The sequence below is a fragment of the Myxococcales bacterium genome, assembly GCA_016716835.1.
Classification (GTDB): Bacteria; Myxococcota_A; Polyangia; order Haliangiales; family Haliangiaceae; genus JADJUW01.
Genome location: JADJUW010000001.1, coordinates 2,470,001 through 2,565,000, shown reverse-complemented (window position 1 = coordinate 2,565,000; position 95,000 = coordinate 2,470,001). Strand labels below are relative to the sequence as shown.

Here is a 95,000-nt window from a genome sequence, read left to right as displayed (position 1 = left end):
CGCATCTCCTTGGGTGGCATCACGAAAGGGGCTGATGATCTTAGGGCTCGGCGCGCTTAGGCGGCACGAGTCGTTTGCTGCGCTTCCCATCGCGCGATGGCCTCGATGGTTGTTGGCGTGTGCTGGATCGACGGCGCGTACTCAAGCGGCGCGCCAAAAATCCGTTGTTTCCCCCAGCGCAATAACCACCACACATGACGCGGCACCGTTGCGATGATGGTCCAGCAAGTTGCCGCGGCCTTTGCGGTCGTGGTGTTTCGATCACCAGTGTCGCCCCAGATCCAATCGATGGTCTGGAAGGCATTCAAATAGATATACGCGGGGTACAGCAGCACGAACCGCCAGGGGAAGTAGTGCGCGACGACATTGTGAAAAAACTGGAAGAGCTTGTATGAATACTGACGGCTCGAGCTTTTGCGTTTCGCCATGCCGCCCGGCACATCGAAGCGGCGAATCTGATAGGCGAACCCATCGAAGTAGAGATACTCCTCCGGCGCTTTGGCCTTGATAATTCGATAGGCGATGGAGACGTCGTCTTCGACGGGAGTACATTCGTCCCATAGCCCGAAGCGCTCGAGGGTTGTGCGCCGCACGGCGATGTTGCCGCCACGCAAGGTCGTCACGCGCTTCCGCACCCGCGCGCGTGAATGCACCCGTTGCCAACCGAGGAAGTTGAGCGACATCACGCGGCGTTCCGCCTTGTCGGGATTGAAATACGGGCGCTCCGACTCGAGTTCTCCTTCGAGTCTATCGCCGCCGGTAACCGCTAAGCAATGGGGGTCATTTAGCGGAGCCAGCAGCGATTGAAGCCAACGCTCTGAACCCGGAATATCATCGTCATCGATGAACACGATAATATCGCCGCGGGCAACGCGAGCGCTTTCATTGCGCGAACGCGGTCCGCCCAGCGGCGGAAACGGGAAAACGCGAATCCGTGGATCGCGTACGAGCGCGGCCAGCTTTGCGATTTGCTCGGGCGATTTCTGCGTCGACTGCTCCACCACCACTAATTCAAACTTGGTGAAGGTTTGACCCAGAATAATCGGAATTAGCTCCACGAGGGCATCTAGGCGATTATACGACCGAACGACGACAGAAACTGGAGGTCGTTCAGTGGCAGAATAGGCGCCCGGCATGATTACCCAGCCTGCTAGTAGCACACCTGCGTTTGGTCACTGTATGCAAACTGTGGAAAAGGGCGGAACCGGCGGCGCCAGCGCGCGATCTGGCGATTTTCGCGGGTGACAAATGCGGCCCCAGTCTGGCACTATGCGCCTCGCCTATGACCTCAAATTACTTCATCAAGGACGGATACCAAGCGAACCCCGTGATTTCGTTTGACGAGGACTCTCCCGAGGCAAATGCGTATTGGGAGATTGAAGATCACTTGCAGGGGTCGGCAAGCTACCAATGGCCGGTCTACAAGGCGCTAGCCAAGGCCGCCGCCGCACGCAAGGCTGCCCGCGTCGCCGACGTTGGCTGCGGCTCGGCGCTCAAGTTGATGGAAGTTGCGAAATCTTTGCCAGACACCACGGTGGTTGGTTTCGATCAAGCCAGCGCGATTCGATTTTGCAAAAAGCGCCATGCGGGCCGCGAATTTCATCAGGTGAATCTAAATGAGCCCGTGGTGTGGTCCGGCGCCAAATTTGACATCGTGAATTGTTCTGACGTCATTGAGCACGTTGAAAAGCCGGAGATCCTGCTCGCCAGTCTGCGGGCGCTGGTAAGCGACGACGGTGTCATTATGGTTTCAACGCCCGAGCGGGACCTAACGCGAGGCAAGTCCGCACAAGGTTGCTCCAACAAGTATCACGTTCGCGAGTGGAACCAGGCCGAGTTCGAAAAATTTGTCACCTCGCAAGGGTTTGAGATTGTGTCGGCACAGTTGCTCTTCCCGGTTAAATTCGGGCGCCCCTTCAGGTTGCTTGGTGATCCACTGTGGCGGCTGCTTACGTTTCGACCTCAGCGTTATAACTTGTTGCTTACGCTCAAAGCCTTGAAATAGCGCTTGCGCTCAAATGGAATCAGCGCTCATCAAAGAGCTCGATTCCTCGCCCGGCGCGTTGGGATGCCTTATGGCAGGGTATGTCAGGCGCCACGTAAACTGACCCATTGGCGCCACTAAAACTGACCCCCTCCCGACATGCAAATGACGGAGGGCACATGACAGTTGAAGCACATGGAAACGGCGGGATGCTGAGCATCCCGATGATAGATCCGGAAATAGTAAGGCAAATCCGCACGCTTGCCGCCTTGAAGTGGGGCGCCCGGCGCATCGCCGCCGAGGTCGGCGTGGCCAAAAAACAGCGTCAAGCGCTACCTGCGCGGCGGCGACGGTGCCGCGGTGCAAAGGCGCCCGCGTGCGCGCAAGCTCGACGACGAAGCCTTGGCGCAGGCGACGGCGCTTTTGCGCGCGGAGGCCGCCGGCAATACGGTGGTGGTGCAGCGGCTGATGGCGGAGGCGGGCACACTGGTGTCATTGCGGACGCTGCAGCGCCGCTTGGCGCCCCACCGCCAAGCGCAGGCCGCAGCGGCGCTGGCGACGGTGCGGTTTGAGACGGCGCCCGGTGCGCAGTTGCAAATTGACTTCGGTGAGAAGACCGTCTTGATCGGCGGCCAGCGCACGCGCGTCCATTTATTTGTCGCGGTGCTGGGCTACTCGCGCCGAATTTTTGTCCGAGCCTCCCTCGCGCAGCGCCAAGATGATTGGCGCGAAGGGCTCGCGGGGGCGTTTACGGCGTTTGGCGGCGTCACCCAAAGCATCTTGATTGATCGCGCCGGCGCGCTCGTGCTGCGGCGGCCCGGTGCGGACGGCGGCGTGCAAGTCCACCCGGCGTTTGCGAGCTTCTGTCGTGATTTTGGCGTCGCCGTCAGCGTGTGCAAGCCGTATCGCGCGCGCACCAAGGGCAAGACCGAGTCAGGGGTTGGCTACGTCAAGCGCAATGGCCTCGCGGGCCAGAGCTTCGCGTCGTTTGCCGCGCTGCAGGCACATCTGGTGCAGTGGATGGCGCTCGCAGATCAGCGCATCCATGGCACCACGAGGGCGCGGCCAGCAGATCGCTTCGCGGAGGTGGAGGCCGCGGCGCTGCGGCCCTTGCCACGCGCACTGCCAATCCGTCAGCGGCGCCTTGAGCGTCGCGTCGCCAATGACTGCTTCGTCGATGTGGATACGATTCGCTATAGCGTGCCGCATGCCTTCGTCAAGCGCACGGTCGAGGTCCTAGTCGGCGATGACGAGGTTGCGATTTTTGAGGGCTCCCATGAGATTGCGCGGCATCCGCGCGGCCACGAGCCGTACGCGCGCCACACCCAGCCCGCGCATTTTGCGGGCCTGTTTCGCACGCAGCATCACTACGCTGACGCGCCCCACGTGTCACCGATAGGCCGCAGCCTCGATATTTATGCGGCCGCGATTGGAGGCGCGCCATGAGTGACCTCGTGCATGCGCGCGTCGCGGCGCGCCTGCAAACGCTTCGGCTTGGCGCGATTGCGCAACGCCTGGACGCCATCTTGGCCGCGGCGGCGCGCAGCGAGCCGACGTATCTCGCGTTTCTCGATCAGCTGCTCACCGAAGAGACCGAGGCCAAGCAAAAGAAGCGTGTCACCATGGGCATTCAGATCGCTCACTTTCCGACGGTCAAGACGCTCGCGGACTTCGACTTCAAATTCCAACCGTCGGTCGACGCCAAGCTCGTCCGCGAGCTGGCGACGGGGCGCTTTGTCGCGAGCGCCGAGAATGTCTTGCTCTTTGGGCCACCGGGCGTCGGCAAGACGCATCTCGGCATCGCCCTCGGCCGCGCTTGCGTCGAGGCGGGGCACTCGGTCTTGTTTGTCACGGCCACCGCGCTGCTCGCCAGCCTCGCCCGGGCCCACAGCGACGCCAAGCTCCCCGAGCAAATCGCCTTCTACGCCAAGCCCAAGCTGTTGGTCATCGACGAGCTTGGCTACTTGCCGCTTGAAAAACACACCGCGCATCTCTTCTTCCAGCTCGTTTCCAGGAGGTACGAAAAAGGCAGCCTACTCATCACCACCAACCAACCCATCAGCCACTGGGGCGCCGTCTTCGGCGACGATACCATTGCCACCGCCGTACTTGACCGCGTGCTCCACCACAGCCACGCCTTGATCATCCGCGGCGACAGCTATCGGCTGCGTCAGAAAAAACGGGCCGGCCTCCTGGGCGACCACCAATCCAATCTAACCAAGGGGGTGGGTCAAGATTAGTGGCGCGATAGGGTCAACTTCTGTTGGCGCTTGACAGGGTATATTTCCTCGCGCGGGAACTTCTGGCGCGTGTTGCCCGCGGATCGGATCCTTCGCGATACGGCGGTCTCAGTTTTTTGAGAGCCTCACCAGCGCGAATCAGTGGTCTTGCCGTCACCGGTTCGACCATTAGAGAGCGAGCCTAAATCACATTGGCTGGTCTCTAATTGCAAAATTTGGCTTCTATTTTGCAATTGGACGGACCATGAATAAGCAAGTATTTGGGTCCAACCTGGAATCTCTAATGATCGCAATACCTTGCGCGTTGCTGTGGCAGACGGGCTGTCAGAATTCTGATACCGCGCCGGACCCGAATGCGCCGGCGGGGGCGTGTAAGCAGTGGAGTTGGGAATTCGACCGCGTCGATCAAAGCCCGATTTCTGGATACGGCGCAAGCATCGCGGTGACGGCTGACAGGATCTGGATCTCCAGCATTCGAGCTACGGGTCCACTCGGCGACATGATGGGCGCTACCAAGCTCTTCGATATCGGCATGTGGAAGCCTGAACAATTATCATTTACCGGCAGCTATGGTGACAAGACCGATCTTGTGGTGGGCGACGATGGTCTCGTTTATGCGGCGTTTCATCAGGCGGAAGAAGGCTATTTACGCATCGCAACCCAAGGCGGTGACATTTGGACCATGAAGAATATCCAGAGTGAAACCGCTAGAATTGGCAATATCCCAGGCATTATCTCGGTTGGCGACACGCTCCAGGTTGCGCATGCGGATGGCTACAACGCGCTAACCAGCCCAACGCCGCTGCTATTTACGACGGTGGAACACGCTAGCTCTGAGACGCGCGAACTCGTCAATCGTGGCGGCACCTTGTCGACGCCGACGTCGTTGGACGTTGCACGTCATGGCACAACCACGGGCATTGTCTACGCGTTTACGGACGGCCAGGGCGCCACCAAGGGTGATTTGTCCTTTGTCACCCTTGCCGATGGCGGCGAGCCTGTGCTGTCCACCATCATTGAACCGTCGACCGGATTTGAGGCGCTTGACGTGCATCTTGCCAGCACCAGCAACGATGGCTGGCTCGCGGTGTTTGGCGGCAACTACGAAAACGAGGCCGAGGTCGAGGTGGACGGCGTGTATCGCGCCGTATGGGACGGCGAACATTGGAGCGTGAGGCAGATGGCCGATATCGGCGCGTGTCACACGTCGCTCGCGGTTGATGCCAACGATGAAGCGTTTGCGGTCGCGACGCAGATTGAGCACGGCACCATGACGCTTAGCTACGGACCAGCGGCGGGCGAATGGTTGACCGAGGAGGTAGAGGTTCCGCAGGAATTTGGCGCGCTTTCGTGGCCATCGTTGGCAATCGATGCGCAAGGCCGGCTTCATGCGGCGTTTCTTTCTTACCAAGACGGGGAAACGCACCTCGTCTACGGACGCGGTACGCCAACACCTAAAGTGTGCGAAGGGCCGGAGGCAAATTGAATGCTCGCCAAGTCGTATTGAGAACCTAAGCCAGCAAGCGACACAAAGGAAATCATATGAAGCCGCAGCGTATTTCTGCCATTGCTCCCGTCCTTGGCGTGGTGCTTTATGGCTGCTCGGGCAGCACCGAACCCATGCCGGTCGCGGCATCCTATCCGGTGTGCGAGCTGCCAACGAGCTGTGAACCGGTGGCGCATGCCACGCAAGGCGATCGCGGCGATCCGCGTGAGTTTCAGCGCTATCAGCTGATCGGCGCTTCGAGCGACGGGCATAAACTCGCCGTGCTGTATTCGCATTTTGGTCCGTCGAGCTTTGTCTCGTTTGTGAACCTAATCATTTATGAGGCAGATTGGGACGGGTTTGTTTTTCAGCGAAATCTCACCGGCAACCCAGCCGGTGGCCCGGGATCCGAAGAAGAGCTCACCGCGCTCGAGGCGCAAGTGCTGGCAGATAGCGCCGCAGCATTGACGGACGCGGGCATTGAGATCGACCTGCACGTGCCGCACGCCATCTCATGGTGCCAGAGTTCGGATGCTGTCTTTACAGACCATTGTCTCCTTCCGGAGCTCACTTGGTCGGTGGCTCCGAGCACTTGTTCAGGCGGCGCCGCGGACCCCGCGCAGTTTTGGAGTCTGTGTTCGCAAGGCGGAGATTCCGCGCAAATCTGCGCCGACGAAACAGCCGACGTCCACTGGGACTGTCAAGAAGGGGCGCTCTCGCTCGTCGACATATATTGGTATGGAGATGCGATGTGGGTGATCGCGAAACGAGCCACCGAGCCTCTGCCAAATTTGCAATTTTCAATTCTCAGCGTTGGCGGCACGGTCGTGCCAGTTGAGCGCAATTAAATTGCACGCCATCGCAAGATGAATACTTAATAATTTAAGCTATTTAGTTAATATATTCTGCTTCCGGCGGGTGAGTTCGGACACCCCGAATGAATCTCGGACTGGGAATCGGCGTCACATGTCGGAGGGAAGGGGCCGATGCCAGTTGGGTGGCGGAAACGCTCTGCCCGGAACGCCTGGGATGACGGTTCTGAAGCAGGTGCAACTATGATAAACCGTGCCGTGCCTGCAAGTCCCTCAGCCGTAGACGTCTTGGTAATCGGCGCCGGGCCTGCGGGCTCGGTGGCGGCCGCCATGGTGCACAAGACTGGGCTGTCGGTTGCGGTGGTTGAGCGCGAGCAATTTCCGCGCTTTGTTATTGGCGAGAGCCTGCTGCCGCGCTGCATGGAAGTGCTGCAGGATGCGGGGCTGCTCGACTGCATAAAAGCGAAGGGATTCCAGGAGAAATTTGGCGCCAAATTTATCAAGGGCGACGCCGTCTCGGATTTTAATTTTTCAGAGCAATTCACCGACGGCTGGAAGTGGACGTGGCAGGTGCCGCGCGCCGAGTTTGATTTGGCGCTTATCGAGGAAGTCGCGCGGCGCGGCGTGCCGGTGGCGTTTCGCACGACGGTACAAGCGATCGATTTTCACGCCGACGAGAGCTCGACCACAACAATCGAGCGGCCGGATGGCTCGATTGCGACCATCAACGCCAAGTTCATCATCGATGCCAGCGGCTACGGGCGCGTGATTCCACGGCTGCGCGGGCTCGACCGACCCTCGACGCTGGAGCCGCGCAAGGCGGTGTTTGCGCACATGCAAGATCCCAAGCGGCTCGCGTTCGACGAGCCCAATCGCATCGTCATTCTATGCATGGCGCCGGGCGTATGGGTGTGGGTGATTCCGTTTTCTAATGGCATCACCTCAGTCGGTATTGTCGGCGCGATTGAGTATTTTGATCAGTTCGGCGAAAGCGTGACCGAGCAGTTTCGCGGGCTGCTCGGCGCGCACCCTTACCTGGCGGGTCGATTTGCTGACCAGCCACACGTGTGGGAGCCGAAGTCGCTGCAGGCGTGGTCAGCGACCACCGACACATTTTTTGGTCCAGGGTTTGTGTTGACTGGCAATGTGACTGAGTTTCTTGATCCGATCTTTTCCTCGGGCGTGATGTTTGCCACGGTCTCGTCTCATCTCGCAAGTGGGCTCGTCATCGATAAGCTCGCGGGCAAGGCTGTCGACTGGCAGCAGCAATACACTAAAGTCGTCCAGCAGGGCGTCGATACGTTTCGCACGTATGTCAATCGTTGGTACGACGGCACGCTCGAGACGCTCTTTTTCGCCAAAGAGCCCAATCTAGATATCCAACGCAAGATTTGCTCGGTGCTTGCGGGTTACGTGTGGGATACCAGCAATCCCTTTGTCGCCAATCACGATGCCGAGGTGGCGCGCGTCGCGCGCATTGTGAAAATTCTTGAACGCGGTGCGGGGCGTGACGCCGCGAACAGTGTGGCGGGGTGATGTACGGGCGGCCCATCACGGGGGCGGCGCTTGCCAACTGCCTGGGAAATGTCATGGGGCAGGTGGCAGAAAATGCCGCCGCAGGGGCCGACTGTTTTTCAGATAGCAGCGTCTTTGCGGATTTGCCATTTTCGGCGCCGGTTGGCGCCATGCGCGATTTGACCGCCACGGATGGCGTTGTCATCGGCGGCGCGCGCACGAGGGTGATGCAGGTCGCGCTGCCGTCCGTGATCGCCATCGCGCCGGCCGTGACGCGCGCCGTGGCGAGATGGGGGGCGGCGCGCGTTGGCTACATTTTTGCGAGCTCGACCGGCGGCCTCGAGCAGACCGAGCAGGCGCTGTTGGCAACGGGCGAGCAGGGGGCGTCGCCGAGTCGTGCGGGTTTGTATGCCGACCACGCAATGAACGCCACGAGCGACGCGATCGCGGCCTATTGGGGTATTAGCGGCTATCGCTTTGCGGTGTCGACGGCGTGTTCTTCTAGCCTCAAGGCCGCAAAATCGGCGTTGCGGTTGATCGAGGCCGGTCTAGCAGATGCGGTGGTGGTCGGCTGCGCCGATTCACTGTGCCGCACCACGCTCATGGGTTTTAACAGCCTGGGAATCTTATCGTCGTCGCCGACCCGACCATTTTCTGCGGAGCGCGCCGGGATTACCATTGGCGAGGGGTCCGCCTATATTTTGATCGAGCGCGAGGCCCCCCGCGCGGAAACGCTTTGCGTGCTGGCCGGTCTTGGCGAGAGCGCAGATGCCTTTCATCCCTCGAGTCCCGATCCGGAGGCCAAAGGTGCCATTGCGAGCATGGCCGAAGCCATCGCCAATGCAGGGCTCGTTGCCGGCGACATAGATTACGTATCGGCGCATGGTACCGGCACCCAGCAAAACGACGCGATGGAAAGCCTAGCCATTCGCACGTTATGTCCCGGCGCCCCAGTGTCGGGCACGAAGGCGCTGACCGGGCACACGCTCGGCGCTGCGGGCCTGACCTCGCTGGTGCTCGCCATCGAATCGCTGCGGCGGCAGACCTGCCTGCCTACGCCGCGCGCCATGCCGGTTGACGAAAGCCTTGGTTTGACGATCGTCCATCAAGCGCAGCGGCGGGCGCTTCGTCATGTATTGGTGAACTCATTTGCCTTTGGCGGCAACAATTGCACGGCCGTCATATCGGTCGCCGTGCCACCCAACGGTGAGGCCTTGCGATGAGCCTCGCGCTGGGGACGCCCTTGCACGTGCTCGGCGTGGGATATTTTTCGACGGCGCACGGGACCTCGACGGCGGGCGGCCCGCGCACGGGGCCACACAAACCAGCCTTCGCCTTGTTGGTCGGGCGCGCGCGCCGATTCACCAGTCTGGTCATGCAAATGCATGTCGAGGTTTGCCAACAGGCAACGGCGGGGCTGCCGCGCGAGGTGGCGTGCGGATCGGTGTTTTGCAGTAATCACGGCGAGGTGCAGACCGCAGCCGATATCATCGGCGATATTCGCGAGCACCAGGCGGTAAGCTCGGCTCGCTTTGCCCTGAGCGTGCACAATTCGCCGTCGGGCGTATACTCGATCGCGGCAGGCCGTCGCGAGCCCACGACGACCATCACCAGCGGCGCGTCGTCATTTGCGGCCGGCATGGTGGAGGCGGTGCTCACGGCGCAAGAGCGCGCGGGCGTCGTCTTGGTGAGTTACGCCGACGAGCCCGTGCCCGTCGTGTTTGGTGGCGACGCCGACAGCGATGGCAGGGCCGTGGCCTTGTTGCTCGGCGATGCGACGGCGCTTACGAGTTCGGGACTGGCCTCGCTCGGCATGTTGTCGCTCGCTGAACGCGCCGCGACGTACGTCATTACCCAGGCCGACGCCTTAGCCGCGGGCGCGGCGTTGGCGGCGCTGGTGAAAGCGCGGCAGCCAGGGCAGGTTGCGCTCGGTTCCTTGCGAGATGGCTTTGATATCGTAGCGCACGTTTCCACGCAGGTGGCGTCATGAATCTGCAGGCGCATCGCCACGCGATGGCGCGATATCTGCCGCAGCGCGGTCGCATGGTCTTGTTGGATGCGTTGGTGAGCGAAACGTCCGAGGCGGTTACCTGTCAATGCACCATTGATGACGACTTTATTTTTCTTGAAGGCGGCGCGGTGGGCGCATTGGCCACGATTGAAATCGCGGCGCAAGCCGCGGCGGTCTATGTCAGCATCCACGCCAAGACCCCGGTCATTGGATTTTTGGCGAGTTGCCGCGAGGCGCGGTTCGACGTTGAGTCATTCGCGGTAGGCGACATCTTGCAGGTCACCGCCACGCACGTCTCGGGCAATGAGCGGTCGGGCGCCTTCGAATGCGTGGTGCGGCGCGGTGGCGCAGCGTGCGCGACGATGCATTTGATCTTGGTCGATCCAGGGTGGAGCGAACATGACGCTGCCTAACCCGCGCACCGCGCTCGTCACCGGGGGCAGCCGCGGCATTGGTGCCGCGGTGGCAAGGACGCTGGCACGCGATGGCCTGGACGTGGTGGTGACGTGCGTGCAAGGCGTCGCGGCCGCGGAGGCCGTGGCCGCCGAGGTGCGAGCGCTAGGGCGGCGCGCGCAGGTCTTGGCATTTGATGTGAAAGACTCAGCGGCGACGGGGGCGGCGATAAGGGTGCTGCTGGAGTCTACGCCCATCGACGTCGTGGTGAACAACGCCGGGATTATCGCTGACGGCCTCTTTCCGGCGCTCTCGGCGCAGGCGTGGCACGACGTTCTTCGCACCAGCCTCGACGGTTTTTACAATGTCACGCAACCCTTGATTATGGCGATGGCCAAACGTCGCTGGGGCCGCGTCATCAACATGACCAGCATCTCGGGCGTCCACGGCAATCGCGGCCAGGTAAATTACGCCGCCGCGAAGGCGGGGCTTATCGGCGCCACCAAGTCGCTAGCGCTCGAATTCGCCAAGCGCGGCATCACGGTGAATGCGGTGGCGCCGGGACTTATCGACACCGACATGATCGCGGGCGCGCCGGTCAGCGAACTCATTGCGCAGATTCCTATGGCGCGCCTGGGGCAGGCGCAAGAAGTCGCCGAGGTCGTCGCATTCTTGGCGTCGGAACGGGCGAGCTATGTGACGGGTCAGGTCATCGCCGTGGCCGGAGGCTTGTAGCGTGGGAGTGGCCTTGGCCAAGGCCGCGGCCGTAAAGCTCGCGGCGCTTGGATGGGTGGTGGCGTGTGTTTATTTGCTGGCGGCGCCCTATGCATGGTTGGCCGCGGGGGTTGGGTTGGCGGCGATGGTGTGGTGGCTGGTGCGTGCCGTCGCGCATCCGCGTAGCCAATTCTTTTTGCCCGTAGCGTGGCGAGGCAAGGGCAATACAGGCGCGATCGCGCTTACGTTCGACGACGGGCCTGATCCTGAGGTAACGCCGAAAATTCTCGCGCTGCTTAAAGCCTATGACGCTAAGGCGACGTTTTTTGTGCTTGGCTCGCGCGCGGCTGAGCACCCAGCCCTCGTGCAGCACATCATCGCCGAGGGCCACGAAATTGGCACCCACACGATGAGCCACCGCGTACGGTTTCACGTTGGCCGTGCCGCGTATATTCACCGCGAAATCGTCGAGGCCGTGCGCGTCGTCGGCGAAATAATCGGCAAGACGCCGCTGTTGTTTCGACCCCCGCAAGGCCTGCGCTCACCCCTGGTCGCCGACGGCCTGCGGGCGCTACCGCAGTTGCAATGCATTTCCTGGACCGCGCGGGGACGCGACTCATTGCGCACCACGAGCGAGGCGATCATGAGGCGCCTGCGCGGCAGCCTGGCACCAGGCGCCATCTTGGTCTTGCACGACGGATGCGGCCTGGGTGGCGGAGCCGATCGGGCGCCCACCTTGGAGGCGCTGCGCGAATTGCTTGAGGCCTGCCGCGCCAAGGCGCTGCGTTGCGAGACCGTCGGCTCGCTTACGGGCCTAGCGCCTTATGCCAGCGACGCCTTGCGAGCGGCTCGAGACCCGGCGCTTGACCGGCTATGCTTTCCCTGGCGCGATACCCTGCCGTGGCCAGTCTACGCGCTGTATCGCACCTTACGAGCCCTCCTCGTCTTGAGCTCCTTTGCTTTTTTTTGGCTTGGCGCCGTGCTGTGCGCATGGCTGGCTTTACCGATGGTGTGGTTGTGGCCCGGTACCCGCGCGCAAAAGCTGGGCCGTTGCCAACGGGTAATTCGGCGTTGTTTTAGCTTGTTCCACGGCTACATGCGGGTTTGCCGGTTGGTAGATGTGGTGCCGCTAGGACCCTTGCCGCCGCCTGCCGAGCCGACTCGGGGCCGCATCTTGGTGGCCAATCACACGACGTTAATTGACATGACCGCGATCATCGCGACCTATCCCAACGTGATCTGCGTCGCCAAGAGCAGCTACGCCAATAGCGCGCTGGTTGGGCGCGTGCTGCGGCTCGCGGGCTTTGTCGCCGCAGGGACCGACCTCCATGGGCATCACGACATGCTGGCGCAATGCGCCGAGCGCTTGCGGCTTGGCTTTGATGTCTTAATCTTCCCCGAAGGCACGCGTTCACCGCCGGGAGGCCTGCAACCCTTTCATCGCGGGGCGTTTGAGATCGCGTGTAAGAACGCCGTTGAGGTGGTTCATCTCCACATGACCGCTTCGCCGCCGGCGCTGAGCAAGGGCTTGCCATTTTGGCGTCACCCCGACCGCGTGTGCCGGCTTGCAATTCGGCCGGCGACTGTGGTTGAACCTGAGCAATTTCAGGGTAATAGCCGCGCAATGGCGCGCGCGGCAGAGGCGCAATTTCGTGAATATTTAGCCCTGCCAAGCGTCTCAATCGTAGGCAGCCGCAGCGAACTGAGATAAGACGTAGGCTTATGACGCTCGAAGACGAACTCAAGCACCTGATTGTCGAGGCGCTGCAGCTAGAAGACGTGGCGCCCGCAAGCATCGACGTGACCGGCAGCCTCTTTGGCGAGGGCCTGGGCCTGGATTCTATCGATGTGCTCGAGTTGGCAACCGCGATCGAGCGCAAGTACGGCGTCAAGTTCGCACAAAACAGCCCTGAAGTTAAACAGGCGTTCGCCTCGGTGGCCGCGCTGGCGGCGTACATTGCGGCAAATCGCGCCGCGGCGTAACGAAACGCGATTACCGTAACGAACGTCGTTTATATGAAGCAGCAGGCGCGCATCACGGCTTGGTCGCTTGCCGCGCTGCTGGCGGGCGTCGTTGTGATGTTGTCGCTGGTCAGCGCCGCGCATGCCGGTCCGGCAGCGGCCCAGCCGCCGGCAAATTTGCGTACCCAGCCGCTGCTCCCCGCCGCCGCACAGGCAAAATTATTCGCGCAGCTGCGTGGCATCGGCAACCTTCACGCGACGTTCGCGGAGGCAAAGAAAATAACGCTCCTGATTAAACCGTTGCTGTCGAGCGGTGAAATCTTTTTTGATCGCGAGCGCGGCTTGGCGCGGCAGACGCTGGCGCCATCGCCACAAAAGGTCGTGTTGACCAGCAAGACCTTGAGCATCTGGGACGGTACCTCGGTGCGGCACACCTCGTTGGCGCAGGCGCGGGACGTGGCCGCGATTGCCTCGGCGTTTCCAATGTTGCTACGCGGCGATGGGCCGGGGCTGGCGACCATGTTTCGGCTTGAGCTGCGCGGCGACACCGCTGGCTGGTGGATGCTTACGCTGACGCCGCAGCGCGCCTCGCTCGCGAAGATGCTGCGCAACATCGCCATCGTCGGCCATGGCAGCGCTCTCTATGCGCTCGAGGTGTACGAGGCAAATGGCGATCACGCTCGCACGGTGTTTGATCACGTCGTTATCAATGGAGCCATCAGCGACGCCGCGGCGCAGGCGTGGTTTAGCCTGCCGGCGTCGAGGCCGTTGTGACGCGCCCGCGCTTGCTCGGTGCGGCGGTGGTGCTTGGCATCTTGGCCTGGTTCGCGCTAATCGTGCCGCGCTTGGTCATCACCACCGACATCACCCGCTTTATGCCCTCGCCAAGTGGTGGCGAGGCGGCGGCGCGGTCGGCGGTCGTCTTGGCGGCGATGCGGCATAGCGATGCGGCGCAGCGGCTCATCATTGACGTTTCGCTTACATCGCCGCCGCCTGATGAGGCCGCTGCCGTCGACCTGCTGCATGCCATCACGGCCCAGCTACAGTTGCAATTGCAACGGTCGCCGCTCGTCCGCCTCGTAAGCAGTGGTGTGACGACGGCGGAGCAGGACGCCATTGTGGAATACCTGCGGGCGCAGCCGCCGTGGATGTATTTAGCAGCCGAGGCCTATGCGCCCCCCGAGATTGATCGCCGACTCCGCGCGCTGAGTGCCAAGCTCGCGGGCGCCGAAAGCGCCATGCATGCCGCGCTGGCGCCCGCTGATCCGCTCGGCTCGATGACCGACGCGTTGCAGGCACTGCACGCAGCGCAAGCGTCGACGCTTGGCAGCTACGAGGGATTGCTCGTGACCGCGGATCAGCGACACGCATTTTTGTTTGTGACGACATACGCCTCGGCATTTGACGCCCCGGCACAACGCGAGCTAGTGGCCCAGCTGCGCGCGTGGGAACTCGCGCACCCTGCCGTGACGCTTATGCTCGCCGGCGCGGCGCCGTATGCGATTGCGTCGGAAGCGCAAATAAAGCGCGATATCTCGCGAATTGGGTTGGTGTCGACGTTGGGGATCTTGCTCCTCTTTCTGCTGCTTTTTCGCGATCTCCGCCTGCTGGCGCTCGCGCTGTTGCCGCTGGGGGTAGGTTGTGCTGCGGGCGTGCTAGCGTGCCACTATTCATTTGGCTCGATCCACGGCATCACCATCGCCTTTGGCACATCCTTGCTTGGTGTTGGCATCGACTATGTCGAGCATTTTTACGCTCATGTGGCACTCAGCCCCGGTCACAGCGCGCGCGCGGCGATGGCAAGCGTGTGGCGCAGCCTGCTCATGGGCGGCATATCTACCGTGCTCGGATTTGCAGGCCTTTATTTTTCAGGCGTGGCCGGGCTGCGCGAGATGGGGGTGTTCGCCGCGGCGGCGATCGCCGCGTCGTTGCTGGTGACCATCGTTGTGGTGCCGGCGTGGATGCCTGCCGCGTATCGCCCACCCAGGGCCGCGGCGTGGTTGCACGGCTGGGCGCGTCGCCTGCTCATGGTCGTCGGACGGCTGCCGTGGTCGCGCGGTGCGAGGGGCTTGCTGATCGCCGGCTGCCTTGGCATCGCCAGCCTGGGCGCCGTGTCCGCGCGCTTCACCGATGATGTTGCGTTGCTCTCAGCGGCAAACGGTCCTCATCGGGACGCAGACCTAGCGGTGCGCGCGCGCCTGGCGGATGGTGCCGGCGACGACCAGGCCTTGGCCGCCTTGATGCCCGCAGGCGCAGGCGGCGTCGCCGCACAGCTCGAAACTGTGACGAGCGCGCTTGCAGGCGCACGCGCCCTTGGCCTTGTCGATGGATTTCTCGACGTATCGCGGTTTGTGCCGAGCGACGAACAACAACAGGTGCGACATCAGTCAGCGGTGGAGTCGGTGCCCGTGGTGAAGTCAAAGCTCCTCGAACTTGAGTTTTCGGTCGAAGCATTCGCACCCTATTTTGCGGCGCTCGCTGCACCGCCAGCGTGGCTTGCGTATGCGGATTTTGTGAGATCCCCGTTGGGCCAGCAATGGGTGCAGAGCGGGGTTTTACGCCGTGATCTTGTCATTCTGCCTTTGCGGGGCGTGCGAGATTTGGCCGCGTTGCGTGCGCACGTCGAGGCCCGGGCACCGGCCGTCATTACAAAACCTGACCATGAGATTCGGACGGTATTTGCGGCGGCGCGGGGGAAAATCATCACGGCGTCGTTACTTGGCGCCCTAGCGATTTTTGGGTTGCTTTGGGCGCGTTATCGCCGCCTGGCCAAGGCGTTGGCGGCGCTGTTGCCCGCGGTCATCGCGATCGCGGCCACCGTTGGCATGCTCGCCGCCATGGGCATCGCGCTGCACATTCTGCACTTACTTGCCCTCTTGCTCGTGCTGGCGATGGCCACCGACTTTGGCGTGTTCTTGGTCGATAAGGCCGCGGATGTCGACGAAGCCGCGACCTCGCTAGTAAGCATGTTAGTCGCCGCCCTCACCACGATCTTGTCGTTCGGCTTGCTTGGCTTTAGCGAAAATCATGGCATGGCGGCGCTGGGCTACACGGTCGCGCTAGGCATCTCATTGGCATTGCTGCTGTGCCCGCTCATTATGGTGGCGCTGCGCATGCCGCTCGTTACCGTGGTGCTTGCCACGGCGCTGGCGCTGGGCGCTTGTCACCGCGCGCCGCCGTCGCGCATGGTGATCGCCGTCGACGACGCTGCATATCCGTACAAACTCAAGGCACCGGCGGACCTGCATCCGGATCTTGCGGCCTCCCAAACGATCGAAGTGCGTTCGCTCGGCGATGCCGCCGGCGCGCCACAAGCCTTCAATGCCATGTTGCAGAAACATCGCGAGACGCTGCTCGTCGTCGGCGTTGGGCCGATGAATACGCGCGCGTTCACCATCGAGCAATCCGCGACGCAGGTGGTGTACGAGCGCTACATGGGCCCGCCGATGCGGATCTCGCCGCGCGGCGTGATCGTCGACATTCAGCGCGTGTTCTACGCGCGCGTGCCGCGAACCTCTGGCGCCTGCGATGGCGAGCTTGCGGCCGACGTCGGCGACGAGCGCGTCGTCGAAAGCTGGCGCGACGGCGACCTGGTGCGCCGGACGTTTACGCGCGCCGGGTATGCCGAGCCGATCGCGGTCGAGTTCGTCTATGCGACGCCCTCGGGCGGCCCAGCGCTGTGTCGCGACGGCACCGACGCCGCGCGCGTTACGCTGCGCAATCCGTGGTTTGGCTACGAGCTCGCGATCGAAAATCGATCGATGGAGCGCTTGTAAGATGCGCACGACGACGTTTTTGCGCGTGGTGTCGACGATCATGATGATCGCCTCCCCGTGGGTCTTGTACTGGTCGCTTACACGCGGCGACGTGACCATGGCGGGGCTCGTGCTGCTGATCTTCATCGTGCTTCGCGCGGTGCCGGCTTGGATGGCCGCGCCCGCCGCGCAAAAACGAGCGACGCTGGTGCTGCCTGCCATTGGCGCCGCGTTTGCGGTGGCCGGCACCTTGCTCCACTCCGGCACCATGTTTTTGCTGCTGCCTTCAGCAACCAATTTTGCCTTCGCCGGCGTGTTCTTTCATTCGCTGCGCGGCACCCCGTTGGTCGAACATTTCGCACGCCTCAGCAAGCCCAACCTGCCCGCCGACGAGGTGAGCTATTGTCGATCGCTCACCAAGATCTGGGGCGTTTTTATGATCATCATAGGCGGCATAGGCATCGTCTTGGCCGTGGCCGCACCGATGACGATGTGGCTGCTCTACGCCGGCGTCATCAGCTACTTGCTCGTCGGCCTGCTCTTTGCCGTTGAGTACGTGGTGCGCAAATGGCGCTTTCGCGACTACGGCCGCAATCCGCTTGACTGGGCGCTAAGCCGCGTGTTCCCTCCCCGGGTCTAGTCCCCAGTCTCAAACAACATGAGCCACTCTACTTGCCCTGGTCGCCGATGCCTTCGTTACGCTTCCCTCATTTGGAACCACCAAACTCGGTCAGCGTGCCTTGGCCTCAGCGACCAGGTCGGCGCATACTGGCTCATAGCATTTGAGACTGGGGACTAGTCATGCGCATCAATGACTTTTTCGCGGACGATTTGGCGGCCCTGTGGTGCCCCGCGCAAGGCCTGACCCAGGCCGGGCTGCGCGCGCAAGCGCAGTCGGTCACGGGCGTGCTCGACGCGGCAACAAGCGGCATCGACCACCCGCCGCGCGTGGCCTTGGCCTGCCGAAGCCTGGTGAGCTTCGTGCCCGGCCTGCTTGGCGCGTGGGCATCTGGCGCCACGGTGCAACTCTTGCCAAACGCGCAGCCCCAGACGCTCCGCCGCGCCTATGAACGCTGTGACCTTTTTTTGCACGACGTCGTCGATGCCAAGCATTTCAGCGCCAAAGACGTCTACGTGCCGGATGTGATCGGCGGGGCCGCCGCAACGCCGGAAACGGCGTCGCAGGTCGCCGACCTAGCTGAGCGGGCAAGCCTGATCTTTTCAACCTCGGGCACCACCGGCGAGGCCGCGCAGTCGCACAAATCAGTGGCGCAGCTCTACGCCGAGGTGAGAGTGCTCGCCGCGCTCTTGGACGACGCCAAGGTGCTGCTTTCAACGGTGCCGGGTCATCACTTGTATGGGCTGTTGTTTGGCGTCTTGGCGCCGCTGCGCCGCGGCACGGCGATCATTACGCAGCAGGCGTTCTTGCCCTCTGAGGTGGCGGGGGCGATTGCTGCGGGCGGTGTCGACGTTTTGGTCAGCACCCCGCCGCATCTCGCCGCGATGCGGGGCGTGGCCATGCCCAAGGGGTTACGTGTCTTTTCAAGCGGCGCGCCACTGCCGATGGAGGTTCATGTCGCGCTGATGAGCGCGCATCGGTGGCAGCTTACCGACGTGCTCGGTTCCACCGAGACCGGCGGGATTGCCACGCGCAGCGCACCGATGGCGAGGTGGCGCGCCTTGCCTGGCGTCGTGCTGAGTACTGACGATGAGATGACCACGGTGACGTCGCCGTGGTGCGATAACGGACGCCACGTGTTGGCGGATCGTCTCGAATTGAACGCTGATGGCAGCTTTGCGCATCTCGGGCGTCGCGATGACGTTGTCAAGATTGGCGGCAAGCGCGTCGCGATTTCGGCGGTGGAGGCCTTGTTGCGCCGCCTTCCGGGCGTTAGCGACGCGGCGGTTTTATACGACGCGCGGCCAGGCGTGGAAGGCAGGCTCAAATACGCGATTGCCGGCGAGCTGCGCGACAAGCCACGCGTCACGGCCGCGGTGCGACGCGAATTTGATCCGGTCTTCGCGCCAAGGCAAATCGTCTTTGTCGACCGCCTGCCACGCGACGCCGTGGGCAAGCTGCCGCGCGCGGCGCTCGCCGCCATGTTTGCCAAGGCACCGCCGGCCGACGCCTCCAATCGTGGAACCGCTGCCGCGGCCGCGCCGAGCGTCCCAATGTCCTTGCAAGGCGACGTGGTCACCTGTGACATTCGCCGCGAGCTACCCTTCTTCGATGGACATTTCCCGATGCTGCCGGTGCTCGCGGGCGCCGTCGTGCTGCAATACGTGGTGCTCCCCGCCGTGCGCTTGCTAGCGCCCAGCCTCGGCAGGGTAGGCGCCCTACGCCGCATTCGCTTCGTGCAGCCTGTGTTTCCCGGCGCGCAAATCCAAGTCACAGGCGTGCGGCGGGGCGATGAGTTTTCGTTTGAGGCCACGAGCGTCGGCAACGTCGTCGCTTCGGGGGTGATCGCCTGCGTGCCCACCGAGGAGGCGCCGTGAACGCGTGCGCCATTATCCCAACTTATAACAATCCGCGCACCCTGCGCGAGGTTGTGCTCGCCGTGCGGCAGCACGTAAGCGACGTGGTCGTCGTCGACGACGGCAGCGGCGAAGAGGCCAAAGCGATCGCCAGTGGCCTCGTCGACGAGGGGCTTTGCACCGTGGTTTGGCGACCGCTAAACGGCGGCAAGGGCGCCGCGGTGAAGACCGGCTTGGCCTGGGCAGAGGCACAAGGCTTTGCCTATGCGTTGCAAATTGACGCCGATCTTCAGCACGACGCGGGCGACATCCCGGCGCTGCTCGCTGCAGCTCAAGGTGGCGACAACATCTTGGTGCTGGCGCAGCCGATCTTTGACGCCTCGGCACCGCGCAGTCGCCTCATCGCGCGCAAGATTTCAAAATTCTGGGTGGCCGTAGAAACGTTAAGCAGGGCGATTGGTGACCCTTTGTGCGGCTTTCGCGTTTATCCTGTGGCGCTCGCCGCGGGCCTTTCGATGAAGGCCAATGCGATGGATTTTGATCCGGAGATTGCCGTGCGACTGGTATGGGCCGGCGCGCGCGTGCGCCACGTGCCGACCAAGGTGGTCTATGTGCCGGCCGAGCGCGGTGGCGTTTCGCACTTTCGCGGTTTTGTCGATACCGCGCTGATCTCGTGGGCGCACACGCGGTTATGCCTCGAAGGCCTTGCCAGGCTCGCGACGTGGCCACTGCGTCGTCTGTGGCGCGCATGCCGGCGAGGGCAGGCGTGAACGAAGACGCAGCGGCGGGCGGCAAGGCGGCGCCGTCGTCATGGCGCTCCATCCCAGAGGCCGGCACCGTGCTTGGCATTCGTTTTGTCGTCGCGCTGGCGCGGCTCGCCGGCCGCCGCGTCGCCGGTTGGTTTTTGTACGGGCTGTGCCTCTACTACGCGACGTTTCACCGCGCCGCGCGCCGCGTCTCGGCGGCGTATTTGCAACGCATGGGGCTACCGGCGACGTTTCGTCAAACCCTACGCCATCTTCACGCCTTCGCGCAGACGTCGCTCGATCGACTGTTTTTCTTGACCGGCAAATGGCACGCGCTGCAGATCGAGCGCCACGGCCATGAGCTGATTGTGCAGGCCGTGCAGCGCAAAACCGGTGCGCTGCTCGTCGGCGCCCATCTCGGCAGCTTCGAGGCGATGCGCGCCGCGGCCGCCCACTTCGCGGTGCCGCTAACGATTGTCGTCGATTTCACCAACGCCGAGCGCGTCAATCGCGTGTTGCAGTCGCTGGCGCCGGGCGCCTTGTTGCGCGTTATCTCGCTCGGCGGCTCGGGCCCGGGCGCCGCCATCGAGCCGATCCTCAAGATCAAGGCCGCGATCGCGCGCGGCGAGCTGGTCGCCATGTTGTCGGATCGCCGCAGCGATCGCGACGAGCGCTGCGTCACCGCGACCTGCCTTGGCGCTCCGGCGCGCTTTCCGCTTGGGCCGTGGATCTTGGCGCACTCCCTGGGCTGCCCGGTCTATTTTGTCGCGGGGCTCTACACCAAGCCCAATCGCTATGACCTTCACTGCGAGCTGCTCGCCGAGCGCGTCGTGCTGCGGCGAGGCGACCGCGCGGGCGCCGCCCAGCCCTACGTCGACCAATTTGCGCAATTTATCGACAAGTACGCCCAATTGGCGCCGCTCAATTGGTTTAACTTCTACGACTTCTGGAGCCAAGCGTGACCCTCGTACCTACCATCTCAATTGGCGACGGCCGGCTGTCGTATCGCGATGTTGTCGCCGTGGCGCTTGGCACACGCCGCGTCGCGCTTAGCCAAAACGCCACCTGGGTGCAGCAAATGCAACGCACGCGCGCCGCGGTGCATGAGCGCCTAAGTGGCCATTCGGCGCTTTATGGCATCAAAACCGGCTTTGGCGCCTCGTGCACGCAGGAGGTCGGTGCCGCGCTGACCCAGGCGCTCGCGACCAACTTGTTTCGCTATCACGGTGCGGGCGTTGGCGCGCATTTCGCGGCCAGCGAGAGCGCGGCGGTGTTGGTGACGCGTCTGGCGCAGCTTAGCGCCGGCTACAGCGGCATCAGGGTCGAGACCATGCAGGCGCTTGAACACTTGCTTGCGGCGGGCGTCTTGCCATGCATGCCCGAGATTGGCTCGGTTGGCGCCAGCGGCGACTTAACGCCAATGTCCTACGTTGCCGCAGTACTCGAGGGCGAGCGAGAGGCGTATTGGCAAGGCAAGGTGGTGCCGGCCGAGGTGGCCCTGCGCGAGGCAGGGCTGGTGCCATGGCAACTCCAACCCAAGGAAAGCCTCTCGATCATGAATGGGACCAGCGTCATGACGGCGTTGGCGTCCATCGGCCTGGCGCGCGCCAATCAGTTCGCGCGTTGGCATGCCACGATTACCGCGTGGAACAGTTGGCTGCTGCAGGGGCAGGCGGCGCATTTTGACGAGCGCATTTTTGTCGCCAAGCCGCATCCCGGTTCGGCGCAATATGCCGCGTGGGTGCGCGACGATCTGGGCGTGCCGGCGCGACCGATTCCGCACGCTGGCAAAGTGCAAGATCCATATTCAATCCGCTGCGCGCCGCACGTGGTTGGCGTCTTGCTCGACGCCGCGGCGCATGCCGCGAACGTCGTCGACATCGAGCTAAACAGCGCCGGCGATAATCCGCTGGTTTGCCCCGAAACCGGCGATATCTTGCACGGCGGCAATTTCTATGGCGGCCACGTCGCCTACGTCGCCGATTCGCTCAAGACGCAAGTTGCCAGCAGCGCCGAGGCGCTTGAGCGCCAATTGATGCTGCTGTGCCACGCGGCGCCAGCGACGGGCATTCCCGAGAACTTGGTGTTGGTGCTCGATGAGTCGCGCGTCGCGCATCACGGGTTTAAGGCGCTGGAGATCACGGCGTCGGCGCTGGTCGCCGAGGCGCTCAAGGCCTGCATGCCCGCCACCGCGTTTTCGCGCAGCACCGAGGGCCACAACCAAGACAAGGTGCCAATGGGCACGCTCGCCGCGCGCGAGCTGCGCCAAGTGCTCGATCTAAGCGAGCACGTCGCGGTCATTTCGCTGTTGGCCGCGGCGCAGGCCACCGATGCCGTCAACGGCGCCGAGCGCCTGCCCGCGCCGTTACGCAACATCTACCAATGGGTGCGGCAGACGGTGCCGGCCTTTGTTGGCGATGAGCGCAGCGATACGTGGATCATCGCGCTGCTCGCGGCGTATCGCAGCGAGCTGGCGAGGTTCGTATGAGCTCGGTGCAGCGCGTCGCCGATCCGAGCACGTCAGCCGAGCTGGCGCGCTTTGAGGCGCAGAAGATGGCCTTTGCGCCGCTAATGTTTCAGGCGATGCGGGTGGCGCGCGATAGCGGCGTGTTCGACGCCTTGTATCGCGCCGGCAAAAAAGGCGTCGTTGCATCCGACGTCGCTCCCACCACAAATGGCTTGTCGCCGTACGCCATAGATTTACTGCTTGAGGCCTCTTTCGTTGCGGGGTTCACCGAATACGATGACGCTCGCTATTACATCAAGAAGGCTGGGGTTTTTTGGCTCAAAGAGCCCGCGGTCCGCATCAATACCGATTTTTCACATCACATTTGCTATCGCGCCTTTGGCCATTTTGAGGCGTCGCTGCGCGAAGGGTTGCCCATTGGCCTACGCGAGCTGGGGGCATGGAGCACGCTCTATGAAGGCCTGTCGTCGCTGCCGCCGGTGGTGCGCGACTCGTGGTTTTCGTTCGATAACTACTATTCCGACGAAGTGTTTGCGCTGTGCTTAGACCGAGTCTTTGACCGATCCGTCGGCCGCATCATGGATATTGGCGCTAACGTCGGCAAATTCGCGCGCGCTTGCGTCGCGCGCGACGCTGCCGTCCAAATCGCCATGGTGGACCTCCCGCAGCAACTCGCGCTTGCGGCCCCGAACATCGAAGCCTTGCCACCAGCGCAGGCCAGCCGCGTCGCCGCGTTTCCTATGAACGTCCTCGCCAACGATGCCGTGCTACCAGGCACCGCCGACGTCATCTGGATGAGCCAATTTCTCGATTGCTTCTCCGAAGATCAGATCGCCTCAATCCTGCGCCGCGCCAGCGCCGCACTCGCCCCCGGCGGCCGCGTCATGATCTTGGAGCTTTTGTGGAATCGCCAGCGCTACGAAAGCGCCCGCTACTGCGTGGTCGCGACCTCGCTCTATTTCGCCTGCATCGCCAACGGCAATAGCCGCATGTACCACTCCGAGGTCCTGCGCCGCCTCATTGAGGCCGCTGGCCTGCGCGTCGTCGCCGAAGACCACGAGGTCGGCGTCTGCCATTCGCTGCTCACGTGCGAGCGAGCCTAGTGCGCCTAGCGCGCAATATGTAGGCAGCCGCATGACATAGGCCCTCACCGAAACGCAAGCAGATCTGCTTGGGCCTGTGGTTGCCACCAGCTAGAATTTTGTTGGTGCCGCGAGCACTGGGGGACAGCATGATGCGAGTATTTATTTTGTGTGCCATGAGCACATGGTTAGTAGCGTGCGGTACAGATCTAGATGTTGGCGACGGCGCATCAAGCGATACCGAGCAAACTAGCGAGGCGCTGACCGGCCAGGACGGCGCGCTTGCGGTTACCACCGCCAACACGGTGCTCAATGACTATGCGGCGCTTAACGCCGACGTGATCGCGGGCGCAACGTCGTTTACGGTCGACGATGCGACGACGCTAAACAACGTCACGTTTGGCAACCTCGCGGCTGGCGATTTGCTCCTGATCGTCCAGATGCAGGGTGCCACCATCGATAGCACCGATGCCGTCGGCTATGGCGCCGTCACCGCGCTTGGCAATGCGGGACGGTATGAGTTTGTCAAGGTTGCGTCGATCGCAGTCAACACCATTACCATCGATACCAGCTGCCAAACGGGGTTGCGCTATGCATATACGTCGGGCGCGGCAGGTCGCACGCAAGTGGTCCGCGTGCCGCAACTTAGCAGCCTAGCGGTAAGCGGCAGCGGCTCGATCGTCGCGACCGCGTGGAATGGTACGCGCGGCGGCATCGTCGCGGTGCATGTTGGCGGCACCGCCAGCATCGACGGCGCAGGCATCGATGTTTCGGCCCAAGGCTTTCGCGGCGGCGTGGTCGATAACTCGACGTCCAACGGCGTCACCACGTATCGCTCCAACGCGGCCGGCAATGGCGCGGAAAAAGGCGAGGGCATCGCCGGCGATGGGGCTCGCTATGATTCGACCTTCAACGGACGTTACTCACGCGGCGCGGCCGCCAACGGCGGCGGTGGCGGTGATGGGCATAACGGTGGTGGTGGCGGTGGCGCCAACGGCAATAGCGGCGCGACGTGGACGGGCCAAGGCGTGATGGACGGTGCGGCCACCGGCGCCACGGCGTGGACGTTAGATCCGGGCTATATTGCCAACGGCAACGCGCTGACGACGTCCTCAGGCGGCGGCCGCGGTGGCTATACGTACTCTGGGAGCGATCAAGACGCGCTAACCATCGGCCCCGGTAATGCGCTGTGGGGGGGCGATTCGCGCCGCGAAGTTGGCGGCCTTGGCGGGCGACCCGTGGCCAACGATCCAACGGGCGGGCGCCTGTTTATGGGCGGTGGTGGTGGCGCGGGCGACGGCAACAATGGCGCCGCCAGCGCAGGCGGTCGAGGCGGCGGCATGGTGTTTTTGGTTGCCAACCAAGTAAGCGGCGCAGGCGTTGTGAGGGCCAATGGCGCCAGCGCGGTTGCCTCCAATGGCAATCCCGGCGATGCGCCTGGCGGTGGCGGCGCCGGTGGCACGATCGTGCTTCGCACCAATGCGCTCAGCGACATTTCGGTCGAAGCCAACGGCGGCGTGGGCGGCAATCAAACGCTCGCGGCCACCAACGAAGCCGAAGGCCCCGGCGGTGGCGGCGGTGGCGGCTTTATCGCCGTGGCTGGCGGTGCGGTTGCACGCAGCGCCACAGGTGGTGCCAACGGCACAACCAATCGCGCGGTGCTTAGCGAATTTCCGGCCAATGGCGCAACGCGCGGTGCGGCAGGCGAGCCCAACGCAGCCGTAACAAATATTGTGATGTGTTCGACCGTCGATTTGTCCATCGCGATCACCGATAGCCAAACCTTGCTCGCCCCCGGCGACAGCACCACCTATACGATCACCGTCACTAACACCAGCACCGAGCCCTTGCCCATCTTTGATGCCGCGGTTGCCGATACGTTTCCGGCGGGCTTAACCGGCGTGACGTGGACGTGCAGCGCAACGGCTGGATCTGCCTGCGGCGCCGCCTCCGGTTCGGGCAATCTTGCTAGCACGGTGACGCTGGCACCGGGAGGCATTGCCACCTACACGGTAAGCGCGACGATTTCCGCTAGCGCGAGTGGGACGCTCGCCAATACGGCGACGGTCACCGCGCCGAGCAACGTGACAGACCCATCTTTGGGTAATAATAGCGCCACGGACAACACCACTATTAATCGCGCGCCGGTTGCCAGCGACGACTCGATCACCGTGGATGAAGACGCCGCGGCGACCGCTGTGCCCGTGCTCGACAACGATAGCGACTTCGACAACAACTCGCTTACCATTATTGCCGTGACGCAACCGAGCAATGGCGCTGCCGCAATCACCGGCGGCGGCACCGGCCTGACGATAACGCCACAAGAAAATTACTTTGGCACGATGACGTTTACGTACACCATCGCTGATGGCCTTGGCGGGCAGGCTTCGGCAACGGTTACGGTTACGGTTTCACCGGTAAATGATGCGCCCGAGATCACGAGCCTCGCGCCGAATCCGGCGACTGAAGCGACGGGCTATACCTATACGCCTGCGCGTGTGGATATCGATGGCCCCGCGCAGAATTGGTCCGTCGGCGCGGGTGACACCTGCGGTGGCGCTGTTGATGCGGGCACGGGCGAATATACGTTTACGCCAGCGGGCCCAACGCCGCCTGCGAGCTGCACCGTGAGCGTGCAAATTTGCGACGGCGGCACGCCAGATTTGTGCGACACGCAGGCCACCGTCGTTTCGATCACCGCGACCAATGACGCGCCCGTGATCACCAGCACCGCGCCGCTGGCGGCCACCGAAGATGCCGCGTATACGTACAATCCAACGCGCGATGATGCCGATGGCCCCGCGCAGAATTGGTCCGTCGGCGCGGGTGATACCTGCGGCGGCGCTGTCGATGCGGGCACGGGCGAATATACGTTTACGCCAGCGGGCCCAACGCCGCCTGCGAGCTGCACCGTGAGCGTGCAAATTTGCGACGGCGGCACGCCAGATTTGTGCGACACGCAGGCCACCGTCATTTCGATCACCGCAACCAACGACGCGCCCGTGATCACCAGCATCGCGCCGCTGGCGGCCACTGAGGATGCCGCGTATACGTACAATCCAACGCGCGATGATGCCGATGGCCCCGCGCAAACATGGACTGTCGGCGCGGGCGACACCTGCGGCGGCGCTGTTGATGCGGGCACGGGCGAATATACGTTTACGCCAGCGGGCCCAACGCCGCCTGCGAGCTGCACCGTGAGCGTGCAAATTTGCGACGGCGGCACGCCAGATTTGTGCGACACGCAGGCCACCGTCATCTCGATCACGGCGATCAATAGCCCGCCCACCTTGGTCGACGATAACGCGTTGGCGACAACGGCCCCCGTCATCATCGAGGTGCTGGCAAATGATAGCGACGTCGACGGCGACACGCTCACGGTCACGGCGGTTAGCGTGCCAAACGCCGGCACCGCGGTCATCAACGTCGATGGAACCATAACCTATACGCCTGATGGCATATTCGAAGGCACCGTCACGTTTACGTACACGGTCTCCGATGGCAATGGCGGCGAGGCCACGGCGACGGTAACCGTGCAGACCGGCGCCGACGACGACGGTGATGGCTTGCCAACGTGGCTAGAACTCGTGCTTGAGACAGATCCTAACGATGCCGATAGCGACGACGACGGCGTCGTCGACGGTGACGAGCCAGCCTATGACCAAGATAGCGATGACGATGGAATCATCAATGCGCTAGATCCAGACAGCGATAACGACGGGCTGTTTGATGGCACGGAGCTCGGCCTAGACTGCAGCAATCCCGACACGGATGCCTCGGCGGCGGCGTGCATCGCCGATGCCGATGGCGGGGCCACGACGACCGACCCGCTGAACCCCGATACAGATGGCGGCGGCGTCATTGATGGCCAAGAGGATGCCAACCACGATGGCGCGGTCGACGCCGGCGAAAGCGATCCCAACAGCGCCGACGACGACGCGCCTCCTGATAGCGATGGTGATGGCGTGCCGGATGACCAAGACAATTGCCCTTCCGATGCCAACCCTGACCAAGCCAATGTCGACGACGATGCGCCGGGCGACGCCTGCGATCCGGACGACGACAATGACGGCTTTGACGACCAGGTCAACGTCTCGGGCGGCAGCATTAATTGTAACGCCGGCTCCAGCGCAGGCGACCTGCCTGGCGGCGGCGGTCTCGCGCTAGCCCTATGCGCGGCGGCGTTTATCGCGCGGCGACGCGGCGTGAGATAGGCCCCAACACCGCGAATAGCGCGCTTGCTTCGTCGCCGAAGACCACGAGGTCGGCGTCTGCCATTGCTGCTCACCTGCGAGCGTGCGTAGCCTGAACGTGTGCTCGCGCGCATCTAACTGAAACTATTGTGATATTATAATCGACAATTGTTCTGTTGATTATCATAATAATCAACAACTATACTGTTGATTATGCTTCATCGCGAGCTGGATTTGCACCCGCTAATTGCGCGCAAGTCATTGTTTTTGTTCGGACCGCGCGCCACCGGCAAGAGCTCTCTCATCGAGCAAACTCTGAGCGATGACGCGCTGGTGCTGTCTCTTTTGGACACGCGTTTGGCGCTTGAGCTGTTGGCCGAGCCCTATCGCTTGGAATCCATTGTGCTTGGGACAGGACGCTTGAATTCACCAATCGTTGTCATCGACGAGATTCAAAAAGTGCCCGCGCTCCTCGACGAGGTGCACCGACTTATAGAGAGCCGCAAGTGGCGCTTTCTGCTCACCGGGTCGAGTGCCCGCAAGCTCAAGCGCGGTGCGGCGAACTTGCTCGCAGGACGCGCCCTGCAAGCCAACTTATATCCGCTGGTCCGCCACGAGATTCCCGATTTTGATTTAGGCCGGTATCTGCTGTTTGGTGGCTTGCCCGCGGTTTACCTCTCGCCCGAGCCCGCGGATGACCTCGACGCCTATGTCAACACCTACCTCCGCGAGGAGATTCAGGCGGAGGGCTTCGTGCGCAAATTGCCGCCGTTTGCCCGCTTTCTCAAGACCCTCGCGATCTCTCACGGTCAGGTGATCAACTTCGCCAAGATGGCGAGCGATACGGGAGTGCCGGCGTCAACGCTTCGTGAATATTTGTCAATTTTGCACGACACGTTGGTGGGCTTCAATTTGGAGGCGTGGGCCGATTCCAAAAAACGCAAAGCCATCACGACCGCCAAATTTTATTTTTTTGACACCGGCGTGCGCAACAGCCTCGCGGGCACACATGTCTTAGATCGGACCTCAAATACGTTTGGCAATTTGTTTGAAACCTTCATCGGCATGGAGCTCCGCGCCTTTCTCGGCTATCGCCGCTCGCGCGAACCGCTCATGTACTGGCGTTCAACCAGCCATTTTGAAGTCGATTTTTTGGTGGGGACAACCGTGGCGATTGAAGTAAAGGCGACCGAACGCGTCAACGAGCAGGATCTCAAGGGCCTACGCGCCTTGGCCGAGGAAGGCGTATTTTCGCGCTACGTGCTCGTCTCGCAAGACCCCTCGCCGCGCGTCGTCGCGCTTGGTGGCGGGGCGACCGCGAGCCTGCTGCATTGGACTGATTTTCTCGATCGCTTGTGGAACCATGAGTTTGTAGCGCGCACCTAAGATATAAGGGGATATGCGTGACCCAACGTCGGAAGAAGAACTCGCGGCATATGCCGCGGAGCTGGAGGCGCGTCGGCCGCCGGAGTTTGGCCTCGGGCGCACGCTTACCAACGCGGTTGCGATGTGGTTTCGCATCGCGCCGGTCGCGCTCATCTTGACGGCCCTGTTTTACGCGCCGCTCTACTTTTACTTTCGCGCCGACGACGCGGCGGAGATGCGAACGCTGATGAGCGGCAAGTGGGAGACGTGGCCCTCGCAGGTCTACGCCATGTTCGCAGTCGCATTCATGCTAGCACTGCTGTCGTACGTCGTCTTTGGCATCTTGAGCACGCAGTCCGTTGCGCCGCTGCGCGCGCTGCGGCGAGGGTTGGCGCGCATGCTGCCGGTTTTGAGCGTCATGATTGCGATGGCGGTGGTGCTGGCGGTGCTGCTGGTTGCGGGCGTATTCGCCGCCGGCACGTTGGCGCGCTCGATCCCGCCTAGCCTGGCGTGGCTGCTCGCGCTCTTGGCACTGACCCCGGCGATCATCGTCATGTCGATGTGGTGCGTCGCCGTTCCTGCCTCCGTCGTTGAGTCACCCGGATTCGCGGGCGCCTTTGCGCGCAGCTTTCGCCTGACCGCTGGCCACCGGCTCGGCATTGGCGGCATGATGGTGCTGCTGTGGTTTGCCGAGGCGGGGCTACAGCGATTGGTCCAGCGCATGGTTGTTGGAAACCTGACCGGCCAAGACTTTGACGCCATGTCCGCGGCCGCACAACTAACCAGCGTGAATCAAATGCTAGCGATTGGCATTGCCTTCTCAGGCCTCTCGGCCAGCTTCTTCGCCGTGGCCGCGTCGGTGCTCTATTATGCGCTCATTCAGAGCAAGGAGCACCTTGGCCCGGCGGCCCTGGCCTCGGTATTCCGTTAATGCCGCGGCAAAATAGTGCTTCCCACCGGGCTAGCTAGCCTGGTAGTGGTGGGGGCCCATGAGCTCGCTGACCATCAACTGCCCCGCGTGCAACGCGACCAATCTGCAAGGCGCGTCAACCTGTATAGGTTGCCAACGGTCGCTGCTGGCGGGCTCCGGCGCGCCTGCCGCGCCATCGAATATGGCCGCCACCGCCGCGACAGGCACGGCACCGGCGTTTGGATCTAGCTCAGGCCAACCGTACACTGCCGGGGCGTTTGCGGGCTTTTCGGCCGCCCATGGCGGCGGCGCCCTCGAGCCCTTCTCGATGGGGCGGGCGTTGACGCTGACGGTCTCAGCCTGGGTCAAGAACGCGACGTTTGTTTTACTCCTGGCGGCGGTGCTGTATCTGCCGCTCTTCTTGTTTTTTCGCGTCGGCGGCATGGAGGATCTTGTTGCCATGCAGGAAGGTGCCCTCACGCTCGAAAGCCGATGGGTGCAGATCTACAGCATTCTCGCGCAATCGCTGCTCGCCGCCGTCTTGGCGTTCGCGATTTTCAGGCGCTCAGCGGCAAGCGCGTGACCTTTGGCGAAGCGCTGAGCACGGGCCTAAAGCGGATGTTTCCCGTGCTCGGCGTAAGCATAGCGTATGGCCTTATTGTCGGCGTTGGGACGCTATTTTTGGTCATCCCCGGCCTAATCTTTATGTGCATGCTTTATGTGGCGGTGCCCGCGGCGGTTATCGAGGCGCCGGGTATTGGCGGGGCGCTGGGGCGCAGCCGCGATCTCACCGACGGGCACCGTCTTGCCATCTTTGGGCTCGCATTGGCGCTCGGCCTTGCCAATATGGGGATGGCCTATCTCATCGAACAGTCGCTGTTTGGCGACCTCACCGAGAGCAAGCTCGAGGCCATGTCGCCTGAAAAACTGGTTTCAACGGTCAACTATGCCATCGTCGTCAACGTCGGCTGGATGGCGATCACCGCGAGCTTCTTCGCCGTCTCGACGGTCGTGGTCTACTTCCTCCTGCGCAAGAGCAAGGAAGGCACCAACGCCGATGAGCTCGCCGCGGTGTTTCAGTAATTGACTTAGCCAACAATTAAAAACCCTATGACCGAAGCTACCGAGCCGTGTCCAGCCTGTAGTACGCCCAATGTGGTCGGCGCGGCGATGTGCAAGGAATGTGAAATTTCGCTGCGAGGCGAAGCGCCGAAAGCGGCGTTTGCGGCCCCTATGGTGATAGGAGAGGTTGGCGCTCCGCCGCCGTGGCAGGCGGCCCTGGGCGAAACGCTGCTGGAGGGCGCCCCCAGCAAAGCAGCCGTCGCCGCCTCCACTGACCATATGTCGCTCCGGCGCGCAGTCGCGCTCACAGCGTCAGCATGGGCAGCCAATGCGCCATTTGTAATTGCGACGGCGTTGCTCTTTTACTTGCCGCTGTATTTGTATTTGTACGCCAGCGACATGACAGACCTGAGCGCTATAGATCCTGAAAACACCTCGGCTCAAGTCAACCGCATCATCTACCAGCTGGTCGTGAACTTTTGTTTGGCTGCGGTTGTCGCCTATGCGGTGTTCCAAGCGCTAAGCGCCAAGCCCGCATCATTTGTGATGGCGGTACGATATGGCGTCGCGCGGGCGTTGCCAGCTCTGGGCACCACGATGGCGGTGGTGATCTTGATCGGCATCGGCAGCCTCATCTGGTTGGGCCTTCCCGCCGTCTTCGGCACCTGCATCCTGTACGTGGCGGTGCCAGCCCGTGTCATCGAGCGGGCTGGTATTCATCGCTCGCTGGCGCGCAGCCGCGATCTTACCAGCGGCAGTCTTGTTCAGATTTTCTTGCTAATTGTCATCTTGCTCTTGGTCCATTTTGGCGTGGCATATGTCCTTCGAAATACGGTCACAAGCTATTTGCAAGCGCGCGCAGAATCGGCGACCGAAGTGGCGTCATTTTTGGCGGTGGTAAACGTAGGAAGCGCGATTGATTTGGTTTTCGCTTCGATATCCGCCAGTTTTTTTGCGGTTTCGACCTCGGTAGTCTACTTCCTCTTGTGCAAGAGCAAGGAAGGCACCAACGCCGATGAGCTCGCCGCGGTGTTTCAATAGCCGCTGCCTCGCCCGCACACGCCGACGCCGACCTAACCAGGATCGCGCGGAAATAGATCCAAGGTGGCGAAGAACAGATGGACGCAGCGATGCCGAGTCGCAGCCGTCTAGTTCACGATAGATCACATCTCCGGATGTGGCCGCCCAGCGCCGCGATGGCGTTCTGGCGCTCATCGTGTTGGCAGGCCTACGCCGCCGCGGCCCAGCACGTTGAAGGCAACACGGATCAGTCACAAGCAGACCACTTGCCTACCCGCGCGGCCCATCGCGCCGCGGATCAATAAGGCCGTGCCGGCGCCATCCGGTGGTTAGCAGCCACGTCGCTGCAGGCGCGACCGGCGCATCGTGCGGCGAGGCGCCGGCCACTCGCAACGCCGCCTCGCAGCTCGGCGCGAATCCTTTAAACCACGCCGCCGAGGTGCAGCGCACATCCACCAGCACCCGCGTGCTCGTTTGCCGACGCCCAGCCGCGACGCGATCCGGCTTGTGCTTAACGCTATTGAGCAGCACGTACACCAGCGCGTTGCGGACTTCTTTGGGCACGGTGAGTCGCCGCGCGTAGTAACGGTCGCGCCACACCTTGCCTTCGCGACCCAGCGCGCGATTGACGGCGCGGGCGATGCGAATCGCCAGACTTGCCATGCCGCTCGACATGGCGCGCTGATCGGCCGCCTCGGCGAGCAAGTGCACGTGCGTATCTTGCACCGAAAATTCGACGATGCGAAACGCGCCGCGGCTAGCGTCGCCCTGCTGCACGCTGTGAACCTGCCGCATGGCGTGCGTGATGACGCGAACCAGCCGCGGCTGGCGCAAATTCGGCACGCCGGGCAAGACCTTCAACGAAATATGCAGTGGATGCGCCGCCTTATGTTTCGGACGACGCAGATGCGACACCATCGCAACTTCGCCGTTGGGCTTACGCCCGGCACCCGGGCGCTTACCCCCGCGTCGCGATCCATCTTTCGCCTTGCGATGCGGCGTGCCAACGGTGAGCTGAAGCTGAGCCCCGGTTTTGCTGGTCCTAACAGATTTAGCGGCGCACATTGATTTAGCATTAATATAAAAAAATTGGGCCACCCGGCTACAAAAATCGACGCGATTTTAAACAAATTGACGCCCCCATCAGCGCCCGGCCCGGGTAAGAAAAAACCCAGGGCCGGGGACGCGGCAGCACAATTGTCCGACCTGCTTCCGATCACTTAGCAGCCATAGTCCGTCGTCCGACGGGATCACAACGACTGCGAGCGACCCAATCGTCGCAGTTGCGCTGGTTTGGCGATGGAGCGCCGGGGCGCTGGCTATAAAATGCCGCGCCCGGCGCCTAAACGTCCAGTCTCACGCGTGAATGAGGGATTTTGCGCCCAGCGCGGCGCACCGGTACGCGTCCTCCAAGTCTGCGGAGGGCAAGTTCTCCGACTGGCTGGCGACAACATCGAAGGAAGGACAGCGGCGGCGAGCCAGCTAACAGACAGAATGATTGCGCGCCAGGTCGCTTGGCGGGGGCGCTTTGGCCCCAAAAGATGTGATGGATCATGAGCCGTCTGGAGGTAAGGAGGCTCGCGAAGCCGTACACCGGGCATTTATTGCCTCCGGCCCCACTCAATGCGTTTCTGTTTAATTAAACTTATCTTTCCGCCGCTTGCCCATCAGCAGGCGCTTTTCAAGCGTGGCGCGCTGGGCGGCGTAAAACTGCTGCAGGAACCACAAGGCCTCGCGAGGCGCGACCTGGTCGCGAAACCCAATCTTGGCGCGAATCGCGTTGGCGATGGTGACGAGTGCGTCGTCGTAGCCGGGCGACGCCGGATCGCGGCGCAGGGTGGCCTCGAGCACGCTGAGCTCATACTCGCCGTAGTGCGCGAGGTGCGCATCGGCAAAGTGAAACGTGCGCGCCGGCGATACGCCATAGGCGCTGCGCGTCTGCGTTTGGGCCTGCGCCTGCGCGTGCGCCTGCGCCGCGCTGAGGTCGTGCAAGAGCTCGGCCTTGGGCACCTCGACCACCCACGTGCCGGCGAGCAGATCGCCAATGCGTTGGCGGTTGCGCGAGAAAAAGGGCAATGCCGCGTTGCCCAGGCCCCATGCCGCAAAGCCTGCCATGACCCACCCCTGGCGCGGCGTCGCGCCAGAGGCTTCGAGATATAGCGATACCGGCAGCCAGATTTCGAGCGCCCGCACCAAGTTACGCACCATAATGGCGCCAAGTTCGAGCCGTCCACCATTGGCATCCATCACGCGAATGCCCATCCATCGCTTGCCAGGCGTGCGCCCACCCCAGCGCGCCTCGAAAAATACAAAATAGAAATTCCAGATGAGGAAGAACGCGAGCTGCAGCACGCCGCCGCCGGCGTCGTCTGCCGCGCCGGCCAGCGACATCAAAAATGCGAGCGCGGCGATGGCGAGCACCTGCATGAGCACATCGAGCAAAAACGCGCCAACGCGTGCCGAGCGCGAGGCAATGACAAATTGTACCGCGACGCCTTCGGGCGTGATTACCTGGCGCGCGCGCGCGGGTTCGCCGGCGCGGTCGTCGGTCGCTAGAGAAGGTCTCATGTCCACGGGGCTCGCCATGGTGTCTACCAACTCCCTGGCATCTGGGCCGCGAGTGCGTCCGTGCGCGCCGCCCGCCGCGCGCCGAGCCAAATGTACGCGCCGAGCAGCAGGGCGCCCGCTACCGCCATCGCGTAGCGCACGTTAATGTCACTGACAGTTTGCCGAATAATGCCCTCGATTAGTCCGGCGATAAGCAGCAAGAACACCGCGCCGAGCATGACCTGGCCCACTTGAATGCCTGCACGCCGCATGGCCGCGAGCATAGAATCGTTGCGCGGCAAAAATAGCGTCGCGCCAATCTTCATGCCGCACGCACCAGCCAAAATGATTGCGGAGAGTTCGGGCACGCCGTGGGGCAAGAGCCATCCCCAGATATCCCAACCCAGGCCGCGGCTGTGATAGAGAAACACAAAGGCGCCGAGATTGAGCCCGTTGTAAAACAGCAACACGAACGAGGGCACACCGAGCAAAAAACCTAGCGCAAACGCGGTGATCGCCACCGTGGAATTATGCGAGAACAAAAAGGCCGCAAAGGCGCTGAGCGCATCAGAAAAGGGCTTGACGTCATAGAGCTCGCCGCGCAGCTCGGCGGTCGTGGACAGCGGCGTGCGGCCTTGCGCACCTTCGCCCATAAAGACGTAGTACATGTCGATATCATGCGAGGTGGCCGCGTAGCCAACCACGCCGCCAAGGCCAAGCGCGAACACCGCAACCAGGATGTACCAGCGCAGCGAGACGATCGCGGCGGGCAGGCGAAAGCGAAAAAAATCGGCAAGGGCGCTGCGGGTGCGCGGTGGCGCGCCGTAGAGCAAGAGATAGCCGCGCGCGCATAGTTGCTCGAGATAGCGCAGCAGCGCCTGATCGAGCGAAATCGAGCGCGCGATGCTCAGGCTCGACACGCAGCCGCGATACACGCGCGGCAGGCGCGTAAGCTGGTCGGTCGAGAGGGCGGCCAGCCCCTGTTTCTCGGCCTGGCCGATCATGGTCTCGAGCTCGCGCCAAATCGCCTCGCGCTCGTGGCGAAACGAAACGCTCTTGCCACCACGGGCACCCTGCATCATCAAAACACCTCCCGGCGCTTGAGCTCGAGATACTTGTCGATGACGGCGATCGACATTTGGCCGACCGGCACCTCGACCCAATGCACGCCTGAGGCGCGCAAGCGCTCGAAGACGCGCAAGCGCTCGCGTTGCAACTCGGCGGCAACCACCGCGCGCGCGACATCATCGTAGGTGCCCGGCTCGGCCAAGGCATGCGACCGCAGCGCCTCATCTTGCATCACCGCCAATATCACCGCGTGCCGTTGCGCCAAGCGGGTAAGATTGTCGGTGAGCAGCTCGGCCATCACGGAGTCGACCAGATCGGTGTAGATGACGATCAGCGCGCGCCGCTGCAGATGCGACATCAGCTCGGTCATGCAAAGCGTGAAATTGGTCTCCTCGGGGCTGTAATCGAGGCCGGCGGCGCGTTTTGAGATCTGCGCAAAGCCGGCTTGGCCGTTGGCCGGCGGCGTCCACGCGGCGAGCTGCGCGCCAAAGGCCGCAAAACCAACCTTGTCGCCGGCCTGTAGGCCGACCCACGCCAACCACAACGCCTCGTGGATCGCATGATCGAGCTTGGTCGCGCCGCCGCTGACCTCATTCATGATGTGGCCGCAGTCGACGCCGACGATGACTTGGTGATTGCGCTCGGCTTGAAACTGGCGGGCGTAGAGCTTGCGGTGGCGCGCGCTCGCCTTCCAGTCCATCGCGCGATGATCGAGGCCGGCCTGGAATTCGCGCAATTGCTCAAACTCGCTGCCATCGCCAATATAGCGCTGGATGCGCTGCCCAATATAGTTTGACGCATGCGCCACGCGGATCGCCGCTTGCTTGACCTTCTCAATGTTGGGCGCGATGGAGACCTCGCCGTGCAGCGCGAGGTCTAGACGATGCGACAAGAGCCCCAGCGGCCCTAGCCATTGCAACATGCAAGTGGAAACTTGGTAGGCGCCGCGGCGCACCGGGCGCAGCGAGAACGCGACGTCATAGGTAGTTTGCGCGGTGGTCGCCAATTCGCGATGGCGTTCGCCAACCAGCTCAGCGGGCGCGGTCAAGGCAACGCGCAACGCCGGTGGTGCCTTGCGGCCGGTGGTGAGATGTAGCGTCAACGTTACGGGCGCGCCAACGTAGCCCACCGCGCTCATCGACGAAGCGGCGGTAAATTGCCGCGCCGACGCCGAAAACGCCAGATCTAGGCCAATCGCGCCAACTAACGCGCCGACGTAGATCGGCCACGCGACCCACCAGGCCGGACCGATCACGAGCGCCGGCACGCACGCGGCAAAGCCGAGCAACGCGATCAGCAGGCAGCGAGGGGTTGGGCGCATGATGAATATGGTTGGTGGTGGCGGCTTAGCGCGGCGCGGTGACGCGACTGAGAATTTGATTAATCGCGGCCTGCGCGGAGACGCCGTCCATCGCGGCGCCAACGCTTGTGCCAACGCGATGGGCGAGCACGGGCACGGCGAGGGCCTTGACGTCGTCGGGTAAGACATAGTCGCGGCCGGCGAGCACGGCGTAGGCCCGCGCGGCTTGGCTCAGCGAGGCCGCCGCCCGTGGCGAGGCGCCGTACCGCAACGCGCCGTGCTCGCGGGTTTGCCGCACGATATCGACGATATAGTCGACGATCGGCTCGGCGACGCGGATCTGCGTCACGACCTCGCGCATCGCCGCAATGTGCTCGGCGGCGACTACCGCGCCAATGCCGAGCGCATCAAGGCTGGTGGTGGCGCGGCGGCCCCCGTGCGAGGCGACGATTGCCCGCTCTTCGTCGCGCGACGGATACGCGAGCACGATCTTAAACAGAAAGCGGTCGAGCTGGGCCTCGGGCAACGGGTAGGTGCCTTCTTGTTCGATCGGGTTCTGCGTCGCGACCACCAAAAAATGGTCGCCGAGCGCGTGGTGCTTGCCGTCGATGGTGACGGTGCGCTCCTGCATGGCCTGCAACAGCGCCGCCTGCGTCTTGGGCGGCGTGCGATTGATTTCGTCGGCCAGCAGCAGATCGGTAAAGATTGGGCCCTTGGTCAGGCTAAACGTGTTGCTCTGGAAATTGAACAGGTTGGTGCCAAGCACGTCGCCAGGCATTAGGTCCGGCGTAAACTGAATGCGCCCAAATTGCAGCGACGAGGTCTTGGCAAAGGCGCGGACCAGCAACGTCTTGGCAAGCCCAGGTTGGCCCTCGAGCAACACGTGGCCCTCGGCGAGCAGCGCGGTGAGCAAAAGGTCAATCGCGTGGTCCTGGCCCACCACGGCCTTGTGCAGCTCGCCGCGAATGCCGCGGCTGATATTGGCAATGGCTTCAAGATTCATCCGTCATCTCCTTGCGCCAGACATAAGCGGCGCGGGCTAGCTGTACCCCATCTTGGGCGAGTTGTTTATCGCTGAGCGTTTGGGTTCTTTGCGTAATGACGGCGAGCGACGTCGTCACGCGGCGGGCGTCTTGCCGGGCGGCCAAGTCGCTGGGCGTCATCGGCTGCGTGCGGCCGAGCGCCACGTTGACATGCAGGCGCGCCGCGTCGAGGTAGCGCAACAGCACGTTGCGGCGATGCGCGGGGCCGTGCAGCAGCGAGGCGGTGTTGCGCACCAGGTAGCGAAAGCCGCCCTCGCGCGCCGCCTCGGGCTCGCCGCCACTGGTATTTTTTGCAAACGCCCAAACCAGCAGCAACCAGACCACCACGCGATGCGCCGCGATGAGCGCGAGCGGGAACGCAAACAGCGCGCGCCACACCGATCGCGACCGCTTCAGGCCATGCACCGTCTCGTCAAAGACGACGGCAGAATCTCCGCCTAGGTGCCGCAGCAGCCCCACCGCAAACGCCGCCTGACCGCGCTGTAGGCCCTGGTTATTAATAAAATCTGGATCGGCGAGAATGTAGACGTTTTCATAGTTCGCATGGCGTGCGAGCAAGATGCCGCCGGTCTCGGTCGAAATAACGGGCTCAAGTGCATCGTCGATGCCGAGCAATTGTAAGTCGGTGACCGCCGCGATAGGCACCGGCGCGCCTTCGGTCCTCCATATCGAAGGCGAGGTCAAGCGCGCGACGCTGCTGCCGTCGAGTTCGAGCGCCGCCAGCACCGCATGCACACGCGAGGTCGACACCAGCGAGGGCGTGCGGACAAAGCCCGCCTCATCTACGTCGCCTTCCCATTTCGGCAAGACGAACAGAATTGCTTTGGGGCAGGGGAGGTCGACGGTCACATCGCGCAGCGACGCGTCCGAGCCGTCTGGTTCGGCGACCACCATCAAGTGCCCGCATGCGCGCGACATCGAGGCATGCTGACTAGCCGCGGCCGGCACGCCGAGCTTACCGAGCAGCTCGAGGAGCGCGCGGTGCCCCAGGAGCGAATATGAATATGTGGTGGTAGGCGGCGCGTCCGCCTCGGTTGTCTGGTCGCCGCCTGACAGCCCCACCATGAGCGCGCCCATGAAGGCGAGGCTCGCGACAACGCCGATCAAGGTAATGGTGCGCGCGTTCATGCGCCCACGCCTGGCTGGCCCTTGCGTGCCGGTCCGCCGCGATAGGTGTTGGCAAAGATGTCAAACGTGGCGCGGCATTGCGCGTAATCGCCGTGCGCGGGCACCTCATCGCCAAAATGAGTGCGTTCGACGGCGCCGATGAGCGCCGCCAACGCCTGGCCTGCCGCGGGCGCTAGCACGAGGTGGCGTGCAATTTCGCGGCTGGTGGCGGCGTCACTAATCTTGTGCTTGGCCACCACCACCAGTTCACCAAGGGTTTGCTGCAAAAGCGCATGGATCGCCTCGGCGAATTTTCCTTCGGCCGCGAGTTGATCGGCGGTCTGGCGCGGCTGCTGCAGCGGGGCCTGGCGCGCGCGCGCGGCGGCAACAGGGGGCGCAGGGGCAGAGGGTGCCGCTTCGTCCGCTGCCGCCGTCGCGGCGACGTCGATGGCGCCTCCGGGCGTAATCACCAGGGCCACTACGGCGAGAATGACCACGATGGCGAGCACGATCCAAACCAGTGAGCCAAACGATGTGCTGGTCGCGCTGGCGTCGCGGCGCTGCGAGCCGTCGCGCGTCGATTTCTTCGGCGGGACAGCGCTCGGCTGCCGCGCCGTGTCGTCGGCTGGGATGGCGTTACCAGCCCCGGCCACGTCGTCAACTCGTTGATAGCGCGCATCGAGCACCTCGGCCGCGGCCTGGTTTGGGTCCCACGCCGCGGCATCGGCGCTGGCCAGAGGCGCCTCGCGAGCCGCCCACGCGCAGCACACCGCAAGCACTGCCAAATACGTGACCCACCGCCGCATACGCCGCGCGCATCGTAGTCGCTCCATCCCTATCAAACCAAGGGTGGCTGGCTCCATTCGATCGACGTTTTTCGAGGGCAAACTCGCTTCGTGTAACCGCCTTACGCTAGGATGGCACGCCGTGACAAGCTTGGTCGGTCGACGCGTCGGGGAGTTCGTGCTCCGCGAGCAAATTGGGGAGGGTGCCTTTGGCGCGGTGTTCCTTGCCGACCAGCCGACGCTTGAGCGCGAGGCCGTCGTCAAGATGTCCTTGCAGTCGGGGGCGGAAAACCCCGAGCGCGTGACGCAATTTCTTCGTGAGGCACGCCTCGCCTCGCGCATCGATCATCCGTTTGCCGCGCACGTCTACGCCTTCGGCGCCGAAGACGATGGCGCGCTGTGGATTGCGATGGAACTTGTCCGCGGCACGTCGCTCGCCGACATGCTCGGCAAGAACGGCCCGTTGCCGCCCGAAAAGCGATTCCGCTCATGACGCGCCTATGCGAGGTCATTCACACCGCGCACGAGCACGGCATCGTTCACCAAGACATCAAGCCGGGCAACGTGATGGTGATCGCGCGCGCCGGCGCCATGTTTCCCAAGCTGCTCGACCTCGGCATCGCCAGCGAGCTCAATCGCGCGATAGGCCTTGAGACCAAGGTCTCGTCGCTTCACAGCAGCGGCGAGCTGCCGCTGCCCCCAATGACGGCCAGCCTCAAGCGCTCGACCAGCGTCGGCACGCCGCTGTATATGGCGCCTGAGCAGTGGGTGCCGGGCGCGCCGATTACCACGCAAACCGACGTCTATTCGCTAAGCGTGATGGCGTACGAGCTGCTCACCGGCAAAACGCCGTTTAGCGGCAATACGGTGCTCGAACTCGCGGTGGCGCATGCGCGCAAAAAACCTCCTGAATTGCCTGAGGCCCTGCACCTATTCCAAGACGTGCTGCACAAGGCGATGGCCAAGCGCCCCAAAGATCGCTACGCCAGCGCCGTCGAATTTGGAAACGCGCTGCGCGACGCCTCGGGGCTCTCGATTGACGCGGTGAACCTGCCAAGCGTCGACCCCATCACGCGCGACGAGGTGCTGGTCGGCGCGCCGCAGCCGGTGGCGGAAAGCGTCGCCGCGCTCGATGCCGCGCGGACGCCGGCGCAACTGCGCGCCGCGCTTTGGCAAACCACCACCACGCTGACGCAGTTCACCGGCGCGCTCGCCATCGCGCTGCGCCAACGCACCTCGGGGCGCCATAGCGACGCGCCGGTCGTCGCCGAGCTATTTCGCGAGCTTTCCACCGGCACGCTAACGGCGGAACAGTGGTGGACGCTGGCCAAGGAGCTCATGCGGCCGTTTGCCAAGGCGCCCGCGCTGTGCCCCATGCCCGAGCTGGTGGAGCTGTTCTTCGAGCGCGGCAGCGAGCTAAAAACCGCCATGGATGCGTTGCTTACCGCGCGCGCGACAGATCCAGGCGCGAAGGCAACCGCTGAAGAAATCCGCACGTACTTAGTTGGCGCCATGGCCATCATGGGGCAGGTGCTGCGCGCGTTGAAGTTCCTCCACGATTACACCGTGGCGGTCGCAGATGCCGGCAGCGTCGAAAGCTGGATGGGGTTGCGGCGGCCGCAGCGCAGCTCGGTCGAGACCTTGGGCGACGTGCCCGCGGGCGCCGTCGTCATCGACCGCAACGGCGGCTTTGTCTGCGCGCTTGGCCCTGCGATTGAATGTGCCGAACCCAGCCCCGGGGCGCCGCGCGAGTTGTTTTTGCTCATAGGCGCCACGGCCGGCAAGGCGCGCATGATGGCGTCGCCGCATCCGCTAGAGATTCGCCGCAGCGGGGTGTGGGAACAACTTGGCATCAGCACCGATGCGGCGCAGGCGGCGGCGCAGGCGGCGCGCGGCGATGAGTCGCCGTACATGGGCTTGTCTACCTTTTCGGCCAATGACGCCAGTCGTTACTTTGGTCGCGAAGCCGAGGTGCTGTCGTTTATCAACCGGATGAACGAACGGCCGTTTATCGCGGTGGTTGGTCCATCGGGTTCTGGTAAGAGCTCGTTTATCCAAGCCGGTGTCGTGCCCAATATGCGCGAGCCGCGCACCGTGGTGCTGATGCGGCCGGGCGCGGATCCGTTCGGCGCGCTCGCCTTTGCGCTTGGCAACGTCGGCGTCGCAGTGACGCGCGATGAGGCCGGTGATTTGGCCGTTATTCTGTCGCGCCTCTCGGCCCGCGTCGATGCGCCGATGCCGCTTCTCATCGTCGACCAGTTCGAAGAACTCGTGACCTTGTGCGCCGATGAAGCCGAGCAGCAGCGCTTTGCCGAGTTGCTGCTTGCGCTCGCCGCCTCGGGCCAGGCCGCCGTCATCACCACCTTGCGCGACGACTTCCTCATTCGCATCGCGCAAATCCAGGCGCTGCGCGACCGCCTTTCGGGCAGCCTGCACTTGCTCACGACGCCGACCGAGGACGATTTACGCCGCATCTTGACCGAGCCGGCGCGCCAGGTTGGCTTTGAATTTGAAGACGACGAACTAGTCAGCGAAATCACGCGCGAGGTGTCGCATCAATCCGCCGCGCTCGCGCTGCTATCGTTTACCGCCTATCAGTTGTGGCAATTTCGCGACAAGCATTTTCGCCGCTTGTCGCGCAAGGCCTATCACGAGCTCGGCGGCGTCGGCGGCGCGATGGCCTACCACGCGGAGTCGGTCATGGCCGAGCTCACCGAGGCCGAGCGCCCGGTCGTGCGCGAAATTTTTCGCCACCTCGTCACCGCCGACGGCACACGCGCCATCCTCAGCCGGCCCGAGCTGTTGCAAGTCTCCGGCGGCGACGCCGCAGCGCCGGTCTTAGAAAAACTAGTCACCGCGCGCTTACTCGTCGCGCAAGAAGGCGCTGGCGGCACCGAGCGCATCGAAGTTATCCACGAAGCCATCTTAGAGGCCTGGCCGCGCCTGGTGAAATGGCGCCGCGAAGACGCCGAGGGCGCGCGCCTGCGCGATCAACTTCGCGCCGCCGCCAAGCAATGGCACGAACGCGGCCGCCCGCGCGGCCTGCTCTGGCGCGACGAAGCCCTCGCCGAGTACCAAATGTGGCGCGCGCGCTATCCGGGCGCCGTCACCACCGTCGAAAACGACTTCGGCGTCGCCTCGGTGGCGCTCGACAAGCGCACGCGCCGTATCAAGCGCGCCTTGCTCGCTACCGCCATCACCGCACTCGTCATCGGCCTCATCGTGCTCTTTCAAGCCAACCGCCGCACCGAGGCGCAACGGCAAAAAACCCAAGCCATGCTCGACGCCGCACGCTACGAGAAAGGCCGCGATCTCGCCGTCCAGGGCAACTGGCGCGAAGCCGCCAAGTCGTGGGTGCAATACCTCGACAGCAAGCCCATGGACGCCGGCATTCGCTTCATGGCGTCGCGCGCGCTTGCAGAATCGCAACGGGTCATTTGGGCAACCGATTCAGCCGTGTCCGATAGCGCCGTAACGTTTATTAAACGCGCCGAAATTGGCCTGGTGGCGGGTTTTGAAAACGGAAGTGTGGCGGTGCTCGATGCCACTACGGGGCTCACGCGGTGGACAGCCAGGCCGTACACCGAACCCGTATTCGATGCGCAAGTGATCGATGGTGCGATTTATTCTCAGTATGGTGCGGGCATCGCCAAATTTAGTAATGACGGCAAACCACTCGAAGCGGGCTTGGCTGGGACAGGTTTGACTTCATGTGCTTCATCGTTAGTAACCCTAAACGATGCGGCGGAATCGACCATCGTGACGACACGCATGCCTTCGGGTGAGGAGGTCTCAGTTGATGTCGGCGAATTCATCAATAACATTGATTGCATTGGCGGAAACAACCTCATCCTTGGCAATGGCCACGGCCCCAATCAGCTAAGAAACGGCAAGCTAGTGCCGCTTTCATCGCACCAACATAATGGCGCGTTACAATATGCGGTCAGCGGAAATGGAGCGTATTTTGCAGCGGCGTATCGCATGCCAAACGATATCGAAGTCTTTGATGGACACACCCTGAAATCCCTTGCTCTTTTCAAAGGGTCATGTCAGCCCCCCAACTCTTTTGTCGCTCAGTGCGGGCGGGCGTTTCCTGTTTTCGGCTGATAGCACGGGTGATACGCGAATTTGGCAACTCGAAGGCGGATCCTTCCAACTGATACCTCATGCCAGCAGCGTGACGGGCGCGGTTGTATTTGATGATGGCACGGCGGTAACGGCGGATATTGAGGGTTCCGTGCGCATGTGGGCCGACGATGGCACCTTGCTAGCCACGGTGGACGAAAGCAGCCGCGTCAGCAAGGTGGTTGCAGGACCTGGGCGTTCCCTGTTTATTGGCTACGGCAATGGGCTGATTCGCAAAGTTGATTTCGCCTCGACCGACGTGCAACGCTATGTGCCAGTCGAGGGCAGTCGATGGTGTGTGGAAGTCAATCGCCTCGGCCAGCGGTTGTCATGCATCCGCCCTCTAAAAGTCGATGTGGTTGGCGCCGATGGCCGCCAAGAAAAGGTCCTTGATTCAGGTCTCAGTGAGGACGATTCGCCGTCCGTGTCGCTCTCCGATAGAGGAGCGATTTCGGTGGGTGCCCAACGAGGCACAACGTTTAGGCTTTACTTGCCGGACGCCGCCAGCTGGATTGTTGTGCAGTCAAACGCACCAGTAGAGCGAGCGGTCTTGCTAAATGATCGCGATTGGCTCGTGGGCCTTGGCGATGGCAAGCTGCAGGTTTGGGATCAGCAGGGGCAACTGTTGCGAACCATCCCCGGAGTTTCAAAAACGGCAAGCTGGGCCATCGCCACCCATCCGACCAAGCCGTGGGTAGCGGTGCATGATGGGGAAGATCCGCGTACGCTCTTGGTGATCGACGTAGCAACCGGTGCAATCGAGGCTAGGCTAAGCAACGGAGAGCAGTCTTCGATTGCATTGCAGTTTTCGCAAGATGGAACGCTCCTAATTGCTGGAGGTGATGACGGCATCTTGCGAGTTTGGGATGTGACGGCGGAGCGCTTGCTTAGATCGCTAGTTGGGCATCGAGGCAACATCAGGGCGGTGACGTCATCGGCATCCGGCCAGATTGTGTCGATTGGGGAAGATGGCGTCATTGTGTGGAATGGTGAGGACCTAGCGACCGATGTTTCGCCCATCCTTTCCCGCCGCAACGTCAGCGCGCTGTGGTCCTTGCTACGAAGCGCCGCTAGCGGGGACTCGTATTGGGTCGGAAATGGCAAGTCGCTGCGGGAGTGGGATAACTCGACGCTTCCCGCTGACCATGACGACGCGCTAACTCGTTGGATCCGTTGCGCCGCCAGCTCGCAGTCTATTTGCACTTGGACGCCATAGGTAGGTGCACTCCAAAGCACAGCAGGCCTTATTTGCACTTCATTTCCCGTATCTGGCAAGTAATTTCAGCAAGTTACCTATGGCATCAGACTTGCTTAGTCTTAGTGTCGGAGGATAACAAAATGAAGAAGATTATAATGAGCGTGTTCGCAGCGGTGGCGTTAGTGGGTTGTATCAGCGCCGAAGACGACCTGGTTTTGGAAGAGGACAGCGAAGCCCTCTGCACGCGTAACTGCAACAACAGCGGCGAAAACGGATTTACATATCCGATCGGGACAGCTGGCATTAACAACCTTAAGGCGGGGTTTAACCACGTTCAGGGTTATCAAAACAACACGTGCGCAGTTACCCCACTGTCGCTTATGGAGAAAAACATGGCTTGCGGCGCTTGGGGCGCTGTGTTTGAACCAAACGGGTCCTTCACAATCAAGCAAGCCCAATTTACGATTTTTAATGATAGTACAAATCCTGGGTGCCCGTCTGGCTACGTGGCGACGTACTACGTGCGCCACCCTGTTGCTCTGGGTTGTCAGTATGTTAATCCGTTTTCAACCCCAGGTTCGGGCTATCTGAGGAAGTGCGTTAGCTCAACCGTTCCGCAGACCGACATAATTGACTGGCAATGTCCTAACTAACACCTAGTGAGACTTAGGATTTAAGTACTAAGTGACTAAGGCGCCTGTAGCAACAGGCGCCTTTCTTCATTTTCGGCGACGCGGCCGCGCCTTGCGCCCGCGGATACCTCGTGTTAGGCAGCCGCATGCAAGACTCGGTGGTTTTCGCGGTGGTCGGGGTCATGGTGCTCGTAATCGCGTCGCAATGGATGCTGCGCGGCGCGTTTATCAAGCTGTCGCGGGAGCAGAAGATTCAGATGATCGAGACGTTTGAGCCCAAGGGGCGCATGCGCTTGGTCTTTGTCGCAGTGTTGGCGCTCGCGCTCATTGGCGGCCTGACCTTTGCCAAGAAGAGCGCACCTTTTGGCATTTCCATGGTCGCGCTAATCATCGCGTATTACGGCTTCATCATTTTTTCAAACGTCCGCCACGCGCGCGACCTTGGGTTCCCCTTGGCCTTCCGCCGCTCGCTCGCCATCTCGGGCGCGCTGCGCACCGGCGCTATCGGCGCGATCTTGGCGCTCTTGATTTCCCAGCTCGTCGCGCGGCCGTAGAAGGCATGGGCGCCGCGCCAGCGGTTGGCGTTTGCGTGAGCCACTTGCGGCCCTGCGCCGTGCACGCGACGGTTGGATATTCGCCGGTGCTGGTCGCGACGTAGCCCTGCTGCTCGAGCCAGCGCATGGCCTCAAACAGCGATTCTTGCTTGTTGCGACGCAACTTGCCGCGTTCGGGCAACTCGGCCAACCGCGGGTCGTCGTCGGTGCCGCGGGCCACGGCGATCACGCGCTTGCGGCCAAAGCGGCCGCCCAACGCCGCGATCACCGCGAGCAAGGTGTGGCTGACCACCTCGTCGCCGCCTTGCGCTTGGCCATAGACCACTTGGTCGCAGCGATCGCAAAAGCCGCACGTGGTCTGTGGCAGCGCCCACGCCGGGTCGCCAAAGTAGTGCAGCAGGTATTGACGGCGACAGGTGGAGGCGCCGCAATAGTCAAGCACGCGGCGGAATTTTGCGTGTTCGGCGGCGGCGCGGCGCGAGTAAAGCTCGGGATCGAAATCGGCAAACTGCCCGGGTGAGGGCTTCTCGGCCAGCCAAACGTCGTTTTCGGCGCGAAGATACCCGTGGCGCTCGAGGATGCGCAGGGCGGCGTCGATGGTCATCTCGTGCACGCCCTTGCCGAGCTCGCGCTGCAGCGCCGCCGTCGCCTGCGCCAGCCCCACCGCGCCTTCGCGCAAGACCTTCCACACCGTGCGCAGCACGTGGGCATCGGGCGCCGAGCTGTCGATCAAAAATTGCTGCAAGCGAATGTCGGCGCGGGCAAATAAGATCAGCGCGCGCGCCGCGGCGCCATCGCGGCCGGCACGCCCCGCTTCTTGGTAGTAGGCCTCGAGCGTGCGCGGCACGTCGGGATGAATCACCAGCCGCACGTCGCTCTTGTCGACGCCCATGCCAAAGGCATTGGTGGCAACCATCACGTCGACGTCGCCATTCATGAACGCCTCTTGCGCCCGGCCGCGCTCCTGCTCGCCAAGCCCGGCGTGGTAGAGGCCCACCCGCATGCCCGCGGCGGCGATGGCGTCGCGATATTCCTCGGCGCGCTTGCGCGTCGACGCGTACACGACGCCGACGCCGCCCTCGCGCGTGCGCAGCAGCTCGACCATGCGCGGCACCTTTTCGTTGAGGTGCGCCAGCGGCTCCACGGCCAAGTGCAAGTTCGGCCGGTCAAACCCATAGAGATGAAACTGCGGCGCTTCCATGCCGAGTTGATGCGCGATGTCGGCGCGAACTTCGGGCGTGGCGGTCGCCGTAAACGCGGCGATCCGCGCCGGCGAAAGCTCGCGCGCCACCGCACCCAGACGGCGATACTCCGGGCGAAAATCGTGGCCCCACTCGGAAATGCAGTGCGCCTCGTCGATCGCCAAAAGCCCAAGCGGCGCCTTCATGCCGCGCAGCGCGTCCAAAAAACGCGGGCTGCGAAAACGCTCGGGCGCGACATACAGCAGCGCCAACTCGCCGCGCAAAAACTGCCCGAGCACGACGTCGCGCTCGTCGCTGCTATCGCTGCTGGTCAGCGCGGCTGCCGCGACGCCGCGCGCGCGCAGCCCATCGACCTGATCTTTCATCAGCGCAATCAGCGGCGACACCACCAAGGTCGCCTCGCCGCGGCCATGCAGCACGACCGCCGGCAGTTGATAACATAACGACTTGCCACTGCCCGTTGGCATCACCGCGACGACCTGTTGTCCCGAAAAAATATCGGCAATGATCTGCGCTTGCCCCGGGCGCAGCGTTTCATAGCCAAGCGCGGCGAGGCCGCCGTGGAGGGCATCGCTCACGGCGCCGCCTGTGGCGTTACCGCGCCGTAGCTGCCAAGCTCGACCCACCAAGCGCCGTTTAGCTTGACCAGGCTAAGCTCATTGCGGCCCGCCTCGCTGGTGATCGGCACCATCGCCGATCTCCGCGAATGACGGCGTCACCGACCTGCACCGGCGCGAAGCGATCGGTCTCGCTGATCGATATCATGTCGAGCGCCTCATAACGCCGGCTGCCGCCGACCAAGTTGGTCGCGCGCTCCGCCTGCGCCGCGAGCCGTGCCCGCGTGGCAGGCGACAACAGCGCAAACACCGCCTCGCGGTCGCGCGCCTTGCTCGCCGCGACAAATTGCGTCGCGACCTCTTCGGGCGCACTGGTGTTCCACCGACAACTGCGCCCCACCACGGCGGCGGCCAAGGCAAACGCGGCCACGGCGGTCGCGCCCGCGACCAGCACGCGGTGTTTGCCCATCGGCGCAAAGGCCAGCACCGACATATCTTACCGCCAAAGCCCTAAACGCTGGCGCACCTCGTCCATGGTTGCCATCGCGATGTCGCGTGCGCGCTTTGCGCCGTCGTAAAGCACGTCGCGCACCTCGTCAGGTCGCGCCACAAAATGCGCGCGGCGCTCGTGGTACGTCGCAAAATGTGCCTCGATGTTATCGGCGAGCTTGCCCTTGCAATCGACGCACCCAATGCCCGCGGTGGTGCAGCCTTCGCGCACCCACGCCTGATCGTCGGCACTCGAAAAATAGCGATGCCACGCGAACACGTTGCAGTCGTCGGGATTGCCCGGATCTTCGCGGTTAACCCGCTTCTCATCAGTGACCGCGCGCGCTAGCAGCTTGCGCAGCGGCTTGCCCTGCGTCGCCGAAAGCGGAATGTGATTGCCGAGCGACTTTGACATCTTGGCCTTACCATCGAGCCCGACCACCTTGGGTACTTCGGTGAGCAGCGCCTCGCACTCGGGAAACACCTTGCCCCAGCGATGGTTAAAGCTGCGCGCGATGCGCCGCGCCAGCTCGATGTGCTGCACCTGGTCTTGGCCAACTGGCACCAATTGCGCGCGATAGAGCAAGATGTCGGCGGCCTGTAGCACGGGGTAATCAAATAGCCCGGCCGTAATATTGTCGGGTTGGGTGAGCGACTTGTCCTTGAACTGCGTCATGCGCTCGAGGTCGCCAAAGCCCGTGACATTGTTAAACACCCAGCACAGCTCGGTGTGCTCTGGCACCATTGACTGCACGAACAAGATCGAGCGCGAGGGATCGATGCCCAGCGCGAGCAGATCGAGCACCATGTCGAACACCCGTTTTGGCATCTCTTTGGGGTCGTATTGCTGGGTCAGCGAATGGTAGTCGACGACGCAAAAAATGCTGCGAAAACGCTCCTGCTGGGCGGTCCAGTTGCGAACGGCCCCAAGGTAGTTACCCAGGTGCAAATCGCCGGTTGGCTGGATGCCAGAAAAGACCGTTTTCATTGGATCCTTAGTACTTGGCAGCCCCAGAGGCGTCAATGTGCCGTGATCTCTGTAAGCGCCCGATGTCGCACAAATGCGCCGCCCTGGCGCTGTTGCAGCGCCTTCACAGTGTGACGCGTCGAGGCGCAATGGTGGGCGCTAACCAAGCAGAAACAAGGCCTTGTTGGCGGGCGCAGGCGGTCCCCGAAGCTGGTATCTTGCTTGCATAGTATTACGGCATAGTGGCAACATTGCGGTGTTAGCCACTGATGAAAGCGAAGGTCACCATGAAAACGCCTCTCAAACTGCTCCACTTGACTACGGCCTCCCAGGCCCTAGGTAAGGCGCTCGGCGCCCTCGCCTTGGGCGCGTTGGCGACCAGTTGCGTCGCGACGACGCGTCCGGTGAGCTATGGCTATAGCGCGGGCTATTCCGCCGGCTATGGTACGGCCGGCTACTCGGTGGCCGTCGGTACGCCATCGCCATACTACGTCTCGACCTTGCCCCCCGAACCGCTCTACGAATCGATTACGGACGCCCCATCCCACGGCTATTCGTGGATCTCCGGCTCGTGGCATTGGAACGGCGCCGAATGGGTGTGGATTTCTGGTCGCTGGGTCTCCCAGCAATCGGGTTACGTCTACGTCCAGCCGTATTACGATTACAGCAGCAGCGGCCAATACGTTTATTACCCGGGCCATTGGTCGCAGCACGACCGCCTGCCGTCCGGCTGGCACGTTTCCAACCCAGGCGGTGGCCGTCCGCCGACCGCGGTGCGACCACCGTCGCCGACGTATGTGCCGCCGCAACGTCCGGCGACATATCCGACCCAACCTGGGCGCCCGGGCACACCTTCGCCGACGTATGTGCCCCCGCAGCGGCCGTCGACCTATCCAACGCGTCCGTCGCCGACGCCAGTGGCGCCAGCGCCGACGTATCGCCCACCGCAGCGCCCCGCGCCAACGCCGACGCCGGTAGCCCCGCCGCCGACGTATCGCCCGCCGCAACGCCCCGCGCCAACGCCGACGCCGGTAGCCCCGCCGCCGACGTATCGCCCGCCGCAACGCCCGGCGCCGACACCGGTGCGGCCAACCACCATCGCGCCACCGCCAGAGCCGCCGCGCACCACGGTGCCGCCATCGGTACGGCCTGCGCCACCTGCGCCAACCCCGGTGCAACCACCGACGTATCGCCCGCCGCAGCGTCCTGCACCAACACCGGTTCGCCCACCACAAGGCCCATCGACGACGGCGCCACCGCCAGCGCCGCCGCGCGCGACGGTGCCGCCATCGGTGCGCCCTGCGCCGCCTGCGCCACAGCCAGCTAAGCCGGCGCCAACTCGCCCATCGCGGCCTTCGAAGAACGATCGCGACGACGACTAAGTCGCGGCGCGCGTGGGGCGCAGCGCATTCGCCGCTGGCCGCACCATTTCGACATGCCAGATGCCGTCTTCGAGATATGGCGCGCCGGGCTGGGTGACAAAGCCCAAGCGGCCGTAGAAGGCCTCCAAATAGCGCTGCGCGCCGATGCGAATCGGTGAGTCCGGAAATCGGACATCAAGCCGCGCGACGCTGGTTTGCATGAGCAAGACGCCGGTGCCCTGACCGCGCCATTCCGGGGCGCAGACCACGCGGCCGATGCTGGCCTCGGCATACTTGATGCCTGGGGCAAACAGGCGCGCACACGCGGCCATCAGGCGTCCACGCGGCGTTGCCAGGTGCAGCGGCTGCGATGGCGGCGAGCGATCGGCTCGGGCTGCGGGCTCGTCCCACGCGAACACATGCTCGGCGTCGTCGTCATAGCCGTCGCAGTCCAAGTACGCCGCCACCTGCTCGACGACAAACACGCGCTGACGCAGCGCCATAATCGCGTAGAGTTCATCGCGGGCTAGCTCGTCAAAGCGCTTGATCATCCAGTGCACGCGGCGATGGTGGCACGCCGGTCCCGCGACTTGCAAATCACGCGCGAGTCTGTTTGGTTAGGGCATGCACCCAACCCGCCGCGTGACCGTCTTTTGTGGCTCGGCACACGGCGTTGGCGACACCTACGTGGCGGCTGCCGCGCAGCTTGGGCGCTGGCTGGCTGCGCAAGGTTATGGCCTCGTTTACGGTGGCGCGAGCATCGGCACCATGGGCGCTTTGGCCGACGCGGCACTCGCTGGTGGCGCCGAGGTAATAGGCATCATGCCGCGGGCGATCGTGGATCGCGAGCTGGCCCACGCCGGCCTGACACGCCTAGAAATCGTCGTCACGATGGCCGAGCGCAAGGCGCGTATGATGGAGCTCGCGGATGCCTTCGTCGTTTTGCCGGGCGGATTTGGCACCCTCGATGAAGCCTTTGAGGTGCTCTGCGCGGCGCAGCTCGGCGCCCACGCTAAGCCGCTGGTGTTCTGCAACATCGCGGGCTTCTGGTCGCCGCTGCGCGCCTGGCTCGATACCGCGCGCGATGCCGGCATGGTCGCTCCGCCGCATCATGCGCAGGCGATCTTTGTCGACGAGATCGCCGAGCTTGCGCAGCTACTTCGTAGGTAGCGGAATAAATTCGGTCTCGCCTGGTACGGGCGGAAACGCATCGCGAGCTTGTGCCGCCCACGCGGCCTTGGCGGCGTCCATTAGGGCGGCGTTGCTGGCGACAAAATTCCACCAAATGAGGCGCGGTCCTTCCAGCGGTTCGCCGCCGACAAGCGCGATGCGCGCGGCGCCGCCTTCGGCATGCAAGGTTGGCGTTTCGCCCGCAGCAAACACCAACATGGTGCCGGCGTCGTAAATGGTTTCGCCACAGCGCACGCGGCCGATCGCGACGTAGGCTGCGCGTTCGGTGTAGTTGGCGGGCACCTTGAGCGCGCCGCCGCTCGGCAGCGCGGCGTCGACATAAAATAGCGGGCTGAGCGTTTTCACCGGCGACGTCGCGCCAAACGCATGGCCAGCGAGCACGCGCACCTTCGCGCCCAGCACTTCGAGCTCGGGCAGCGCCGAGGCCGGGTAATGGACAAACGCCGGCGCGGTTTGCTCGTGCGCCAGTGGCAAGGCCAGCCAAAGTTGCAAGCCGTGCAGGCGCCGCGCCGCCATCCGCGCCTCGGGCGCCGTGCGTTCGGAATGCACAATGCCGCGACCTGCGGTCATCCAATTTATCGCGCCTGGCTCAATGCTCTGCGCAAAGCCGAGGCTGTCGCGGTGAAAGATCGAGCCCTCGTAGAGATAGGTGACCGTCGCGAGCCCAATGTGCGGATGCGGCCGCACGTCGATGCCCTGGCCAGCCGCGAAATCGCCAGGTCCCATGTGGTCAAAAAAGATGAACGGGCCGACCATGCGTCGCGCCGCGCTGGGCAGCACCCGGCCGACCTCAAAGCCGCCAAGGTCGTGGCGCGTGGCGATGAGCACCTGAGCGATTGCATCGGAAGACGACATGCAGGCTATCTAGCGCATGCGGCGCCTAAAAGCGATACCGCACGGCCGCGCCGGCGCGCGCCGTCCCGTCGCTGTCCTCAGCGCTCGACAGCATCCAATGGTCGAGATGCAGCACGATCTGCGTACGGTCCGAGTCGCGAAGGCAACGCTGCCGCGAGGTTTCAAGCGTCACCCCCAGCGAAGTTACGACGCCTTGCGTACGCGGCATCTGATACGCCGAGAACGAATCGTCGGTGGATGTGCGGGCGAGAATGGTCTCGCGGCTCAGCGGCGAGCTTAGGTAGTAGCCCTGCGCGATGGTTGGCGTGATGACACAGTTTTGGTAGCCGATATTGTAGCCGACATCGAACGAGGCAACGCTGCCTACATCGATAACGCCGCCGACGCCTGCGCCAATCACGCCGTTCATGGCGAGCCCACGCTGGTGGGTCGCACGCAGCAAGGGTACTTTGGCACCGAAACGCGAGAGCAGCTCATAGGTTTCACCGTCGGTGAGCCCGCCGCCGGTGAGCCCGCCTGGCGCGGACAGTCGACCGACCGCGACGCTGGCAGCCAATTCTAGGCGCTCCGAAATGCCGCGCGCGACGCCTGCGGTGGCGGTAAGCTCCCCGGTATCAACATTCGTCGGCGAGCCGCCGTCGGCGAGGGCACCCGTCACCGCGGTTTGCCCTGGCGCCAACGGCTGGACCTGGTGATCGAGCGAGGTCAGCGTCGGTGGCGCGTAGACGTTCACCGTGCAGCCGCCAGCCAGGCAGGCTAGGGCAATGGTCGAGAGAGAGCCGGGAGCCTTCTTCATTTGCCACGTAGGTTACAGCTGCCTGCGATCTGGTGCAGCGACAAGCGGCGGCAAACCATGGCAACGGCTGACCTGGCAAGCGGCGCGCACCCCACCTTGACGAGCGAATCACGACACTAGCGACGCGTCACGGCGTCAGCGCGCCAATGGGCGTCGATGCGAACGGCTCGCGGCGGCACATGTGACATCGCGTGCTCCGCCATCGCGGTAATGGTAAGGCTGGGGTTGACGCCGAGGTTGGCGGGAATGATCGAGCCGTCGACCACATAGAGATCATCGTAGCCAAACGCGCGGCTCTGGGGATCCACCACGCCATCATCGGCGGTGACGCCAATTGGGCACCCGCCGAGCACGTGGGCCGTGGTCGCCTTGCCCAGCAGCACCTCGGCGGCGCTGTTTTGCGCATAGCCGTCCATCTTTTGCGCCATGCGCTTAGCGACGACATTGGCCACCGGAATAAAGCTAGGCGAGGGTGGGCCGCCGCCATGCTTGCTGTCGAGCTTTTTGCTAAACGGCCAATACCACGGGCGCCTGAGGTGATAGGTGAGGTGGTTGTCTAGCGGCTGCATCACCAGCAAGATCGCCGATTTGCGCGCCCAGCCAAACGGCACCACCGAACGCAAAAATTGAACGGGGTGAGCCAGAATATTGCCCAGCCATCGCAAGGGGCGGGGCACGCGGCCGCCACCACCAGTTAGCACCGTTGCGAGCGGCGCCAGCGCGTCCGATCCGTCCGAATAGCGGACAACTTCGATATGCGTGGTGTCGTCGACCAAGACGCCGCTGGTGATCGCGATGCCCTTGGAATGGTCGACGCCGGCCTTGCGCGACCGCACGCCGAGCAGCGCCTCGCTGTTGGTCCGTAGGTAATTGCCAAGCTGCCCGGAGAGTCCACCGAGCGAGCCACGCGCCTTGCAGCGCATGAGCAAATTGACCGTGCCATACGATCCCGCCGCAACCACCACGCCGCGGGCGCGCAGTGTGCGGCGCGGATGCCGCCAGCCGGTCGAGCGTTCCAGGGTCAACTCATAGCCGCCGCCGCCCGCCGGCCGCACGTCGACCACGCGCGTCTCAGCCTCTACCTTCGCGCCGCGCTTCTCGGCGAGATAGAGGTAGTTGCGGTCGAGCGTGTTTTTCGCGCCGTAGCGGCACCCCACCATGCAGCCGCCGCATTTGGTGCAGCCCGTGCGCTCGGGGCCCTCGCCGCCAAAGTATGGATCCGGCACGGTCTTGCCGGCTTCGCCAAAATACACGCCGACGTTGTGTTTCTTCCACGTATGGCCAAAGCCCATCTCGGTCGCCACCTCGCGCAAGATTTCATCGGTTTCCACCACCACCTCGCTCTCGGTGGCGCCAAGCATGCGCTGCGCGGTGGCGTAATGAGGCGCCAGCGCGGCCTGCCAGGACGGGAGTCCGACCCACCGCGGATCGGCAAAGGCGACGTCGGGCGGCACCAGCAAGGTATTGGCATAAACCAGGCTGCCGCCGCCCACCCCGGCGCCGTGCAGCAGCAACGCGTCCTTGACCATGGTGATCTGCAAGATGCCGTAGAGCCCCAATGACGGCTGCCACAGGTGCTTGCGCAAATTCCAATTTGTCTTGGGAAAGTCTTCCTTGTGCCAGCGCTTGCCCATTTCGAGCACGCTGACGCTGTAGCCCTTCTCGGCCAGCCGCAGCGCCGAGACGCTACCGCCAAAGCCCGACCCGATGATGGCAAAGTCGACGTCAAAGTTGCCCACGCGCATATGGTAGCATGCGCGAGGAAACATGAGCACTGAGCCTTCCGCGCCAATCGCGCCCGCCGCGCCAATCGTCTATACCCTGTCGCGGCGGTTTGTCTTGCTGTCGCTCAAACGCGCGTTTCGCCTCAATATTGATATCGGCGAGGTCTTGCCCAGCGAGCGCCGCGCGCTTGAACTGGGGGCCTCGCACGTCACCCACCCCGAGCATCAGGCATTTTTGGCGTGGCGGCGCTCGGTGCTGCTGCTCATCGCGCTCATCTTTGTGCCGCTCACCGTCTTTCGCTTCATGGAGGCATTTGATGGCCCCCGCGTGCCTGATGCTGCGCGCACCATGCTGCTCTTGCCCGCATTCGCCGAGGCGATTTTTTGCATGGTCGCCTTCTACCAGCTCCGCAATTGGACCAAGTGGCAGACGCAGCGGCGGGCACTTTTTTGGGCATGGGCAATTTACTTCCTGGCGCCTTTTTTTCTCTATCTCTATCCGTTTCGCGCCGCGTTTGACGGCCAAATCGCGCTAGCGCGCCAGGCGGCGGAAATCGCCGGGGTCAAGCTAAACGCCTCGCGCTCGCAAATCCACATGGTGGTCGGCATGGCGTTTGGGGTGCAGTCGGTGCTCGTGCTGGCGCCCAAGATCATCTCGCTCATGCCCGGCGTCATCCGCGCCTCCATCGTCACCAAGCTCATCTTCCCTGGCAGCTCGGTGCCTGGCTGGCTCATGGTGCTGGCGGCGCCGATGTACGCGCTGTTTGCCTACGCCATCGTGCTGTTGCCCTACCAAATCACCGGTAGCGTCTATTTTGTCGCCGGCAACCTCGGCATCATGGCGGCGCAATTTTTCATCGGCTGGTCGGGGCGACAATTCACCCTGCCGCTTACCCACGCCGACGCCAATACCCGTATCCACAAGGCGTGGATGGCCTACATTGGGCTCTTGCTCCTCGGCGGCGGCATGATGGTCGTCGGCCTCTACGACGTGCTGACGCAGCTCAACTACGGCACGGTCCGCGTCATCAGCGCCGTACTGGCGTTCATGGGCAACGTGCTCGTCATGACCCTGATCGGCACCGACGTCATCATCGCCAACATGCAGCGCCTGCAGCGCACCGCGCCACCCACCGCCGCCGAGGCCACCTACCGCGAAGAATCCGCCGCCAAGCTCGAGCAGTTCTGCCAGGGCGATGGTCTATAGCGCCCATCGAGTCGGAATTTGGCCACGGCAAGCGGATTGGACGTAGCGCCGTAACCCTAAGGCGTTGGCGTTTCGCTGCCGTCGGTCGGAGGCGGCTTATCTTTTTTGAGCTTCTCGCCGCCACCAGCCCCCGTGCGCTGTCGCGCTAAGATGCCATCGTAGTGGCGCCGCAACAGATCGTAGAGCACCATTTCCTGCGCGCGCGGCGAGTTGGTGAAGACGCGGTTCATGTTGACGTGGATCACCGAGGAGATAAGCCGGTCGACGCTGTCGGTGAGCTGCCCTGCCCGCTCGGCGTCGCGCAGCGCCGCGATGACCTCGCGGTTGCGCTCGCTGCGCGTTGCGATCGCCTCGTAGATCGGCGGGGCAGGGTGATCTGGGTTGTCGGCGGGGTTGGTAAATGCCGCCGCGATGTCGCCGCGCACTAACTTGAATTTGTCGCCAAGTCGCTTCTGGTACGCCGGGTTCATCCCAAACTCTGATAAAAAACCATCGGCAATTTCAGACATTTTCTTGAACTTGCCTTCGGGGGAATAGCCGAAATCCTCAAGCAGCTTGTCGATCGCGACGACTGCCATGGGCCACAACACCTCAGGAATGGCGTCGTCGTCCGTATGTTCGAGAAACGTCATGGCGAGGTCGCTGTCGCGTGAGAACAGCTTTTCGGCAAGCCGAACGCCGGTTAGGCCACCGTAGCGCTCGACCTCGCGCTGATAGGTATCGAGCACGATTTTATCGAGCGTGCCGTTAGCCAAGAGAGGCTGCACGGCCGCGGTGATCGCCGGCAACACCTCCGCGAGCAAACGCGCGGGCTCACCAAAAAAACGCAGTCGCAAGTGAGGGTCAGGATCGGCGTAGCGCAAGAAAAACCAATCGTCAAAGCTGGCGCGAAATCCTGAGTCAGCCAGCAAGGGCACCATCACCTCCCGCAGCACCGCATTGGCCACGGTTTGGCCACAATAAAGTTTGACGTAGAGGCACTCTGATCCGACTGCGAGCAAGCGGTCGTCGCGCGGCACCTCGGGCGGTAAAAGCGCGCGCGGCTGGGCAGGCGCTTTGAGCGCCTCGGGCTCAGCGTCGGTCGCGGTCGCGGCCTTCGCCTTTGCGGGGCCTTTGCCGGCGTTTTTCGCGGCGTTGGCCGCCGGTTCAGGATCGCGGAACAGTGGCAACGAGATTTCGTGAACATACGTGCCCCCTGGGCCGGTAATCCACGTCTCATCGGGTGCCGGATACATCTCCACGATCTCGACGCCGCGGGCGCCGCGCAGTTCGTGGGCCATCATTTCGGTCATGGCTGGGTTGTCGAGGTCGATCACGAGTTCATTGTCGGACTCGGCTATAGCTACCCACCTTGGCCATTGCAGCTTGTTGCGCAGCTCCGTGACCGCGACATGCGCGGCCTGCATGGCCGCGAGCGAGGCCTCTTGGCCAGCAACTTTTTTGTGGCCCGCGGTGGCGGCTTCGATGCCTTCAAGATCTTTGGCGGTCAGCCGCCATTGCGCGCGATCGAGCACGATATTGCCGTAGCGAACGCGTGGCAAATGCGGGCGTCCGTCGAGGAATTCCCAGCTCCATCCACCTTGCGTGAAATACTGGGCTTGAATGCTACAAAGAAATTTATAAAGCGGAAACGACGACGGCATGCTGTAGTTATGCGCCGTGGAGAGGCGCGGAATCACCTCTTTGCCCAGGCGCTTAGAAATCAGGACGACGCGGCCACCCTTGGAGGTGACCATCAGATCTGAAAGCGGGATATGGCGATCGTCGGGGGCGCCGCTGATGCCGAGGTAGGTAATCTCATAGTCGCGCAGCACAGGCCTAAACAAGATGTTGCCAATGCGGCCCTGCGGCAGGTGGACGATCTCGGCAAACACGGCGTCGGGCCGCAGGCCCTCCTCCGCGGCGATCTGGGCCAGCACCATGTCGTGGATCTCACGCGAGCCGTAGCAGAAACGTCCAAATAAATTTACGCCGGACGGCCCCGAGATGCCAATCACGCGCATGTCGAAACGTCCCGCGTCGATATCGGCCTGGCTCTTGGCGGCGATTGCGATCATGGCCGAGGTGCCTCCCAAAAACGGTACGGCATCCGATGAGGACTTGGGGCACGCCTCGACGTCTGCGTCGGTGATCACGAGCTCTTTGGCACCCTCGAGCTTAGCGCGCTCAAACATGCCCGCGATCCAAGCGCCTTTGGGCGAGTAAGCAGGTGCTTGCGGCGCGCCGCCTCGGTTGGGCAGGGCGATTCCGGCAAGCACGGGGCTATCGGTGCCACTGCCACCATCGGACTTGCGCACGCCGGCTTCATTGTCCAGCGCAAGCGATAGCGGGATGGTCTGGGATTCGAATTTTTCTTCGAACGCCTTGCGAAAATCATTTTGGCTATTTTGCTGAATATTGGCGATCTTGCCGAGAAACAGCGCCGCGCGTTCAAGTTCGGCAAGCACCTTGTGGCTGAGCTGCCGCTGCGCCAGGGTAGAAAACAGATCCACCTGAAACGTGCGGCTAATGTTTTTCGGGGTACGGACGGCCGCCGGCATCTCGGCACCGAGCTCATCCATAATGGTGCTATACGCGCCGGGCATGGCACCCATCGGCGCGGCATCGAGCGCTTCGACACGCTTGAAGGCGGACTTGAGCGCCTTGGCGGCCGATTTGCCGGTGGCGTCGGTGGTCTCTAGCAAATCGGCTACGACCAGGGTCGACTCGCGGCCCGTGACATTGGGCATTAACTTGGACGTGATGACCTGCGCGTCGATTAATTCGTGGAGAAATTCCTCGGCCTCGGGTGGCGTGATTTCGGGGTCGCGACAAAGCACCTCGCTGAGGTCAGCTATCGTCGCCCCGCTGCTGGCGCGCTCTAGGATCGCCTTTAGGTAATCAGTGAGGCCAGCCGACATCAAAAAATAGGCGCGACCAGAGCCCGTCGTGCGGGCCTCGGCGTAGCGCAGCTTGCCAGCGGCGATATAGCCGGTGTCATTGGGCCAGTACGTCAGGGTCTTGCGCAGCTCGCGGTCTTGGCCGAGGGCGAGCACGGCGTCAAACAAGTAGTCATTGTCAATGCGCGTGCGTCGCTGCCACTTGGCGCGGTCGGCGAGCTCCAGCGCGGTGTGCTCGTCAAAGTTGCCAACGGTGCACGCTGAGAACAAGCCGAACGGCGTAGCGCGCGTCGACATGCGCGTGACGTATCGCAAAATCGACCGCTCGGTTGCACGATTCTTGGCAGCCCACGGGTCGGCCAGCCAGTCGTCGATTGCCGCGTCGATGCTCTGCGAGGCGATCAAAAGCGACTCGCGCACCGCGGGATTTCCCACGAGTTCGCGCAGGCGCTGTCGCAACACTTCGGCGTGATTGCTGTCCGCGATTACCGTGGAAACAGACAGACACGGCGTGCGGACGACGAATTTATTTGTGATCGAGCGGATCGTTGGTTTCATGATGGCCTGGCCGAAATAGTAGCAGAGTGGCCGCCGTCGCGTCTTGGCGCCATGACGCAGACACGGCGCCGTGGCTTGCCATTGCGCACGTGACGCCTATGCGCCTACATCACCTATCAAGGCCGCTTGCGCGGACGCGCGATGCCGAGCTTTTCGAGGCGATTGATCAGCGTGCGACGCGAGACGCCGAGGCGCTTGGCGGCTTCGGCTTGATTGCCGCCGCAGGCGACGAGCGTGGCCTCGATTTCGGCGCGGTCCCATGCGCGGCCTCGCCACGAATGCATGGTTTCGTCCTCGGACGCCGCGGTGGCGGCACGCGACGCGGGCGGATATGCCGGCGCGCCGTAGGTTGGCTGATCTGGACGCGATGGCGCGAATTGCGCAGAACCCAGCGCGGGCAGCGGATACGGCCCTGGCGTCGAGGAATCGATGGAGGCGCCAAACGCGGCGGACTGTGGAGTCGCCCCTCCAAAGGAAGGTGCGCCGTAACTCGGCTGCGGCATGGGCGGCGCAACGCTGGGCCGCAGCGTCGCGCGCGCATCGGCGAACTTGGCCATCATGCGCTCAACCGGCAGATCGTGCTTCATGATGATCTTGCCTTTGCAGAGCACCACCGCGCGCTCCATCACGTTGCGCAGCTCGCGCACGTTGCCGGGCCAGTAATACTGATAACAGAGCGCGAGGGCCTCCTCGGAGAGAATCGGCACTTCTTTGTTCATGCGCGTCGCGAAGTGGTTGATAAAGTGGCGGGTGAGCGGCTCGATCTCGGCGTGGCGCTCGCGCAGCGGCGGCACCTGCACCGTCATCGCGTTGAGGCGATAGAGCAAATCCGATCGAAACGTGCCGCGAATCACCTCGGCATCGACGTCGCGATTGGTGGCTGAAACAATGCGCACGTCGATGGGCTTGCTGGCGATACCGCCAACCCGGGTGACGCGGCGTTCGTCGAGCACGCGCAGCAACTTGACCTGGGTCGAGAGCGGTAGCTCGCCAATTTCGTCGAGGAATAACACGCCGCCGTTGGCGGTCTCCAGCAGGCCTTGCTTGGCGGTATTGGCACCGGTAAAGGCGCCGCGCTCGTAGCCAAAGAGCTCGCTCTCGAGCAGCGTTTCGGTGAGCGCGGAGCAATTAAGCGGGATATACGGCTTATCGGCGCGGGTCGATTTCTTGTGGATTTCGGCGGCGATCATTTCCTTGCCGACGCCGGTCTCGCCAAGGAGCAGCACGCTGATATCAGAGGCCGCGACGCGCTCGATGAGGCTGTGCAGCGCGCGCATTGAGGGGGCCGAAACCACCAGGCCAGCCTGCGACGCCTGACGCTTGGGCTCGGCATGGTCGGACGATGGCAAGGGCTTGATCGCATGCTCGTCGGCCCGCACCCGCGCCTGTGTCATCAGCGCGGACGCATCGCGGCCGTCGCGCGGAAACCAGGCCGCACCCAAACGAATATCAAGCCCGTTCTCGCTGGCCGCGGTCTCGACGCGCGAGATAACCGTTGATTCGCCCGAGGGCGTGGTGTCGACGACGAGGATTTCGTATTGCCCTGGCGCATATTCCGCGACCAAGTCGGTTTCGCGCAGACACAGCGAAAATAGCGCCAAGGGGTCGGTGGCGCCGCTTTCGACGTGGGCAAATAAGACGCCAAACGCATCGCCGCGCCGCGCGCCGCGCATGGCCTCTTCTTCGAGCCTAGCCTCGAAATACTCGTGCGTCTTGAGTCGCCTCGGCCGGCTATTAGTGCTCCAGGTTTGCAGCACGATGAGCACGTTGCCGATGCGCAACGGATCGTTGGTATGCATCGTGATTTCTTCGCCAACTGGCACTTGGCGGTCGCCAATCCACGTGCCGTTCGCGCTGTCGTTGTCGACGATCCGAATCGGGGCGTCGAGAATGAGGGTGGCGTGGTGGCGCGAGATCGACGCATCATCAATGGCGATGTCGTTTTCCGCCGCGCGGCCGATCGTTACGCGGCCGCTGGCAGGCAAGGCATGCGTCGACTGTGACGTCTTGCCGACCACCAGCAAAATATGGCGCTCATCCGAAATGATCGCGCGCGATACGGTGGTCGAACGCGAGGGTCGTCCCCTCGGTTCGTTACCAGGCTCGCGGTCGTCTGGATGGGCCATGGGGCCTTATCGCGCTCCAAGCAAGATGCGCAACGGCTCGCCCGCCGTTATCTCAGTTTTGAACTCTTCATCGAGCTCTTGGGCCAGCTCGGGGTCGATCATGACCTCGGGCGCGGCCGTGTCGAGCACCGCCGCGAACATGCCCGAGACCGCGTTCTTCTCGACGGCCTGGCCCATTTGATCGAGCGCGGCGTCCATCGTGGTCTGGTCGTGGTAGCTGGCAATGCCAATCGCGGCGTCGGCGGATGCCTTTTGCAGCTCGACCGCGGCGCGCGCGGCGGCCATGGCCCCAGCGTGGCCGTCGACGCGCGGGGTTAGCACCGCGAATTCTTCGTCGACAAATAGTTGCAGGTCGTGGCGCTTGGCGATGTCCGCTAACACTTCAGTTTCGTCGCCCAGGCCAGGAGGCGTCGCCACCATCATGACGCATTTTAGCGGGCCGGCCGCCGCGCGCACGGCCTCTTGTTTCGGCGTCAACGTCGCCTGAAAGCCGCGCGGCCGCTTTGGGGCATCCGCGAGCGGGCCGATGGCTCGCAGCCGATCAAGCACATCGTTGGTGGTGGCCGGCCGCTTTTCGGGCATCTTGCTCAGCATGGCGCTCACCAACGCCACCAGCTCCGGTGTCGCTTCGGCACAATAATCCGTCAGTGGCGCCGGATCACTCACCAGCACCTTGGCGCGGATGGCCAGTGAGGAATCTCCGCGGAAGGGCTGCTGGCCGGTGAGGGTTTCATACAGCACGCAGCCGACCGCCCAGATATCGGCCGCGGGGCCAATATCTTTGGCCCCTTGCGCCTGTTCGGGTGACATGTACGAAGGCGTGCCGACCAGCATGCCGGTCATCGTCAGCCGTTGGCCGCCGCTGGCAAGTCGCGCGATGCCAAAGTCGACCAACTTGGCATCGGCCATGATGTCGGTTGGCAACAAGATATTCGCTGGCTTGACGTCGCGGTGGACAATGCCCACCGCGTGCGCGCAACTGAGCGCTGCGGTCACCGCGCTAGCGAGCTGGATCGATTCGTTTGCCGAGAGGCCGGTCGTACGTACATGCGCCGCCAGCGTGATGCCCTCGACCCATTCTTGCACGATGTAGTGCACGCCGTGATCGGCACCACTCGCGATGTATTTTACGACGTTCGCGTGATCCAGCTTGGAGAGGATGTCGGCTTCGCGTTGGAAGCGCGCGACGTCATCATCACCATTGAGCGTCAGAATCTTGATTGCGACATCTTGGCCCGTCGAGAGATCTTTGCCGCGGTAGACAGATCCCATGCTTCCCGAAGCCACGCGGCTTTGGAGTTGGTATCGCTGGTCGAGTACTTGCGGTTCCAAATCGTCTTTAATTTTAGCAAATCTTAGGGCTTGCGCAAATGCACTTGCACACTACTGTGTAAGCCTACATACGGTTCCCGGCGCAAATACGACGCCGGGCACATCCATAAGCGCGGCCTCACCAAGCATCATTTGTGCGACGGAGTCGGCTTCGGGTGACATGTGGGTAACTTCGGCAGAGGCAGCGACCTCGGTATCGGCCACAGCGCAGGCTAGCTTGAGCCTAAGCCCGGGAAGGACGCTACCGCTTTCCGCGAGTGGCACCGCAAACCGCAGCAGCAGCGAGCCCTTGCCAATGATGCGCAGCAGCGGCACGTCGCGTTCGACCTTGCCGCCGACTTCGACGTATTTGCGCGCAACCTCGCCGCTGATGTTGGCGCGGACGCGGGTGCGGGCGCTGCGGCCCTGCAGCATCTGGGTGGTGACCTGTTGCTGTGCCACTGACGCTTCATTTTGCGAGACGGCGGCGGCGGCAAGTTTTTCGTTGGATTCAGCGATGGCGATGTCTTCTTTGGCGCCGTACGAACCCTCAAAGGCGGCCTTGGCGCGCGCCACGGCCGCGCTCGCCGCCTCCGCGCTTACCCTCGCCGAACGCAAGGCCGCTTGGGCTTGCGCAAGCGCGGCCCGAGCCGTGGCTAACTCTTCTTGAATGGGGCGAGGATCGAGTGATGCCACGACGTCGCCGGCCGCGACGCGTTGGCCGACGCTAATTGGCAAGGACGTAACGGTGCTGGCATAGGGCGCCAGAACGTCTTGCGCGTCGGTTGGGACGATCACGCCAATCCACGGTGGCTTGGTAGGGGAGGGGGACGGGGGTGCCACCAAAACCTCATCCGCCGTTTTTTCGCCGCCGGCGGGTTTGCCCTGACAAGCTGGCAGCAGCGCGAGGCAGAGCCATAGGATCCCTCTCATGGCGTCGGCGCTCCCGGCATCATCTGGATTTGCGCCTGCACCAATTCGTAGTACTTGCCGCGCTTGGCGAGCAGCTCTTCATGCGTTCCGCGTTCTAAGACGTAGCCACCATCCATGAGCAAGATGAGGTCGGCGTTCTTAACCGTGCTGAGGCGATGCGCCAGGACGATGCGGGTGCACTGCAGCTTGCCGAGGTTTTCGATCACTTGCAGCTCGGTGCGGGCGTCAAGCGCCGAGGTGGCCTCGTCGAGGATGAGGATACCGGGACGATGGACTAGGGCGCGCGCAAGCGAGATCCGCTGGCGTTGGCCGCCAGACATCGAGCTGCCGCGGTCGGCGAGCACGGTGTCGTAGCCCATCGGCATGGCCAGGATATCATCGTGGATGCACGCCATCTTGGCGGCCATCGCGATGGTCTCGAGCGAGGCGGTGGGGTTGGTGAGCGCAATATTGTCGCGCACCGAAGTGGCAAACAAAAACGAGTCTTGCAGCACGACGCCGAGCTGTCGCCTCACGCTGCGCAGATCGAGCTTAGCGGCATCGTTGCCGTCGAAATAAACATAACCCGTGGTGGGCTTGTAGAGCGATCCGATAATACTAGCCAGCGTCGACTTGCCGCTGCCCGAAGCGCCGACAATGGCGACCATGGCGCCAGCCTCGATCTCCAAGTTCACGTCGGTAACGACCATCGGCGACGCGGGCGAGTATCGAAAGGAGATATGCTCCAGGGTGATCTTGCCGCGCAGCGTCGGCGCGGCCGTGACCTCTTCTTTGTTTTGCTCCGGCGGCGAGCGCAGCACGTCGTCGATGCGGTCGAGGTAGGTGTCGAGCTGCTGCAATTGGAAAAAGGTGCCGACCAGGCCCGTGATCGGGCCGAGCATGCCCAGCGCAATGGCGGTGGTCGAGATCATGCTGCCGATCGACATGTCGCCTTCGAGTACCAAGGTCGCACCGATCATCAGCATGATGATGTTGACGCTGCCGCTGATGGCGCCGCTGAAGGCATCGACGTTGGCCTGCAGCCGGCCGCGGTCGAGGTTGACGTTGAGCTCATTGACATACATGTTGGACCAACGCTCGGCGGCGCGACGCTCGGCCGCGGCGATCTTGAGCGTCGACATGCCGCTGAGCAGCTCGATCAAATAGGACTGGGTCTTCGATGAGGCTTCGATCGCCTGGACGTTGATTTCGCGCATGCGGCGGCGCGAGAGCACGAACGCCGACACCTGCACGGCGGCGATGATGAGCGCCGCAAATCCCATTGTGGGAGAAATTGTGAAAATGACCGCGGCGTAGCCGATGACCAAGATGCCGTCGAGAATGGAAGACAGGGTGGTGCCGGTGAGAATCTCGCGCAGCTGGGCGTTGCTGTTGACCCGCATCTGCAAGTCACCGACCGGGCGACGCTGGAAAAAGTCGTAGGGCAGACGCGTGATATAGTCCATGAAGCCAAAGGTGAGCTTGGTATCGAGGTTGGTGCGCATTTGCATCATTAGATGGGCACGCACCAAGCCGCTGACCGAGTTAAAGAGGGCCACCAGCACGACCGCCGCAAGGACAAGCCACAACAAAGAGATATCGCTGCGCGGAATCACGCGATCGATGATGGTGCCGGTGAGCAGCGGCAGCACCAAGCCGACGACGCGCAAGAGCACCGACGTCGTGAGGATGCGCGCCAGCAAGGGCCCTTGGCCACGCAGCTGATGCGCGAACCACGCGATCCGTGAGGCATTCTGCTCTTTAGCCTCAAACTTGTCGCTTATCTCAAAGACGATGGCAACGCCGGTCAGCGACACGCGCACCTGCGGCATCGGGACGACGCGGCGACCGAGCGCCGGATCGACGAGCTCGACGCCGTCCTTGGTGAAGCGGTCAAACACGACGAAGTGGTTGAAGTTCCAGTGTAGGATCGAGCCCTGCGGCAGGTATTGCAGGTGCTCGACGTCGAGCGTAATGCCGCGCGCGCGCAGGCCGAAGGCCTCACCGGCCGCGGCGATGGAGGCGCCGTCGCTGCCGTCACGCGCGGACGTCACGAACTTGCCGCGCACATCGTCGAGCGTCACCGCGTTGCCAAAATAGTTCACGACCATCGCGAGACACGCCGCGCCGCAATCCGCCGATTCGAGTTGCTGGATGAAGGGAATCCGCCGTTTGCGTCGATCGTAGGCCAGCTGCTGCAGCGCCGCGCGAATATCGTTTTCGTTGTCGCCTTCGAGGAAGGGTGCGGCTGGTTCGCTCATTTTTCGCCTACGATCAACGTCTTGAGCATGGACTCGGACTTCAACTTGATTTCCGCCAGCCCGCTCATGCCGTCGGGAATTTCAAAGGTTTCGCCACTGTCGACAAACGAGGTGGTCGCAATCGTGCCTTCCACGACCACCACGGGGCCAGCAATTTGGGTGGCCTCGGCAAATCGCCCGCCGAGGTAGCGGCGCACGGCCTCCTGCGGGCCGAGGATCTCGTTGCTGACGCGATCCACCTTGAGAATCATGTCGGCCTCGCGGAACCCCGAAATTGTAATTCGCAGCTCTTGGCCGGCAGCCAGGCGCGGGCGTTCGCTGCCCGGGATAAACGCCACGATGCGCGCGCCACCTGGGGCGTTGGGGACCGCGAGTGACGCGACCACCGTGCCGGGCTCGATGAGCTGACCCTCGCCGACGAGCACTTCGCGGACGACGCCATCGTGCGGGGCATAAATTTGCCGCGCCTCGAGCGCGGCCTTCGCGGTATCGCGCTGCCGTACCAAGCCCGACAGCGACTGCCGAATCCCAGGGTCATTGGGCGCTTGCAAATAGACGATGAGGTTGCGCTCGAACTCGGCCTGGATGGTGGCCATCGCCGCGCTTTGTTCGTTGTTGCTGAGCTGCACGAGCAGCTGGCCGGCCGCAACGCGCTGCCCAGGCGCGACGCGCACCGCGGCAACCGAGCCCGGCGTTGTGCTGATTACCTCGCTGCGGCCCGTGATGCGAATGACCGCGGGCCCCTTGGCATAGCGATGAACCCTGGCGATGGCCGAAAACAGCAACGCCGCGAAAAAGCCGCCGATGATGAGCCAGAACACGCCTTTGACCCATCCCGGGTGCACGCGGATGACATCGCCGGTGGCGGTGCGGAACTGTTGCGCCGCCAGGGCCTCGTCGCGAAACAGGCGCTCCCCGCCCGGATTGACGTATTCACTTTGCACCAGATTTTTTACGTGCAGCTCTTTGCTTTGTTGGTGCAAGAACGGCGCCCAGGCGTGCGCGAGCTCGCGCAGATCGCCGACGTCACCGTCGCTAAACGGCGCGGCATTGCTATGGCGCGTGACCACCAGCACCGCGTGGACCTCGCCCCCCGCGGTCGCGACGGGCACCGCGACCAGGCGATCGTCGCGCTTGCCCATTGGGTTATCGACCGCGCTCACAAAGCGCGGGTCATCGCTGGCACGCGTTACGGCGAGGGCTTGGTTGACGCGCACCGCAAAGCCCGCGATCCCGTGGGCCGCGCTGAGCTCTTGATTTTCTTCTTCTTGCAACGCACCGCCGCCCGCCCACAGCGAACCCGAGGCCTCATCGACGTACCAGACGTGGGCATGTTCGCCGCTGACCAAGGCCGCGGCGGCGCTGGCGGCGAGGCGGGCCGCGGCCACTAAGTCGCGCTGATCGGCGAGGCGGCGACCATATTGATAGATCTGATTGAGCCGTTGGGCATCGCGGTCCAAGGCGATTTCAGGAGGTCGCCGGGTCGACAGCGCGCTGTTAATAATGCTGACGAATTCCGCGTCGCCGATTTGCGCGGGCGCGCGGTAAAAGACCTCGCCCAGCGGCAGGTCGACGCCGACGGTGACGATCGGCGGCACCGGGTGGGCATTCCTGCTGTAATGCGACTGCAGCTTGTGTACCAAGTCGGCACCGCGCAAGCCGCGCGAGGCATCGCCGACGACGATCAAGCGTACGTTGGTGCTTAGGGCATTTTGCAGCTCGGCATCGCCATCGACGATGACAACTTGGTCGGTGCCGCGGCACGCGTGCCGCACGCGCTCGGCGAGCTTGGCGCTGCTGGCGACGACCACGACCAGGGCGTGGTCGCGGGGCGGGCTAGTTTGCGGCCGACGTCCCATTGCCGCCAAATTATATCGCAATTGTCAGGGGGTAATTGGCAGCGGCCAATAATATTCGATGTGGTTGCCGCGATGACATCGTCGCTTGGTGATGGGATGATGCCGCCATGGCGCTTACCGATCCGATCAAAGAGCAGCTAACGCAAATCGCGACGGCGGGCTTATGGAAGCACGAGCGCGTGATCACCTCGCCGCAGGCGCGCGAGATTGAGGTCGGCGCGCAGCGCGTGCTCAATTTTTGCGCCAATAACTACCTTGGGTTGTCTAGCCACCCGACGGTGATTGCCGCGGCGCATCGCGCGCTAGATGAACGCGGCTACGGCATGTCGAGCGTGCGCTTTATCTGTGGCACGCAGGATGGCCACAAGGCGCTCGAGGCCGCCATCTCGAGCTTGCTCGCGACAGAAGACACGATTCTGTATGGCTCATGTTTTGACGCCAACGGGGGCCTGTTTGAAACCTTGCTCGGCGAGGAAGACGCCATCATCTCCGATGCGCTCAACCATGCGTCGATCATTGATGGCATTCGCCTGTGTAAGGCCGAGCGGCATCGCTACGAACACGGCAACCTGGCGCAGCTTGAGGCCATGCTGCAAGCGACCCAGGCGCGGCGCTTGCGCCTCATCGCCACCGACGGCGTCTTTTCGATGGACGGCGACATTGCCGATTTGCGCGCGATTTGCGACCTCGCGGACAAGTATCACGCGTTGGTCATGGTGGATGATAGCCACGCAACTGGGTTTGTCGGCGCGACGGGCCGCGGCACGCCGGAGCACTGCGACGTGGTCGGCCGCGTCGATATTATTACGTCCACCTTGGGCAAGGCGCTGGGTGGCGCGTCGGGCGGCTTTACCAGCGGCCGCCGGGAAATCGTTGAGCTCTTGCGCAATCGCTCGCGGCCGTATCTCTTCTCCAACACGCTGGCGCCACCCATCGTCGCCGGCAGCTTGGCCGCGCTTGAGTTGATTACCGCGTCGACGGCGCTGCGCGACCGGCTCGACGCCAACACCCAGCGCTTTCGCCGCGGCATCGTCGCCACTGGCTTGACGGTGCGCCCCGGTACGCACCCGATTGTCCCGGTCATGCTCGGCGATGCCAAGCTTGCAGGGCAATTCGCCGCCGAGTTGCTGACCCACGGCATCTATGTGATTGGCTTTTCTTATCCCGTCGTGCCGCACGGCCAGGCGCGCATTCGGGTGCAAATTTCGGCGGCGCACACGGACGCCGATATCGACCTCGCGCTCGCCGCCTTCGCGACGGTTGGCAAGTCGCTGGGAATCCTGTAGGGAGAACGAGCCATGGAAAAGAAGCGATTGTCGCCAAGCTCGTCGCCGCGCTGCCAGATGCGGTGATCGAGCTACAGGATCTAACCGGCACGAAAGACCATTGGAAGGCGTCCATAGTCTCCGAGGCGTTCGCGGGCAAGACCATGGTGCAGCGCCACCGTCTGGTTAACGCGGCCTTGGCCGAAGAACTCAAGGGACCCATTCACGCGCTAACGATGGACCTCAAGACACCGAGCGAAGTTTAGGCTCAAGCCTACATGTGGGCAGGCGGCCCGGCCATATCGGCGTTGAAAGCACTTGCGCCGACCTGTAGACTTTTACGTCGCAGCCCCCATGTCGGAGTCACCGCATAAAACTGACGCCGCCCTGCCGGCGGGGCATCCAGGTGGTGAGCGTTTTGGGCCGTACACGGTGTGTGAGCGCCTGGGAGTTGGCGGCATGGCCACGGTCCATCGCGCCATCGAACAGGGCGTTGATGGCAAGCCTCGCACCGTCGCGCTAAAGCGCCTGCTGCCGCACTTGGCCGAGGATGAGACGTTCGTGCGTTCGTTTGTGCGCGAGGCCAAGTTGGCTTCGATGCTGCAGCACCCCAATATCGTGCAGCTCTACGAACTCGGCCGCGTCGGGCACGTCTACTTCATTTCGATGGAGTACATCGACGGCCGCGATCTGCGACGGCTGCTGCGGCAGGCCCGTCGTGTTGCCGGGCCGCCGCCGATCGCCGTTACGCTGTCGGTAATGTTGCAGCTGCTCGAGGCGCTCGGGTACGCGCACACGCGGCGCGACGAACACGGGCAGCCGCTGGGGCTGGTGCATCGCGATGTGTCGCCGTCAAATTTGCTGCTGACGAGCGCCGGTGACGTCAAGATCATCGATTTTGGCATTGCCAAGGCGCAGGCACAGCAGTTCCGCACGCAGACTGGACGGGTCAAAGGCAAGCTCGCCTACATGGCGCCAGAGGCTATTTCCGGCAAGTCCACTGATGGCCGCGCTGATCTGTTTTCGGCGGGCATTATCGCGCACGAGCTGCTGACGGCGCGTCCCCTGTTTGCCTCCAAAAATGAGTATCAGACGCTGCTCAAGGTGCAGCGCGGCGACATCGCGCCGCCGAGCGCGCAAAATCCAAAATGCCCGCGTGAGCTCGACGCGGTGATTGCCAAAGCGCTTGAGCGGGATCCTGAAACCAGGTTTGGCTCGGCCTCGGCGTTTCGTGCCGCGTTGGTGGGGGTGCAGCGCCGCCTGGGTGTCGAGGCGACGGCGCACCAGGTTACGCAGTGGTGTGAATGGGCGTTCGCGTTGCCGGATCCAAGCGCGGATAGGCCAGGCGCGGTCGACGTCGCGGGACCGACCAATACATGGCGCAAGCCACCTGCGGCGACGGCATCGCCGCACGATGCAAACGGCGCGCGCGCGCGCCTCGAAGCCGAGGCAGAGGATGAGGTGGTCGAGGAGGCATGGGGGCAGCGCGAGCAAACCAGCGGCGTCCCGGTGGTGCTCGACGACGTGCCGGATGTCTCGGAAAAAATGGACGCGACGATCGTCGACTTGCGGCCGGGCTCGTTGGCGGGACGCGATGGCCGGCGCAAGCGCACGACCTCGTCGTTTGTGTGGGCGGCGGGCTCGCGCGACGACGCCGTCGATGAGGCGATGCGCGAGACGTATGAGGCACCGTTGTCACTCGGGGCGGCGGTTGTGCAGGGCAGCGAGCGGGCTCGGTGGCCCAAATGGGCGGCGCTAGGGCTCGTGCTTGGCGCGCTAGCGTATGGGGCGTGGTGGGCCGTGGGCCGGGTGCCTGTGCCCCGCGCGGCTCCCACGGTCGAAGTCGCGCCGGCGCCCGTGCCACCGAGCAAGGTGCGCGTGACGGTCGTGCCCGACACGGCATCGCTTGCGATCGATGGCGACGCGCCGCAGCAAGGATCGCCATTTGTGCGGGACCTAGCGCCAGGTGAATACAATCTGACAATTTCGCACGCAGGCTACAAGCCGGCGGTGCTCAATCTAAACGTGCAGCCACGCGAGGCGCTCGCGATTCACCATGTGCTGGAAAAGGCGAGCGCCAATCACCTGGCGAGCGTGGTGCTGCGGTTTGATGCCAAGTATGCCGCGCGCCTCGATGAAAGCGATTGGCAGACCACGTCGCCGCTGCAGCGCGAGTTGCAACCAGGGCCGCATGAGCTGGTGCTCAAGGCGCAAGGCGAGACGGTGTGGCGTAAACAATTTGTCGCCAAGGCCGACGCGACATATGTCTTTGAGCCAACGCCGTCGGAGATTAGGCAACGCCAGGCCAGCGAGGTCGCGCCGCGGATCGCCGCGCCGCTACCGCTAGCTCCCGCGCCGGCCGAGTCGCTGACCAGCACGCCCGCGCCGCTGGCGCCCGATGCGCGAGTTGAGGAAACACAGCCGCTGGACGCGCCCCCAGCGCTGTTGGCTGCGCCCGCGACATCGTCTGCATCCGCAACCTCGCTGATCGTCGCGGCGGCGTCCGCGACACCACCAGCGGCGTCACGCCAGCCACGCGTCGTGCCACCCGGCACGGTAACGCGCCTCGCTGGCGCCACGCCCAAGCTGCGCGAAGACCGCGCGCTGCCCGACTTTATTAGCAACAAGCTGTGCATCGACGCCGCTGGCGGCGTCAGCTCGGTCAGCGTGCTTGGCGCGGTACCGGCCCACGCCAAGCGCGATATCGAAAAAACGATTCGCGGTTGGACCTATCGACCCTATCTTGATCAGGGCCGGCCGGTCCCGGTGTGTTTTGTGGTGTCGTTTGCCGTGAGGTAGGCCGCGACGTCAGTTTGGAACGATGACGCCGGTCATCATATCCATGCCGCAGGCAAACCCGAGCTTGCCGCTCGCCGGCATGGTGACGGGAAATTCCTTGGGCTCGTTAAGTGGCAAATCGACGGCGGCACCGCCGGCAATTTTGATTTGCTTGGCGCACGCGCTTTCGGTCTTGCGCGTAAACACCAGCATGAGCTTTTCGCCGGGCTTGGCGGTCAGCTTGTCGGGCTTATAGCCGCTATCGACCACGTCGATGGCAAGGTAGCGCACGCCGCCGACCACCTTGCCCGCAGGCGCCTTGCCGGCCTCAGCGGTGGCGCTTGACGAGTTGTCGCAGGCGGCGGCGCTGGCGAGTAAGAACACAGTGGCTAAAACGCAGCGAAATGCCTTCATGGCGGCAGTTTAGCACATCTTATCGGCGACGGCCGTTGCCGAGCACGCGTCCCATCGAGCTGTATTCGCTGCGCGCGGCGCGCTCGAGCGTGGCGTGATCGATGTGGTGATCTTCGGCGGCGGCCAAGAAGGCGGCGCCAATGACGGCATTCTTGATGTTGCCGCCGGTCATGTCGGCGAATTGTTGCGCCAGGTCATCGGCATTTATATCGGCTGCGCGCGGCGCATCGACGGCCAGCATGCGGCGCCAGAGCTCGGCGCGCTCGCCCTCGTCGGGCGCGTAGAACTTGACGTGCGCCGCAAGCCGTCGCCGCACCGCGGGGTCGATGCTCGAGTCGAGGTTGGTCGTGAGCAGCGTGATGCCGGAGAACGCCTCGATGCGTTGTAAGAGGTAGTTGACCTCGAGGTTGGCATAGCGATCGACCGACGACTTGACCTCGGTGCGCTTGGCAAACAGCGAGTCGGCCTCGTCAAAGAGCAAGAGCACCTGGCCCGACGAGGCGGCGTCAAAGATCTTGGCGAGCTGCTTTTCGGTTTCGCCAACCCACTTCGAAACCACCTTGGAAAGGTCGATCTGGTAGAGGTCTAGGCCTAAATCGCGCGCGATAATCCCTGCGACCATGGATTTGCCCGTGCCCGGTGGCCCTGAAAACAGCGCCGCAACCCCGGTGGCGCGTCCCACCTTGCGATGAAAGCCCCACTGATCGAGCACCTTGTGGCTATGGCGGACGCGCGAGATGAGCGCACGGATCTGGTCGAGAATATCGGGCGGCAAGACGATGTCTTCCCACGATTGGTCGACGTCTACTCGCATCGCCAAGGCGCCAAGGCGTTCGCTAATTTCATGGCGCGTGCCCTCGATGATATCGTCGCTGGTGATCCGCGCGTCGTCGCGCCCGCTCGCGACCACGCGCGCGGCGCGCACGGCGCGACGGATGGCGCCCGCGCCCATCTTGTAGCGCATCGCGGTTTGCTCGATATCCCGCTGCACGTCCGCCGAGGCGTCACCAAGGTATCCCTTCCACAGCGCGCTGCGCGTGGCGCCATCGGGCACGGGCCAGGCCACGCGCCAGGTGGGGCGCGAAAGCGGCAGATCGACCGAGGCATCGGTGGTGGCGGTGCCGCAGATGCCAGCATAGGTGTCGAGAAAATTCGCGACGGCGCGCAGCCGCTCTTGATCGGGTTGTTCGCCCGCCGCGATGCTTTCGATGCCAACCACCATGGGAATCGCGGGGCGCAACATCGCTTCGCGGCGCAGGCCGCGCAACACGCGCTCAATGTTCGCGCGGTTGTTGCCGACCAGCGACAGATCGACAAAGACGACGGCGAGGTTGTGTTCGGCGGCGACGTGCGCGAGCGCGGTGCGGCGGCCCGTCCACGACACGCCGGCAAGTTGGATGACGGGTTTGTCCGTGAGGGAAAATGCCTGTCGGAGCCGTGCGAGCGCCACCATCTGCCCCGGGCTGAACACTAGCGCTTCAGGCAATTCCACGGTCCCCCCATACGTGGCGACGTCGTCGTCGGGCGCGTTGTCGCCGGCGAGATAGCGGCAAAGGCGCCCCGAGGCCGTGACCGGCCGCAAGGTGCCCACCGAGCCCTCACCGAGCTCGAGCAGGCCCGAACTGATCCATGGGTGTCCCGACGACAGGCTCATGCCTAGCGCCACGCAGCGTGCCATCGGCAGCTGCGCGAGCGCCGCAAAGCCCACCAGGCTAAGTCCGAGTTTCGGACGTTCACCGCTGAGGGCTTCGATGTGCGGTGCGAGGCGCGGATCGCAGGCCAGCGCAACGCTTGCCCACCCGAGCTCGACGTCGTCGGGTGAGAGCCCCATTCGGCTAGCCAGCAGTTGCATGCGATCGTCGCTAGGGTTCGCTGGGGCGGCGGCCTCGAGCTGGGCTTGCGTGGATTCGAGTTCGCGACGGATGGCGTCTTCGAGGTCGCCGCGCTTGGCGCGCTCGACCATGCGCATGGCGCGAAGACGGATGCGCTCGCATTGAAGCGCGAACCGGCTGCGATGGGCTGACATGCGCGCATTGTTGCGTATTTTGCGCGGCGGCGGCAGCACCGTGGCCAGCGCATTAGCTGGCGACGGACCTCGCCAGGTAATGAAAACCTGCTGAATCCGTTTCGCATGAAATTCGTAACATGTTGAATTTAAAGTGTAAAAAAATATGAGTCGGTGAAGTTACGGTGACAAGTCGCGGCCCCAATCTTGCTTCCCGGCCAACCATGATGAAGCGAACTAAATTCTATCGATCGAGGTGGGCGACGCGGTTAGGCATCGTCGCGTGCGTAGCTGGCTTGGCTGGCGCCGGGTGTTTGGAACCGCAGGACGGTGACTTCGAGGACGCCGAGTACGACGACAAGGCGGCACCGTGGGCGGAAGGATCTGCCGAGGCGTTGGCGATTCTTGCCGCCGTCAACGCATCCGACACGACGCTTGCCGTGTTGCGCAACGAGGCGGGGTTGGCGTCGCGACCCGCCAATAATATCGTCAAGAAGCGCGACGGCGCCGACTTGTTGCCGGGGACGGCGGACGACAATCGGTTCGATACGCTGCTTGAGCTCGACAAGGTGCCCTATGTCGGCAATGTCGTGCTTACCGCGCTGCTCGAATTTGCGACCGAGCGCGGCTACTATCAGGCCTCGGATATTAGCGTCATCTTCTCGCCGCAACCCGCCGGCAGCACGCACACGGCGCGCGCCGCCGAGTGGATCGACCAGGCCGTTTTTTCGGTCGACGTCGCGATGTACAGCTATTCCGACGCCGGCGTGACCGCGGCGCTCGAGCGCGCGCTGGCGCGTGGCGTCGACGTGCGCTTCGTGTTCGAGACGGCGCGCGCCGAAAAAAATCTCACTGGCACCGCTAAGGCCAACTCGAAGTCGGGCCGACTCGAACAGCTCGGCATAAATGTCCGCTACGTCAACAAGATCATGCATCACAAATTCGTGATCGTAGACGGCCCGCGCGACGACCTTGGGGCGGCGGCGACCGCGAGCGTGGTCTCAGGTAGCGGCAATTTCTCGTACGGCGGCGCGCAGTATGACGAAAACACCTTGTTTATTCGTAACAGCCCCGAGCTGGCGGCGGCGTTTCAAGGCGAATTCAACTTAATGTGGGAACGCTCCCGCGAATTTTCGTTAGACGACGATCTGCCCTACAACCTGTCAACGGTTGATCTCAGCGACATGGAAGGCATCGCCGATGACCCAAATCTTCAGTTATGGCTTACATCGGCCAACATGTTCTGGCAGCCCGGCACGCCCACGACCTTTCGCACCGACTGGCAAAAGATGACGGTCTCCGATGAATGGGTGGCGGCGATTGGCCGCGCGCGCTCGTCGATCTATGTTGCTTCGGGCCATTTGCGGCTCAAGCCGATCGCCGAGGCCTTGATCGCGGCCAAGCAGGCTCGCCCGGCGCTCGACATCAAGGTGTACGTCGACCAACAAGAGTATCTCAGCACCTCCGGCGCCGCCGAGCAAGCCGAGGAGCTAGCGGCCTGCCTCGCACAGGCCGATGGCGACCAAGACGTGTTCGACTGCGAAAACAAGGACCGGCTGTTTGCCAAGTCGCTCGGCGAGGCGGGGATCACCGTGCGCTACAAGACGTATGCGTATCGCTTCAATGCCGCGTACGCGGTGCAAATGCACAACAAGTTCATGATCGTCGATGGCAAGGAAATATTTACCGGCAGCTACAATCTGTCGATCAACGCCGAACACGATACGTTTGAGAACTCGTTGCACCTCTCGGGCGCGCCGAACGCCGCGCTCATCACCGCCTACGCCCAACATTTTGGCCTGATCTGGCAGACCGGCGAGGGCAAGCTGGCCGCCCTGCGCGCCCGCATCAGCAATGACGCGACCATCCCGCTCGTGTTTGATCCAATCGCGCTTACTTGGCAGCAGGTTCGCGATCTGCGCGCGCTGATCTCGGCCAACTGCCCGCTCGCCGACTCGGCCGAATATCGTCAGAACCCGGCCGCCCATAAAACCTGCCCGCGGTCCTAGAGTTCCCACGGCAGGCCACGCCTGGCGCCCGCGGGCCCATGCCCGTGATTGACATGTGCTGCACATGCAACTATGCTGGTAACATGTCGACGAAGATGGTGCAGGTCCGCAATGTGCCTCAGCACATTCATCGGACCCTCAAGGCGCGTGCGGCCCAGCAAGGCACCACGCTATCTGACTATTTGCTCGCGGAAATGAAGCTGCTGGCCGAGCGCCCAACGTTGGAGGAGCTAACCCAAAGCGCGCAGGCCCGGCCGCAGGTGCGAGCGGATATGGCGGCGCTCGTGCGTATCGAGCGCGGCGCGCGCAAATGATCATTGTTGTCGACGCGTCTGCCGTCATCGAATTTCTTGTCAATGGGCCCAAGCAAGTCGCCGTCGCAGGGCGCTTGCGAGCTGCTCGCCATTTGGCCGCGCCCCAGCTGCTCGATGCCGAGGTTGGCCAAGTCTTGCGCCGTCTGACCGCGGCGGGCCTCATGACCCCTGCGACCGCGCTGGCCAGTCTCGTCGACCTGGCCAACCTGCCAATGGTTCGCTACCCGCATGTGCCGCTCCTGCGCCGTGCCTTTGCCTTGCGCGGTAACGCCACCTTCTACGACGCGCTCTATTTGGCGCTCGCCGAGGCAATTGACGCGCCCCTGCTTACGTGTGATCGCGCGTTGGCGAAGGTCAAGCAGTGTAGTGCGCAAGTCTGGGCGGTGTAAGGCATGGCCCACCCCTTAGACCCGCTGCTGGCCGACGGCATCATCGAAGAGGTGATAGGGCGGCTCAAGAGCGGCAAAGAGGCCGATATCTACCGGGTGCGGCGCGGCGGCGAAGTGATCGCGGCCAAGGTTTATAAAGACCGCGCGACGCGCAGCTTTAAGAGCAACGCCGACTACAAAGAGGGGCGAGGCGTGCGGAGCAGCCGCACCCAGCGCGCAATTGACAGCGGCAGCCGCTTTGGCCGCCAGGCCGAGGAGGACGCATGGAAATCCGCCGAGGCCGATGCGCTAAGGCGGCTTTATGCCGCGGGACTTCGCGTACCCAAGCCCGAGATGTTTTACGAGGGCGTCTTGCTCATGCACATGGTGAGCGACAAGGACGGCAACGCGGCGCCGCGGCTCAACGATCTCGCTTTCACGCAACTGGAGGCCTTTGCGCTCTATCTCGAGCTGCGGCGGCAAATCATCGGCATGCTTTGCCTCGATCTAATTCATGGCGATCTATCGCCCTTTAACATTCTCGCCGGCGCCGAGGGCGTCGTCATCATTGATTTTCCGCAAGTGGTGTCGGCGCCACATAGCTCGCGCGCCGAATGGTTTTTTCGCCGCGATTTCGAGTCGGTGCGGTTGTTCTTGGCGGGGTTCGATGAGCGCCTCCGCGGATTTAGCGACGATGCGCACAAGATCTGGTCGGCGTATGTGCGGCGCGAGCTGTCGCCGAGCTTTGAGCCAACGCCGCCGTCGTCGCCAGGGCGACGTGATCCCCGCGGTCGGCGTGGCGGGCGCGGTCCAGGTCGTGCGCCGCACGAGCGAGGTCCGCAGCGATTGCCACCTGCACGCGCCCTCGAACCTGCCAGCGCGGCGCCGGTACGCGTCGAATCATTTACCATCGGGGCACCGCCGCGGTCATCGTCACGGCCAGGTGATACCTCGCCAAAACCTGGCAGCAATGGGCCGCGTCGGCGGCGCCCGCGACGTCGTGGCTGATCGCGGATCTGTAATTGACTTGGTTGGCGGATCGTGTGACATCTTCGCTTATGAAGAAAATTTCAATGCTCGCGGTGGTTGTCGGTTTGGCGCTTGGTGGCAGCGCTTGCGCCAAGAAGTCGACCACGCCAACAAACGTAGCCGCGCACAAAGGCGATGGCTCTGGCGGCGGTAAGGGTGACGGCAGCGGCGCCGAAGCAGGCGGCGGTGCAGGCGGCAAACATGCCGACGACGCGGCGCCAGCCACGCATAAAGGCGATGGCACCGGCGGCGGCAAGGGCGACGGCTCGGGCAAAACCGAGGGCGGCGGCGCTGGCGGCAAGCACCCAGAGTGATCTGACGCGCGGGTTCTCATAAAGTAGAAGGTTCGTTCGCATCGCTGTCCGCGTTGCGCTAGCTTGCGCGCATGAAGCGCTGGTTACCTTTTGTCGTCGCACTAGTATTGTTGGCCGTTGGTCTGCTGATTTGGCAAGGCAAGCGCCAAGTGGAGCCCAGCAAAGACCCTGCGGCGCAACCCGCCGCCAAGGCGCTTGCTAAAGCGGCGCCGGGCCGTGGTGGCGCTGGCGACATGATTGCGCCATTTAGCCGCGAGCCCGACGCCGAAGGCACGTTGCGCCTCGAGGGCGTGGTGGTCGATGAGGCCGGGGCACCGGTAGCTGGCGCGAAAATTTGGGTGAGCAGCGAGCCCAAGCGCGAAACGACGGCCGAAGATGACGGCTCGTTTGCCTTCGACAAGCTCCTCGGTCGGAGTTACGGAGTTACCGCGCAAGCCGGCGCCTTGGTCGGCTCCACGATGCACCTGCTGTCAGATAAAAGCCCGCCGGTGACGATCATCGTCAAGCAAGGCGCGACGTTGACGGTCGCCGTGACCAGCGATGAAGGACCGATTGCCGGCGCGCGCGTGGCCGTGGAAGCGCTGGCCGAACATGCCCAAACAACCGCGGCGGATGGCAAGGCGACCTTGGTCGGTGTCAGCGAAGGTTGGACGCCCTTGACGGTGCGGGCCGATGGCTTTGCGGCGCACGCGGAGTTTGTAGAGATTTCAGGCAAGTCCAAAGAGGTCGCGGTCCGCCTTAAGCGCGGCGCCCCGGTGCGCGGTCGAGTGGTCGACGAGGCGGGCGCCCCTGTTGAAGGCGCGAAGATCTTTGCCATCGACGCCAGCTCGTACTTTGGCGAAATCGACAGCCAACCGCTGGCGCAGAGTGATGCCAAGGGCGAGTTCACCGTCGCCGCGGTGGCGCCGGGTTCATATCGGTTTCGCGCGCGCCATGCCGACTTTGCTGCGGCGACGTCGAGCATTACGGCTGTGGATGCGAACGGCACGCGCGAACTGGTGTTGTTAACTGTCAAGAAGGGCATCGCGCTGCGTGGACGGGTGGTAACGACTGACAAGGCGGCCGTGGCGTACGCCAATGTATCGTTGGCCGGCAGTGCCGACGGCACGCGGTCGACCACGGCGCTTGCCGACGGTACGTTTGAGTTTAAGGCGGTTGCGCTAGCTGCCGGGGCCGAAGCGCTAGAAAAAACCAAGCTCCTGGCGCGCAGCGAAACCGCGACCAGCAAGCCGTTGCCGCTGGCGCAGCTTGCGCCGAACGCGAATGTTGCGCGCGATATCGAAAACCTCGAGTTGGTCGTAGACCAGGTCGGCAAGATTGCTGGCACGACGGTGGACGAAGCAGGCGCTGCCGTCCCCGAAGCCAGCGTGGTGGCCTATCTCGATCCATCCAAAAATGGCGGAGATCTGATGGAACTGATGACCCAAACCGCGACGGCCACCTCGGACGGCGACGGCAATTTTGTCGTCTACGGGTTGGGCGACGGCGAGTATTCGCTTTCTGGCAGCCGCGGTGGCCAGATGCAGTGGGGCGGTTTGCCGCAAAATCCTACGAACGCGAAGACCGGCGCGACCGGGGTGCGCGTGGTGGTGCCCGGCGAGGGCAAGATCGTAGGCAAGGTCGCCTTTGCGGATGGCAGCGCGCCCAAAAGTGGGACCGCCCGGGTCGGATGGTTGCAAAACGCGAACGTCGTCGACGGTGCCTTTACGCTTGAGGCCGTACCTGCAGGCAACTACGCCCTGCGCGTGAAGGGCGCAGGCTTTGTCGAAGGCGCCAAAGATGGCGTCGTGGTCAAAGGCGGCGAAACCACCGATGTCGGCACCATCGTCGTCGAGCGCGGGCGCACGGTGGCGGGCGTGGTGCGCGACGCCAAGGGCGCACCCGTGGTCGGCGCCAAGGTCTATCTCGGCACGATGATCGTGGCTTCGGGCACAGGGATTGGGGGTTCTGGCGAGGCCACCAGCGGCGAGGGAAGTACCGAATCGGGTGGGGACGGCACCTTTTCATTCGGTGGCATTGGCGCCAAGGCGACGACGGTGGTCGCAGAGCACAGCAGCGGTCGATCGTTTGCAGTGCCCGTTGCGGCCGGTACCTCCGACGAGCGTGGCTTGGTCGCGGTGATTCGCGGCTATGGCAGCATGGGCGGCACCGTGAACGCGGGCGGCAAACCCGTCGAGGCGCAGGTGATTGCGAGCCCAGACGGCGAGCTGAAATCTATCAGCGTCGTCAATGCTGGCGCCGATGGTGCGTTTGTCATCGAGCGGCTTCCTGAAGGCGAGTATCGCGTCACCGCGCAAACCGGCGGCGGGCTTGGCAACCAGTCGGGATCGGCGACCGCCATGGTCAGAGCCGGCAAGAAAACCACCGTCGCCATTGAGATCCCAATTGGTGACATTGAGCTAACCGTTGAGGTGAAGGGCAAGGAAGGCGCAAAGATCGACGCCGCACAAATTTTCTTGTTTGTCGGCACCGTGGCCGCCAACAAGGGTGCCGATTTGATGGACGTGTTTGCCAAGGCCTCGGGCGCGAGCATGCAGTTTTGGCTTGGCGCGGCGTTTCCCAATTTTGCCAAGCTGCGCGCCGGCAATTACACGGTGTGCACGATTCCCATTACCGGAAATATCCTAGATCCAGCGACGCAAACCAAGATCAACGACCATGCAGGTGAACTCGCGGTCTACTGTCAGGCGCACACCATTGCTGAGGCGCCCAAGCAACAGACGTTTACGCACACGGTGCCAGCCATGACGCCGCTGCCGTAGATCTGCGTAGACTAAAGTCGAGGGGCGCCGGCTCGGCGAACATTTGCATCGCTTGCGACTGGGCACATACGTGCCTTGGCGATAACGTTGCGTCATGAAGCGAACCATCTTTATTTCCGGCGCAAATCGCGGCCTCGGCCTGGCAACGGCGGCTGCCCTTGCCAAGCAAGGCCACCACATTATTCTCGCCGCGCGCACGCTGGCCAAGGCGCAGGCCGCCGCCGCGCCCTTGCAAGCCGAGGGCGGCACGGTGACGCCCATCGAGTGCGACGTGTCCAAGCAGCCGTCGATCGAGGCGGCGGCCAAGACCCTCGCCTCGCAAGGCCTCAACGTCGACGTGCTCATCAACAACGCCGGCGCCATTTTTGATACCGGCGGTTGGACCGCGTCGCCGCTCGACATCGCCCCCGCAGTGATCGCCGAGGCCTTCGCCAATAACACGGTGAGCGCCTATGCGCTGACGCAGGCTTTTTTGCCCGGCATGATTGCGCGCGGCTATGGCCGCGTCGTCAACATTTCATCGGGCATGGGCGGCATCGCCGAAATGGAGGGCAAGGTGCCGTCGTATCGCATTTCCAAAGCAGCGATGAACGCGGTGACCAAGGTGTTCGCCGCCGAGGCCGGAAATAACGTTAAGGTCAACTCGGTGTGCCCTGGTTGGGTCCGCACCGACATGGGCGGCGCCAACGCGACGCGCGATCTGGGCGAGGGCATCGCCGGCATCGTGTGGGCGGCAACCCTGCCCGACGACGGCCCAAACGGTGGCTTCTTCCGCGATGGCAAGCCCATCGCGTGGTGACGTTGCGCTACCCATCTAGCAAGCGGCGCTGCAATAACGCCTGCAAATCTCGGCGGCAATCTGCTACCAACATGATGTAAACGCGCTTGCCGGCTACGCGGTAAATAATCCGGTAGGGGCCAACCAAAATTTCACGGTATTCTTGCACGCCGATGGCTGAGAGTTCAGCGGGGTAATGGCCGCGTGCGGGCGCGCGGGTCAAGGCATCCGTCGCGGAGGTGATGCGGTCGACGAGCTCCACGGCGCGTGCTGGCGAGTCATGTGCGGCGATATAGGCGTGCAGCTCGACGAGGTCGTTCACCGCCGCATTGATGAAATGCACTTCAAATTGCATAGCTGCTTGCGGGCGCTAGCGGAGTTTGCGGAGCTTTTTAAGTACGTCTGAGGCGCGTTGCGTCTCGCCGGCTTCGATTTGTTTGTTGCCAAGTGCCAAGATCTTCAGCAAGTCCAAGGTTTGTTGGGTGCGTTCGTAGCTGGCAATGTCTTGGACGACGGCCTTGGCTTCGCCATTTTGCGTAATGATCAGCGGTTCGGGTTGCGAACCGATATTGCGCACAATTTCGGCGGCGTGGGCCTTGAGATAGCTAATTGGCCTGATTTGTTTTGACAGCTTCATGGGCCTCATCAACAGACAAGACTAAATTTAGTCCTTTAATAGGTCGTGTGTCAATTGCGAAATTGGCTGTCCCTCGGCTAGGCCAAGCGCCGGCGATAGCCTTGGCGCGCCCAATACACGACAATCTCGCCGAGCAGCGTGATGGTGGTGCCGACAACGTAGGTTGCGAGCGCGATCTGCAGCGCCGGGACGAGCACCAACATGGTGGGGCTGGGCACGATGGTGTAGGGCGGCGGAAAATATGCCCATAAGATCGCGACCGGGACCAGCGTTAGCAAGAGCCCAACCCACGCAATGCCGTTGGCGGCGCTAAGTCGCTCGGCTAGGCCGTGATGCTTGCGCAACGCGATCCAATTAAACAAAATCTGCACCACGCAGCCGATGACGGCGAACTTTAGCAGCTCGGCCGAAATGTGGCCGCGCGCCGGCAAGAACGAAGGTGACATATGCTGGCCGAGCGCGCCGAGCAGCGTGAAGTACACCACGAAGAACGCGGGCAGGCTGACCGCGAGGGCGCGCCAGCGCAGGCGCATGCCGCCCGCGCGAATCGCCAGGCCACCTAAAAAGAGGATGACCAACGCGACGGCGCCGATGGCCAGCAGCCTGCCGCTGCGCGTCTCGTGGTTGGCCGCCGCCGCATGCGCCTGCTCGCGCATGACGATTTCGCGATTGCGCCGGATGCGCTGCGTGTCCTGCTGCATCAGGGCGTCCTTGGTCGCGGCGTCGATGTCGAGCATTTCTATCAGCGTGCGGCCCAGGGCGTGTTGGGGCGCGCCGACGCCGAGGAGCGCGCCAAGGGTTGGCGCGACGTCTTGCAGTTGCACGCCCTCTACCTTTGCGCCTGGCACGATGCCTGCGCCCACCGCAATAAAGGGCACCTGCACCACATCGGGCTCTAGGCCCCCGTGGCCGCCGGGCGCGGTGTGGCCGTGATCGGCGACGACGATCATCGCGTCGCGCGAAAAGTCGAGCTGCGCCGCAATCTGCCGCAGCGCCTCGTCGGCAATATAGGCCGCCGCGCGATAGTCAACGCTGGACCCGCCGCGCTCATGCCCCGCGACATCGACGACCCCGATGAGCAGCACGATCAAGTCGAGGCGTTGTGACATGAGCAGTTCGGCGCCGTCGCGAAAGCCGCCGGGCCACGGCACATACATCGGCACGTCGAAGTCGCCTGCGGTGGGCGAAAGTAACGCGCGTTGTGCGGCTTCATAGGTGACATCGCGATCGTCGAGCAAGTCGTCGTTGCGCGGCATCGCGCCGATGCCTAGCTCGTCGCCGTCCGAAGCAGGAGGCGCTTCGTCGGCGCTTGGGGGTGGAGCCGCGGCCGAAGCGGCGCGCGTTGCGTCAGCCAAGGGCGATATGGAGGTCGACAGCGCCGGTGCGATGTTGCGTGTCGCCGACCGCGGATCAAGAAACAACATGGTCAACGGCGTATTGTCCGACGAAAAGCCGCTGCGCAGGCCCTGGGCGCGCACGCGATCCATGATGGAGTCGAGTGGCACCGAGATGCCGTAGCGATTGGTGCGCACGCCGCTAGCGCTTGGCGGCACGCCGGTCAAAATATTGACGTAGTTGGGCAGGGACCAGGTTGGATATTGCGAGGCGGCCGCCCCATCGACGCCGCGCCCGCGCAGCTCGGTGAGAAACGGCAATTCGCGTGACACATCGAGGCGCAGGCCATCGACAATGGCGACGACGACGCGTTGGCTCCGCCGCTGCGTTGGCGTCGACGCAACCACCGGCAGCTTGGACAATGCGGGCCGCGGATTTTCCAAGTCATTCATGAAATGGGAACCGAGCACGCCGGCCCACGTCGCGGCGGCAATGCCAATGATCAGGATGCCAACGGCGGCCACCAGGACCGCGGTGTGGGCCCCCGTATTGGGCGGCGACAGCGTGGTCTGAGGCTCGGCGGCGGCGCGTTGCCGTGTGGGGGCGCGTTTAGATGGCCCACCCATGCCCGGCTGTCCACGCCGAGGATGGCGTTTCGAGCTATGTGGCGTCGTCGGCACCACCTCAGCGTAACATGGGATTGTGGTTGCGTTTACATTGGGTTTTCATATACTTAAACGACATGTGGTATCTCGGCTCCGTCCCGCATCAACCTGACGTGCGCTAGCCTCGCGGCCATCGCCTCGCGTCTCGACGCGTCTCATTTCGTCTGGGTCTGAGCTAGGTATCTATGCAACCACTTGTTTCAATAAAACTTCCAGGTCTGGCGAGCGCCGCCGCCGACGACGCGGTGCCGAACATAAAACCGCACGTCGACGTCGCGTCGTTGGCGCATCGCCAGCTGCTAGACGGCCCGTTTTGGCAACGCATCCCCGCCTACAAGGATGTCGATGAAGCGACCTTCCTCGACCACATGTGGCAGGCCAAGCAGTCGATCACCAATCCGCAAAAGCTGCTCGCTACCATCCAAGACTTGGTGCCAACCAGCTTCTACGACGATTTGGCCGAGGGCTTTGCCCGCGCGCCCATGAGCCTGCGCGTGTCGCCGTATTTGCTGTCGCTCATCGATTGGGAGCGGCCTTACGAGGATCCCTTGAGGCGGCAGTTTGTGCCCGTGGCGTCGCGGCTTTTGCCAGATCATCCCAAGCTCACGCTCGACTCGCTGCACGAGCAAGAAGACGCGCCGGTGCCAGGGCTAACCCACCGTTATCCCGACAAGGCGCTGTTTTTGGCGCTCGACACGTGTCCCGTGTACTGCCGATTTTGCACCCGTTCGTACGCGGTGGGCGTCGATACCGATGAAGTGGAAAAGGTTTCGCTCAAGGCGACCGAAGACCGCTGGCAAAAAGCGTTTGCCTATATACGCCAACGACCCGAGCTCGAAGACATCGTGGTCTCGGGCGGCGACAGCTACCAGCTCAAGGCGCGCCAGGTGACGCTGATTGGCAACACGCTGCTCGACATGGATAATGTTAGGCGCATCCGCTTTGCCACCAAGGGCCCGGCGGTCATGCCGATGAAGCTGCTCACCGACAACGAGTGGCTCGACGCGCTCACCGAGATCGTTGAGAAAGGCCGCAAGCTGCACAAAGAGGTGGTGCTGCACACGCACTTTAACCATCCAAACGAGATCACGGCGATCACCAAGCGCGCGCTCGATCGCGTCTTCGAGCGGGGCATTATTGTTCGCAATCAGGCCGTCTTGCAGCGCGGCGTGAACGACACCATCGCCACCATGCAGCTCCTGGTAAAGCGCCTCGGCCACTGCAACGTGCATCCCTATTATGTCTATCAGCACGATCTGGTGAAGGGCGTCGAGGATTTGCGCACCACGGTGCAAACCGCGGTCGACATCGAAAAGGCCGTGCGCGGTACCACCGCGGGGTTTCACACCCCGACATTTGTGTGCGACGCGCCGGGCGGCGGCGGCAAGCGGGTGATTCACTCGTTTGAGCACTACAACCGCGAGACCGGCATTTCAGTGTACGCGGCCCCTTCGGTGAAGCCCGGCTACTTCTTGTATTTCGATCCGGTCGACACGCTGGCCCCCGAGGTGCAAGCGCGCTGGAAAGACCCGGCGCAGCAAGCGCAAATGGTGAGCGACGCGCTGGCCGCGGCTGGCCTCGCGCACGCCGCAAGCGCCAAGGCAAGCTCGGTGCGATGAGGCATTGCCTGGCCCTATCGATGATCGCGGCGCTGCTCGCCAGCCTCGCGTGCGGCAAGAATCCGTACATCGCCGAGGTCGGCGGCGCCATCTTGCCCGAGGCCGACCGCGCCAGCGACGTTCCGGGCGGGCTCTCCGTCATCGTCGTCAAGACAACGACCGACGAGAAGAAATTGCAGCTCACCGCGGGACCCGCGCGCGTCGCGATCGATCGCGGCGTATCGTGGGTGCGCGTGCTGCCGTTCTTGCAGCGGCTTAAAGCGGCGGGCGTAAAACCCGTGTTTCTAACCGGCTATCGCGACGAGGCGCGCGCCTTCGTGCCGACCGACGTCATCTCCGACAAGCCGCCGATCACGATCGACGTCAACCGCGCCGGCGATTTCTGCATCAGCCCGCCGACCGGCTTTTACGATATTCCGGTTGCCATCGGCGAGCCTGCCAAGGGCGAAAACATCGAGAGCATCTGCATCGAGACCGACATGATATCGATCAGCCGCGCCAACGTGCGCGAGGCGATGCGCGAGGCGATCAAGCAATATGGCGTCACCGAGGTCATGATTCGCATGGACGAGCAGGCCGCCTGGCTCGACATGGTCAAGGCTGTCGACGGCGTGCGGACCTGTTGCGGCAAGACGGCGATGAAGGCCGCCGTGGCAGGCATGCCGACGTTTTAGCTCGCGGCGCCCTGCTGAGTGGCCTAGGCCCGGGCGGCACCGCCGAGCGTAGTGCCAATTGTAAAGTTCCCGACATCTTGCCCGATGAATTCGATTGGCTGACCGCGGCTCATGCGTTACGCAGGGGGCATGAAACCGCGCCAGCTTGTCGCCCTCGCGTTGCTGCTGCTTGCAGCCTGCGGCCCCAAGGATCCCGATGGTACGCCGACCCCGTCGTCCTACGATGGCCCTGATAGCGACGGTGACACGCTCACCGATGCCGAGGAAGGCACCGGCGACTTCGATGGCGATGGCACGCCCAACGCGCAAGATCTCGACAGCGATAACGACGGCTATCCCGATGCCGAAGAAGCCGGCGACGCCAATCCGAGCACGCCCGCCGTCGACACCGATGGCGATGGCGCCACCGACCCCTTTGATCTCGACAGCGATGCCGACGGGCTCTCCGACGCGCGCGAACTGGAGCTTGGCACCGGACGCACCTCGCAAGACACCGATGGCGATGGTTTCTCGGACTTAGTCGAAGTGACCTTGCACGAGCAGTGCGTCCTCGCGCCAGACGATTGCAATGGCGACCCAGACCCCCTTGACCCAAGCGTCGGCGTATCCGTCGATGATTTCGTCTTCATCCTCCCTTATGAGGACGCGCCCCAGACCAAGCCGCTTACGTTTGCCACCGACGTCTCGCGCGCCGACGTGCAATTTAGCATGGACACCACGGGCTCGATGGGAGGTGAAATCGACGCGCTCAAGACCGGGCTGCAGTCGATTATTACGCAGATTTCCGCGCCGGGCATCGGCGTGCCAGACGCCGCGTTTGGCGTATCGCGCTTCGAAGACGTGCCACAAGCCGGGTATGGCGGCGGGACAGATCGACCGTTTCGCCTTCATCAGCGCATTACGACCATCGCCAGTGAAGCACAGACCGGCGTCCAGGCCTTGACCTTGGGTGGCGGCAACGACACGCCCGAATCGGGCTGGGAGGCCTTGTACCAAATCGCGACCGGCGCGGGCTTGGGCGCCTGGGTGCCGGCGTTTGCGCCGTTGTCTGGCTATGTGGCTGCCAAGCACGGCCTCCTCGGCGGCGTTGGCTTCCGCGAGGCGGCCTTGCCCATCGTCGTGCAAATCGGCGATGCGGCATGGCATCATTCCGGCACCACCACGGTGCAGTGTCAGGGTGGCTCGTTGTTGTACTCCGGCGTTGCCGGTGCGGTGAGCCGCGTCGCTGCCAAGGCCGCGCTGACTGACAAAGGCATCCGGGCCATCGGCATTGCCTCTAACGAATTTCCTGCCGGCGACCCATGCGGGCCGCGCACCGACATGCGCGACGTCGCCAGCGAAACCGGCGCCGTCGTGCAGCCGAGCGCATGGAATGACCCAGGGTTTGGCGGCCGGCCCGCCGGCTGCAGCAACACGCAATGCTGCACCGGCCTAAACGGCGTCGGCCAGACGCCGTCCTCGCTTGGCTGTCCGCTGGTGTTTGAAGTCTCCGCCAGCGGCGGCGGCGACTTCGTCAACCAAATCGTGCAAGCCGTGCGCATTCTCGTCAATTACGCCGTCTTTGACCTATCCTCGCAGCCGCGCGGGACGTTGCAGGCCACGGCCGAGGGCGCGATGATCGATCCGGCAGGGTTTATCTCGTCGATCACGCCGCTCTCGATCTCGCCCGCACCGCCAGGTGGCATGCAGGTCGATAGCAGCGGCCAGATCATCTTGCAGGTTCAGCCAGGCGTTCAGGCTACCTTCGAGGTGGTCGCACAAAACACATTTGTGCCCGGCGCGGCGGAGGCCCAGGTGTTTGTGCTGAAGATCGTCGTGCTCGGCGACACCGTCGCGGTGCTCGATACGCGCCACGTTGTCATTATCGTGCCGCCCGCCGGTACGCAGATTTTTTAGGCAGGGCAGCCGTGTGCGGCACGTCGCAGTAAATGTGGCATGAGCGACAGCGCGGGGGGCAAACCCTGGCTACTATCGCGCGATGAGGCCGTTTCATCGCCATCGCAGGTCGCACGCGTTCGCGCTTCGCGTACTTGCTCCCCTCGCGCTTGTCGCTGGCGTAGGCGCCGCCGTTGGCGTGACCACGAGTTGTGACGATGACGCGCCCACGGTCGCTCTGATGGCCTTCGACGCGGATCTGACGACGCCTGAACATTTTTACGACGCGCCGTTTCCCAGCGACTTTCGCCTCGACGCGCAGGGCCGTCCCGATCTGCGCGGCTTTGCGCCGATGCCGGCGACGGCCAATGCTAAGGGTTTCTTAGAAGTCGCATCGCAGCGCCGCGGCTTTGCCCTGGCGCCGGTGGCCTACGTGCGGTTTTCCGCGCCCCTGGCGCCTCAGGCGCGCACCGACGTGATCGCCGCAAACGCCGACAGCCCGATTGTCTTGGTCGACATCGATCCTGACTCGCCAGAGAGGGGCACGTTGCGCCCGCTCATCGCAGAAACCCTCGTTGCCGATGACTACACCGCCGAGAACATACTCGCGGTAGCGCCCTATCCTGGGTTCCTTTTGCGCGAGCAAACAACCTACGCCGTCATCGTGACCACGCAGGTAAGAGATGCGAGCGGCAACAAGGTCGGCGCCAGCTCGGTGTTGCGCGAGGCCGCGGCGCAAAGCATGGCGGGCTATGAGCTGTTGTGGCCGGCCGCCGACGCGCTCGGCCTGGCGGTTTCCGACTTGGCCGCCGCCATGATTTTTACCACCGGCGATCCGTTCGGCGAAACGCTCGCGCTTAGCGAGGCCGCGCTGGCCAACTATGCCGTAAGCATCGACCCCAGCACCATCGCGCTCACGACTGACCCGGCGCATGTTAGCGACGACCTGTGCGAACTCACGGGCACCATCACCTATCCGCAGTTTCAGTCAGGCGACACGCCGTACAATAAAGACGGGCTGTTCGTCATCGATGAAAATGGCGTGCCGGTCAAACAGCGCGATGAGGTCGCAGCCATTGGCTTTGCCATTCCCAAGACGCTAATGCCGGCCGATGGCTACCCGCTCGCGGTGGTTATCCACGGCACCACAGGGTTTTCAAACTCCTTCGTCGCGCCCGGCGGCGACCAAGCGTGGGGCAACGGCATAGGCATCCCGTTTGCCAAGGTGGGCATTGCCTCGGCCGGCTCGGCCATGCCCATCAACGACGAGCGCGTGCCGAGCGGCCCTGACACGCAATACGCCAACCTCAATAATCTGCCCGTTGCGCGATTTAACCTAACCCAGGGCATTCTGGAAACCCGCATGTTCGTGCGCGCATTGGGGGAATTGCGCATCCCCGTAAGCGCCCTAAATGGCTGCGTGCCGCCCGAGTTGCTAGGTGACCTCACGGAAATCAAGTTTGACGCCGGCAAGCTCATGCTCACGGGACAATCGATGGGCGGCATGTACGCCAGCATGGTGGCGGCTACCGAGCCATTGATCAAGGCGGTCGTGCCAACCGGCGCGGGTGGTTACTTTAGCTGGCAGTTTCTCATCAACAGCGTCACCGGCGATCCCAAGCCGCTCATCGCTGCCTTGCTGCACACCGCGCCCGAGCTGCTGTCACAGCTTCATCCCGCGCTCATGATCACGGAACTGGCGTTTGAACCCGCGGATCCGCTGGTGTTCGTGTCGCGCGTCGTCGCACGCCCGGCGCCCGGCCATGAGCCCATCCACGTCCTGCAAACCACCGCGCCCGCCGACGAATATTTTCCACCGCCTATTTATGCGGGGTTGGCCACCGCCTATGGGCATCCGCGCCTCGGCGACTCTGTCATGCCTGAAATCGCCGCCAGCCTGGCGCTGGCAGAACGGCCGGTCGCGGCGTATCCGCTAAGCGGCAATGTAAATGGCAAAACCGCGGCCGTGGTTGAATACGAGGTGCCGGCGGGCCACACGAGCGGCCACGGCATCATTACGTACCGCGATGACACTCGCTATCAGGTCACGTGCTTTTTCAAGACCTTCGTCGAGACAGGCGTCGCCCGGCTCGTCGCGCCGCAGACCTTTACCGATCAGTTTCCCTGTGAGTAGTGGTAGAAGGATGCGTGCGCGCCGCCTGGCTAACTGGTTTGCTAGCCGCGGTGGCTTGTGCCGCAGGGCCTGACAATAGTCTCGATCCAACCCCTGATGCAGCGCAGGACGCACCGGCCGACGCGCCACCCGATGCGGCGAGCAACGGCTTTGGAATCATCTCGGGCGACTGCGGCGTGCTCGACGACGCCGAGTGGCATGCCGCCCAGACATTTTGGTTCGAGGGCCATTTTGATTTCGCCACTGACCGCTACGACGATCCTGCCGATCGAGACCTGCTCACCTCGGGCGGTCAGATCATCGTCGCCACCGACAACGCCGGCGGCAGCTCGGTCTATTCTGAGGTGTTTGCGTTTGAATGGCTCGCGCGCTGCGAGGGCGCGACGCTGATCAAGTCGGAAACCCAAATTATTTATGACGCTCCGGGGAAGAAGGTCGACATCCTCGTCAACATCGATGATCGCAAGGTTGGCGTCAGCGTGACGCGCGCGGTGACGTATCCCTTTGGCGAGCCATACACGCTTGAGGCGGCGACCAACCTCTTTCAACGCAAGCTCGATGACATACAACTTGCCACCGAGCTGGTAAGCGATGCCGATGCCTGGGATCGGCAAATGCTTTCTATTCTCGCGTACGACGCGCAGCATGCGGCGGTCGCCTTGCAGGCCTGGCAGGCGCTTTCACCGCAAACGCGCGACGACACGATTTTGATCGTCACTATCACCGATGGCGATGACGATTTTATCTACACGGACGAGTAGCACGAGACGTCAGCGCGAAATTTCGCGAAAGGAAAGGCCCGTAGCCGAGGCCCACGACGAAAGGGCCTGACGCAGGGACACCGGCGTCTCGCCGCGCATGCGCACGAGGCGGGGATTCCAACCCGAAATCAGCGCCGGCGCGTATTGCGGTGCGTCCGCATCGCCGACGATGACGAGCTCAAGCGGCTGGTTCACCAGCGTTTGCATGGCGCCTTGCACCGCAGCGGGCGTTAGCGCGGCGAGTTCGCGCAATTGGCAAAAAATTCATGTTGAGGCCAAGCCGCGCCACCTGCACGTACGCCATCACCCACGCCTGCGGCGTCGCAAAGGCTTCATAGGCGAGCTGCGTGCGATTTGCGACGATCGACGCTAACTCGCCGTGCGCCACCGGCATGCCGCGCACCAGCTTATTGCGCTCATGCAACATGTAGGTCGCGGCGAGCCACGCCGCGCCCGGCTCCACGCTGGCATGCAGCCCAAACAGGCTGCGCGCGGGGCCCGTGGTGGCCGAGTATTTTGCGTAGTAGCCAAACCCGGTCGTTTCGCGCAGCTTGCTAACCAAGCGGCCGCCGCCGGCGCCGCCCAAGGCTTGCATCGCGACCAGCGTTGACACGTACGCTGCGTGCGAGGGCGCGACGCCGACTTGCCCAATCGCGATCTGCGATTGCGATGCCGCGGGCACATGCAAAAGCGTAATTGTTAGAGGCGCGGGCGCATTTGACGCAGGCGGCGTGAACGCCTTCGCCGCGACATTTGGAGCCGAAGGCCTGCGGGGAAGGTCGGTGAAGGACGTCGATCGCACTTGGTTTGCGCGCTGCAGCTCAAGCCTCACGTGCGCCACGTCGACGTCACCGGCGACGATGATGGTTAGCTGATCCGCCCGCAGATGCCGCGCCTGATAGGCCTCACAATCTGTGGCGGTAATTCGCGCGAGGCTCTCCACGGTCGGCGCGGGCGCAGCCGAGGCGCCGAGCACGGCGTGCCGCAGCATCCGCGATGCAATCGCTTCGGGGTCAGTCGTTGCCTTGCGGAGCACCAGCGCGAGCCGGGCCTTTGCGCGCGCGAGCATCTCGGCCCGATCGCTTTGCCAGGATGGAGGCAAGGCTACTTGCTGCCAAAGCTCAAGCGCGCGCTGCAAATTCCACGAGGGTCCGCGCAGCGTAATGAGCGAATAGTTATCACCCGCGCTTGCCGCCATGCCAACGCCGATATCTGCCAAGAGGCCACTTACCAGCTCACCTTGCATCGTCGCGTTCTCGGGTAGCCATGCCGCCAGACATGCGGCCGCCAAGCCTTCCTTGCCGACGGGATCGCGCTCGCTGCCGCCGCCAAACATCATGGCCGCGGCAAACAGCGGCAACCGCGGCTGCGGCTGCACGACGACGGCAATGCCATTATCGAGCGAAAAGGTAACCGGCGTTGGCAAGGCCTTCGGTGGAGGCGCGCTGACATGGGGCTCGGTAAAGCGCCACGCGTCGGTGTTGGCGACCTCGGTCTCGGGTGCGGCTGATGGCTTGGTGACCATGAGGTCGACTGGGCGCGCAGCGCACCCAAAGGCCAGCAGCGAGGCCTGCGCCGCGAGCCCGAGCAGATGAGCCGGCCGTGGCACCGCCCTCATCCCCCCGGCTCCGTCACGACGACATACATCGCGTCGGCCGTCAGTACCCTCGCCGCGGCGTCGCGTAGCAGGGTTGGCGAAAGCTCAGCGATTTGGCCAAATTCGGCCCTCCACGCGTCGTGATCGCCAAAATACATGTGGCTCGCCTGCAGCAAACCAGCGCGCCCCAGCGGCGAGCCGAGCGCATCGATGGTTGCTAGGAGCGTTTCCATGAGCAGCCACGACAACTCGCGCGGCGCGACGAATTCGTGGCGATAACGCGCCAGCACCGCCGTTGCGCGCGCTTCGGCGGCGGCGGCCGTGGTCGTATCGGGGAGCTGCAATTCGAGCTTAAACAGGCTCGAAGCTGCAAACGCGGCGTAGCTGGCCTGCACCGCCGTCGCCACGCCTGACCGCACTAGGTCGCGATACAACCAGCTCGTTCGCGGGCTGGACATATGCGACGCCAAGGCCGTAAGCGCGCGATGCGTTTCGCTGCCGACGCCGGGCCCGTGCCACGCCAAGGTGATGATGCGTGCCTCACCCGACGTATCTATAATGTCAATGCGGCGCGCGTCGGCCGGCGTTGGTGGTGTTGGTGGTGTTGGTGGACGTACGGTATGTCGGGGCGGCGGGGGGCTATGGGGCGCAACGGCATCATCAAATCGGAAATACTTTGTTACCAATGCGGTGGCCTTAGCGACATCGACATCGCCGACGAGCACTAACGTCGCGTTGCTCGGGCGATACCACTTGTCGTAGAACGCGCGGATGTCAGCCAGCGTCGCACCCTCAATGTCACGCAGATAGCCAAAGCAGGTCGGGCGAAACGGATGCCCGGCGGGAAACATTAGTTCGTGT

Annotated in this window: 77 protein-coding genes and 1 pseudogene (1 of these 78 cut by a window edge); 49 read left to right on the top strand and 29 right to left on the bottom strand. The window is 63.3% G+C overall.

Features of this window, described 5'->3' with window-relative positions; all coding sequences use genetic code 11:
* Window positions 1-56 precede the first annotated feature (56 nt).
* Complete coding sequence (locus IPL79_11275) at window positions 57-1,136, bottom strand: glycosyltransferase (protein MBK9071569.1); 1,080 nt, start codon at window positions 1,134-1,136, stop codon at window positions 57-59.
* A 146-nt stretch (window positions 1,137-1,282) separates the two neighbouring features.
* Here IPL79_11275 and IPL79_11270 point away from each other — a divergent pair, with 146 nt between their 5' ends.
* From IPL79_11270 to IPL79_11145, 26 genes and pseudogenes are all read left to right on the top strand, one after another.
* Entirely contained in the window at window positions 1,283-2,005 is a 723-nt protein-coding gene (locus IPL79_11270) for a class I SAM-dependent methyltransferase (protein MBK9071568.1), read from the top strand.
* 203 nt (window positions 2,006-2,208) lie between these two features.
* Window positions 2,209-3,430 (top strand): annotated as a pseudogene (locus IPL79_11265) (IS21 family transposase).
* Window positions 3,427-4,224, top strand: a complete 798-nt coding sequence (locus IPL79_11260) for an ATP-binding protein (GenBank protein ID MBK9071567.1) — start codon at window positions 3,427-3,429, stop codon at window positions 4,222-4,224. The pseudogene IPL79_11265 and the gene IPL79_11260 overlap by 4 nt, the downstream one beginning before the upstream one ends.
* A gap of 283 nt (window positions 4,225-4,507) precedes the next feature.
* Window positions 4,508-5,710: a hypothetical protein gene (locus IPL79_11255; protein ID MBK9071566.1), complete on the top strand. Its 1,203-nt coding sequence runs from the start codon at window positions 4,508-4,510 to the stop codon at window positions 5,708-5,710.
* A gap of 56 nt (window positions 5,711-5,766) precedes the next feature.
* Complete coding sequence (locus IPL79_11250) at window positions 5,767-6,558, top strand: hypothetical protein (protein MBK9071565.1); 792 nt, start codon at window positions 5,767-5,769, stop codon at window positions 6,556-6,558.
* 207 nt (window positions 6,559-6,765) lie between these two features.
* The gene (locus tag IPL79_11245) at window positions 6,766-8,058 is read left to right on the top strand and encodes a tryptophan 7-halogenase (protein MBK9071564.1); all 1,293 of its coding nucleotides are present in this window, start codon (window positions 6,766-6,768) and stop codon (window positions 8,056-8,058) included.
* A gap of 53 nt (window positions 8,059-8,111) precedes the next feature.
* Window positions 8,112-9,260: a beta-ketoacyl-[acyl-carrier-protein] synthase II gene (locus IPL79_11240; protein ID MBK9071563.1), complete on the top strand. Its 1,149-nt coding sequence runs from the start codon at window positions 8,112-8,114 to the stop codon at window positions 9,258-9,260.
* The gene (locus IPL79_11235) at window positions 9,257-10,027 is read left to right on the top strand and encodes a beta-ketoacyl synthase chain length factor (protein ID MBK9071562.1); all 771 of its coding nucleotides are present in this window, start codon (window positions 9,257-9,259) and stop codon (window positions 10,025-10,027) included. The genes IPL79_11240 and IPL79_11235 overlap by 4 nt, the downstream gene beginning before the upstream one ends.
* Entirely contained in the window at window positions 10,024-10,461 is a 438-nt protein-coding gene (locus IPL79_11230; GenBank protein ID MBK9071561.1) for a hypothetical protein, read from the top strand. Before IPL79_11235 ends, IPL79_11230 begins: the two co-directional genes overlap by 4 nt.
* Window positions 10,448-11,176, top strand: a complete 729-nt coding sequence (gene fabG, locus IPL79_11225) for a 3-oxoacyl-ACP reductase FabG (GenBank protein MBK9071560.1) — start codon at window positions 10,448-10,450, stop codon at window positions 11,174-11,176. The genes IPL79_11230 and fabG overlap by 14 nt, the downstream gene beginning before the upstream one ends.
* Before the next feature lies 1 nt (window position 11,177).
* Window positions 11,178-12,866, top strand: coding sequence for a polysaccharide deacetylase family protein (locus IPL79_11220; GenBank protein ID MBK9071559.1), 1,689 nt, complete (start codon window positions 11,178-11,180; stop codon window positions 12,864-12,866).
* 11 nt (window positions 12,867-12,877) lie between these two features.
* Window positions 12,878-13,138 carry an acyl carrier protein gene (locus tag IPL79_11215; protein MBK9071558.1) on the top strand — a complete coding sequence of 87 codons (261 nt, stop codon included), beginning with the start codon at window positions 12,878-12,880 and terminating at the stop codon, window positions 13,136-13,138.
* A 33-nt stretch (window positions 13,139-13,171) separates the two neighbouring features.
* Entirely contained in the window at window positions 13,172-13,891 is a 720-nt protein-coding gene (locus IPL79_11210; GenBank protein MBK9071557.1) for an outer membrane lipoprotein carrier protein LolA, read from the top strand.
* Window positions 13,888-16,893, top strand: coding sequence for a DUF3261 domain-containing protein (locus IPL79_11205; GenBank protein MBK9071556.1), 3,006 nt, complete (start codon window positions 13,888-13,890; stop codon window positions 16,891-16,893). Before IPL79_11210 ends, IPL79_11205 begins: the two co-directional genes overlap by 4 nt.
* A gap of 1 nt (window position 16,894) precedes the next feature.
* On the top strand, window positions 16,895-17,512 hold the full coding sequence (locus IPL79_11200) for a hypothetical protein (protein MBK9071555.1): 618 nt from the start codon (window positions 16,895-16,897) through the stop codon (window positions 17,510-17,512).
* A gap of 161 nt (window positions 17,513-17,673) precedes the next feature.
* Window positions 17,674-19,368 carry an AMP-binding protein gene (locus IPL79_11195; protein ID MBK9071554.1) on the top strand — a complete coding sequence of 565 codons (1,695 nt, stop codon included), beginning with the start codon at window positions 17,674-17,676 and terminating at the stop codon, window positions 19,366-19,368.
* Window positions 19,365-20,117, top strand: coding sequence for a glycosyltransferase family 2 protein (locus tag IPL79_11190; GenBank protein MBK9071553.1), 753 nt, complete (start codon window positions 19,365-19,367; stop codon window positions 20,115-20,117). Before IPL79_11195 ends, IPL79_11190 begins: the two co-directional genes overlap by 4 nt.
* The gene (locus IPL79_11185) at window positions 20,114-21,055 is read left to right on the top strand and encodes a hypothetical protein (GenBank protein ID MBK9071552.1); all 942 of its coding nucleotides are present in this window, start codon (window positions 20,114-20,116) and stop codon (window positions 21,053-21,055) included. Before IPL79_11190 ends, IPL79_11185 begins: the two co-directional genes overlap by 4 nt.
* Window positions 21,052-22,581, top strand: coding sequence for an aromatic amino acid lyase (locus IPL79_11180; GenBank protein MBK9071551.1), 1,530 nt, complete (start codon window positions 21,052-21,054; stop codon window positions 22,579-22,581). Before IPL79_11185 ends, IPL79_11180 begins: the two co-directional genes overlap by 4 nt.
* A complete protein-coding gene (locus tag IPL79_11175) occupies window positions 22,578-23,663 on the top strand; it encodes a methyltransferase domain-containing protein (GenBank protein ID MBK9071550.1) in 1,086 nt (361 codons plus the stop codon). Before IPL79_11180 ends, IPL79_11175 begins: the two co-directional genes overlap by 4 nt.
* 155 nt (window positions 23,664-23,818) lie before the next feature.
* The gene (locus tag IPL79_11170) at window positions 23,819-27,856 is read left to right on the top strand and encodes a tandem-95 repeat protein (protein ID MBK9071549.1); all 4,038 of its coding nucleotides are present in this window, start codon (window positions 23,819-23,821) and stop codon (window positions 27,854-27,856) included.
* A gap of 192 nt (window positions 27,857-28,048) precedes the next feature.
* A complete protein-coding gene (locus tag IPL79_11165; GenBank protein MBK9071548.1) occupies window positions 28,049-29,221 on the top strand; it encodes an ATP-binding protein in 1,173 nt (390 codons plus the stop codon).
* Window positions 29,222-29,234: 13 nt separating this feature from the next.
* Window positions 29,235-30,131, top strand: coding sequence for a hypothetical protein (locus IPL79_11160; GenBank protein ID MBK9071547.1), 897 nt, complete (start codon window positions 29,235-29,237; stop codon window positions 30,129-30,131).
* 58 nt (window positions 30,132-30,189) lie between these two features.
* Entirely contained in the window at window positions 30,190-30,693 is a 504-nt protein-coding gene (locus IPL79_11155) for a hypothetical protein (protein ID MBK9071546.1), read from the top strand.
* Window positions 30,690-31,193 (top strand): hypothetical protein, encoded by a 504-nt coding sequence (locus IPL79_11150; protein MBK9071545.1) that lies wholly within the window; start codon window positions 30,690-30,692, stop codon window positions 31,191-31,193. Before IPL79_11155 ends, IPL79_11150 begins: the two co-directional genes overlap by 4 nt.
* 27 nt (window positions 31,194-31,220) lie before the next feature.
* Window positions 31,221-32,213 (top strand): hypothetical protein, encoded by a 993-nt coding sequence (locus IPL79_11145; GenBank protein MBK9071544.1) that lies wholly within the window; start codon window positions 31,221-31,223, stop codon window positions 32,211-32,213.
* 249 nt (window positions 32,214-32,462) lie between these two features.
* Here the strand turns inward: IPL79_11145 and IPL79_11140 are convergent, their stop codons facing one another.
* The 7 genes from IPL79_11140 to IPL79_11110 form a co-directional block, all read right to left on the bottom strand.
* Window positions 32,463-33,257 carry a transposase gene (locus IPL79_11140; protein ID MBK9071543.1) on the bottom strand — a complete coding sequence of 265 codons (795 nt, stop codon included), beginning with the start codon at window positions 33,255-33,257 and terminating at the stop codon, window positions 32,463-32,465.
* 570 nt (window positions 33,258-33,827) lie between these two features.
* Window positions 33,828-34,760: an RDD family protein gene (locus IPL79_11135; protein MBK9071542.1), complete on the bottom strand. Its 933-nt coding sequence runs from the start codon at window positions 34,758-34,760 to the stop codon at window positions 33,828-33,830.
* Between the two features lie 23 nt (window positions 34,761-34,783).
* Window positions 34,784-35,821: a stage II sporulation protein M gene (locus tag IPL79_11130; protein ID MBK9071541.1), complete on the bottom strand. Its 1,038-nt coding sequence runs from the start codon at window positions 35,819-35,821 to the stop codon at window positions 34,784-34,786.
* Complete coding sequence (locus tag IPL79_11125; protein MBK9071540.1) at window positions 35,821-37,128, bottom strand: DUF58 domain-containing protein; 1,308 nt, start codon at window positions 37,126-37,128, stop codon at window positions 35,821-35,823. The genes IPL79_11130 and IPL79_11125 overlap by 1 nt, the downstream gene beginning before the upstream one ends.
* A 25-nt stretch (window positions 37,129-37,153) precedes the next feature.
* Window positions 37,154-38,110 carry a MoxR family ATPase gene (locus IPL79_11120; protein ID MBK9071539.1) on the bottom strand — a complete coding sequence of 319 codons (957 nt, stop codon included), beginning with the start codon at window positions 38,108-38,110 and terminating at the stop codon, window positions 37,154-37,156.
* Window positions 38,100-39,278: a hypothetical protein gene (locus tag IPL79_11115; protein ID MBK9071538.1), complete on the bottom strand. Its 1,179-nt coding sequence runs from the start codon at window positions 39,276-39,278 to the stop codon at window positions 38,100-38,102. Before IPL79_11115 ends, IPL79_11120 begins: the two co-directional genes overlap by 11 nt.
* The gene (locus IPL79_11110; protein ID MBK9071537.1) at window positions 39,275-40,063 is read right to left on the bottom strand and encodes a hypothetical protein; all 789 of its coding nucleotides are present in this window, start codon (window positions 40,061-40,063) and stop codon (window positions 39,275-39,277) included. The genes IPL79_11115 and IPL79_11110 overlap by 4 nt, the downstream gene beginning before the upstream one ends.
* Window positions 40,064-40,184: 121 nt before the next feature.
* Here IPL79_11110 and IPL79_11105 point away from each other — a divergent pair, with 121 nt between their 5' ends.
* The 5 genes from IPL79_11105 to IPL79_11085 all read left to right on the top strand — a co-directional run bounded on the left by IPL79_11105 (window position 40,185) and on the right by IPL79_11085 (window position 46,551).
* A complete protein-coding gene (locus tag IPL79_11105; protein MBK9071536.1) occupies window positions 40,185-40,535 on the top strand; it encodes a protein kinase in 351 nt (116 codons plus the stop codon).
* On the top strand, window positions 40,442-44,149 hold the full coding sequence (locus IPL79_11100; GenBank protein MBK9071535.1) for a protein kinase: 3,708 nt from the start codon (window positions 40,442-40,444) through the stop codon (window positions 44,147-44,149). The genes IPL79_11105 and IPL79_11100 overlap by 94 nt, the downstream gene beginning before the upstream one ends.
* Before the next feature lie 70 nt (window positions 44,150-44,219).
* Window positions 44,220-45,383, top strand: a complete 1,164-nt coding sequence (locus tag IPL79_11095; GenBank protein ID MBK9071534.1) for a hypothetical protein — start codon at window positions 44,220-44,222, stop codon at window positions 45,381-45,383.
* 122 nt (window positions 45,384-45,505) lie between these two features.
* Window positions 45,506-46,018, top strand: a complete 513-nt coding sequence (locus IPL79_11090) for a hypothetical protein (protein ID MBK9071533.1) — start codon at window positions 45,506-45,508, stop codon at window positions 46,016-46,018.
* Window positions 46,019-46,143: 125 nt separating this feature from the next.
* Window positions 46,144-46,551: a hypothetical protein gene (locus IPL79_11085; protein MBK9071532.1), complete on the top strand. Its 408-nt coding sequence runs from the start codon at window positions 46,144-46,146 to the stop codon at window positions 46,549-46,551.
* On the opposite strand, the gene IPL79_11080 is transcribed toward IPL79_11085, so the two are convergent.
* The 3 genes from IPL79_11080 to trpS are packed head-to-tail and all read right to left on the bottom strand — an operon-like array spanning window position 46,499 to window position 49,787.
* Window positions 46,499-48,331, bottom strand: coding sequence for an ATP-dependent DNA helicase RecQ (locus IPL79_11080; protein ID MBK9071531.1), 1,833 nt, complete (start codon window positions 48,329-48,331; stop codon window positions 46,499-46,501). The genes IPL79_11085 and IPL79_11080 overlap by 53 nt on opposite strands.
* Before the next feature lie 58 nt (window positions 48,332-48,389).
* Window positions 48,390-48,803 carry a hypothetical protein gene (locus IPL79_11075; GenBank protein MBK9071530.1) on the bottom strand — a complete coding sequence of 138 codons (414 nt, stop codon included), beginning with the start codon at window positions 48,801-48,803 and terminating at the stop codon, window positions 48,390-48,392.
* A 3-nt stretch (window positions 48,804-48,806) separates the two neighbouring features.
* The gene (gene trpS / locus IPL79_11070; GenBank protein ID MBK9071529.1) at window positions 48,807-49,787 is read right to left on the bottom strand and encodes a tryptophan--tRNA ligase; all 981 of its coding nucleotides are present in this window, start codon (window positions 49,785-49,787) and stop codon (window positions 48,807-48,809) included.
* A 266-nt stretch (window positions 49,788-50,053) separates the two neighbouring features.
* On the opposite strand from trpS, the gene IPL79_11065 reads away from it, so the two are divergent.
* Complete coding sequence (locus tag IPL79_11065; protein ID MBK9071528.1) at window positions 50,054-51,148, top strand: YXWGXW repeat-containing protein; 1,095 nt, start codon at window positions 50,054-50,056, stop codon at window positions 51,146-51,148.
* Here the strand turns inward: IPL79_11065 and IPL79_11060 are convergent.
* A complete protein-coding gene (locus IPL79_11060) occupies window positions 51,145-51,678 on the bottom strand; it encodes a GNAT family N-acetyltransferase (GenBank protein ID MBK9071527.1) in 534 nt (177 codons plus the stop codon). The genes IPL79_11065 and IPL79_11060 overlap by 4 nt on opposite strands.
* A 73-nt stretch (window positions 51,679-51,751) precedes the next feature.
* Between IPL79_11060 and IPL79_11055 the strand changes: the two genes are divergently transcribed.
* The gene (locus tag IPL79_11055) at window positions 51,752-52,297 is read left to right on the top strand and encodes a TIGR00730 family Rossman fold protein (GenBank protein MBK9071526.1); all 546 of its coding nucleotides are present in this window, start codon (window positions 51,752-51,754) and stop codon (window positions 52,295-52,297) included.
* Here IPL79_11055 and IPL79_11050 read toward each other — a convergent pair.
* The 3 genes from IPL79_11050 to IPL79_11040 form a co-directional block, all read right to left on the bottom strand.
* On the bottom strand, window positions 52,283-53,182 hold the full coding sequence (locus IPL79_11050; GenBank protein ID MBK9071525.1) for a pirin family protein: 900 nt from the start codon (window positions 53,180-53,182) through the stop codon (window positions 52,283-52,285). The genes IPL79_11055 and IPL79_11050 overlap by 15 nt on opposite strands.
* 16 nt (window positions 53,183-53,198) lie before the next feature.
* Window positions 53,199-53,969 carry a hypothetical protein gene (locus tag IPL79_11045; GenBank protein ID MBK9071524.1) on the bottom strand — a complete coding sequence of 257 codons (771 nt, stop codon included), beginning with the start codon at window positions 53,967-53,969 and terminating at the stop codon, window positions 53,199-53,201.
* A 116-nt stretch (window positions 53,970-54,085) separates the two neighbouring features.
* Window positions 54,086-55,714, bottom strand: coding sequence for a GMC family oxidoreductase (locus tag IPL79_11040; protein MBK9071523.1), 1,629 nt, complete (start codon window positions 55,712-55,714; stop codon window positions 54,086-54,088).
* Between the two features lie 22 nt (window positions 55,715-55,736).
* Between IPL79_11040 and IPL79_11035 the strand changes: the two genes are divergently transcribed.
* Window positions 55,737-56,900, top strand: a complete 1,164-nt coding sequence (locus tag IPL79_11035; GenBank protein MBK9071522.1) for a hypothetical protein — start codon at window positions 55,737-55,739, stop codon at window positions 56,898-56,900.
* A gap of 56 nt (window positions 56,901-56,956) precedes the next feature.
* On the opposite strand, the gene IPL79_11030 is transcribed toward IPL79_11035, so the two are convergent.
* The 6 genes from IPL79_11030 to IPL79_11005 all read right to left on the bottom strand — a co-directional run bounded on the left by IPL79_11030 (window position 56,957) and on the right by IPL79_11005 (window position 68,806).
* Entirely contained in the window at window positions 56,957-60,337 is a 3,381-nt protein-coding gene (locus IPL79_11030) for a lantibiotic dehydratase (GenBank protein MBK9071521.1), read from the bottom strand.
* A gap of 116 nt (window positions 60,338-60,453) precedes the next feature.
* On the bottom strand, window positions 60,454-62,463 hold the full coding sequence (locus IPL79_11025; protein MBK9071520.1) for a sigma 54-interacting transcriptional regulator: 2,010 nt from the start codon (window positions 62,461-62,463) through the stop codon (window positions 60,454-60,456).
* A 6-nt stretch (window positions 62,464-62,469) separates the two neighbouring features.
* A complete protein-coding gene (locus IPL79_11020; GenBank protein MBK9071519.1) occupies window positions 62,470-63,735 on the bottom strand; it encodes a serine/threonine protein kinase in 1,266 nt (421 codons plus the stop codon).
* Window positions 63,736-63,846: 111 nt separating this feature from the next.
* On the bottom strand, window positions 63,847-64,707 hold the full coding sequence (locus IPL79_11015) for an HlyD family efflux transporter periplasmic adaptor subunit (protein ID MBK9071518.1): 861 nt from the start codon (window positions 64,705-64,707) through the stop codon (window positions 63,847-63,849).
* Window positions 64,704-66,947: a peptidase domain-containing ABC transporter gene (locus tag IPL79_11010; GenBank protein MBK9071517.1), complete on the bottom strand. Its 2,244-nt coding sequence runs from the start codon at window positions 66,945-66,947 to the stop codon at window positions 64,704-64,706. The genes IPL79_11015 and IPL79_11010 overlap by 4 nt, the downstream gene beginning before the upstream one ends.
* Entirely contained in the window at window positions 66,944-68,806 is a 1,863-nt protein-coding gene (locus IPL79_11005; GenBank protein MBK9071516.1) for an HlyD family efflux transporter periplasmic adaptor subunit, read from the bottom strand. The genes IPL79_11010 and IPL79_11005 overlap by 4 nt, the downstream gene beginning before the upstream one ends.
* A gap of 107 nt (window positions 68,807-68,913) precedes the next feature.
* Between IPL79_11005 and kbl the strand changes: the two genes are divergently transcribed.
* The 3 genes from kbl to IPL79_10990 all read left to right on the top strand — a co-directional run bounded on the left by kbl (window position 68,914) and on the right by IPL79_10990 (window position 72,870).
* Window positions 68,914-70,092: a glycine C-acetyltransferase gene (kbl, locus tag IPL79_11000; GenBank protein MBK9071515.1), complete on the top strand. Its 1,179-nt coding sequence runs from the start codon at window positions 68,914-68,916 to the stop codon at window positions 70,090-70,092.
* Window positions 70,093-70,118: 26 nt separating this feature from the next.
* Entirely contained in the window at window positions 70,119-70,337 is a 219-nt protein-coding gene (locus tag IPL79_10995; GenBank protein ID MBK9071514.1) for a BolA family transcriptional regulator, read from the top strand.
* An 88-nt stretch (window positions 70,338-70,425) separates the two neighbouring features.
* Window positions 70,426-72,870 (top strand): serine/threonine protein kinase, encoded by a 2,445-nt coding sequence (locus IPL79_10990; GenBank protein MBK9071513.1) that lies wholly within the window; start codon window positions 70,426-70,428, stop codon window positions 72,868-72,870.
* 9 nt (window positions 72,871-72,879) lie between these two features.
* On the opposite strand, the gene IPL79_10985 is transcribed toward IPL79_10990, so the two are convergent.
* Complete coding sequence (locus IPL79_10985; protein ID MBK9071512.1) at window positions 72,880-73,263, bottom strand: cupredoxin domain-containing protein; 384 nt, start codon at window positions 73,261-73,263, stop codon at window positions 72,880-72,882.
* A gap of 19 nt (window positions 73,264-73,282) precedes the next feature.
* A complete protein-coding gene (locus IPL79_10980) occupies window positions 73,283-75,289 on the bottom strand; it encodes an AAA family ATPase (protein ID MBK9071511.1) in 2,007 nt (668 codons plus the stop codon).
* A 203-nt stretch (window positions 75,290-75,492) separates the two neighbouring features.
* Between IPL79_10980 and IPL79_10975 the strand changes: the two genes are divergently transcribed.
* From IPL79_10975 to IPL79_10945, 7 genes are all read left to right on the top strand, one after another.
* On the top strand, window positions 75,493-77,277 hold the full coding sequence (locus IPL79_10975) for a hypothetical protein (protein MBK9071510.1): 1,785 nt from the start codon (window positions 75,493-75,495) through the stop codon (window positions 77,275-77,277).
* 83 nt (window positions 77,278-77,360) lie between these two features.
* Window positions 77,361-77,591, top strand: coding sequence for a hypothetical protein (locus tag IPL79_10970; protein MBK9071509.1), 231 nt, complete (start codon window positions 77,361-77,363; stop codon window positions 77,589-77,591).
* Window positions 77,591-77,980, top strand: a complete 390-nt coding sequence (locus IPL79_10965) for a type II toxin-antitoxin system VapC family toxin (GenBank protein MBK9071508.1) — start codon at window positions 77,591-77,593, stop codon at window positions 77,978-77,980. The genes IPL79_10970 and IPL79_10965 overlap by 1 nt, the downstream gene beginning before the upstream one ends.
* A gap of 3 nt (window positions 77,981-77,983) precedes the next feature.
* Complete coding sequence (locus IPL79_10960; GenBank protein MBK9071507.1) at window positions 77,984-78,967, top strand: hypothetical protein; 984 nt, start codon at window positions 77,984-77,986, stop codon at window positions 78,965-78,967.
* Between the two features lie 50 nt (window positions 78,968-79,017).
* Complete coding sequence (locus IPL79_10955; GenBank protein MBK9071506.1) at window positions 79,018-79,302, top strand: hypothetical protein; 285 nt, start codon at window positions 79,018-79,020, stop codon at window positions 79,300-79,302.
* A 71-nt stretch (window positions 79,303-79,373) separates the two neighbouring features.
* Window positions 79,374-82,064 carry a carboxypeptidase regulatory-like domain-containing protein gene (locus tag IPL79_10950; protein MBK9071505.1) on the top strand — a complete coding sequence of 897 codons (2,691 nt, stop codon included), beginning with the start codon at window positions 79,374-79,376 and terminating at the stop codon, window positions 82,062-82,064.
* Window positions 82,065-82,158: 94 nt separating this feature from the next.
* Window positions 82,159-82,863: an SDR family NAD(P)-dependent oxidoreductase gene (locus tag IPL79_10945; protein MBK9071504.1), complete on the top strand. Its 705-nt coding sequence runs from the start codon at window positions 82,159-82,161 to the stop codon at window positions 82,861-82,863.
* A gap of 7 nt (window positions 82,864-82,870) precedes the next feature.
* On the opposite strand, the gene IPL79_10940 is transcribed toward IPL79_10945, so the two are convergent.
* The 3 genes from IPL79_10940 to IPL79_10930 all read right to left on the bottom strand — a co-directional run bounded on the left by IPL79_10940 (window position 82,871) and on the right by IPL79_10930 (window position 85,440).
* Complete coding sequence (locus IPL79_10940) at window positions 82,871-83,197, bottom strand: type II toxin-antitoxin system RelE/ParE family toxin (GenBank protein ID MBK9071503.1); 327 nt, start codon at window positions 83,195-83,197, stop codon at window positions 82,871-82,873.
* Window positions 83,198-83,212: 15 nt separating this feature from the next.
* Entirely contained in the window at window positions 83,213-83,479 is a 267-nt protein-coding gene (locus tag IPL79_10935) for a type II toxin-antitoxin system Phd/YefM family antitoxin (GenBank protein ID MBK9071502.1), read from the bottom strand.
* Window positions 83,480-83,556: 77 nt separating this feature from the next.
* Window positions 83,557-85,440, bottom strand: coding sequence for an alkaline phosphatase family protein (locus IPL79_10930; GenBank protein MBK9071501.1), 1,884 nt, complete (start codon window positions 85,438-85,440; stop codon window positions 83,557-83,559).
* 224 nt (window positions 85,441-85,664) lie between these two features.
* Between IPL79_10930 and IPL79_10925 the strand changes: the two genes are divergently transcribed.
* The 5 genes from IPL79_10925 to IPL79_10905 all read left to right on the top strand — a co-directional run bounded on the left by IPL79_10925 (window position 85,665) and on the right by IPL79_10905 (window position 92,542).
* Window positions 85,665-87,098: a KamA family radical SAM protein gene (locus tag IPL79_10925; protein MBK9071500.1), complete on the top strand. Its 1,434-nt coding sequence runs from the start codon at window positions 85,665-85,667 to the stop codon at window positions 87,096-87,098.
* The gene (locus tag IPL79_10920) at window positions 87,095-87,772 is read left to right on the top strand and encodes a hypothetical protein (protein ID MBK9071499.1); all 678 of its coding nucleotides are present in this window, start codon (window positions 87,095-87,097) and stop codon (window positions 87,770-87,772) included. The genes IPL79_10925 and IPL79_10920 overlap by 4 nt, the downstream gene beginning before the upstream one ends.
* A 129-nt stretch (window positions 87,773-87,901) precedes the next feature.
* Complete coding sequence (locus tag IPL79_10915; GenBank protein MBK9071498.1) at window positions 87,902-89,668, top strand: hypothetical protein; 1,767 nt, start codon at window positions 87,902-87,904, stop codon at window positions 89,666-89,668.
* 178 nt (window positions 89,669-89,846) lie between these two features.
* Window positions 89,847-91,781, top strand: coding sequence for a hypothetical protein (locus tag IPL79_10910; protein ID MBK9071497.1), 1,935 nt, complete (start codon window positions 89,847-89,849; stop codon window positions 91,779-91,781).
* Window positions 91,782-91,795: 14 nt separating this feature from the next.
* Window positions 91,796-92,542: a hypothetical protein gene (locus IPL79_10905; protein MBK9071496.1), complete on the top strand. Its 747-nt coding sequence runs from the start codon at window positions 91,796-91,798 to the stop codon at window positions 92,540-92,542.
* A 9-nt stretch (window positions 92,543-92,551) separates the two neighbouring features.
* On the opposite strand, the gene IPL79_10900 is transcribed toward IPL79_10905, so the two are convergent.
* The 3 genes in view from IPL79_10900 to IPL79_10890 are tightly spaced (each overlapping or abutting the next) and all read right to left on the bottom strand, a layout consistent with a single transcriptional unit that may run on beyond the window.
* Window positions 92,552-92,749 (bottom strand): hypothetical protein, encoded by a 198-nt coding sequence (locus IPL79_10900; GenBank protein ID MBK9071495.1) that lies wholly within the window; start codon window positions 92,747-92,749, stop codon window positions 92,552-92,554.
* Complete coding sequence (locus IPL79_10895) at window positions 92,721-94,160, bottom strand: insulinase family protein (GenBank protein ID MBK9071494.1); 1,440 nt, start codon at window positions 94,158-94,160, stop codon at window positions 92,721-92,723. The genes IPL79_10900 and IPL79_10895 overlap by 29 nt, the downstream gene beginning before the upstream one ends.
* Window positions 94,157-95,000, bottom strand: partial view of an insulinase family protein gene (locus IPL79_10890; protein ID MBK9071493.1) — the 3' portion only. The gene runs 545 nt beyond the window's last position; the window shows 844 of its 1,389 coding nt (coding positions 546-1,389); its start codon lies off the right edge, out of view; it ends in the stop codon at window positions 94,157-94,159. Before IPL79_10890 ends, IPL79_10895 begins: the two co-directional genes overlap by 4 nt.

Coding starts and splice junctions, on each gene's coding strand:
- IPL79_11275 (MBK9071569.1), bottom strand. CDS start 1,136: ATGCCGGGCGCCTATTCTGCCACTGAACGACCTCCAGTTTCTGTCGTC.
- IPL79_11270 (MBK9071568.1), top strand. CDS start 1,283: ATGACCTCAAATTACTTCATCAAGGACGGATACCAAGCGAACCCCGTG.
- IPL79_11260 (MBK9071567.1), top strand. CDS start 3,427: ATGAGTGACCTCGTGCATGCGCGCGTCGCGGCGCGCCTGCAAACGCTT.
- IPL79_11255 (MBK9071566.1), top strand. CDS start 4,508: ATGATCGCAATACCTTGCGCGTTGCTGTGGCAGACGGGCTGTCAGAAT.
- IPL79_11250 (MBK9071565.1), top strand. CDS start 5,767: ATGAAGCCGCAGCGTATTTCTGCCATTGCTCCCGTCCTTGGCGTGGTG.
- IPL79_11245 (MBK9071564.1), top strand. CDS start 6,766: ATGATAAACCGTGCCGTGCCTGCAAGTCCCTCAGCCGTAGACGTCTTG.
- IPL79_11240 (MBK9071563.1), top strand. CDS start 8,112: ATGGGGCAGGTGGCAGAAAATGCCGCCGCAGGGGCCGACTGTTTTTCA.
- IPL79_11235 (MBK9071562.1), top strand. CDS start 9,257: ATGAGCCTCGCGCTGGGGACGCCCTTGCACGTGCTCGGCGTGGGATAT.
- IPL79_11230 (MBK9071561.1), top strand. CDS start 10,024: ATGAATCTGCAGGCGCATCGCCACGCGATGGCGCGATATCTGCCGCAG.
- fabG (MBK9071560.1), top strand. CDS start 10,448: ATGACGCTGCCTAACCCGCGCACCGCGCTCGTCACCGGGGGCAGCCGC.
- IPL79_11215 (MBK9071558.1), top strand. CDS start 12,878: ATGACGCTCGAAGACGAACTCAAGCACCTGATTGTCGAGGCGCTGCAG.
- IPL79_11210 (MBK9071557.1), top strand. CDS start 13,172: ATGAAGCAGCAGGCGCGCATCACGGCTTGGTCGCTTGCCGCGCTGCTG.
- IPL79_11200 (MBK9071555.1), top strand. CDS start 16,895: ATGCGCACGACGACGTTTTTGCGCGTGGTGTCGACGATCATGATGATC.
- IPL79_11195 (MBK9071554.1), top strand. CDS start 17,674: ATGCGCATCAATGACTTTTTCGCGGACGATTTGGCGGCCCTGTGGTGC.
- IPL79_11175 (MBK9071550.1), top strand. CDS start 22,578: ATGAGCTCGGTGCAGCGCGTCGCCGATCCGAGCACGTCAGCCGAGCTG.
- IPL79_11170 (MBK9071549.1), top strand. CDS start 23,819: ATGAGCACATGGTTAGTAGCGTGCGGTACAGATCTAGATGTTGGCGAC.
- IPL79_11165 (MBK9071548.1), top strand. CDS start 28,049: ATGCTTCATCGCGAGCTGGATTTGCACCCGCTAATTGCGCGCAAGTCA.
- IPL79_11160 (MBK9071547.1), top strand. CDS start 29,235: ATGCGTGACCCAACGTCGGAAGAAGAACTCGCGGCATATGCCGCGGAG.
- IPL79_11155 (MBK9071546.1), top strand. CDS start 30,190: ATGAGCTCGCTGACCATCAACTGCCCCGCGTGCAACGCGACCAATCTG.
- IPL79_11145 (MBK9071544.1), top strand. CDS start 31,221: ATGACCGAAGCTACCGAGCCGTGTCCAGCCTGTAGTACGCCCAATGTG.
- IPL79_11140 (MBK9071543.1), bottom strand. CDS start 33,257: ATGTGCGCCGCTAAATCTGTTAGGACCAGCAAAACCGGGGCTCAGCTT.
- IPL79_11135 (MBK9071542.1), bottom strand. CDS start 34,760: ATGAGACCTTCTCTAGCGACCGACGACCGCGCCGGCGAACCCGCGCGC.
- IPL79_11130 (MBK9071541.1), bottom strand. CDS start 35,821: ATGATGCAGGGTGCCCGTGGTGGCAAGAGCGTTTCGTTTCGCCACGAG.
- IPL79_11125 (MBK9071540.1), bottom strand. CDS start 37,128: ATGCGCCCAACCCCTCGCTGCCTGCTGATCGCGTTGCTCGGCTTTGCC.
- IPL79_11120 (MBK9071539.1), bottom strand. CDS start 38,110: ATGAATCTTGAAGCCATTGCCAATATCAGCCGCGGCATTCGCGGCGAG.
- IPL79_11115 (MBK9071538.1), bottom strand. CDS start 39,278: ATGAACGCGCGCACCATTACCTTGATCGGCGTTGTCGCGAGCCTCGCC.
- IPL79_11110 (MBK9071537.1), bottom strand. CDS start 40,063: ATGCGGCGGTGGGTCACGTATTTGGCAGTGCTTGCGGTGTGCTGCGCG.
- IPL79_11090 (MBK9071533.1), top strand. CDS start 45,506: ATGAAGAAGATTATAATGAGCGTGTTCGCAGCGGTGGCGTTAGTGGGT.
- IPL79_11085 (MBK9071532.1), top strand. CDS start 46,144: ATGCAAGACTCGGTGGTTTTCGCGGTGGTCGGGGTCATGGTGCTCGTA.
- IPL79_11075 (MBK9071530.1), bottom strand. CDS start 48,803: ATGTCGGTGCTGGCCTTTGCGCCGATGGGCAAACACCGCGTGCTGGTC.
- trpS (MBK9071529.1), bottom strand. CDS start 49,787: ATGAAAACGGTCTTTTCTGGCATCCAGCCAACCGGCGATTTGCACCTG.
- IPL79_11065 (MBK9071528.1), top strand. CDS start 50,054: ATGAAAACGCCTCTCAAACTGCTCCACTTGACTACGGCCTCCCAGGCC.
- IPL79_11060 (MBK9071527.1), bottom strand. CDS start 51,678: ATGATCAAGCGCTTTGACGAGCTAGCCCGCGATGAACTCTACGCGATT.
- IPL79_11055 (MBK9071526.1), top strand. CDS start 51,752: ATGCACCCAACCCGCCGCGTGACCGTCTTTTGTGGCTCGGCACACGGC.
- IPL79_11045 (MBK9071524.1), bottom strand. CDS start 53,969: ATGAAGAAGGCTCCCGGCTCTCTCTCGACCATTGCCCTAGCCTGCCTG.
- IPL79_11040 (MBK9071523.1), bottom strand. CDS start 55,714: ATGCGCGTGGGCAACTTTGACGTCGACTTTGCCATCATCGGGTCGGGC.
- IPL79_11035 (MBK9071522.1), top strand. CDS start 55,737: ATGAGCACTGAGCCTTCCGCGCCAATCGCGCCCGCCGCGCCAATCGTC.
- IPL79_11030 (MBK9071521.1), bottom strand. CDS start 60,337: ATGAAACCAACGATCCGCTCGATCACAAATAAATTCGTCGTCCGCACG.
- IPL79_11025 (MBK9071520.1), bottom strand. CDS start 62,463: ATGGCCCATCCAGACGACCGCGAGCCTGGTAACGAACCGAGGGGACGA.
- IPL79_11020 (MBK9071519.1), bottom strand. CDS start 63,735: ATGGGATCTGTCTACCGCGGCAAAGATCTCTCGACGGGCCAAGATGTC.
- IPL79_11015 (MBK9071518.1), bottom strand. CDS start 64,707: ATGAGAGGGATCCTATGGCTCTGCCTCGCGCTGCTGCCAGCTTGTCAG.
- IPL79_11010 (MBK9071517.1), bottom strand. CDS start 66,947: ATGAGCGAACCAGCCGCACCCTTCCTCGAAGGCGACAACGAAAACGAT.
- IPL79_11005 (MBK9071516.1), bottom strand. CDS start 68,806: ATGGGACGTCGGCCGCAAACTAGCCCGCCCCGCGACCACGCCCTGGTC.
- kbl (MBK9071515.1), top strand. CDS start 68,914: ATGGCGCTTACCGATCCGATCAAAGAGCAGCTAACGCAAATCGCGACG.
- IPL79_10990 (MBK9071513.1), top strand. CDS start 70,426: ATGTCGGAGTCACCGCATAAAACTGACGCCGCCCTGCCGGCGGGGCAT.
- IPL79_10985 (MBK9071512.1), bottom strand. CDS start 73,263: ATGAAGGCATTTCGCTGCGTTTTAGCCACTGTGTTCTTACTCGCCAGC.
- IPL79_10980 (MBK9071511.1), bottom strand. CDS start 75,289: ATGTCAGCCCATCGCAGCCGGTTCGCGCTTCAATGCGAGCGCATCCGT.
- IPL79_10975 (MBK9071510.1), top strand. CDS start 75,493: ATGATGAAGCGAACTAAATTCTATCGATCGAGGTGGGCGACGCGGTTA.
- IPL79_10970 (MBK9071509.1), top strand. CDS start 77,361: ATGTCGACGAAGATGGTGCAGGTCCGCAATGTGCCTCAGCACATTCAT.
- IPL79_10960 (MBK9071507.1), top strand. CDS start 77,984: ATGGCCCACCCCTTAGACCCGCTGCTGGCCGACGGCATCATCGAAGAG.
- IPL79_10955 (MBK9071506.1), top strand. CDS start 79,018: ATGAAGAAAATTTCAATGCTCGCGGTGGTTGTCGGTTTGGCGCTTGGT.
- IPL79_10950 (MBK9071505.1), top strand. CDS start 79,374: ATGAAGCGCTGGTTACCTTTTGTCGTCGCACTAGTATTGTTGGCCGTT.
- IPL79_10945 (MBK9071504.1), top strand. CDS start 82,159: ATGAAGCGAACCATCTTTATTTCCGGCGCAAATCGCGGCCTCGGCCTG.
- IPL79_10940 (MBK9071503.1), bottom strand. CDS start 83,197: ATGCAATTTGAAGTGCATTTCATCAATGCGGCGGTGAACGACCTCGTC.
- IPL79_10935 (MBK9071502.1), bottom strand. CDS start 83,479: ATGAAGCTGTCAAAACAAATCAGGCCAATTAGCTATCTCAAGGCCCAC.
- IPL79_10930 (MBK9071501.1), bottom strand. CDS start 85,440: ATGGGTGGGCCATCTAAACGCGCCCCCACACGGCAACGCGCCGCCGCC.
- IPL79_10925 (MBK9071500.1), top strand. CDS start 85,665: ATGCAACCACTTGTTTCAATAAAACTTCCAGGTCTGGCGAGCGCCGCC.
- IPL79_10920 (MBK9071499.1), top strand. CDS start 87,095: ATGAGGCATTGCCTGGCCCTATCGATGATCGCGGCGCTGCTCGCCAGC.
- IPL79_10915 (MBK9071498.1), top strand. CDS start 87,902: ATGAAACCGCGCCAGCTTGTCGCCCTCGCGTTGCTGCTGCTTGCAGCC.
- IPL79_10900 (MBK9071495.1), bottom strand. CDS start 92,749: ATGCAAACGCTGGTGAACCAGCCGCTTGAGCTCGTCATCGTCGGCGAT.
- IPL79_10895 (MBK9071494.1), bottom strand. CDS start 94,160: ATGAGGGCGGTGCCACGGCCGGCTCATCTGCTCGGGCTCGCGGCGCAG.